The sequence below is a fragment of the Streptomyces sp. NPDC032745 genome (assembly GCF_055579465.1).
Genome location: NZ_JBVING010000001.1, coordinates 551,897 through 664,722, shown reverse-complemented (window position 1 = coordinate 664,722; position 112,826 = coordinate 551,897). Strand labels below are relative to the sequence as shown.

Below are 112,826 nucleotides of genomic sequence, written 5' to 3'. Positions count from 1 at the left end.
GGCGGCCGCCGACCACCGGGGGGTGCGCGACCTCGTGCGCGACCTGAACCTCACGTACGCGGCGGCGCCCGCGCTGTGGGAGCGGGACACGGTGCCGGAGGGCTTCGCGTGGGTGGAGGCGGACGCGGCGGAGGACAACGTCTTCGCGTTCCTGCGGTACGCGCAGGACGGCTCGCAGCTGCTGTGCGTGTCGAACTTCTCGCCGGTGGTGCGGCACGGCTACCGGATCGGCGTCCCGCAGGAGGTGCCGTGGTGGCGGGAGGTCCTGAACACGGACTCGGAGCAGTACGGAGGCAGCGGCGTACGCCATCTGCAGCCGCTGCGGCCCGAGCCCGTGCCCGCGCAGGGCCGTCCGGCCAGCCTGCGCATGACCCTCCCGCCCCTGGCGACGGTCTGGCTCAGGCCGTGACGCCGGTGACCTCCTCGAGCTCCTGAAGCAGCTTGCGCTTGGCGCGGGCGCCGACCATCTGCTTGACGGGCTCGCCGTCGCGGAAGACGAGCAGGGTCGGCATGGACAGCACCCCGTACCGGACGACGGTGGCGGGGTTGCCGTCCGCGTCGATCTGCACGACCTTGAGGCGGTCGGCCTCCTCGGCGGCGACGGCGGACAGCACGGGCGCGAGCTGCCGGCAGGGCCCGCACCAGTCCGCGGTGAACTCCACGAGGACGGGCCGGCCCCGCTCGGCGAGCACCTCCGCCTCGAAGTCCAGGTCGGTCACTTCGGCGACACCCTTGGCGTGGATCATCTCTTCCCTTCCCCTTCTCACGGTCCGGTCATTTCGCAGCGCGGCGACGCCGCCGCACCGGCGGCCTCCTCGGCGGCGGCGAGCTGCCGCGCGACCTGCTCCCGTACGTCGGCCAGCTGGCCGATCAGTCCGTCGAGTTCGGCGAGCTTGCGCCGGTACACGGCCAAGGACGCGGGACAGGAGTCCCCGGCGGGATGGCCGGCGCGCAGGCAGTCGACGAACGGGCGGGTCTCCTCCAGCTCGAAGCCGAAGTCCTGGAGCATGCGGATCTGGCGCAGCAGCCGCAGGTCGTCCTCGTCGTAGGTGCGGTAGCCGTTGCCGGTGCGGCGCGCGGGCAGCAGTCCGCGCGACTCGTAGTACCGCAGGGTCCGCGTGGTGGTCCCCGCCTGCTCCGCCAGTTCGCCGATGCGCATGCCCCGACGGTAATCCTTGACGCCGACGTCAGGGCAAGGAGAGGCGAGGAGGGACGGAGCGAGGGGACGGGGCCCTCGCCACCCCCGTAGGCGAGGGCCCCCGACATGGATCACGCACGGGGCGGGAGGGCGGTTCAGGAGGGGGTGCGGGAGATCGGTGGAGATCGTGCGCAGGGGTATCGCAACGGCTGGCCGGAACCGTACGCTTGGCAATGGATCTAGAAATGATCCGGTTACCGGACGGTCGCAGGGAAACCCGGCCAAAGCGTCGAACGCCATAGGACTTTCCTACGAGTTCTGGGCTTGTTTGAACGGTCTGTAGTCGCCACCCCTTGGGCACTCCTACGGTGTGCCCTGTGCACTCCAGCCCTCCCTTCAATGCCCCCGCCGCGCGTCGCCTCCGCGCAGCCCTGGGCATGGCTCCCGGTCATGTCGCCTATGGCCTGCGCGCCCAGTACGGACTGATCGTCGAGCCCGAGACGGTGATGGCCTGGGAGCGTGGCGAGATATCGCCCAGCTCGGCAGAGCTCACGGCGCTCGCGGGCGTGCTCTGGTGCGCCCCCGGCGAGCTGCTCGCCGAGCCCGTGACCTTGCGGGAGCACCGGATGGCCCGCGGCATGGCGGCGGACGAGCTGGCCCGGCGGATCGGGCTGGAGACGGGCACGTACCAGAAGATGGAGGACACCGGACGCTGGAAGGGCAACGAACGGCAGTCCGTGGCCCTGGCGCAGGTGCTCGGGCTGTCGCTGGCCCAGTTCGTGGCGGCGACCGGCAAGCAGGACGAGCTCGCCGAGCTGCTGCGCAATGCGGTGACCACGCGCTGGCAGGCGTACGTGAAGCCGCTGGCCAAGCTGCTCCCGGTGCCCAAGCAGCACCTGGAGCCGGTGCTGGAGCAGCTGCACGCGGACTACCAGTCGAAGATGGTGGCCACCTTGAGCTGGGGCGGCGCCTCGGGCACGGCCGGCGCGGGGGACGCGGGCCGGGAGTTCCTGGCCGACATCGTGGCCCACTTCTGGGCCTACGCGGGCGGCGCCCGCTAGGAAGACGGGCCCCAGGGCGCCCCGTGCCCGCAGGAGCGGCCCCCGGTCGCGTCCGGCCGTGGACGCGACCGGGGGCCGTTCGGCTGCGGAAGCCGGGCCGTCAGTCCCGGCCGGGTGGGCAGGAGGTCCCGCCCCGGGCGGGGCGGGGGGCCGGGGGCGGATCAGAAGACGGACTCGGCCTCGTACATGCGGCCCTCCGGGACCGTCTTCAGTTCGGTGACCGCTTGGGCCAGCGGGGCCATCACGATGTCGGTGCCGCGCAGGGCGGTCATGTTGCCGAAGTCGCCGCGGTGGACGGCCTCCACCGCATGCCAGCCGAAGCGGGTGGCCAGGACCCGGTCGTAGGCGGTGGGGACGCCGCCGCGCTGGACGTGGCCGAGGATGACCGGGCGGGCCTCCTTGCCGAGGCGGTGCTCCAGCTCGGTGGCGAGGCGGTTGCCGATTCCGGCGAAGCGCTCGTGGCCGTAGGCGTCGATCGCGCCCCGCTCGTACGGCATCGAGCCCTCGGCGGGGTGTGCGCCCTCGGCGACGCAGATGACGGCGAACTTCTTACCGCGGGAGAATCGTTCCTCCACCATCTTCACCAGGTCGTCGATCTCGAAGGGGCGCTCCGGCAGGCAGATCCCGTGGGCGCCGCCGGCCATGCCGGACTCGAGGGCGATCCAGCCCGCGTGCCGGCCCATGACCTCGACGACCATCACGCGCTGGTGCGATTCGGCGGTGGTCTTGAGGCGGTCGATGGCCTCGGTGGCGACCATGACGGCGGTGTCGAAACCGAAGGTGCGGTCGGTGGAGGAGATGTCGTTGTCGATGGTCTTCGGTACGCCGACGACCGGCATCCCGGCGTCCGAGAGCATCCGGGCGGCGGTCAGGGTGCCCTCGCCCCCGATCGGGATGAGGGCGTCGATGCCGTAGCGCGTCGCCAATTCCTGCGCGTTCTCGGCGGCTTCGTGCAGCCGTGCGCGCTCCATGCGGGCCGAACCGAGGATCGTGCCGCCGCGGGCGAGGATGCCGCTGACGGCGTTGATGTCGAGGGGCCGGTGGTGGCCGTCCAGGAGGCCCTTGAAGCCGTCCTCGAAGCCGATGACTTCGTCGCCGTGGCCGACCACGGCGCGGTGCACGACCGAACGGATGACAGCGTTCAGGCCCGGGCAGTCGCCGCCTGCGGTGAGAACTCCGATACGCATCGTGCTGTGTCTCCTGCTCCTGGTCGTACCGGGCCGTACGCGTGCGGGCGGACAGCCGTACATCTGAGGGGCGTATTGATGAAGCCCTGTCCGATTGTTCCACGGGCCGGGGATGCGGCGCGTCCTGTGGTGCTCCGCCCACCAGGCCTTTCGGCCCTTCCGGACAGGCCTTTTCCTGGCGGGCGCCCTATCTGTCCGCCAAGGTATTGTCAAGAGGTCAAGCCCACCCTATCGGGGAAAATCGACTCGGATCCGCCCGCCGGCCCGGCGGGCGGCGCCCACATCCAGACCATGGGACGGAGAGCACGCGTGACGCGCAGCGTGTACGTGACCGGTATCGAGCGGGGGGACGGCCGGCAGGTCGTCGAGCTGGGGATCATGGAGCTGCTGACCCGGCAGACGGCGCGGGTCGGCGTCTACCGTCCGCTGCTGCACGACGGACCGGACCGGCTCTTCGACCTCCTGAAGGCCCGCTACCGGATCGACCAGGACGCCGCGACGGCCTACGGCATGGAGTACCGCGAGGCCTCCGCCATCCTGGCCGAGAAGGGCACCGACGAGCTCGTCTCCCGCCTGGTGGACCGTTACCACCGGGTGGCCCGCGACTACGAGGTCATGCTCGTCCTCGGCACCGACTACGCCGATACGAACCTCCCCGACGAGCTCGCGCTGAACGCCCGCCTCGCCAACGAGCTGGGGGCCGTGGTGGTGCCCGTCGTCGGCGGCACCAAGCACCCCGCCGAGGCCGTGCGCGCCGAGGCCCAGAGCGCCTTCCGCGCGTACGAGAGCCTGGGCTGCCACGTCGTCGCGATGGTAGTCAACCGGGTGGCCGCCGAGGACCGGGACGCCATAGCCGAGCGGCTGGCCGCCCGCCTGCCCGTCCCCTGCTACGTGCTGCCGGACGACAAGTCGCTCTCCGCCCCGACCGTCGCCCAGATCACCCGGGCGCTCGGCGGCGAGGTGCTCCTCGGCGACGACGCCGGGCTGGCCCGCGACGCCGTCGACTTCGTCTTCGGCGGCGCCATGCTGCCGAACTTCCTGAACGCCCTGACCCCCGGCTGCCTGGTCGTCACCCCCGGGGACCGGGCCGACCTGGTCATCGGGGCGCTGGCCGCGCACGCCTCGGGCACTCCGCCGATCGCCGGTGTGCTGCTGACCCTGAACGAGCGTCCGGGCCCCGACATCCTGACGCTGGCCTCGAAGCTGGCGCCGGGCACCCCGGTGGTCTCGGTGGCCGGCAACAGCTTCCCGACGGCCGCCGAACTGTTCTCGCTGCAGAGCCGGTTGAACTCCGCGACCCCGCGCAAGCTGGAGACCGCGCTCGGTCTGTTCGAGCGGCACGTGGACACCGCCGAGCTGCGCGGACTGCTGTCGGTGGCCCGCTCCGAGCGCGTCACGCCGATGATGTTCGAGCACGAGCTGCTGGAGCGGGCCCGCTCCGAGCGCCGCCGCGTGGTGCTGCCCGAGGGCGCCGAGGAGCGCGTGCTGCGTGCCGCGGACGTGGTGCTGCGCCGCGGGGTCTGCGACCTGACCCTGCTGGGCGAGGAGCAGGCGATCCTGAAGAAGGCCGGCGACCTGGGCGTCGACATCTCCGGCGCGCAGCTGATCGACCCGGCGGCCTCCCCGCTGCGGGAACGTTTCGCCGAGTACTACGCCCAGGCCCGCGCCCACAAGGGCATGACCGTGGAGCTGGCCCTCGACGTGGTCACCGACGTCAACTACTTCGGCACGCTGATGGTCCAGGAGGGACTCGCCGACGGCATGGTCTCGGGCTCGGTGCACTCCACCGCCGCGACCATCCGGCCCGCCTTCGAGATCATCAAGACGAAGCCCGACGCGTCCATCGTGTCGTCGGTCTTCTTCATGTGTCTCGCCGACCGGGTCCTCGTCTACGGCGACTGCGCGGTCAACCCGGACCCGGGCGCCGAGCAGCTCGCCGACATCGCCATCCAGTCGGCGGCGACCGCGGCCGCCTTCGGCGTCGAGCCGCGGATCGCGATGCTCTCGTACTCGACCGGCACCTCGGGCTCCGGCGCGGACGTGGACAAGGTCCGCAAGGCCACCGAGATCGTCCGCGAGCAGCGCCCCGACCTGGCCGTCGAGGGCCCGATCCAGTACGACGCCGCCGTCGAGCCCTCGGTCGCCGCGACGAAGCTGCCCGGGTCCGACGTGGCCGGCCGGGCGAGCGTACTGATCTTCCCCGACCTCAACACGGGCAACAACACGTACAAGGCCGTACAGCGCTCGGCGGGCGCCGTCGCGGTCGGCCCGGTGCTCCAGGGGCTGCGCAAGCCGGTCAACGACCTCTCGCGCGGCGCGCTGGTGCAGGACATCGTCACCACCGTGGCGATCACCGCGATCCAGGCGCAGGGGACGCAGGCCCCCACCGCCTGACCCCCGCACAGCCCGCCCGGCCCCCACCACCGAGCCCTCACCCCGAAGGAAAGACCCTCATCGTGACCACCGCATCGCGCGTACTCGTCCTCAACTCCGGCTCCTCGTCGGTGAAGTACCAGCTGCTCGACATGGCGGACTCCGCCCGCCTCGCCGTCGGCCTGGTGGAGCGGATCGGCGAAGAGACCTCGCGGCTCGTGCACGAGCCGCTCACCGGTCCGGGCGCCGAGGGCGGCAAGCGCGAGCGGCTGGGCGCGATCGCCGACCACGAGGCCGCGCTCCGGGCCGTCGCGGCGGAGCTCGCGGCCGACGGGCTGGGCCTGGACTCCCCCGGGCTGGCCGCCGTCGGGCACCGGGTGGTGCACGGCGGGACCCGGTTCACGCAGCCGACGGTGATCGACGACGAGGTGCTGGCGGAGATCCGGAGCCTGATCCCGCTGGCCCCGCTGCACAACCCCGCGAACGTGACCGGCATCGAGGTGGCCCGCGCGCTGCGTGCGGACCTCCCGCAGGTGGCGGTCTTCGACACGGCGTTCCACTCGACGATGCCGGAGTACGTGGCGCGGTACGCGATCGACGCCGCGACGGCGGACAAGTACGCCATCCGGCGGTACGGGTTCCACGGCACCTCCCACGCGTACGTCTCGCGGGCGACGGCGGGGCTGCTCGGCCGGCCGGTGGAGGAAGTGAACGTGATCGTGCTGCACCTGGGCAACGGGGCCTCGGCCTCGGCGGTCCGGGGCGGGGTGTGCGTGGAGACGTCCATGGGCCTGACCCCGCTGGAGGGTCTGGTCATGGGCACCCGTTCGGGCGACGTGGATCCGGCGGTCGTCTTCCACCTGGCGCGGGTGGGCGGCTTCTCGGTGGATGAGATCGATTCGCTCCTGAACAAGAAGAGCGGTCTGCTGGGCCTGTGCGGCGACAACGACATGCGCGAGGTGCTGCGGCGGGCGGGCGAGGGCGACGAGTCGGCGCGGCTCGCCTTCGCGGCGTACGTCCACCGCCTGAAGAAGTACATCGGCGCCTACTCGGCGGTGCTCGGCCGGGTGGACGCGGTGGCGTTCACGGCGGGGGTCGGCGAGAACGCGCACCAGGTCCGGGAAGCTGCCGTGGACGGCCTCGCGGAGCTGGGACTCGTCCTGGACCCGGAGGCCAATGCGGTGCGCTCCCCGGAGCCGCGGCTGGTGTCGCCGGAGTTCGCGCGGGTGGCGGTGGCCGTGGTCCCGACGGATGAGGAACTGGAGATCGCCACCCAGGCGTACGCGCTGGTTACTCACTAGTCACTTGGACTTTCCACCAGACGGAATATTCCGCTACGAAACAAACCGATAGGATCCAGTCATGCGCCGTTCCAAAATCGTCTGCACGCTGGGCCCCGCCGTCGACTCGTATGAGCAGCTGAAAGCGCTCATCGAGGCAGGTATGAACGTGGCCCGATTCAACTTCAGCCACGGATCCCAGGCAGAACACCAGGAGCGGTACGACCGCGTCCGGAAGGTCTCCGAGGACACCGGGCGTGCGGTCGGCGTCCTCGCCGACCTCCAGGGTCCGAAGATCCGTCTCGAGACCTTCGCCGAGGGCCCCGTCGAGCTGGTGCGCGGTGACGAGTTCACCATCACCACCGAGGACGTCCCGGGCGACAAGTCCATCTGCGGCACCACCTACAAGGGCCTGCCGGGCGACGTGGCCAAGGGCGACCAGATCCTGATCAACGACGGCAACGTCGAGCTGCGGGTGACCGAGGTCGAGGGCCCGCGGGTCAGGACCATCGTCATCGAGGGCGGTGTCATCTCGGACCACAAGGGCATCAACCTGCCGGGCGCCGCCGTGAACGTCCCCGCCCTGTCGGAGAAGGACGTCGACGACCTCCGCTTCGCCCTGCGGATGGGCTGCGACATGGTCGCCCTCTCCTTCGTCCGCGACGCCAACGACGTCAAGGACGTCCACAAGGTCATGGACGAGGAGGGCCGCCGGGTCCCCGTCATCGCCAAGGTCGAGAAGCCGCAGGCCGTCGAGAACATGGCGGCCGTGGTCGACGCCTTCGACGCGGTCATGGTGGCCCGTGGCGACCTGGCCGTCGAGTACCCGCTCGAGAAGGTCCCGATGGTCCAGAAGCGGCTCATCGAGATGTGCCGCCGCAACGCCAAGCCGGTGATCGTCGCGACCCAGATGATGGAGTCGATGATCACCAACTCCCGCCCGACGCGCGCGGAGGCGTCCGACGTCGCCAACGCGATCCTCGACGGCGCGGACGCGGTCATGCTGTCGGCCGAGTCCTCGGTCGGCGCGTACCCGATCGAGACCGTCAAGACGATGTCGAAGATCGTCACGGCGGCCGAGGAGGAGCTCCTCTCCAAGGGCCTCCAACCGCTGGTCCCGGGCAAGAAGCCCCGTACCCAGGGCGGCTCCGTCGCCCGCGCGGCCTGCGAGATCGCGGACTTCCTCGACGGCAAGGCGCTCATCGCCTTCACCCAGTCCGGTGACACGGCCCGCCGGCTGTCGCGCTACCGCGTGACCCAGCCGATCCTGGCCTTCACCACCGACGTCAACACCCGCAACCAGCTCACGCTGAGCTGGGGCGTCGATTCCTACATCGTCCCCCACGTGGACACCACCGACGCGATGGTCGACCTGGTGGACGGCGAGCTGCTGAAGCTGGGCCGCTACAACGAGGGCGACACGATGGTCATCACCGCGGGCTCGCCCCCCGGCGTCCCGGGCACGACCAACATGGTCCGCGTCCACCACCTGGGCGGCCAGTCCCAGGGCTGACACCGCACCGTGTGACTCTGCCGCACAGAGACCGAGGGCGGCACCCCGATCCTGACAAGGATCCGGGGTGCCGCCCTCGGTGTGTCCGATGCGGTGTGCGGGGCCGTACGGGACGGCCCCCGTACGGGACTACTCCGGCGGGCCGATGTAGTTCTTGAGGCCCGGGACGGTGAGCGTGCCGCCGAACTGGCCGGCCTGGACGACCTTGACGTTCGTGAAGAACGCGAACGGGACGTTCAGGGGCGGCGGGCTGTTCGGGGTGAACTCGATCGGGATCAGCCCGAACAGGTTCCCCTTGAGGCTCTCGGTGTACATCGTCACCGTGCCGCCGCGGATCTTGGAGGTGGAGCCGGAGCGCGACTTCAGATGGGCGACGTTCCCGCTCTTGCCGACCGTCTGGTAGAGGTCCTTGATGTCCAGCGAGTCCGCCGTGAACTTCAGGACCTTCTTCGTCTTGCCGCCGGCCGTCTTCACCTCGACGATGCCGTGGTAATCCAGGCCGTAGAGGGTCAGGAGCGAGCTGTCGAGGTACCAGGGCTCGTCCGGCAGGAGCGGGATGCCCGGCTCCAGCTCGGCGTCGGCCAGCGCCTTGGCGTCGTACGTCGGGCAGGGGAAGGGTTGCTTCCCGTCCGCGTCCTTCGTCTCCTCGGGCTTCGGCTTGTCCTCGTCCGCCGTCTTGCCCGTCTCGTCCTTCGGGGCCGTCGCGGTGTCCTTGACGTCCTGCGACAGCTCCTTGACGTCCACGCCGGCCTTCTTCGCCGCGTCGCGGATCGCGTCCGCGGCCGGGTCCGGGGCGGGCTTCGCCGGGGACGGCGCCGCCGTGGCGGTCTTGGACGGCGTGGGCGTCGGGGTCGCCGACGGCTTCGCGGTCTCGAGCGGCTTGGTGATCCCGTCGACGATGCCCTTGAGGGCGTCGCCGACGCCGAGCGGGTCCAGCGGGTTCGGGGTCTTGGACGCGGACGGCGCGGCGGCCGGGGCCGACGGGTCCGTCTGCTTCGACGCGGTGGTGGGACCGGCCGGCTTGCTGGCGGAAGGCTTCGGGGCCGACGGGGTGACGCCGGGCTTCGGGGCCTTGGACGCACCGGGCGAGGGCGTCGCGGTCGGCGACGAACTCGGCGAGGGCGACGTGGAGGGGCTCGGAGAGGCCGACTCCGCGGGCTCGTCGGACCGCGTCACGCACGGGCCTGGCGCGAAGGGGATCTCGTGGTCGTCGGCCAGGGCCAGCTTCGGCGCCACGCCCATCCCGACGAAGACCGCGGTCGGCATGGCCGCCAGCGCCATCGTCTTGCCGACGGGTATCTGGATCTTGTTCAGCAGCGACTTCCGGGGCGCGGCGTGCCGCGGACCCCTTCTTTCACGGGACTCTGCGCTCGGGGCCACGCCCCGCTGCGTCTCGTCACCCCGCACTGTTCCTCCCGCCATCGGCGTGGGCAGTCGTCTCGCTCGCGTATGCCGTTTCCGTCTCGCGGGGCACCGGGATGCCTGAAATGCCCGGGATGCCCTGGGGGTTGTCCGCCATGGCTGCCGGCTTGCCCGCGCCACCGTCCTGGACGGCGGTCTCTTCCACCGGGCCGCCGGGGACCCACGACAGTGCGAGGGCGCCGCCGACCATGGAGAAGATGAAGCCCAGGAAGAACCCGCCGAGGTTGGACACCGGCAGGGACACCAGGGCCAGCAGGATCGAGGCGACCCCGGCGAAGACGCGGATGCTCTGCTGGAACCAGAGGGCCAGACCCAGCGTCATCAGCAGGATGCCGATGATCAGCGAGCCGGATCCGGTCGTCGTCGCCATCGCGAGAGTGACGTTGCCCAATCGCATGTCCGCGTACGGGAAGTACACGATCGGGACACCACCGAGGAGCATGAACAGGCCTGCCCAGAAGGGACGGCGGCCGCGCCAGGCGTAGAAGTGGTAATACGCCACGGTGAGCCAAGCATCATCAGAGCGGCGAACGTAGACCGGGGCCTGGTGGTTCATGGACTACAGCTCCCTGGAAACGGTGGTACGGAGAACTAGGTGGAGCCCCCGGACGGGCGGGCGGAATCGGCTGCAGCCGGCACCGACCGCCCCTCCGGTCACGCTCCGGGACGGATTACTTCTCGTCCTGGTAGCACGGCTGGTCGCCGCCGAGCAGGCGCAGCTTGAGGTCGGGCAGCTTGAACGTACCCGCCGTCGTCGCCCACGCCTTCTGGCGCACGTTCGTCAGAATCGCCTTGTCGGCGCGCTGGGAGAACGCGTAGGGGCTCGCGACCGTACCGGCCTGCGGCTTGGTCTTGTGGCTCGCGTCGCCCACGGCGACACCGATGTCCAGGTTCTTGAACTCGGCGTCGGTGTCGAGCTCCGCAACATCCAGGTAGATGTTGTCGGCGACGGCCGGCTTGCCCTTGTGGCCCGTCCGCAGCTGCAGCGTGATGTTGCCCAGCGGGGTCGGGGTCACCAGCGACTGGCACATGTTGGTGATCTCGGCGTGGCTGAACCCGGAGATGGTGACCGGGTGGTGCGCAGCGTTGCCCTTGAGGTCGTGACCCTCGGCGATACCGCCGTACTGAATGAGGTTGTCACCGTCGAGCTTGTCGGCCGAGACCTTGAAGTCCTGGCCGGAGACGCTGAAGGACGCCGCGAGGGCACCCTGCGCCAGACCCACACCGACCGCGGCGGTTGCCGCGATGCTCGGCACCATGACGAGCGCGAAGCGCTTCCATCTGGTCCCGCCACGAACCTGAGAACTCATTATTCGTTCCTCCTTCTCGGACGTACATCTCCGGTCCGGGCCGTACCCGTCCTGGGATGGGAGAAGTGCTACGTCCTCGGGAAGGAGCGCAGGCGGCCGAGCCGCGACAGAGCCGCGTCCGGTACACCGGCGTTCACCCCCGAGCGACAACCACTGGGTCACGCGTTCGCGCAACCAGGAGGACAGGCTCCGCCGGTGCGGCGAAGACCCCCCTGTCCCACAGCCGGTGCCACTGCCACCGGCCGGCCCGGTGGGGACCCTCCACCGCGGCTCCGGATGAGCGGCTCTGCGGGAAGGACCGAGCGTCGCCGATCGTGGTCCATTCCAGGCCGGGGCACAAGGGGGTTCGTTACTGGCGGGTAACGGCAAGATAACCGGGGATCGACCCGGCGCCATCGGGTGACGACGCAGGGTGTCACCAAGGGCCACGACAGAGCGTCGGATTTATGAACACACCGGACAGATCACGGGGTTCCTCTTACTGCGAGTAACAGCGGCCGCAATTGCCAAGTTTTGGCAAAGTGCGGCCGCTGTTTATCTACGTGTCAACAAATCGCCGGTGGTCCGGCGACCTTCCGGACGCCTCCGGATGGGACACGGAGCGGGCTCTAGAACAGCACCCGGGCGAGCGCCGTACGCGCCGCCGCCACCCGGGGATCGTCCGCCCCGATGACCTCGAACAACTCCAGCAGCCGCACCCGCACCGCGTCGCGGTCGGCGCCGGCCGTCACCCGGACCGTGTCCACCAGGCGCCCGAAGGCGTCCTCCACATGGCCGCCGACCAGATCCAGGTCCGCGGCGGCGATCTGGGCCGCCGGGTCCTTCGGGGCCTCGGCCGCCGCGGCGCGCACCGCCTGCGGGTTCATGTCCTTGACCCGGGCGAGCAGCTCGGCCTGGGCCAGGCCCAGCTTGGCCTCGGTGTTGGCCGGGTCGTCCGCCAGTACGTTCTTGTACGCCTGCACCGCACCGCCCAGGTCACCGGCGTCCAGCGCGACGACCGCCGCCTCGAGCAGCGCGTCGTACGGGCCCTCCGGGGCCGCAGCCTCGGCGGCCGGGGTGCCCGCGGGGGCGCCCTCGGCGTTCGGGTCCACCTCGATGCCGATGATCCCGAAGCGCTCCTCGGCGACCTGGACCAGCTGCGCCAGGGTCGCGCGGATCTCCTGCTCGGGCGCCACGCCCTGGAACAGCGGCAGCACCTGGCCCGCGACCACGGCGAACACGGCCGGGATGCCCTGGATGCCGAACTGCTGCATCAGCATCTGGTTGGAGTCGACGTCGACCTTGGCGAGGAGGAGGCGGCCGTTCGCTTCGATCGTCAGGCGCTCCAGCAGCGGGCTGAGCTGCTTGCACGGCTCGCACCACTCGGCCCAGAAGTCCAGGACGACCGGGACCTCGGCGGAGAGCTGGAGGACGTCGCGTTCGAAGCCGGCCTCGTCGACGTCGATCACGAGCGCGGACGGCGGCACGGCACCCGCGGACGCGGGCGCGCCACCCTGGGCGGCCTGCCGGGCCGCTTCGGCACGGGCCTGCTCGGCCTTCGCCTTGGCCTCGCCGGCCGCCTTCACCGCGGCGAGGTCGACGACGCCGCTCATGGACATGTTTCTGGGCTGCATGCGTACATCCTCCCCCGTGTGTGCGCACCGACGAAAAAGATCGGCCGAAATACCTTCTTGCCCGCGTCCGACCGCTCGGTTGTGCGGTGGTCGTATGGTGTGGCGCCGGGTCCCCACCTGGCGCCGGTAGCTCTTCGCGTGGTCGTCGCTCTTACGCTACGAGCCGTAGCGTAACTCCTCGCGGCCGTTCGTGCCCCGTGATCTCAAGCACAGCATTTCGGGGGCCTGCGGTTCCGCTACCGACGGGTATGGTCTGCGCCATGCGCAACCCGAGCCCCCCGACCGGACGCACCGGCCGCCCCCGCAGCGCCGCTGCGGACGCGGCGATCCTCGCTGCGACGCGGGACGCGCTGGTCGAGCTGGGCTGGTCGAAGCTGACGATGGGCGACGTCTCGGCCCGGGCCGGGGTCGCCAAGACCACCCTCTACCGCCGTTGGGCGGGCAAGAACGAGCTGGTCGTGGACGCCGTCGCGGAGCTCTTCGACTCCCTCGAGCTCCCCGACCGGGGCTCCCTCGAAGCCGACATAGAGAACGTCGTCCTCCAGTTCGCGGCGCTGCTGCGGCGGCCTGAGGCCCGTACGGCCCTGATGGCCGTCGTCGCCGAGTCCACCCGGGACGAGGCCCTGCGCGACCGGATCCGGTCGGCGATCGTGGACCGGCAGAAACGTCTCGTCGTACTGGGCCGCGAACGCGCCCAGGCCCGCGGCGAACTCCCGTACGAGGAGGACGAGAGCCTCGCCGGCCGCACCACGGACCTGATCTTCGACGTGATCGCGGGCACGGTGGTCCACCGCGCGCTGGTCAGTTGCGAGCCGGTGGACCAGGTCTGGGTGTCCACCTTCACGGCCCTCCTGATGCACGGCCTGCAGGGCCCGGCCCGCGCCTGAGCCCCGGATGTGCCCGGGCGAACGGGAAGGCCGGTCACGGCAGCCCCCGCAGGGGCTGCCACGACCGGCCTTCCGGCGAACGGGGGCGGGCTCAGAAGCCCGGCGGCTCCGTGTACGTGCCCCACTCGTCGCGCAGCACGTTGCAGATCTCGCCGAGCGTGGCCTCGGCACGTACGGCCTCCAGCATCGCCGGGATCATGTTCGACCCGTCGCGGGCGGCGGCCAGCATGGCGTCCAGCGAGGTCTTCACCTTCGCGTCGTCACGCCGCTCCTTGCGCGTGGCCAGCTGCTGCACCTGCACGCGCTCCACCTCGTGGCTGACGCGCAGGATCTCCAGGTCCCCGGTGACCGACCCGTGGTGCACGTTGACGCCGACGACGCGCTTGTCGCCCTTCTCCAGGGACCGCTGGTACTGGAAGGCCGACTCGGCGATCTCCCCGGTGAACCAGCCGTCCTCGATGCCGCGCAGGATGCCCGAGGTGATCGGCCCGATCGGGTGCTGCCCGTCCGGGTGGGCGCGCAGGCCCCGCTCCTTGATCTGCTCGAAGATCTTCTCGGCGTCGGCCTCGATGCGGTCGGTGAGCTGCTCCACGTACCAGGAACCGCCCAGCGGGTCGGCCACGTTGGCCACCCCGGTCTCCTCCATCAGCACCTGCTGCGTGCGCAGGGCGATCTCGGCCGCCTGCTCGCTCGGCAGCGCGAGGGTCTCGTCGAGGGCGTTGGTGTGCAGGGAGTTGGTGCCGCCGAGGACGGCCGCGAGGGCCTCGACGGCGGTGCGCACGACGTTGTTGTACGGCTGCTGCGCGGTCAGCGAGACACCGGCCGTCTGGGTGTGGAAGCGCAGCCACATCGACTTCTCGCTCTGCGCCCCGTACACCTCCTTCATCCAGCGCGCCCAGATCCGGCGGGCGGCGCGGAACTTGGCGATCTCCTCGAAGAAGTCGAGGTGTGCGTCGAAGAAGAAGGAGAGGCCGGAGGCGAAGTGGTCCACGTCCAGGCCCCGGGAGAGGCCCAGTTCCACGTAGCCGAAGCCGTCGGCCAGGGTGTACGCGAGCTCCTGCGCGGCCGTGGCCCCGGCTTCGCGGATGTGGTAGCCGGAGACGGACAGCGGCTTGTACGCCGGGATGCCCTTCGCGCAGTACTCCATGAGGTCGCCGATGAGGCGCAGGTGCGGCTCGGGTTCGAAGAGCCACTCCTTCTGGGCGATGTACTCCTTGAAGATGTCCGTCTGGAGGGTGCCGTTGAGCAGGGCGGGGTCCACGCCCTGCCGTTCGGCGGCGACCAGGTACATGCAGAAGGCGGGCACGGCCGGGCCCGAGATCGTCATCGAGGTGGTCACGTCGCCGAGCGGGATGTCCTTGAACAGGACCTCCATGTCGGCGGCGGAGTCTATGGCGACCCCGCAGTGGCCGACCTCGCCGAGCGAGCGGGGGTCGTCGGAGTCGCGCCCCATGAGGGTCGGCATGTCGAAGGCCACGGAGAGCCCGCCGCCACCGGCGGCCAGGATCATCTTGTAGCGCTCGTTGGTCTGCTCGGCGTTGCCGAACCCGGCGAACTGGCGGATGGTCCAGGTCCGGCCGCGGTATCCGGTGGCGTGCAGGCCGCGGGTGTAGGGGTACTCCCCCGGCCAGCCGATGCGCTCGAATCCCTCGTACGCGTCACCGGGCCGGGGCCCGTAGACGGGATCGACGTCATCCCCGGAGAGCGTGGTGAAATCGGCCTCGCGTTTGCGGGCCTTGTCGTAACGGGCCTGCCAGCGGCGGCGGCCCTCCTCGATGGCGTCAGCGTCCATACCCACGAATTTACTAGGACGTCCTAGTAAATGTCGATGGGAAACCCCGGGGAGTCTCCCCGGGGTACCCGATGGACGAGCGGCGCCCTAGGCGTCGGCGGTGGCCACGGCATCCACGACCAGCGGCTCGACCTCGGCGCGGACCTTGCGCTCGACGAAGAAGGCGGCCAGCGGGATCGTGCCGGAGACGAGCACCCAGAGCAGCTTCGGGAACGGCCACCTGGCCTTGGAGCCCAGGTCGAAGGCGAACACCAGATAGATCATGAACAGCACACCGTGCACCTGGGAGACCGCCAGGGTCAGGTCGGCGCCGGTGTCGAAGCCGTACTTGAAAACCATGCAGGTGCAGAGGATCAACAGCATGACCGCGGTCAGATAGGCCATGACGCGGTAGCGGGTCAGCACGCTTCGTTTCATGGATACGAGCGTAACGATCCGTTTTGCGCGATCTTGACGGGGGCCCGGTGACGGCGGCTGCTACTGCTCGTCGAAGTCCGCGGCGGCGATCCGCAGCGGGCGCAGGAGCGCGAAGATCTCCTGACACTCCTCGGCGTCGTACGCGCGCAGCCCGAAGTCGACCGCCATCAGGTCCTTCGTCGCCGCCTCGACGACCTCGCGGCCCTTGTCCGTGATGGAGGCGAGCGTGCCGCGGCCGTCGTTCGGGTTCGGCCGCTTGGCCACCAGCCCGGACCGCACCAGCCGGTCCACCGTGTTCGTCACCGACGTCGGGTGGACCATCAGCCGCTCGCCGATCTTCGACATCGGCAGCTCGCCGGCCTTGGAGAAGGTGAGCAGGACCAGCGCCTCGTAGCGCGCGAAGGTCAGCCCGTACGGCTTGACCACAGCGTCGACCTCGCCGAGCAGGATCTGGTGCGCGCGCATGATCGAGGTGATGGCGGCCATCGAGGGCACCGGCCCCCAGCGGCGCTGCCACAGTTCGTCGGCGCGGGCGATGGGGTCGAAGGGCAGGCTGAGCGGCTTGGACACGTACCCGACCCTACCGGGCGGTCATTTGGCCGTGGGCCCCGTCTCATTCTTCGGTCCGCCCTCCCGCCGGTTCGCGGACCGCAGTTCGGCGAGGAGGAGCAGGACCACCGCCGTGCCGAGCACCGCGGCGCCGGTGACGACCACGTGCACCGGCAGGAATTCGGCGGCCAGCCCGGCCAGGGCCATGCCGACGCCCTGGAGGGTCATCAGGCCGGTGCTCAGCAGGGTCATCGCCCGGCCGCGCAGCTCGTCCGGGACGGCGTCGACGTACCACTGGTCGAGGCCGAGGGTGTACGCGTGCGCCAGACCGGCGAGCAGCAGAGCGGCGAGTACGGTCACCACCCCGGGCCGGGCGGCGTACACGAGCAGCGGCAGCATGCCGGCGGCCGCGAGCGGGGCCACGAGCCGGGAGCGGGTACGGGGGCCGAGCGCCGAGCCGGCCCACAGTTCACCCGCGATGGTGCCGACGGGCAGGGCGCACATCATCACTCCCAGCGCCGCGGTACCGGCGCCGATGCCGTCGGCGTACGGGACGAGCAGCGCCTCGGGGGCGATGACGAAGACGGGCGGCAGCCAGAACAGCAGGGTGAGCGCCCGCAGCCGACGGTCCCCGAGGACGGCGCGCAGCCCGGCGAGCGGGGAAGTGCGGTCGGCGCCGGCGCGGGCCGGCCGGGCCCGGGTGCCGAAGCGCAGCAGCAGGGCCGAGCACAGGAACCCGGCGGCGGTCAGTGCGATGGCCGCGCGCGGGGCGAGGACGGTGAGCAGCAGCCCGCCGAGGCCGAAGCCGATGAGCTGGGCGCTCTGGGCCACCATGCGCATCAGCGAGCGGCCGAGGACGAAGGCGTCGCCGGGGCCGAGGATGTCGGCGAGGGAGGCGTTGCGCGTGCCCTGGAACAGCGGTGCGACGAAGGCCATGGCGCAGCGCAGGACGAGGAGCCCCGCGACGGGGGTGCCGGGCAGGACCATGGCCGCCGCGCAGACCGCGCAGACGAGGTCGCACCCGACGAGGACCCGGCGGGCGGGCCTGCGGTCGGCGATCCCGGCCAGGAGCGTGCCGCCGAGGGCGTACGGGAGGAAGCCGAGGGCGAAGGTGAGCGCGCTCATCAAGGGCGAGCCGGTGGTGCGGAAGACGAGGACGGTGAGGGCGATCTCGGCGACGACGATGCCGAGGACGGACATCAGGTGCGCGGCGAAGACGGGCCGGAACTCCCCTGCCCGGAAGACGGAGCGGTAGCCGGTGGCGGGCGGTGAGGTGGCCGGGTTGACGGTTGCCATGCGGTGACCCTGCGGGGTTACGGTGGCGTCACCACAGTGATTCGCTCCGGAGCGAATCAAATCCAGCCTCCGGCACAAACCAGCCCCGCCGGCGTTTGAGGCGCGGGGGTGCGGGGGCAGCGCCCCCGCAACGGCGCCGCCACCCGGACGGGGGTCCGGGGCCCTGCCCCGGGATACGGAGAAAGGGCGGGGCGGGGCGGGGAGAAGGCTCCGCGCAGCGGAACCCGCAGACCACCCCGGAGGGGCAGACATGGCGTTCCATTTCCGGTTCGGGCCCGGTGACCTGCTGCACTGCCGGTTCTCGATCTCGCCCCGCTGGGAGACGCAGGAGGCGGTCCGGACCCTGATGACGCCCGCCCGGCAGGCGTACCACCTGCCCTGGCTGCGGCAGATCAGGTCGGCCGCCGACGGGCTGGACCTGCGGCCGCTGTGGCTGCTGATGCCGCGCACCGGCCACAACCCCGACTTCCTGAGCCCGCCGCCGGTCGGCCCCTCCGTCACCTTCGAGGAGGAGCTGGCCCGGGTACGGTCCTCGGCCGCCGATCCGGAGGCGCTGCGCGAGGACCTGCGGCGCGCCCTCGTCTGCACCCCGGGAGCCGCCGAGAGCGACCTCGGGCGGCGGATGCTCGCGGATCCGGCCCGGGCGGTACAGGAGTTGGCCGGTCTGTACGAGCAGGCGTGGGCCGCGCTGATCGCCCCGCACTGGCCGCGGCTGCGGGAGTTGCTGGAGGCGGACATCCTGTTCCACTCCCGGCGGCTGGCGGCGGGCGGGCTGGAGGCCCTGTTCGACGGCCTCCACCCGGACCTCCGGTGGTCGGACGGCACGCTCACCATCGACCGCCCGGCCCACCACGACCGCTCCCTGGACGGGCAGGGCCTGCTCCTCATGCCGAGCGCGTTCGTGTGGCCGGAGGTGGTCGGGGGCTACGACCCGCCCTGGCAGCCGACGCTGGTCTACCCGGCGCGCGGTATCGGCGCCCTGTGGGCGGCTTCGCCGGGCCCGACCCCGCAGGCGCTGGCACGGCTGCTGGGCCGGGGCCGGGCGGACGTGCTGTGCGCGCTGGACGAGCCGGCCTCCACGACGGCGCTGGCCCGCCGGCTCGGCCTGGCACCGGCCACGGTCTCGGCCCACCTGAAGGCCCTGCACGGGGCGGGCCTGCTGATCTCGGCCCGCCACGGCCACCGGATCCTCTACGAGCGCACCCCGCTCGCCATCGCCCTGACCACGGGCGCCCCGCCGGCGTAGCCGGGTTCCGGTGCCTCCGGGCGGCGGCACCCGCGGTGTCGCGGAGCAGGGCTCACTGACCGTCATGTCACGATATGCCGGTCCTTGATTCCGCGAACCGACCCTTCGTCCCGAGGAACCCGGATGCCAGGCCGACACCGCCCACGCCCCAGACCCCTCACCGCCGCACTCGGCCTCGCGCTGCTGCTCACCGCGGCCCCCGCCTGCGGCGCTCCGGAATCCGCCCGGGAGTCCGCCCCTTCGCACGCCCCCGCGGAGGCACCGGCCCGGGCCGCGCCCGCCGCATCCCCGTTCTGGGTGGACCCGCAGAGCGACGCCGCCCGGCAGGTCGCCGCCTGGGAGGCCCAGGGCCGCAACAGCGACGCCCAGGTCCTGCGCCGGATCTCGGAACGGCCCATGGCCCTGTGGGGGCCGGGCGGCGACCCCGGTCCCGAGATCCGCCGGGCCGCGAAGGGCGCCAAGTCGGCGGGCCGGGTCCTGCTGCTCACCGCGTACAACATCCCGTACCGCGACTGCGGTCAGCACTCGGCCGGCGGGGCGGGGAACGCCGCCGCCTACCGCAACTGGATCGGCGCCTTCGCCGACGGCATCGGCGACGCCAGGGCCGTGGTCGTCCTGGAACCGGACGCCGTCCCGCACGTCGTGGACGGCTGCACCCGGGCCGACCACCACGACGAACGCCTCCGGCTGCTCGCCGAGGCCGTCAGCCGGCTGAAGAAGAACCGGAACACCAAGGTCTACCTGGACGCCGGCAATCCGGCCTGGATCCCGGACCCGATGAAACTGGTCGGGCCCCTCTACAAGGCCGGGCTCGACCGGGCCGACGGCTTCTCGCTCAACGTCTCCAACTTCCAGCCCGACGCGGCCGGCCGGGAGTACGGCGCCCGCATCTCCCGGGCCGCCCACGGCAAGCACTTCGTCATCGACACCAGCCGCAACGGCGCGGGCCCGCTCCCGGGCGAGGGCCACGAGGCCTGGTGCAATCCGCCGGGCCGCGCCCTCGGCGTCCCGCCGACCGACCGGACGGGCGACCCGCTCGTCGACGCGTACCTCTGGATCAAGCGGCCCGGCGAATCCGACGGACCCTGCCGCGGCGGCCCGGGGGCGGGCAAGTGGTGGGCGGACTACGCACTCGGCCTGGCCAGCCGCAGCAAGGAGTAGGGAGTAAGGGAGCGGGGAGCAGCCGCCCCCGGACAGGGCCGTACGAGTGGTCCGGGGGCCGGACGGGGTGGGCCGGGTCAGGCCAGGTGGCGTTCCACCGTCTCCACCTTGGACGTCATCCCGTCCACCACCCCGGGACGGATGTCGGCCTTCAGGACGAGCGACACCCGCGGCGCCCGCTCCTCCACGGCCGCCACCGCGCGCTTGACCACGTCCATCACCTGGTCCCATTCACCCTCGACCGAGGTGAACATCGCGTCCGTGCGGTTCGGCAGACCCGACTCCCGTACGACGCGCACCGCGTCGGCCACGTACTCGCCGACCTCTTCGCCGACCCCCAGCGGGGTCACCGAGAACGCGACGATCATGCGGTGTTCGCCGCCTCGCGGCGGGCGCGGGCCGCCAGCACGCTGTCGGCCTCCTCGCGCTTGAGCAGCTTGTCGCCGTACAGGCCGCCGAAGGGCACCAGCGCGAGCACGAAGAACAGGGCGGCCTTCTTGGCCGGCCACTTCGCCTTGTTCCAGACATCGGCCAGGAAGACCAGGTAGATGAGGAACAGGATCCCGTGCAGGCCACCGAGCGGCATCATCAGGTAGTCGATGTCGGAGATCCGGCTCAGCAGCGAGCCGAAGATCAGCAGGGCCGGGAACGACAGCGCCTCCGGTACGGAGACGAGGCGCAGCCGGTGCAGGGCGGAAGCGGTCTTGATGTCCACGGTGAGCCTTCGGGGTGGTGGCCGGGGGTCCGTCCCAGTGTCTCAGCCGCTTTGCGGGATCTTGACCGGGGGTCCGCAGGGGTCCGGCGGGGCCGCGGCGGGAGTGCCACAGGTGCGCCGCGGGTGTGCGAGATGCCGCAGTCGCCGGATATAGGCCACGGGGCCCTGTTCGCCTTCGCCCGCTGCCGATAACGTCATCCCGTGGCTCAGTTCCGACTCCAAGGCAGCAAGGTGCTCGCCGTCGACCTGACCGGGGATGCCGTGAAAGCGAAAAACGGCTCCATGGTTGCGTACGACGGCCAGATGGCCTTCAAGAAGATGACCGGCGGCGGCGAAGGCCTCCGGGGCATGGTGACCCGTCGACTGACGGGTGAGCAGATGACCGTGATGGAAGTGCAGGGACACGGCACCTGCTTCTTCGCCGACCGCGCGAGCGAGATCAACCTGGTGAACCTGCGCGGTGAGAAGCTCTACGTCGAGTCCAGCAACCTGCTGTGCACCGACGCGGGCCTGCGCACCGGCACGACCTTCACCGGGCTGCGCGGCGCGACGACGGGCAACGGCCTGTTCACGACGACCGTCGAGGGCTCCGGCCAGGCGGCGATCATGTCCGACGGCCCGGCGGTCGTGCTGCGCGTCAGCGGCCAGTACCCGCTCTCCGTCGACCCGGGGGCGTACATCGCGCACACCGGCAACCTCCAGCAGTCCTTCCAGTCCGGGGTGAACTTCCGCACCCTGATCGGCGAGGGCTCCGGCGAGTCCTTCCAGATCCGCTTCGAGGGCGAGGGCCTGGTGTACGTGCAGCCCAGCGAGCGCAACACCATCGGGGGCGACATCTGATGCCGTTCCGCGAGATCAACTCGAAGATGGTCGAGGCCCAGGTGATCCCGGGGCAGAGGATGTACAGCCAGCGCGGCGCGATGCTCGCGTACCGCGGCGAGGTCTCCTTCACCCCGAGCCTGACCGGCGGTCAGGGCGGGGTGATGGGCATGATCGGGCGCCGGGTGGCGAACGAGCAGACCCCGCTGATGACGGTCGAGGGCAGCGGCACCGTGATGTTCGGCCACGGGGGCCACCACATCCAGGTGATCGGCCTGACCGGCGAGACCCTGTACGTCGAGGCCGACCGGCTGCTCGCCTTCGACGGCACCCTGCAGCAGGGCACGATGTTCATGGGCTCGCAGGGCGGTGTCATGGGCATGGTCCGCGGTCAGGTGACCGGCCAGGGCCTGTTCACCACCACCCTCAAGGGGCACGGCTCGGTCGCCGTGATGGCGCACGGCGGGGTCATCGAGCTCCCCATCACCCCGAACCGGCCGGTCCACGTCGACCCGCAGGCGTACGTGGCCCACCACGGGGACGTCAGGAACAAGCTCTCCACCGCGCTCGGCTGGCGCGACATGGTGGGGCGCGGCTCGGGCGAGGCGTTCCAGCTGGAGCTGTCGGGCCAGGGAGCCGTGTACGTGCAGGCCTCGGAGGAGAAGCTGTGAACTTTGGTCCCGTGACCGGCGGCCCGGGAGGCCCGACGGTCTTCGACCCGCACACCCTGCCCTCCGACGACAACGTGAACGCGTACACCTTCTGCGTGGAGCTCAAGGGGAGCCAGTGGTTCCTGCAGAAGGGCAAGATGATCGCCTACTACGGGCGCATGGAGTTCAACGGCGTCGGCAACGGCCGCTTCGACCGGCTGCTGCGCACCAGCTTCCACTCGCCGATGCACGCCAGTGACTGGGTCGTGGCCGAGGGCCAGGGCAAGATGCTGCTGGCCGACCGTGCCTTCGACGTGAACTCGTACGACCTGGACAATGGGAACCTGACGATCCGGTCGGGCAACCTGCTGGCCTACCAGCCCTCGCTCGCCCTGAAGCAGTCGATCGTGCCGGGGTTCCTGACCCTGATCGGAACGGGGAAGTTCGTGGCGGCGTCCAACGGGCCGGTGGTGTTCATGGAGCCGCCGCTGCGCGTGGACCCGCAGGCGCTGGTGGGCTGGGCGGACTGCCCGTCCCCCTGCCACCACTACGACCACGGCTACATGTCGGGCGTCATCGGCGGGCTGCGCTCGCTGACGGGCATCGGCGGCAGCTCCGGCGAGGAGCACCAGTTCGAGTTCGTCGGGGCCGGGACGGTGCTGCTGCAGTCGTCGGAGATGCTGATGGCGGAGCAGGCCGTCGGAGCGGTCGGCGCCGGCGCGGAATCGGCGGGCGTGCCCGGGGCCGGGTACGGCGGCGGCCACGGCCAGCAGGGCCCGCTGGGGCAGCTGGGCGTACCGCGGATGCCGGGACAGCTGGGTGACATCCAGCGGCGCCTCGGACTGTGATCTTCAGCTTTCCATTTTTTGTACGTAATTCAACTTCTTAGGTAGAGTTCATTCATGGAGACCATGGAGACCGAGACGGCCACGCGCTGGCTGACCGACGCCGAGCAGTGCACCTGGCGCACCCATCTGGACGTCAGCAGACTGCTGATGCACCAGCTGGAAAAGGATCTCCAGCCCTTCGGACTCACCAACAACGACTACGAGATCCTCGTGAACCTCTCGGAGTCCGAGGACCACCGGATGCGGATGAGCGATCTCGCCACGTCGACGCTGCAGTCCAAGAGCCGGCTGTCCCACCAGATCACCCGCATGGAGACGGCCGGCCTGGTCGTCCGCGTGAACTGCGAGTCCGACCGCCGGGGGCTGTACGCCGTGCTGACGGACGAGGGCATGGAGCTCATGCGGAAGGTCGCCCCGCACCACGTGGCATCCGTCCGCCGGCACTTCATCGACCTGCTGCCGCCGGAGGCCCTGGCGGCGCTGCGCGCCTCGCTGGAGCCGGTCGCGAGCCACCTGCGCGACCAGCGCGGCAAGGCCTGACACCGGCCGGACGGCGCCCATCCGGGGTGCCGTCCCCGGCGGCGCCCCGGAGAATGGGTGGTAACGCTCGCTCGCCGGCCGCCCGCCGAGCAACCGTAAGCGCATGGCCGGCCCGAGGAGGTCAGCCATGCACAGCAAGCACAAGGCGTACGTCTCGTCGGCCGCGGCCGTGGTCCTGGCGTTCGGGGGCCCGGTGGCGGCCGCCGCCGCACACACGGCCGACGCGGCGAGAACCGCCCCCGCGGCCGCTTCGGCGCGTGCCGACGTGGACGCCGAGGGGGCCGTGGCCGCCGCGCTGAAGAAGTACCCCGGTGTCGTGGAGTCCGTCGACAAGGACGGCGCCGTCTGGCACGTCGACGTCATCGCCAAGGACGGCAAGCACGCGGAACTGACGGTCGACACCCGCAGCGGCAAGGTGTTCACCGAGAACGCGGACGACGACAGCGACGACGACGGCGGGAACAAGGCGCTGCTCGCCGCGAAGGTCACCGCCCAGCAGGCGATGAAGGCGGCCGTCGCCGCCCACCCCGGCCAGGTCTGGTCGGTGGAATGGGACGACGATGACGACAACGGCGCCCAGTACTGGAACGTCGAGGTCAAGTCCGGCGGCAAGACCACGAACGTCCACGTCGACGCCACGACGGGCAAGGCGACGGTGTCCGGATCGGACTCGGACGGCAACGACAACGACAACGGCTGACACGCGCCGGTCCGCGGGTTCCCATGCGGACCGGATCGGGCGCCCCTAGACTGGCGAACGCCCGGATTACCCCGATCTTCGAGGGAGTGGCGTCATGGCCAAGCGCGGCAACAAGAAGCGAGCACGCAAGAAGAAGAAGGCGAACCACGGCAAGCGTCCCAACGCCTGACCGGTCCGCCCCGCAGACGTACGAGAGCCGCGCCCCGATCGATCGGGGCGCGGCTCTCGCGTGCGTACGGCGTACGGAGCCGGACGCAGGGCCTGCGCCGGCCGGTACGGCCGCTCAGGCCTCCGTCAGCGTCGCCAGGAGCGTGTCCGCGGCCGCGTACGGGTCCAGCTCGCCGGCCGCGACCCGGGCCGCCAGGGCGTCGAGGTGGGCGTCCCCGTGCACGTCCGCCATCCGGGCCCGCAGGGACGTCACGGCGATGGTCTCCACCTCGCGGGCGGCCCGGGCCGTACGGCGCTCGGCCAGCACCCCGCGCTCGTCCATCCACGCCCGGTGCTTCTCCAGGGCCTCGACCAGCTCGTCGATGCCCTGGCCGCGGGCCGCGACCGTCTTCACGATCGGCGGCCGCCAGTCGTCCCGGCCCCGTGCCTCGCCCAGCCCCAGCATGTGGTTCAGCTCCCGGGCGGTCGCGTCCGCGCCGTCCCGGTCGGCCTTGTTCACCACGTACACGTCGCCGATCTCCAGGATGCCCGCCTTCGCGGCCTGGATCCCGTCGCCCATCCCGGGGGCCAGCAGCACCACCGAGGTGTCGGCCTGCGAGGCGATCTCCACCTCCGACTGCCCGACCCCGACCGTCTCGACCAGGATCACCTCGCAGCCGGCCGCGTCCAGCACCCGGATCGCCTGCGGGGCGGCCCAGGCCAGGCCGCCCAGGTGGCCGCGGGTGGCCATGGAGCGGATGTAGACCCCCGGGTCGGAGGCGTGGTCCGACATCCGGACCCGGTCGCCGAGCAGCGCACCGCCGGAGAACGGCGAGGACGGGTCGACGGCGAGGACGCCGACCCGCTTGCCGGCCTTGCGGTACGCGGAGACCAGCGCCGAGGTCGACGTGGACTTGCCGACGCCCGGGGAGCCGGTCAGGCCCACCACGTACGCCCCGCCCGTCAGCGGGGCCAGGGCCGCCATCACCTCGCGCAGCTGCGGGGACGCCCCCTCGACCAGCGAGATCAGCCGGGCCACTGCCCTCGGCCTGCCCTCACGCGCCTGGGCCACCAGCTGGGGGACGTCCACCACCGTCATGCGTGCTGCGCTCCTCGGTTCTCGCTGCGGTTACGGCTACGGCTGCTGCTGCGGGCTGCTGCGGTCAGGGGACCCGGACGATCAGGGCGTCGCCCTGGCCACCGCCGCCGCACAGTGCGGCCGCGCCGACCCCGCCGCCCCGGCGCTTCAGCTCCAGCGCGAGGTGCAGCACCACACGGGCGCCGGACATGCCGATCGGGTGGCCCAGGGCAATGGCGCCACCGTTGACGTTCACCCTTTCCGGGGTCACGCCGAGGTCCTTCATTGACTGCACGGCGACCGCCGCGAAGGCCTCGTTGATCTCGATGAGGTCCAGGTCGGAGACCTGGAGGCCCTCCTTCTCCAGGGCGTGCAGGATCGCGTTCGACGGCTGCGACTGCAGCGAGTTGTCGGGACCCGCCACGTTGCCGTGGGCGCCGATCTCGGCGATCCACTCCAGGCCCAGCTCCTCGGCCTTCGCCTTGCTCATCACGACCACTGCGGCAGCGCCGTCGCTGATCTGGGAGGAGGTGCCGGCGGTGATCGTGCCGTCCTTCGCGAAGGCCGGGCGCAGCTTGCCGAGGGACTCCACCGTGGTCTCCGGGCGGATGCCCTCGTCCTGGGAGAAGACGACCGGGTCGCCCTTGCGCTGCGGGATCTCGACCGGGGTGATCTCGGCCTCGAAGACGCCGTTCTTCTGCGCGGCGGCGGCCCGCTGGTGCGAGGCGGCGGCGAACTCGTCCTGCGGGGCGCGCTCGATGCCCAGGCGGGTGTTGTGCTTCTCGGTGGACTCGCCCATCGCGATGTTCTCGAAGGCGTCGGTGAGGCCGTCGTAGGCCATCGCGTCCAGCATCTCGATCGCGCCGTACTTGAAGCCCTCTCGAGACTTCGGCAGCAGGTGCGGGGCGTTGGTCATGGACTCCTGGCCGCCCGCGACCACGATGTCGAACTCTCCGGCGCGGATGAGCTGGTCGGCCAGCGCGATCGCGTCGAGGCCGGAGAGGCACACCTTGTTGATGGTGAGCGCCGGCACGTTCATGGGGATGCCGGCCTTGACGGCGGCCTGGCGGGCGGGGATCTGGCCCGCGCCGGCCTGCAGCACCTGGCCCATGATCACGTATTGCACCTGGTCACCGGCGATGCCGGCCCGGTCCAGCGCGGACTTGATGGCGAACCCGCCGAGGTCGGCGCCCGAGAAGGACTTCAGCGAGCCGAGCAGCCGCCCCATGGGCGTGCGGGCCCCGGCGACGATCACTGACGTGGTGTTGTTCGTTCCGGACATGGAGCACAGCCCCTTGAAGATGAGGAGTGAACGAGGGTTTACCTGAATGTACTGAGCAGTACCCGCGCCGTCACCGGCCAGTCGGTGTGATCGCTGGCACGTTGCGTGACCGCCCTCCTCGGCGGTGCACTGGTCCCATGCTGACAAGAATCGACCACATCGGGATCGCCTGCTTCGACCTGGACAAGACCGTCGAGTTCTACCGTGCCACGTACGGCTTCGAGGTGTTCCACTCCGAGGTCAACGAGGAGCAGGGCGTGCGCGAGGCCATGCTCAAGATCAACGGAACCTCCGACGGCGGCGCCTCCTACCTCCAGCTCCTCGAGCCCACCCGCGAGGACTCCGCGGTGGGCAAGTGGCTGGCCAAGAACGGCGAGGGCGTGCACCACATCGCCTTCGGCACCGAGGACGTCCTGGGCGACTCGGAGGCCATCCGCGGCAAGGGCGTCCGGGTCCTCTACGACCAGCCCCGCACGGGCTCGATGGGCTCCTCGATCACCTTCCTCCACCCCAAGGACTGCCACGGAGTCCTCACCGAACTGGTCACCTCCAACCCCGACCATTGATGGACCACTGATGGCCCGATTCCCCGGCCGGTAGAGTGGCCATGGCTCGGCCGGGGTTCGGTGCGGAGACGGGGTCGGGGCCTGTGACCCCTGCCCCGGTATCTGACACCATTCCCCCGGGGGCGTCGTTCAGCGGGCGAGCGATGCTCAATTGGGAGTGAGCTTGCGACCAGGGGACGGATGGGACCGCGCTGTGCGGGGCTACGAAAGCCAGGAGAGCCATCAGGCTGAAGCCGACCATCTCTCGCGCTTCGAAGCCGAGATGGAGCGGCTGAAGAAGGAGCGCGGGAAGGCCGTCCAGCACGCCGAAGACCTCGGGTACCAGGTCGAGGTGCTGCGCGCCAAGCTCCACGAGGTACGCCGCAATCTGGCGTCCCGCCCCGCCTACGACGGTGCGGACATGGGCTACCAGGCGGAGCAGCTGCTCCGCAATGCCCAGATCCAGGCCGACCAGATGCGCTCGGACGCCGAGCGCGAGCTGCGCGACGCCCGGGCGCAGACCCAGCGCATCCTGCAGGAGCACGCCGAGCACCAGGCGCGCCTGCAGGCCGAGCTGCACACCGAGGCCGTCAACCGCCGCCAGCGCCTGGACCAGGAGCTCAACGAGCGCCGCCAGACCGTCGAGGCGCACGTCAACGAGAACGTCGCCTGGGCCGAGCAGCTGCGCGCCCGTACGGAGTCCCAGGCGCGCCGGCTCATGGACGAGTCCCGCGCCGAGGCCGAGCAGTCCCTGAACGCCGCCCGCGCCGAGGCCGCCCGCGTCGCCGAGGAGACCCGGCGCCGGCTGGCCGCCGACGCCGAGGCCGCCCGTGCGGAGACCGAAGCCACCCTGCTGCGCGCCCGCAAGGAGGCCGAGCGGCTGCTGACCGCCGCCTCCGCGCAGGCCCAGGAGGCCACCGAGCACGCCGAGCGGCTGCGTACGAGCACCACCGCCGAGGCCGAGCAGACCCGGCAGCAGACCCTCGACCTCGGCCGGGTGGCCGAGCAGCGGGTCCAGGAAGCCGACGGCGCCCTGCGCTCCGCGCGCGCCGAGGCCGAGAAGCTCCTCGCGGACGCCAAGGAGAGCTCCGCCCGGCAGCTCGCCTCGGCGGAGTCCGTCAACGAGCAGCGCACCCGCACGGCCAAGGAGCAGGTGGCCCGGCTGGTCGGCGAGGCCATCAAGGAGGCCGAGGTCCTCAAGGCCGAGGCCGAGCAGACCCTCGCCGACGCCCGCGCCGGCGTCGAGCGGCTGCGCGCGGAGGCCGCGGAGCAGGCCCGCGCGGCGGCGGCCGAGGACACGGCCGCCCAGCTGGCGAAGGCGGCCCGCACGGCCGAGGACGTACTGAACAAGGCCTCGGAGGACGCGCGGGCCACCACCCGCGCCGCGTCCGAGGAGGCGGAGCGGATCCGCCGCGAGGCCGAGTCCGAGGCGGAGCGGCTGCGCGCCCAGGCGGCGACCACGGCCGACGAGCTCAAGGGCGCCGCGAAGGACGACACCGAGGAGTACCGGGCCCGGACCGTCGAACTCCAGGCGGAGGCCCGGCGGCTGCGCGGCGAGGCGGAGCAGCTGCGCGCCGAGGCCGTCGCCGAGGGCGAGCGGATCCGCGGCGAGGCCCGCCGCGAGGCGGTCCAGCAGATCGAGGAGGCGGCCCGGACCGCCGAGGAGCTGCTGGGCAAGGCCAAGTCGGACGCGGACGAGCTGCGCGGCGGGGCGAGCGCCGAGAGCGAGCGGGTCCGCGCCGAGGCGGTCGAGCGGGCCACCACGCTGCGCAAGCAGGCCGAGGAGACCCTCGAGCGGACCCGCACCGAGGCGGAGCGGCTGCGCGCCGAGGCCGAGGAGCAGGCGGAGGCCGTACGGGCCGAGGCCGACGCGGCGGCGCGTGCACGGCGCGAGGAGACCGAGCAGGCCGTCGCGGCGAAGCGGGCGGAGGCCGACGAGGAGCTCGTACGCCTGCACTCGGAGGCCGAGGGCCGGCTGGGCACGGCCGAGCAGACGCTGCGCGACGCCCGTGGTGCGGCCGAGAACATCCGCCGGGAGACCACCGAGGAGATCGACCGGCTGCGCGCCGAGTCGGCGGAGCGGATCCGCAGCCTCCGGGCGCAGGCGGAGGCGGAGGCCGACCAGCTGCGCACGGACGCGGCGGACGACGCCGGGCGGGCGCGGGCGGAGGCCGAGCAGGTCGCCGTACGGCTGCGCAGCGAGGCGGAGTCCGAGGCGGAGCGGGTGCGCACCGAGGCGCAGGAGACCGCGGACCGGCTGCGTGCGGAGGCCAAGGCCGCCGCCGAGCGGGTCGCCGCGGAGGCCGCCGAGGCGCTGGCCGCCGCACAGGAGGAGGCCGCCCGGCGTCGCCGGGAGGCCGAGGCGACCCTCGCGTCGGCCCGGACCGACGCGGACAGCGAGCGGGCCCAGGCCCGCGAGCAGAGCGAGGAGCTGCTGGCCGCGGCCCGCAGGCGCTCCGAGGAGGCGCAGGCCGAGGCGGCCCGCCTGACCGAGGAGGCGGAGCGGCGCGCAGCGGAGCTGGTGTCGGCGGCGGAGACCACCGCCCAGCAGGTACGCGACTCCGTGGCCGGTCTGCACGAGCAGGCCGAGGAGGAGATCACCGGGCTGCGCAGCGCCGCCGAGCACGCGGCGGAGCGTACGAAGACGGAGGCCGAGGAGGAGGCTGCGCGCGTCCGCGCGGACGCCTACGACGAGCGCGAGCGGGCCACCGAGGACGCCAACCGGATCCGCACCGAGGCGCGGTCCGAGACGGACGCGGCGAAGGCGCTGGCCGAGCGCACGGTCGGCGACGCGATCGCCGAGGCGGAGCAGCTGCGCAGCGACACCGCCGAGTACGCGCAGCGGGTGCGTACGGAGGCGACGGACGCGCTGGCCGCGGCCGAGCGCGACGCGACCCGTACCCGGGCCGATGCCCGTGACGACGCGAACCGGATCCGCGGCGAGGCGGCGGAGTCCCTGGAGTCCTCGCGCGCCGAGGGCGGCCGGATCGTCGCCGAGGCGACTTCGGAGGCCGAGCGGCTCACCGAGGAGACCCTGGCCGCGAACGCGGCCACCGTCGGCGAGGCCACCGCGGAGGCGGAGCGGATCACCGCCGAGGCGGCCGAGGTGGCCGACGCCACCCGCACCGAAGCGGCGGGCATCCTGGACGAGGCGCGCTCGGAGGCCAACCGGCTGCGGACGGAGGCCGCGGAGCAGGCGGACCGGCTCGTCAGCGAGGCCGTGTCCGAGTCGGAGCGGCTCACGGAGGAGACGCGCGCCGCGAACGAGACGACGCTCGGCGAGGCGACGGCGAAGGCCGAGCGGCTCACCCGTCAGGCGTCCGACATGCTGGCCGCGGCCGAGCGGGATGCCACGCGGATCCTGGTCGACGCCCGCAACGAGGGCGACCGGCTGGTCGACGAGACGCGTGCGGCCAACGAGGCCACCGTCGGCGAGGCCGCGGCGGAGGCCGAGCGGCTGCGCGCGGAGGCGGCGCAGACCCTGGACGACGCCCGCGCGGAGGGCGGCCGGATCATCGGCGAGGCCACCGCGGAGGCGGACCGGGTCACGGTCGCGGCGAACGAGACCCTGGCGAGCGCCGAGCGGGAGTCCGAGCAGACCCTCGACGAGGCGCGCGCGGAGGCGGGCCGGCAGCGCAGCGAGGCAGCCGAGCAGGCGGACCGGCTCATCACCGAGGCGGCGTCCGAGGCGGACAAGCTCACCGAGCAGACCCGCAAGGACAACGAGCGCACGGTCGGCGAGGCCCAGGCCGAGGCCGAACGGCTGCGTGCGGAGGCGTCGGAGGCCCTGGCCTCGGCGCAGGAGCACGCGACCCGTACCCGGTCGGAGGCCGAGCGCGTCAAGGCCGAGGCGGCGACCGCGGCGGAGCGCACCCGTACGGAGGCCCGCGCGGAGTCGGAGCGGCTGCTGGACGAGGCGCGCGAGGAGGCCAACAAGCGGCGCAGCGAGGCTGCGGAGCAGGTGGACCGGCTCATCACCGAGACCGCGGCCGAGGCGGACAAGCTCGCCTCCGATGCCCAGGCGCAGGCCCTGGCCGCCACGACGGCGGCCGAGGAGCAGGCCGACGCGATGGTCGACGCGGCCCGCAAGGAGGCCGCGCGGATCTCCTCGGAGGCGACCGTCGAGGGCAACTCCCTGGTGGAGAAGGCCCGTACGGACGCGGACGAGCTGCTCGTCGGCGCGCGTTCGGACGCCGCCGCCATAAGGGAGCGGGCGGAGGAGCTGCGCTCCCGCGTCGAGGGCGAGGTCGAGGAGCTGCACGAGCGGGCCCGCCGCGAGTCGGCCGAGCAGATGAAGTCGGCCGGCGAGCGCGTGGACAAGCTGGTCCGGGCGGCGACCGAGCAGAGCGTCGAGGCCGAGGCGAAGGCCAAGGCGCTGGTGTCGGACGCGAGCAGCGAGGCGAGCAAGGTGCGGATCGCGGCGGTGCGCAAGGCCGAGGCGCTGCTCAAGGAGGCCGAGCAGAAGAAGGCCGAGGTGACCCGGGAGGCCGAGAGCGCCCTCGCGGAGGCGAAGGCGGAGGCGGAGCGTCTGGTCGACGAGGGGCGCCGTGAGCTGGAGGTCCTGGTGCGCAGGCGCGAGGACATTCAGGCGGAGATCTCCCGTGTCCAGGACGTTCTTGAGGCGTTGGAATCATTCGAGGCGCCTTCGGGTGGCGGGAAGCCCGCGGTCGGCGGCCAGGGCGCGGGGGGCGTGAAGGCCGGGGCTGCTGCGGGTTCCACTCGTTCGGGTGGCAAGTCGTCGGAGGGCTAGCCAGCGAGCGAAGTGTGTGTTCCTGATGAAGGTTCATGCGAACGAGTGACAAGCATTCTGCCGCCTTGCCACTCAAAAGGGGTGTCATTGTCCAGATCAATCGTGGATTGACTCGAAGACACGCCGCTTCGGCGCCTAGGATTCCCCTAACACCTCACGTAGCACCTCATCGGTCTCATTCGACAGGAACCCCATGAGCGACACTTCCTCCCCCTTCGGCTTCGAGCTCGTGCGGCGTGGTTACGACCGCGGTCAGGTGGACGACCGCATTACCAAGCTGGTCTCCGACCGCGACAGCGCCCTTGGACGTATCAACTCTCTGGAAAAGCGGATCGAGGAGCTACACCTCGAGACACAGAACGCCCAGGCCCAGGTGAGCGACGCCGAGCCGTCGTACGCCGGCCTCGGCGCCCGGGTCGAGAAGATCCTGCGCCTGGCCGAGGAGGAGGCGAAGGACCTGCGCGAGGAGGCCCGTCGCGCGGCCGAGCAGCACCGTGAGCTCGCCGAGTCGGCTGCCCAGCAGGTCCGCAACGACGCCGAGTCGTTCGCCGCCGACCGCAAGTCGAAGGCGGAGGACGAGGGCGTCCGCATCGTCGAGAAGGCCAAGGGCGACGCTTCCACCCTGCGCGCCGAGGCCCAGAAGGACGCCGCCTCCAAGCGCGAGGAGGCCGACGCCCTGTTCGAGGAGACCCGCGCCAAGGCCGCCCAGGCCGCCGCGGACTTCGAGACCAACCTGGCCAAGCGCCGCGAGCAGTCCGAGCGCGACCTGGCCTCGCGTCAGGCCAAGGCCGAGAAGCGCCTCGCGGAGATCGAGCACCGCGCCGAGCAGCTGCGCCTGGAGGCCGAGAAGCTGCGTACGGACGCCGAACGCCGCGCCCGCCAGACCGTGGAGACCGCGCAGCGCCAGGCCGAGGACATCGTCGCCGACGCCAACGCGAAGGCCGACCGCATCCGCAGCGAGTCCGAGCGCGAGCTGGCGGCGCTCACCAACCGCCGCGACTCCATCAACGCCCAGCTGACCAACGTCCGCGAGATGCTGGCGACGCTGACCGGTGCGGCCGTCGCGGCGGCCAACCCGATCGTCGACGATGAGCCCGTCACCCGCGGCGTTCCGGCGCAGCAGAGCCGCTAGTACGGCGGGCAGTTCACCAACGCCCGACCTGTCGGCCACTCACCGGCTACTCGCTGGTAGCGAAATGTCCTGCCCGAGGGCCCTGTGTCACCTGTTTGAGGTGGCGTGGGGCCCTCGGGCGTTCTAGCGTGAGCCGCATGATCGAGCTTGAGGGCCTTACCAAACGATTCGGCGCGAAGACCGCCGTGGACCACCTCAGCTTCCAGGTCAGACCGGGGGTGGTGACCGGCTTCCTCGGCCCCAACGGGGCGGGGAAGTCCACGACCATGCGCATGATGCTCGACCTCGACAACCCGACCAGCGGTACGGTCCGGATCGACGGGAAGCACTACCGGGACCTGCCGGAACCGCTGAAGCACATCGGGGCGCTGCTGGACGCGAAAGCCATGAACGGCGGCCGCAGCGCATACAACAACCTTCTCTGCCTTGCCCAGTCGAACCGGATCCCGGAGAGCCGGGTGGCCGAGGTATTGGATCTTGTCGGGCTGACGCCCGTTGCAAAGAAGAAGTCGAAAGGATTTTCGCTGGGCATGGGCCAGCGGCTGGGAATCGCCTCTGCTCTCCTGGGCGACCCGGAGATCCTCATGTTCGACGAACCCGTCAATGGTCTGGACCCGGAGGGAATCCTCTGGATCAGGAATCTGATGAAGGGGTTGGCGGCGGAAGGAAGGACGATCTTCGTCTCTTCCCACTTGATGAGCGAAATGGCGCTGACCGCAGACCATTTGATCGTGATCGGTCAGGGAAAGCTTCTGGCCGACATGTCTATGGCTGATTTCATTCACAAGAACTCGCGCAGCTACGTCCGGCTGCGCTCGCCGCAGCAGGAGCGGCTCAAGGACGTCCTGCACGAGGCCGGGATCGACGCCATCAGCGTCCCGGCCACCGGCACGCTGGAGATCGACGGCGTGGCCGCGGAGCAGCTCGGCGAGCTGGCCGCCCAGCACCAGATCGTGCTGCACGAACTCAGCCCGCAACGGGCTTCACTGGAGGAAGCGTTCATGCGCATGACGGCGGACTCCGTCGAGTACCACGCCCACGCGCCGGGTGCCCCGGGCATGCTGCCCGGGCCCGGTCCGGCGGCCGACGCAGCGTCGTCCGACAACCCGGCCCGGCCGGCCGACGTCCCCGCGTGGGGCGCCGGTCACGAGGCGACGCGCAAGGGCGGGCAGTGACCATGTCCTCCTTCACCGCCGTTCTCCGGTCCGAGTGGACCAAGATCCGTACGGTCGCCTCGACGATCTGGACCCTGGTCGCAGCGCTGGTGGTCACGGTCGGCGTGAGCGCCGGCCTGTGCGCCGTCTTCAACGCGACCTTCGACGACATGCCGCCCGAGCAGCAGATCACCTTCGACCCGACCCTGGCCAGCTTCGCCGGCATGACGCTCGGCCAGCTCGCCATGATCGTCTTCGGTGTGCTGGTGGTCGGCACCGAGTACAGCTCGGGCATGATCCGCACCTCGCTGGCCGCCGTGCCGCGCCGCGCGAGCTTCCTGGCCGGCAAGCTCATCGTGGCCACCGGCCTCGCGCTGGTCGTGGGCCTCGTCACCAGCTTCCTGTCCTTCTTCCTGGGACAGGCCATCCTGGGCGACCGCAGCATCGGCATCGACGAGCCGAACGTGCTGCGGGCCGTGATCGGCGCCGGCCTCTACATGGCCATGATCGCCCTCTTCTCGATGGGCGTGGCGACGATCCTGCGCAGCTCGATGCTGTCGCTCGGCATCCTGATGCCGTTCTTCTTCCTGGTCTCGACGATCCTCGGGGCGGTCAGCGCCACCCGGAAGGTCGCCCAGTACTTCCCGGACCAGGCGGGCTCCAAGATCATGCAGGTGGTCCCGGGCGCGATGGACAGCGGCACGGCGCCCTACGGCCCGTGGGGCGGCTTCGGGATCATGGCGCTGTGGGTGCTGGCCGCCGTACTCGGGGGCTACCTCGTGCTGAAGAAGCGCGACGCCTGATCCCTGCGAGCGTGAGGCGTCCGTCCGGCGGCGGACGCCTCACGTACTACGGGTCATCCCCGGGTCGGAGTCAGGGACGGCTCAGGGATCCGGTCCGGGGTGGAACCGTGGGCGACTCGATATCCTCTTAACCCTTACGCGGACGAAAGCCGTCCGGTCCTGGCAAGGGGCAGAGCAGAGGCAGAGCAATGATCGAGGCTGTCGGCCTGACCAAGCGCTTCGGCGCCAAGACCGCCGTCGACCAGCTGTCCTTCCAGGTCAGGCCGGGTCACGTGACGGGATTCCTGGGGCCGAACGGCTCCGGGAAGTCCACCACCATGCGCATGATCCTCGGCCTGGACCGGCCCACGTCCGGCAGCGTGACGATCAATGGGCTGCCCTTCCGGCAGCTGCCGAACGCCCAGCGGCACGTCGGGGCCCTGCTCGACGCCAAGGCCGTGCACGGCGGCCGCCGCGCACGCAGGCACCTGCTCTCCCTCGCCCAGCTCTCCGGCATCCCCGAGAAGCGCGTGGACGAGGTACTGGCCGTCGTCGGCCTCCAGGACGTCTCCCGGCAGCGTACGAAGGGCTTCTCGCTCGGCATGGGCCAGCGGCTCGGCATCGCCTCCGCCCTCCTCGGCGACCCCCAGGTGCTGCTCTTCGACGAGCCGGTCAACGGGCTCGACCCCGAGGGGATCCTCTGGGTCCGCACCTTCATGCGCCGGCTGGCCGCCGAGGGCCGGACGGTGTTCGTTTCCTCGCATCTGATGAGCGAGATGGCGCTGACCGCCGACCACCTCATCGTGATCGGCCGCGGGCGACTGCTGGCCGACATGGGCACCCAGGAGTTCATCGCGCACAACTCGGCCGGATTCGCGCGGGTGCGCGCGGCCGACAATGATCACGGTGGCCGGGATGCACTGGGTGAAGCCCTGACCAAAGCCGGCGGCCGGGTCCTCCAGGAGCCCGAGGGGACACTGCGCGTGACCGGCCTGGAGCTCCCCCGGATCTCCGACCTCGCCCACGAGGCCGGCGTACGGCTGTGGGAGCTGTCCCCGCACCGGGCCTCGCTGGAGGAGGCCTACATGCGGATGACCCAGGCCGCCGTGGAGTACACCTCCACCGAGGACCCGCGCGCCGAGCTGTGGGAGCCCGAGCCGCTGACCGTCCCCGCCTGGGAGGACGAGCTCCAGGCGCCGGAGGTGCCGGGGGGCGCCTTCTTCGCTCCCCCGCCGCCCGGAGCGGGCGGGCGGCCCTTCCTGATGCCCGCCAACCCCGGCGAGCTCGCCGGCACCGACCGGAACACCACCGAGGACACCCGATGACCGGCCCCACGAGCCCCGCGCGCCCCACGAACACCGCGAGCGCCAGGAGCACCGCAGACCGGCCGAAGAGCTACAGCTCGCCGCTGGAGACGCCCCGGCCGCACCTCGGGCACGCCGTGGCCTCCGAGTGGACGAAGCTGATCTCCGTGCGCTCGACCGTGTGGACGCTCGGCTCGCTGGTGCTGCTCGTCGTCGGCATCGGGCTGCTCGCCGTCTCCGAGACGCGCTCGAGCGACTACCAGGAGGTGCCGCTCACCGCGCCCGCGCTGTTCGGGCTGCTGGTTGGCCAGATCTCCGTGATGGTGCTCGGCGTCCTGACGATCACCTCCGAGTACGGCACCGGGATGATCCGTACGACCCTGACCGCCGCCCCCGACCGGGCGCGGGTGCTGACCGCGAAGTACCTGGTGTTCGCCACCGTCGCCTTCCTCGCCGTTTTCGGTTCGGTGGCGGTCGTGGGACTGGCCTCCGCGATCCTGCGGGGCGGCTCGGCCGCCGGGCCGCACGGCGCCTCCGAGTGGGTCCACGCGCTGGCCGGCTGCGCCTACGTCACCCTGCTCGGGGTCCTGGGCCTCGCGGTCGGGGCGATGCTGAGGCACTCCGCCGGGGCGATCGCCGTGATGCTGGGGCTGGTCACGCTGCCGCCGGTGATAGGGGCGATGCTCAGCATGTGGGAGACCCTGGCCCCGATCGGCAGCACCGTGCTCCGCTACAACGCCCCGGTCGCCCTCATGAGGCTGTTCGGCCTGCCGAACGCCGACACCGGGACCTCGCCCGGCAGCGCGGCCCAGGTGCTGCTGCTCCTGCTGGTGACGGGAGCCGCGGTGGCGGGCTCGTACGTGGTGGTCGGCCGCCGCGACGTCTGATCCCGTACGCGGGAGTCAGTACTTGGGAGCGTTCCTGGACCGCTGCACCCTTGAGGTGCGGCGGTCCTTCGCGTTCCAGCACGCCTTGTGCCAGTGCCGGCGGTCGTCCACGCCGCCGTACTCCGGCCAGGCCACCAGGTGCGGGGTGCCCGAGGGGATCTCCTGGTCGCAGCCCGGGCAGCGGTAGCGCTTGCCCGCCGCGCTCGCGCCCGCGACGTGCCGGACCTTCCACTCCTCGCCCTGGTACTCCTCCGTGCGCTCCAGCCCGTAGCGGTCGAGGCCGGTGCTGGGGCGTTCTTCCGGAGTCTCGCCGCCCCTGGGGCGGTTGTGGCGCGGTGACACGTATACCTCACGTATGGGCGGACCGAAGTGACTTTCTCCCAGACTACGCGCAGCGAGGCCGGGTACCCGCAGGGTGGCTGACAGAGCCGACGCGGTGACGTCGATTGGCCTGACTATCCCAATAACTTTCCTGTCAGGCCGTGCCTTTGGCACGTGTCAGACGTTGTTGCCATCAGATGCACCGGTCCACCTGGGGGAGGCCGCGTCAGCCACGAGGAGGGTAAAGGCGATGCGCGTAGGAGCGTTTGTACTGGCGGCCCAGTTCCCGGGCCAGGGACAGGGGGAGGCACTGCACCGGGCGGTGCGGACCGCCGAGGTGGCCGAGGAGGCCGGGCTCGACTCGGTCTGGCTCGCCGAGCACCATTTCGTCCCGTACGGGGTCTGCCCGTCGGCGGTGACCCTGGCGGCGCTGCTGCTGGGGCGGACCCGGCGGCTGCGGGTGGGCACGGCGGTGAGCGTGCTGCCGAGCACGCACCCGGTGGCCCTCGGGGAGCAGGCGGCGCTGCTGCACCTGACCTCGGGCGGCCGTTTCACCCTGGGGGTGGGCCGGGGCGGGCCCTGGGTGGACCTGGAGGTGTTCGGCGGCGGCCTGGACGCCTACGAGAAGGAGTTCCCGGAGGACCTGGACCTGCTGCGGCGCTGGCTCACAGAGCCGCGGGTGGCGGCTGCCGGCGAGCGGTACGGGTTCCGCGAAGTGGCCGTCGTACCGCGCCCGTCGGAGGCGCTGGACGGGGACGGATCAGGGCCGGAAGTGATCGTCGCCTGCACCTCCCCCGCGTCGGTACGGCTGGCCGCGGAGCGGGGGCTGCCGATGCTGCTGGGCATGCACTGCGGGGACGAGGAGAAGGCGGCCATGGTCGCGCAGTACCGGCGTACGGCCGCGGCGGCGGGCCACTGCCCGGACGCCCCGCACGTGTCGGCGGGCGTGTGCCAGCTGGCGGACCGGACGGTCGACGCCCGCGAGGCCCTGCTGAAGGCGATGCCGGGCTGGCTGAAGCAGGGGCTGGACGCGCACGTGACGGTCGACGGCCGGGAGCGCGCGATGCGGGACCCCGTCGCCTACACCGAGCTGCTCTGCGATCTGCACCCCGTGGGCACCCCGCGGCTGGCGGCGGACCGGCTGGCGGCCACCTCCGAGCGGACGGGGATCACGCGGTTCGCCCTGCTGACGGAGGGGTCCGGGGATCTCGCCGCGACGGAGGAGAACGTACGGCGCCTCGGCGCCGAGGTCCTGCCCCGTCTCGGCTGAGGCTGCCGCTCCGGTATCAATGGCACCTCCCGCGATACGGAGCGGCAGCGAAGTACGGTCGTGCGGGTCGTGCATGTCATGCGGTTCGTACGGTTGGTCAGCAGTCCCGGAGCTCGGGCGACTGGTTGAGCAGCTGGCCGCGGATCGAAGTGAACTTGGCCAGCCGGTCGTCCGAGGAAGGATCCAGCGGGAACACGGCCACACGGTGGCAGTTCTGGAATGCCAGGCGCACCCCGAAGTGCCGCTGCAGCGCACCACGTATCGCGTCACTCGCGAGAGCGCGCAGCAGCTGGCCACGCGCCTGCTCGTCGGGCGGCGGCGTCTGGTTGTCGGCGAACTCTCCGCCGTCCACCTTCAGCTGTGCCACCAGCGAGCTGATCATCTCCCATGCGAAGGGCAGGGAGGTCCGGACGCAGTCGACGAAAGCGGCTTCGTCGACCTCGCCTCGCTCGGCCTGTTCGAGTAGGGCCGGTGAGACGTCGAGCGACATGGGTTCTCCTCTCGCGACCCCGGCGGTTTGGGTTGCCGGAGTCTTACGGGCAGGGACGGAGGCGGCGACGCAGCGTGCACGCTCCGCAACCTCCTGCTCACCACGGTAGGCGCCCCATGGGTGGCGCACCAGGAGAATGCGCATACAACGCGCCATCGGCGAAGGGGGCTTTCAGGGGCGAATCGCGTGGAGGCCCGTCGGTCGAGTAGCGTTGCCGACCATGCGTCTCGTCATTGCCCGCTGCTCCGTCGATTACGCGGGCCGGCTCACCGCCCATCTGCCCTCGGCACCCCGTCTGATCCTCGTGAAGGCCGACGGCAGTGTCTCGATCCACGCGGACGACCGGGCGTACAAACCGCTCAACTGGATGTCGCCCCCCTGCACCCTCAAGGAGGGGAGCGGGGACGAGGCCGGCGTCTGGACGGTCGTCAACAAGGCGGGTGAGAAGCTCATCATCACCATGGAGGAAGTCCTCCACGACTCCTCCCACGAGCTGGGCGTCGACCCGGGTCTGATCAAGGACGGCGTGGAAGCACACCTCCAGGAGCTCCTGGCGGACCGGATCGAAACGCTGGGCGACGGCTACACGCTGATCCGGCGCGAGTACATGACGGCGATCGGCCCGGTGGACATCCTGTGCCGGGACGCCTCCGGCGCAACGGTGGCGGTGGAGATCAAGCGCCGCGGCGAGATCGACGGCGTCGAGCAGCTGACCCGCTACCTGGAACTCCTGAACCGGGATCCGCACCTGGCGCCGGTGCGGGGAGTCTTCGCGGCCCAGGAGATCAAGCCCCAGGCCCGCGTCCTGGCCACGGACCGCGGCATGGACTGCGTGGTCCTGGACTACAACGCCCTGCGCGGCATCGAGGACGACAAGCTCCGCCTCTTCTGATCCCCGGCTCGCCGGGCGGAGGGCCCGGCAGTAGCGTGGGAGGGGCACAACTCTCCATCGGCGGGCATGCGTCGGCGCGGTACGGCGCATGCGGCCCGATCTGCCGAGGTTGCCACTGTTGGCTGCGTCTCACCTTCTGCACAAGGAGGGCAACGCGCATGTCCACTCCACCGCAACCCCCGTCATCCCCCGAGCCGTACCCGCAGTGGGGACAGCAGGGTCAGCCCGGTCCACCCGGTCAGCCCGGTCAGGCCGGGCCCCATGGCGAACAGCAGGGCTGGTACGCGCCGCCGACGCAGAAGACGAACACGCTGGCCGTCGTGGCGTTCGTCATGTCGGTCCTCTGCGCGATACCGCTGGTCCCTCTGGTCCTCGGCATCGTCGCCCTCGTCCAGATCCGCGACCGCGGCGAGAAGGGCAAGGGCTTCGCCGTCGCGGCCATCGTCATCCACGGCCTGACCCTCGTGTTCTACGCGGCCGTGCTGGCGTTCGGGTTCACCGGAGTGCTGGACGACGGGCCGGAGCGCGACAGCACCGGCCGTGTCACCGCCCCGGGCACCAGCGACCTACGGGACATCCGTGCGGGGGACTGCTTCAACACGGACGACGATCTGGCGGATTACGACAAGAAGGGCGGCGCGCAGGCGTCCGTGTCGGTGCGGATCGTGCCGTGCGACCAGGCTCACAAGGGAGAGGCGTACGCCGTCTTCGACCTCGAGGACGGACCGTACCCGGGCAGGGACGAGGTCGGCTCGGCCGCCGACGAGAAGTGCGGCGGCACGCTGCTCACCGACTACGTGGGCGAGGCCGCGAAGCTCCCGCAATCACTGGAGTACTACCACTACGTCCCGGACTCCGGCAGCTGGGACGCCGGCGAACGCGAGGTCACCTGCTTCGTGGCCGACGCCGACGGCTCGAGCACCGGCTCGGTCCGCACCACCGGCTCCTGAGCCGCTCGCGGCGGCTCGGCGGGGGTGGCCGGCTCCGCCGAGTCCGCGGGCATCCCGCCCCCGGATCCCCGGCGCCGCACCCGGCCCGGCACATCCGGCCCCGCCGGCGATCGAGGCGGAAACGGTGAAAGGGCGGGGAGGTGTTGCCCTTAGGCCGTCGCAGACGGGTTGGCCGGGGTCGTGCTCGTCGGAGTCGGTGTCGGGGTCGGCACCGGAGGTGTCGTCGGCTCCGTCACGGTCGGGGTCGGCACCGGGTTCGAGGACGTGCCCGTCGGCCCCGTCGAAGACGGCGTGCGCGACGGCGGCGTCGGTGCCGGCTTGCGCGACGGGGTGCGAGACGACTGGTTCGGGTCCGGGCTGAGGCCCGGTTCCGGGGCGGCCGGCTCCGAGGCGTCCGGAGCCGTCGTCCCCGGATCCGATGCAGGATCGTTCCCGCCCGTCCCCGGCACGCCCGCGCCGCCCGACGTCCCCGCCGTCGGCGTCGAGGACACCGCCGGGCCGACACCGCCCGCCGGGGTCTCGGGGTCCGAGCCCGTCATCGCCAGGCTCACCACCGTGCCCAGCACCACCACCGTCAGTGCTCCCGCCGCCGCCAGCAGCACCGGCTTCCGGCGCGGCTCCGCAGCCCGCAGCGGCGCGGGCACGACCCGCGCGGCCACCGCCGGCTTCGGGTCGAGGGGGAAGGCCTCCTCGAACACCTCCGACAGCGTCGTCGGCGCCTGCGCCCGCCCGATCACCGGCACGACGGGTGTCACCGCAGTCACCGCAGTCACAGGAGCAGTCACAGGAGCAGCCGCAGCCGGCACCGCAGGCGCCGTCTTCGACACCGCCGGCACCACCGTCGTGACCGCTTCGGACGCCGCGGCAGCCACCGGCGGCGCCAGCCGCAGCGGCGGCGACACCTCCACGCCCGCCTTCTCGCGGTCCGTGACCAGCGCGAGCGCCCGCCGCCCGGCCACCGTGCCCCGCTTGTCGGCGAGCGCACCCTTCAGGCCTATCGACGCCTCCAGCTCGGCCCGCGCCCGGTCCAACCGCCCCTCGCACAGCGCGAGCACGCCCAGCTCGTGGTGGAAGTACGCCTGCTCCGCGACCTCTCCCGCCTTCCGCGCGGCCTCGGCCCCGGAGCGCAGCACCCGCTCCCACGCCTCCCAGTTCCGCGAGGCCGCGAACGCCGGGGCCGCGGTCCGGGCCAGCAGTACGGCGGCCACCACATCGGCGCCGGCCAGCGCCGCCAGCACCGCGTCGGCCTCCGACGCGACCCGCTCCGGGGTCACCGAGGCGTGTCCGGTCCACCAGGCGTAGTGGCGGGCGGCCGTACGGGCCTCTTCGGCCGCGGTGTCCGCGAACCCGGCCTCCTCCAGCTGCCGCGCGACCCCGGCGGCCAGCCGGTAGCGCGTGCCGACCGCGGTGAGCAGTCCGCAGCCCAGCAGTTCCGCGACGGCCGCGTCGGCGTGGGTGTCCCCCACGAGAGCCGGCAGGTGCGCGTGGTGCGGCATCTCCCCGCCCAGCGCGCACGCGATCCGCAGCGCCGCCCGCGCCGACTCGCTGACCCGGGAGGCCAGCAGCTCGGCGGGGGCCGCGCCCTCGGCCAGCGTCGGCAGCGTCACGAACGCGGCGTCGCGCGGCCGCTCCTCGAAGACGCCGGGCTCATCGTCGTCGTCCTCGGCGGAGGACTGGTTGCGTTCGTCGCGCTGGCGCAGCAGTGCCGCGGCCTGCACGAAGCGCAGCGGCAGCCCCTCGGACGCGAACCGCAGGTCTCCCGCCCAGGCGGTCTCCTCCTCGGTCAGCGGCCGTCCTGTGCCCGCCTCGAGCAGCTCCACGCAGTCGGCCCGGCCGAGGCCGCCGAGGAAGACCTCCTCCAGGTGCGAGTCGTCGGAGGGGGCGCGCGTGTCGGGGGTGGCGGCCAGCAGGTACGCGCACTCGGGCGTGGCACGCAGCAGCTCGTCGAGGGCGGCGCCGCCCATCTCCAGGTCGTCGAGGAGCACGATGGCGCCGATGTCCCGTACGCGGGCCATGAGTTGGGTCCGCTCGGGCCGCTCCGCCGAGGCCTCGTACACGGCGGAGTACAGCGCGTGCAGCAGCTCGCCGGGCTGCTGGTGCCCGTACCCGCTCAGCCGTACGACGCCGTCGGGCGCCAGGCCCGTGCAGTCGGCGGCGACCGCGTCGAGCAGGGCGCTGCGGCCGGATCCGGCGGGGCCGGTCAGCCGTACGGAACGGCCGCGGCCCAGCAGCCGTACGAGCCGCTCCCGTTCCTCCTCGCGCGCGAGGAGCGGCGGGGCCGGGGCGGCGGGTCCGGGCAGGGCGGGCGGCCGCGCGGCGGCGTCCCGGGCGCGGCGGTCGGCGGCGTCGCGCTTGGCGGGGGCGGCGGCGCCGGTGCCGGGGCGCCGGGGCTCGATCTCGCTGCCGTCAACGGGGTTCACGGTCAGCGTGAAGTCCCCGGCGGTGAGCGTGACGATCCGCGCGACGGGGGCGGGAGCGGAGGCGGCGGCCGGTCCGGCTGCCGCGGATGCCGTCGCGGGAGACGCGGGCGCCGTCGCGGGCTGCTCCACCGGTTCGGCCTGCCCCTGTGTGCGGTCCATGACCTAGTCCCCCGATCGCGCTCTGCGCCGTCGCCGTCGTGTCGTACCGTCCGGCCTTCGCACATTCCGCTGTCGCTACGGGTCCGGTTTCCGCCCGAACCCTAGACGGTGCCCGGTCATGCGGGGAACCGCAGGGGTGCCTTCACCACCGGACCGTTACGTTTCCGCAGGAAACGTGGGCGGCGGACCGCGTCAGACCCGCGGGAGGGATTCCGCTTCCAGGCCGCCCTCGATCGCGAGGATGCGGTGCAGCCGGGTGGCGACGAGGAGCCGCTGCATCTGCGGCGGCACTCCGCGCAGGACGAGGCGGCGCCCGGTCCGGCCGGCCCGCCGGTGGGCTCCCATGATCACGCCGAGCCCGGTCGCGTCCCAGGAGTCGAGCCCGGTGAGGTCGAGCACGAGATCACCGTGGCCGTCGTCGAGGGCGGTGTGCAGGGCCGTACGGGCGTCCGCCGCGCTGCGCACGTCGAGGCGGCCCCCGACAGCGAGTTCGGCGTGGTCGCCCCTGATGTGCATATGCGCTCCCGGCAGTCCTGGGTACGTAGGGATCCGACTGGTCCGTGGTCGGCAACTCTCACTGCAACTGACTGCCGTGCGGGCAGGGAAGTTGCCGACCGTGAGCGAACCGATACCTAATTCACCCGTGCGGGTGCAGGTATTCGAACTGGCGCCCAATGACCCGGCGCCCGAACGGCTCGGCGGCTCAGTGCTTGTAGAAGCCCTGCCCGCTCTTGCGGCCGATGTCACCGGCGTCCACCATGCGGCGCATGAGCTCCGGCGGTGCGAACTTCTCGTCCTGGGACTCGGTGTAGATGTTGCTGGTGGCGTACAGCAGGATGTCGACACCGGTGAGGTCGGCGGTGGCGAGCGGCCCCATGGCGTGGCCGAAGCCCAGCTTGCAGGCGATGTCGATGTCCTCGGCGGAGGCTACGCCCGATTCGTACAGCTTCGCGGCTTCCACGACCAGGGCGGAGATCAGACGGGTCGTCACGAAACCGGCGACGTCGCGGTTGACGACGATGCAGGTCTTGCCGACCGACTCGGCGAACGCCCGCGTGGCCCCGAGGGTCTCGTCGCTCGTCTTGTAGCCGCGGACGAGCTCGCAGAGCTGCATCATCGGGACGGGCGAGAAGAAGTGCGCGCCGACGACCCGCTCCGGACGCTCCGTCACGGCCGCGATCTTGGTGATCGGGATGGCGGAGGTGTTGGACGCGAGGATCGCGTCGTCCCGCACGAGCTTGTCGAGCGTGCGGAAGATCTCGTGCTTGACCTCGAGCTTCTCGAAGACGGCCTCGACGACGATGTCGACGTCGGCGACGGCGTCGAGGTCGGTGGTCGTCTTGATGCGGGCGAGCGCGGCCTCGGCGTCCTCGGCCGTCATCTTGCCCTTGGAGACGAACTTGTCGTACGAGGCCTTGATCCCGTCGGTACCGCGGGTCAGCGCGGCATCGGTGACATCACGCAGTACGACGTCCCACCCCGCCTGAGCGGAGACCTGAGCAATTCCGGAACCCATCAGTCCGGCACCGATGACGGCGAGCTTCCCAGCCACTGCACACCCCACGTTCTTCAATTCGGCCCAGCTTCGTAGCCTCTCCGGCGGAGACTAGCGCTCGCGCGGGGTCGTGTGACCGCGAAGTAACACGCGTCACGTCTCAACTGACGGACATCACACCGGACCGGCCCAGCCGTCCGCATCCGCCAACCGGGCCCCGATCGCCCGCAGTCGCGCAGCCTCCCGCGCCGCCGCTTCGGGATGTTTCGAGGTCGAGGGCCGGTCGAGCCCGTCGGGGATGGCACGCCGGGCCGCAGGGGGCACCGCCTGCCAAATCTCCGGGCCGCTCACTACGCTGGCCGCATGGTGAACCTCACGCGTATCTACACCCGCACTGGTGACAAGGGCACGACCGCCCTCGGCGACATGAGCCGTACGGCCAAGACCGACCTGCGGATCTCCGCCTACGCCGACGCCAACGAGGCCAACGCGGCCATCGGCACGGCGATCGCCCTCGGCGACCTGCCGGAGGATGTCGTGAAGGTCCTGGTACGGGTGCAGAACGACCTGTTCGACGTCGGCGCCGACCTGTGCACGCCGGTCGTCGAGAACCCCGAGTACCCGCCGCTGCGCGTCGAGCAGTTCTACGTCGACAAGCTCGAGGCGGACTGCGACCTCTTCAACGAGCAGCTGGAGAAGCTCCGCAGCTTCATCCTCCCCGGCGGCGCCCCCGGGGCGGCCCTGCTGCACCAGGCCTGCACGGTGGTCCGGCGCGCCGAACGCTCCACCTGGGCGGCGCTGGAGGTACACGGCGAAGTGATGAACCCGCTGACCGCGACCTACCTGAACCGCCTCTCCGACCTCCTCTTCATCTTGGCCCGCACGGCCAACAAGGAGGTCGGGGACGTGCTCTGGGTGCCGGGCGGCGAGCGCTAGCCCTTGGCCGCGGCGGGCTCTTCCTGCGGCTCCGCCACCGGCGGCTTGCGCGGCCAGATGGTGTACGTGGCCGCGATCACGGCCTGGATGCCGAGCACCCGCAGGGCGGCGAACTGCCACGTCTGCAGGCCGCTGGTGTCGGCCGCGTCGTCCACGTACCAGATCGCGCCCTGCAGCAGCCCGAGCGCGACGGCCGCGCCGGCCAGGGTGCGGGTCCACAGCTTCCACTCGTGGACCGCCCTGGCCTTGCCGTACTTCGGGCCGGGCGGCTTCGGCCCCCCGCCGAAGCGGTACGCCGCGTGCCGGTCGAGCCACTTCACCGTGTAGTGGCCGTAGCCGACGGTGTAGCCGATGTACAGCGCGGCCAGGCCGTGCGTCCAGCTCGGCTCGCCGCCGTTCTTGAGGTCCAGGGTGGTGACCGCCAGCAGGACCAGCTCCAGCAGCGGCTCGCACAGCAGGACGGCCGCTCCGAGCCGGGGCTTCTTCGCGAGGTAGCGCAGCGCCAGTCCGCCGGCCAGCAGCACCCAGAAGGCGATCTCACAGGCGATGATCAGGGCGACGAGCACGGGAATCTCCCTTCCGTTCCGGTCGGCACGTCCGAGGCGACGACCACTGCGTCCAGGCTCCCGTCCGATCCGCGCCGCTTCGTCGTCGCCGGTGACGAACCGCGACTGCACCCTTCGGTGTAGTGCCGCACCACCCGGCCTCCGCCCCGGCGGCGACGTCCGGCGCCGCCCCACCGTGTTGGATGGGACCGTGACCCCGACCATCACCGCCACGGCGCCGGCCAAGACCTTTCGCCCCCACCGCGACGACGTCCTCCTCGCGGTGCTCAGCGTGCTCGCGGGCCTGCTGCTCTGGTCACTCGGCGTCTACAGCACGAACACCCGGCACTTCTTCCCTGCCTGGGCGGCCCTGGTCCCGCTCCTCGTGCTGGGCCCGATGGAGCTGCTGCGCCGCACCGCGCCCAATGTCACCCTGGCCGTCGGCACCCTCGGGGTGGTCGCCGACCAGTTCACCGTGGGCAACCTCGGCACCGTCCTGATCTTCACGGACCTGATGTACGCGGCCGTCGTCTACGGCAAGCCCGCCATGGCCCGGCGCCTCCCGGTCTCCACCGGCCTGGTCACCATCGTCGTCACCATCGCCTCCGTGGCCTGGCTGCGCACCCCGCAGGCCCTGATGATCGGCGTGATCACCGGCATCGTGAGCTTCGGCCCGGCCCTGACCGGCGCCACCCTGCGCAACCACCGCGAGGCCGCCGAGGCCGCCCGGCTGCGCGCCGAGCAGACCGCGCTGCTGGCGGAGATGGACCGCAGCCAGGCCGTCGTCGCCGAGCGCGCCCGGATGGCCCGCGAGCTGCACGACATGGTGGCCAATCACCTGTCCGCCATCGCCATCCACTCCACCGCCGCGCTCTCCATCGACTCCCCCGCGACGAGCCGGGAGGCCCTCGGGGTGATCCGGGAGAACAGCGTGCAGGGGCTGGCCGAGATGCGCCGGCTGATCGGGCTGCTGCGGGACGCGGGCGCGGAGCAGGAGGCGGCCGCCACGCCCTCGCTCGACGGGCTCGGCGCCCTGCTGGGGCAGGCCCGTGTCAACGGCGCCGCGAGCGGGCTGGACTTCGTACTCCTCGACGACCGGCCGCCCGGGGAGCCGCTGCCGGCCCCCGTGGAGCTGGCGGCGTACCGGATCGTCCAGGAGTCGCTGACGAACGCCCTCAAGCACGCCGTCCCGGGCACGGTCCGGGTGCGCGTGAGCCGTGACGGCGCGGCCGGGGGGCTGCTCACCGTACGGGTGGACTCCCCGTACGGGAATCGCCCGGGCCCCCGCGCCCCCGGCTCGGGAGCCGGGCTGATCGGCATGCGGGAGCGGACGGAACTGCTGGGCGGGGAGTTCGCGGCGGGCCGGGACGGATCGGTGTGGCTGGTGCGGGCGGATCTGCCCGCAAACGAGAAGGCGGTGGCGGAATGAGCATCCGGGTCGTGGTGGCCGAGGACCAGAGCGCGGTACGGGCGGGCCTGGTGCTGATCCTGCGCAGCGCGGGCGACATCGAGGTCGCGGGCGAGGCGGCGGACGGGGAGGAGGCGGTGCGCCTGGCGCGGGAGCTGCGGCCGGATCTCGTCCTCATGGACGTGCAGATGCCGCGGCTCGACGGGGTGTCGGCGACCCGCCAGGTGGTCGCGGAAGGGCTGGCCGACGTCCTGGTGCTGACCACCTTCGACCTGGACGAGTACGTGTTCGGCGCCCTGCGCGCGGGGGCCGCGGGCTTCCTGCTGAAGAACGCCGAAGCGGCGGAGCTGATCGAGGCGGTACGGACCGTCGCGCGCGGGGAGGGTCTGATCGCGCCGGCGGTGACCCGGAGGCTGATCGCCGAGTTCGCGACTCCGCGGCCCGTGAAGGTGCCCGTGGCTCCGGAGACGGCCGCGGCGGTGGCCTCGCTGACGCGCCGGGAGCGGGAGGTGCTCGGGGCTCTGGGCGAGGGCCTGTCGAACGCGGAGATCGCGGTGCGGCTGCAGATGGCGGAGGCGACGGTGAAGACGCACGTCAGCAGACTGCTGGGGAAGCTCGAGCTGCGCAGCCGGGTCCAGGCGGCCGTACTGGCCCAGGAGTTGGGCCTCTAGCGGACTCCTGGAGCGAAGGTCTGGACCTCTTGACGGTTGGTCCAGACCTTTCTACGCTCGCGGCAACTGTGGTGAGCGTGCCATGACAAGCGTGCTCACGGGCGGCGCAGGTCCCACCCCCATGTCGTGATCGGCCCCACGGCCACGACGGACCTACGGAGGAGCACCCTTGAGCACAGCACCCCCACCCCGCATCCGTCTCTTCAGAAGGCTCGCCGCGACCGTGGCCGCCTTCGCCCTGCCGATCGCCGGACTCGTGGCCCTGGCCGGCCCCGCCCAGGCCGCCGCCTCCGCGACGGCCACGTACACGAAGGTCTCCGACTGGGGCACCGGCTTCGAGGGCAAGTGGACGGTGAAGAACACCGGCACCACCACCCTCACCAGCTGGACCGTGGAGTGGGACTACCCCTCCGGCACGACGGTCACCTCGGCCTGGGACGCCACCGTCACCAGCTCCGGCACCCACTGGACCGGCAAGAACGTCGGCTGGAACGGCACCCTCGCCCCCGGCGCCACGATCAGCTTCGGCTTCAACGGCGCCGGCTCCGGCGCGCCCAGCGGCTGCAAGGTCAACGGCGGCTCCTGCGACGGCGGCTCGAACCCCACCGACAGCCCGCCGTCGGCCCCCGGCACCCCCACCGCGAGCGGGGTCACCGACACCTCGCTGACCATCGGCTGGGCCGCGGCCACCGACGACAAGGGCGTCAAGAACTACGACGTCTACCGCGGCGGGGCCAAGGTCGCGACCGTCACGGGCACGAGCTACACCGACTCCGGCCTGACCAAGGGCACCACGTACACGTACAGCGTCGTCGCCCGCGACACCGCCGACCAGACGGGCCCGGCCTCCGGCTCCGTGTCGGTCACCACGACCGGCGGCGGCACCACGCCCCCGGACCCGGGCGGCAAGGTCAAGCTCGGCTACTTCACCGAGTGGGGCGTCTACGGGCGCAACTACCACGTGAAGAACCTGGTCACCTCCGGCTCCGCCGCGAAGATCACCCACATCAACTACGCGTTCGGCAACGTCCAGGGCGGCAAGTGCACCATCGGTGACGCCTACGCCGACTACGACAAGGCCTACACCGCCGACCAGAGCGTCGACGGCGTCGCCGACAACTGGGACCAGCCGCTGCGAGGCAACTTCAACCAGCTGCGCAAGCTCAAGGCGAAGTACCCGAACATCAAGGTGCTGTGGTCCTTCGGCGGCTGGACCTGGTCCGGCGGCTTCGGCCAGGCCGCGGCGAACCCGGCCGCCTTCGCCGACTCCTGCTACAGCCTGGTCGAGGACCCGCGCTGGGCGGACGTCTTCGACGGCATCGACATCGACTGGGAGTACCCGAACGCCTGCGGCCTGTCCTGCGACACCAGCGGCGCCGCCTCCCTGAAGAACGTGCTGTCCGCGCTGCGCACCAAGTTCGGCGGCAGCAACCTGGTGACCGCCGCGATCTCCGCCGACGGCTCGAACGGCGGCAAGCTCGACCTCGCCGACTACGCGGGCGCCTCCCAGTACGTCGACTTCTACAACGTCATGACCTACGACTTCTTCGGCGCGTGGGCGGCGCAGGGCCCGACCGCCCCGCACTCCCCGCTCACCTCGTACGCCGGCATCCCCACCGCCGGCTTCAACTCCGAGGCCGCCATCACCAAGCTCAAGGGCAAGGGCATCGCCGGCTCCAAGCTCAACCTCGGCATCGGCTTCTACGGCCGCGGCTGGACCGGCGTCACGCAGGACGCCCCCGGCGGCGCCGCCACCGGGCCCGCGCAGGGCACGTACGAGCAGGGCATCGAGGACTACAAGGTGCTGAAGGGCAGCTGCCCGGCCACCGGGACCGTCGCCGGCACGGCCTACGCCAAGTGCGGCAGCAACTGGTGGAGCTACGACACCCCCGCCACCATCGCCGGGAAGATGAGCTGGACCAAGCAGCAGGGCCTCAAGGGCGCCTTCTTCTGGGAGTTCAGCGGCGACACCGCGAACGGCGAACTGGCGAACGCGATCCACACCGGTCTCCAGTAGCCCCCACGCACGGGACCGGTGAACGACGAAGCCGGGGAGACGGGGTCCGCCCCCTGTCTCCCCGGCTTCTTCACGTCATACGGCCCGCGTCAGGCGACGTTCACCCTCTGCCCCGGAGGCGCCGCCTCCAGCCAGGCCAGGAAACCGGTCAGTGCGTCCTCGCTCATCGCCAGCTCCAGGCGGGTCCCGCGGTGGACACAGCCGAGCACGACGGCGTCGGACAGCAGCGCCAGCTCCTCCTCGCCCTCGGGGGCGCGGCGGGCGACCACCTCGATGGAGGAGCGCTCCAGCAGCCGGCGCGGCCGCGGGGAGTACGAGAAGACGCGGAACCACTCGATGCGGTCACCGCTGTAGCGGGCGACCCCGTACACCCAGCCCTTGCCGGAGATGTCGGGTTCCTCGGACACGCCCCAGCGCAGGCTGCAGTCGAAGGTACCGCCGGAACGCTGGATGAGTCTGCGGCGCAGTCCGAAGACAAACAGCCCGATCACCACCAGGGCTACGACCAGGCCGCTCACAAGCAGAGCGAGGAGCATCTTCACCGACCTCCTCGCTCATCGAATCCCGCACCAACGAAAAACGGACGTACATCGCCTCAGCCGCGACCCGGTCTGGAAAATTCCAGCACGGACCGCGGCTGAGGTCGCACACTCTTCGGTACGGGGCTCAGTGCCCCGTTACCGCGCGCAGCCGGACATCGGCGCGACGCTCGGCGGCCGCATCGGCCTCCGACTTCGCGCGCTCCAGTGCCCGCTCCGCCCGCTGGACGTCAATCTCGTCAGCGAGCTCGGCGATCTCGGCCAGCAGGGACAGCTTGTTGTCCGCGAACGAGATGAATCCGCCGTGCACCGCGGCGACGACGGTGTTGCCGTCGCTGGTGCGGATGGTCACCGGGCCCGATTCCAGCACACCGAGAAGCGGCTGGTGACCGGGCATGACGCCGATGTCGCCGGACGTGGTGCGGGCGACAACAAGGGTGGCCTCGCCGGACCAGACATTGCGGTCCGCCGCGACCAGCTCGACGTGCAGCTCAGCAGCCAAGGTGGCTCCTCGGGTCACCACCCGGCGGGTCAGCCGGGTGTTGGGTCAAATTCTAATGGGCGTGGGGAGAGGGACGGGACACACCCGCCCCTCTCCGTCAGTCAGCAGTGCTCGCGAGGAGCGCGGCTTCAGGAGACGCCCAGCTCCTTGGCGTTGGCCTTCAGGTCCTCGATGCCACCGCACAGGAAGAACGCCTGCTCGGGGAAGTGGTCGTAGTCACCGTCGCAGATCGCGTTGAACGCGGTGATCGACTCGTCGAGCGGAACGTCCGAACCGTCCACGCCGGTGAACTGCTTCGCCACGTGGGTGTTCTGCGACAGGAAGCGCTCGACGCGACGGGCACGGTGGACAACGAGCTTGTCCTCCTCGCCCAGCTCGTCGATACCGAGGATCGCGATGATGTCCTGGAGGTCCTTGTACTTCTGCAGGATCCCCTTGACGCGCATCGCCGTGGCGTAGTGGTCCGCCGCGATGTACCGCGGGTCGAGGATGCGGGACGTCGAGTCCAGCGGGTCCACGGCCGGGTAGATGCCCTTCTCGGAGATCGGACGGGAGAGAACCGTCGTCGCGTCGAGGTGGGCGAAGGTGGTCGCCGGCGCCGGGTCGGTCAGGTCGTCCGCGGGGACGTAGATCGCCTGCATCGAGGTGATCGAGTGACCACGGGTCGAGGTGATGCGCTCCTGCAGCAGACCCATCTCGTCAGCCAGGTTCGGCTGGTAACCCACTGCGGACGGCATGCGGCCGAGCAGCGTGGAGACCTCGGAACCGGCCTGGGTGTAACGGAAGATGTTGTCAATGAAGAAGAGCACGTCCTGCTTCTGAACATCGCGGAAGTACTCCGCCATGGTCAGACCGGCAAGCGCGACGCGAAGACGGGTGCCCGGGGGCTCGTCCATCTGGCCGAAGACAAGCGCCGTCTTGTCGATGACGCCCGAGTCGGCCATTTCCTCGATGAGGTCGTTGCCCTCACGGGTACGCTCACCGACGCCCGCGAACACCGACACACCATCGTGGTTGTTGGCTACGCGGTAGATCATTTCCTGGATCAGAACGGTCTTGCCGACACCGGCACCACCGAACAGACCGATCTTTCCACCCTTGACGTACGGGGTGAGAAGGTCGATGACCTTGACGCCGGTCTCGAACATCTCGGTCTTCGACTCGAGCTCGTCGAAGCGGGGCGCCTTGCGGTGGATCGGCCAGCGCTCGGTGACCTCGGCGTTCGCCTCGGGGTAGTTGAGCACCTCACCCAGGGTGTTGAACACCTTGCCCTTGGTGAAGTCACCGACGGGGACGGTGATGCCCTCGCCCGTGTCGGTCACCGGGGCCTGGCGGACCAGACCGTCGGTCGGCTGCATCGAGATGGTACGGACGAGGCCGTCACCCAGGTGCTGCGCGACCTCGAGGGTCAGGGTCTTGAGCTTGCCGTCCTCGGCCGGGTCTGCGACCTGGACCTTGAGGGCGTTGTAGATCTCGGGCATGGCGTCGACGGGGAACTCCACGTCGACGACCGGGCCGATGACCCGGGCGACGCGGCCCGTGGCGGCGGCCGTCTCAACAGTGGTCGTCATTACTTGTCACTCCCCGCGGTCGCGTCAGCCATGGCGCTCGCGCCACCGACGATCTCGCTGATTTCCTGGGTGATTTCGGCCTGGCGGGCCGCGTTGGCAAGCCGGGAGAGGCTCTTGATGAGATCCCCGGCGTTGTCGGTCGCCGACTTCATCGCGCGGCGGCGGGCGGCGTGCTCGGAAGCAGCCGACTGCAGCAGTGCGTTGTAGATACGGCTCTCGACGTAGCGCGGCAGCAGGGCGTCGAGGACGTCCTCCGCCGACGGCTCGAAGTCGAACAGCGGAAGGATCTCGCCCTTCGCACCGTCCTCGTCCTGAGCCTGGTCGAGGCTGAGCGGCAGCATCCGGCCGTCCACCGCGTTCTGCGTCATCATCGACACGAATTCCGTGTAGACGACGTGCAGCTCGTCGACGCCGCCCTCGGCCGTGTCCAGCTGGATGGCCTCGATCAGCGGTCCGGCGACGCGCTTGGCGTCGGCGTAGGCCGGGCTGTCGGTGAAGCCGGTCCACGAATCCGCGACCTTGCGCTCGCGGAAGGCGTAGTAGGCCACACCCTTACGGCCGACGATGTACGTGTCGACCTCCTTGCCCTCGCCGCGCAGCCGCTCGGTGAGCCGCTCCGCCTGCTTGATGGCGTTCGAGGAGTAGCCGCCGGCCAGACCGCGGTCGCTCGTGATGAGCAGGATCGCGGCACGGGTCGGCTGCTCGACCTCGGTCGTCAGGGCGTGCTTGGTGTTCGAGCCCGTCGCCACCGCGGTCACCGCACGGGTGAGCTCGGTCGCGTACGGCGTCGACGCCGCCACCTTGCGCTGCGCCTTGACGATGCGCGAGGCGGCGATCATCTCCATCGCCTTGGTGATCTTCTTGGTCGCCGTGATGGCACGGATGCGACGCTTGTAGACCCGGAGCTGCGCTCCCATGAGTCAGGTCCCTTCCGTCGTCACTTGGAGACGTTGACGGCCGGTGCGTCCTCGCCCAGGAGCTTGCCGTCCGAGGTCTCGAACTGGCGCTTGAAGCCGGCGATGGCGTCAGCGATGGAGGACAGGGTGTCGTCCGACATCTTGCCGCCGTCGGCGATGGAGGTGAGGAGGTCCTTGCGCTCGCGGCGCAGGTGCTCCAGCAGCTCCGACTCGAAGCGACGGATGTCGGTGACCGGGACGTCGTCCATCTTGCCGGTGGTGCCGGCCCAGACGGAGACGACCTGCTCCTCGACGGGCATCGGCTGGTACTGGCCCTGCTTCAGCAGCTCGACCAGACGCTTGCCGCGCTCCAGCGAAGCCTTCGACGCGGCGTCCAGGTCGGAACCGAAGGCGGCGAACGCCTCCAGCTCACGGTACTGGGCGAGGTCCAGGCGCAGACGGCCGGAAACCTGCTTCATGGCCTTGTGCTGGGCGGAGCCACCGACGCGGGAGACCGAGATACCGACGTTCAGCGCCGGGCGCTGGCCCGCGTTGAACAGGTCGGACTCCAGGAAGCACTGGCCGTCGGTGATGGAGATGACGTTGGTCGGGATGAACGCCGACACGTCGTTCGCCTTGGTCTCGACGATCGGCAGACCGGTCATCGAACCGGCGCCCATGTCGTCGGACAGCTTCGCGCAGCGCTCCAGCAGACGGGAGTGCAGGTAGAAGACGTCACCCGGGTAGGCCTCGCGGCCCGGCGGGCGGCGCAGCAGCAGCGACACGGCGCGGTAGGCGTCGGCCTGCTTCGACAGGTCGTCGAAGATGATCAGGACGTGCTTGCCGGCGTACATCCAGTGCTGGCCGATGGCGGAACCGGTGTACGGCGCCAGGTACTTGAAGCCGGCCGGGTCGGACGCCGGGGCGGCGACGATCGTCGTGTACTCGAGCGCGCCGGCGTCTTCCAGGGCGCCGCGAACGGACGCGATGGTCGAGCCCTTCTGGCCGATGGCGACGTAGATGCAGCGGACCTGCTTGTTCACGTCGCCCGAGCGCCAGTTGTCGCGCTGGTTGATGATCGTGTCGACGGCCAGCGCGGTCTTGCCGGTCTGACGGTCGCCGATGATCAGCTGACGCTGACCACGGCCGACGGGCACCATGGCGTCGATGGCCTTGTAGCCGGTCTGCATGGGCTCGTGGACCGACTTGCGGACCATGACGCCCGGAGCCTGCAGCTCGAGGGCGCGACGGCCTTCGGTCGCGATCTCGCCGAGACCGTCGATCGGGTTGCCGAGCGGGTCGACGACGCGGCCGAGGTAGCCCTCGCCGACGCCGACGGAGAGCACCTCACCGGTGCGCTGCACCGGCTGGCCCTCCTCGATACCGCTGAACTCGCCGAGGACGACCGCACCGATCTCGCGCTCCTCGAGGTTGAGGGCGAGACCGAGGGTGCCGTCCTCGAACTTCAGCAGCTCGTTCGCCATGGCGGAGGGCAGGCCCTCCACCTTCGCGATGCCGTCGCCGGCAACGCTGACCGTTCCGACCTCCTCGCGCGAGGCCGCGTCCGGCTGGTACGACTGGACAAAGTTCTCCAGTGCGTCCCGGATCTCCTCCGGCCGGATCGTGAGCTCCGCCATCTGGGTTCCCTGCTCTCCTTGTTGGGCCTGAAGCTTCTTAGGGGTCTGGGGGCGACCCCCAGGAATCTTCTGCAAGTTCTGCACGGCCCAACCGGGCCGCTGGAAATGCGTTGTTCTAATTTGGTGGCTGGTCAGCCGGCCATGCGGCGCGACGCCTCGTCGAGGCGGTCCGCGATGGTGCCGTCGATGACCTCGTCGCCGACTCGCACCGAGATCCCGCCGAGGACCGCGGGGTCCACGTCGAGGTTCAGGTGCATCTGGCGGCCGTACAGCTTGGCCAGCACCGCGCCGAGACGCTGCTTCTGCACGTCGCTGAGCGGAACCGCGCTGGTCACGGTGGCGACCATGCGGTCACGGCGCTCGGCGGCGAGCTTGGAGAGGGACTCGAGTCCCGCTTCCAGGCTACGTCCACGCGGGTGCGTGACGAGACGCGTGACGAGACGCTCGGTGACGGCGTTCGCCTTGCCGCCGAGCAGGCTGCGCAGCAGCGTGCTCTTCGCGGAGGCGGTGGCCGCCCGGTCGGTCAGCGCGGAACGCAGCTCGGTGTTCGAGACGACGATCCGGCCGAAGCGGAACAGCTCGTCCTCGACGTCGTCGAGCGCACCGGTCTGCTGGGCCGCCGTGAGGTCGGCGGTGGCCGACAGCTCCTCGAGCGAGTCCACCAGGTCGCGGGACTGCGACCAGCGGGACCGGGCCATGCCCGACACCAGGTCGAGGGTTTCCCCGCCGACCTGGGTACCCAGCAGTCGACGCACCAGCTCGGCCTTGGCCTCGCCGGACTGCGCCGGGTCCGTGATGACCCGACGCAGCGAGACCTCACGGTCGAGCAGCGCGGTGACGGCAGCCAGCTCACCGGCGAGCTTCGCCGCGTCGACGGACGTGTTGTCCGTCAGCGCGTCGAGACGCTCGCGCGCGGAGGCCAGCGCCTCGCGGCTCGCTCCGTTCATCGGGCCGCCTCGGCCTTCTCCTCGAGCTCGCTGAGGAAGCGGTCGATGGTGCGGCTCTGCCGGGCGTGGTCCTCGAGGGACTCGCCGACGAGCTTTCCGGCCAGGTCGGTGGCGAGCTTGCCAACGTCCTGACGCAGTGCCTGCGAGGCAGCCTTGCGGTCGGCCGCGATCTGGGCGTGGCCGGCAGCGATGATCTCCTCACGCTGCCGCTGGCCCTCTGCGCGCAGTTCTTCCTTGAGCGCAGTGCCCTGCTCCAGCGCTTCCTGGCGCAGGCGCGCGGCCTCGTGCCGGGCTTCGGCGAGCTGGGCCTTGTACTGCTCCAGCACGCTCTGGGCCTCGGTCTGAGCGGCTTCCGCCTTTTCGATACCGCCCTCGATGGTCTCGCGACGCTCTTCCAGAACCTTGTTGATGTTCGGGAGGAGCTTCTTCGCGAGGAAACCGAAGACGATGACGAAGGCGATCAGACCGATGACCAGCTCGGGGATCGGCGGGATGAGGGGGTTTTCCGCCTCTTCCGCCGCGAGCTGAACCAGAGGGTTCACATCAGTGCCTTCCGTCTAAAGGGTCTGTTCGCTACCGGATCAGCTGGTCGGGTAGACGAACGGCATGACCAGACCGATGAGGGCGAGCGCCTCACAGAAGGCGAAACCGAGGATCTGGTTGGCGCGGATCAGGCCGGCGGCCTCGGGCTGGCGGGCCAGGGCCGAGGTGCCGTTACCGAAGATGATGCCGACGCCGACGCCGGGGCCGATGGCGGCGAGGCCGTAGCCGATCGAGCCGAGGTTGCCCTTGATTTCGACGCCAGCGGCGAGGGTCTGCGCGAGAGCGGACATGCCGGTTCTTCCTTCTCTTTCATGGACCGGTGGGGGTTGGCCACCGGACGTCTGATGGTTTGGGGGTGGGCGGTCAGTGGTGCTCGGCGACGGCGCCCTGAATGAAGCTGCAGGCCAGCAGCACGAAGACGTAGGCCTGGACAGCCTGGATGAAGAGCTCGAACGCGGTCATGACGATGACCATCACGAACGACACACTGGCGTAGGCGATGCCGATGCCGTTCAGCAGGTACCAGCTGGCGATCGTGAAGAGCAGCAGCAGGGTGTGACCGGCGAACATGTTCGCGAACAGACGGACCGCGTGCGTGAACGGGCGGACGATCACGTTCGAGAAGAACTCGATGAGCATGACCAGCGGCAGGATCCCGCCGAGCGACTTGTCGTAGCCCGTGAGGTTCTTGAGACCGCCGACGAACCCGTGGCGCTTGAACGTCACCGACATCCACATGAAGTAGATGACGAGGGCAAGGGCGGCCGGGTACGCGATGACCGAGGTCACCGGGAACTGGGCGAGCGGGATGATCGACCAGAGGTTCATCATCCAGACGAAGAAGAAGGTCGCCACCATGAAGGGGACGTACTTCTCTCCTTCCTTCCTGCCCAGGGTCTCGTAGACGATGCCGCGGCGCACGAAGTCGTAGCCGGCCTCGCCGACCATCTGGAGCTTTCCGGGAACCAGCTTCGGCTTGCGGAATGCCGCCCAGAAGAATCCGACGATGACGACGGACCCGAGCAGGGCGAGCAGCATCGTCTTGTTGAAATAGACGTTGCTGTTCGCATCGCCGAAGATCGGCTCGAACATGAACGAGTGCAGGCCAGGAGCCGGGAAGCCACAGCCGTCGAAGATGTGGCAATCGGTCTCGAAGGCGAGCACCTGCGTCGGGTCAGCACTCACCGCGGGCTCCTTCAGCGTGGCGCATAGGTACGGCAACCTCGTTGTGTCGGCGCGGCGCGCAGCCGCGGTTCGGCACGGGACTGGTCTTACGGATGTGGGGGCGGCTTGCAGGCACAGAGCCTCGCGATTGAGCAGGCGTCAGCTCAGATGCCCGCGCCCGCGATGCCGCAGTTGGCACCGGACGATAGCAGGATCTCGAACGAGCACTTATTCCGCCCCTACCGTTCACGACGAGGACCCCGTGTTTTCGGGCTTGTCACCCTTGTCACCCTTGGCGGCTTCGGGCTCGACGTAAAGGATCTTGGCCTTCATGTGCGCGCGCGCTTGCGCAGCGATCCAGACAAGCGTCGCTGCGACGAGTGTGATCGCGAATGCCTTGGGGTTGAACAACGTCGTGTCCCGGAAGACGGCGACGAAGACGAAGAGCAGCAGAATCTGGGTCGTGTACAGGACGAGACCCATCATCTGAAACAGGTGCGGCAGCGATCGCGCCGTGCGTTGCAGGACGACGAAGCCGATCCCCATGAAAAGAATCACGACCAGAGTCGCAATGACAGCCCCGATCGCCCCCTTGCTGCCCGCGACGACACCGCTGACGATTGCGGCGATGGCGCCGGCGGCAGCAGTGGGTACCGCGGTATGCAGAAGGGATCGGGCGTCATCGGACAGCATGGCGCATGGCTCCGCGTGGTGGTGGGGGTATACGGGACTCGTACGGGACGAGCGTAAGCCCGGGCCGAGATCGAGCCTCGGGCCAATGGACCGTCGCACTACGGTCCTTCGGCTCTGTCGCCGGGTTTAGTGAACGGTATCACAAACTATTTGATGAGAGCTTTACCTGCGGAGTGTGCTGACTGTCACACATGAGAGCTAACCCGCCCGTGTGTGCGCGACAAGCCGTCGTTGTGTGTGGTAAAGGCCGTTCATGTCCGACATGCACCGCCGGCGTCAGCGCGTCGACTCAGCCTTACGCCGGTCGGGGAAGCGCGAACGGGGGCCTACCGCGGTCGCTCCGTTGACGCCCGAGACGCCGACCCTGACCGGCCTGGCGGGCTCCGGCTCGCGGCCCGAGGCATCCTGCGCGGCCGCCTCGGCCGCGCGCTCCGCGTGCCGGTAGCGCGGCGGGACCAGACCCTCGGCCCACCGCGGGGCGCGCGGGGTGAAGCGCGGCAGGAGCAGCAGGACCAGGCCCACCGCACTCAGCGCGACGATGGCGAGCACGATCCACATCGAGGCGGAGTGCACCGAGTAGGCCACCGCGCCGAAGGCGATCAGCCCCGACCAGAAGTACATGATCAGCACCGCGCGGCTGTGCGAATGCCCGAGTTCCAGCAGTCGGTGGTGCAGGTGCCCGCGGTCGGCCGCGAACGGCGACTGGCCCTTCCACGTACGCCGCACGATGGCCAGGATCAGGTCCGCCATCGGGATGGCGATGATCGTCAGCGGCAGCAGAAGCGGAATGAAGACCGGGATCATCGCGTGCACCGTGTTGCGCTCACCGCCGACGAACAGGGCCATGGTGTCCGGGTCCACCTGCCCGGTGATCGAGATCGCGGCGGCGGCGAGCACCAGGCCGATGAGCATCGATCCGGAGTCGCCCATGAAGATCCGGGCCGGATGCATGTTGTGCGGCAGGAAGCCCAGGCACATGCCCATCAGGATCGCGGCGAACAGCGTCGCGGGCGCGGCCGCCTCGATCCCGTAGCCGAACCAGATCCGGTACGAGTACAGGAAGAACGCCGCGGCGGCGATGCAGACCATGCCGGCGGCCAGGCCGTCGAGCCCGTCCACGAAGTTCACCGCGTTGATGGTGATCACGACGAGGGCGACGGTGAGCAGGTTGCCCTGCCACTGGGTCAGCGCCACCGTCCCGATGCCCGGGACGGGGATCCACAGGATGGTCAGGCCCTGCATGACCATCACACCGGCGGCGATCATCTGCGCGCCCAGCTTGATCAGGGCGTCGATCTCGAACTTGTCGTCGAGCACGCCGATCAGCCAGATCAGGGCCGCTCCGGAGAGCAGCGCCCGCGGTTCGTTCGACAGCTCGAAGACGCCGTTGAGGTTGCGCAGGTGGTCCGCGACCAGGAGCCCCGCGCACAGTCCGCCGAACATGGCGATGCCGCCGAGCCGCGGAGTGGGCTCGCGGTGCACGTCGCGGGCGCGGATCTCCGGCATCGCACCGGCCGCGATCGCGAACTTCCGCACGGGCCCGGTGAGCAGGTAGGTCACCGCGACCGTGACGCAAAGCGTCAGCAGATATTCACGCACGGGCTGCCCCAGATGTATCGCCGGCCATCTCAGCCCCACACATTAGCTGCGATGTACCCCTCACCGAGGACGCGAGGGGGCGGTATCCCGGTTGCGGTACGCCCCGCTTGTCCCCATTACTCCCTGTACGGGGGAAATCCGCGCGTCAGCTCGGCCACTTCCGCGCGGGTGTTCGCACCCTCCCCGCGCAGTGCGGCGGTGAACAGGGCGGCGATCCGGGCCATCTCGGGCTCCCGCATGCCCTGGGTGGTGACGGCCGCCGTACCGAGCCGGATCCCGCGCTGGTCCCCGTACGGGAGGGCGCAGGTGTCCAGCACGATCCCGGCGGCGGCGAGCCGGCCGCGGGCGGTCGGACCGTCGACGCCGAGCGGGGCCGGGTCGGCAGTGATCAGATGGGTGTCGGTGCCGCCCGTCGTCACCGCGAAGCCGTTGGCCGCGAGCGCATCGGCCAGCACCCGGGCATTGGCCACCACCCGATGGGCGTACGTGGTGAACGCGGGCGCCGCGGCCTCGCCGAAGGCCACCGCCTTCGCGGCGATGGTGTGCATCTGGGCGCCGCCCTGGGTGAAGGGGAACACCGCCCGGTCGATCCGCTCGGCGAACTCGGCGCCGCACAGGACCATCCCGCCGCGCGGGCCGCGCAGCACCTTGTGGGTCGTCGCACAGACGATGTCGGCGTACGGGACGGGGCTGGGCGCGGCGCCGCCGGCGACGAGCCCGATCGGATGGGCGGCGTCCGCGATGAGGTACGCCCCGACCTCGTCGGCGATCTCCCGGAACACCGAGTACTCCGGGTGCCGCGAGTAGGAGATCGACCCGCAGACGATCGCCTTGGGGCGGTGCGTCCGCGCCAGCTCCTGCACCTGCCGGTAGTCGATGAGGCCGCTCTCGGCGTCGACCCCGTACCCGACGAAGTCGAACCAGCGTCCGGAGAAGTTGGCCGGCGAACCGTGGGTGAGGTGCCCCCCGTACTGGAGCCCCATCGCCAGCACGGTGTCCCCGGGCCGCAGCAGCGCGGCGTACGCGGCCAGCACGGCAGCGGAACCGGAATGCGGCTGCACGTTGGCGTGCTCGACCCCGAACAGCGCGCGGGCCCGCTCGACGGCCAGCCCTTCGGCGAGGTCGGCGTACTCGCAGCCGCCGTGGTAGCGATGGCCGGGATAGCCCTCGGCGTACTTGTTGGCGAGCGCCGAGCCGAGCGCTGCGAGCACGGCGGGCGAGGTGAAGTTCTCGGCGGCGCTCAGCTGCAGGGTGGTGGCCTGGCGGTGCGCCTCCCCAGCGAGCACGTCGGCCATCTGCGGATCCTGCTGCCGCAGCAGGTCCGTGGGCGGGGTGATGACGCTCATGGCGCGACTCCAGTGGGCTGTCCCGGTACCCGCCACTCTAGGCCTGCGCCCCCGATCCCGCCCTGCGAGCGGCTGCCGGGTGTCGGCGCCGGTGTCGGGGGCCGGCCCCGAACCGTCGCGCCTCGAACGCCGGCGTGGCCGGATCTGCCCGTCAGTGCGGAGTGGTGACGCCCGTCAGGGCCGTGACCACCGGGTCGAGCGCCTGGTTGATCTCGTCGCCGATCGAGCGGAAGAAGGTGATCGGCGCCCCGTACGGGTCGTACACCTCGTCCGCGTCGGGCGAAGGCGCCAGCAGCCACCCGCGAAGTGCGGCCGCAGCCCGCACCAGGGCACGGGCCCGCTCGGCGACGCCGTCGTCCAGCGGCGGCAGCGTGGCCGGATCTATGGCCCGCACCAGCCGCGTGAACTCCTTCAGTGTGAACGTCCGCAGCCCCGCCGAATGCCCCATCGAGATGACCTGCGCACGGTGGTCGCGCGTGGCGGTCAGCACCAGGTCGGCGCGTATGACGTGCTCGTCGAGCAGCTCCCGCCCGGTGAAACCGGAGGCGTCCGCACCGAAGTCCGCGAGCACGGCCGCCGCGTTCGCCTCCATCGGGGCACCCTCGTGGCCCCAGGTCCCCGCGCTCTCCACGATCAGGTCGCTCGCCGGGATTCCCCCCAGCCGGTGCGCCAGTGCATGCCGGGTCAGCCGCTCGGTGATGGGTGAGCGGCACACGTTGCCGGTGCTGACGTGGAGGATGCGGAACGTGTCCCCGCCGGCGCCCGCCGGGTGGGGGTCCCCCCAGCCGTGGCTGCCGCCGGAGGTGTGCCCGCTTGCTATGCCACGCCCCTGAGGGCTCACGGGGCCACCTCGAGGTCGGGTACGACCTCCCGCAGCTGCGCGGCGGTCAGCGCCCCCTCGCGCAGCAGGACGGGAACCTTCCCGGTGACGTCGACGATCGACGAGGGCTGGATCCCGGGCGTCGGACCGCCGTCCAGGTACACGGACACGGAGTCGCCCAGCATCTCGCGCGCCGCGTCGCAGTCCTCCGGCGCCGGGTGCCCGGTCAGGTTCGCCGAGGACACGGCCATCGGGCCGACCTCGGTGAGCAGCTCGATGGCGACGGGGTGCAGCGGCATGCGGACGGCGACGGTGCCGCGGGTCTCCCCCAGGTCCCAGGCGAGCGAGGGCTGGTGCTTGGCGACCAGCGTCAGCGCGCCCGGCCAGAAGGCGTCGACCAGCTCCCAGGCCTGCTCGGAGAAGTCCGTGACGAGGCCGTGCAGCGTGTTCGGGGAGCCGATGAGCACCGGGGTCGGCATGTTGCGGCCGCGCCCCTTGGCGGCGAGCAGGTCACCGACGGCCTCTGCGCTGAAGGCGTCCGCGCCGATCCCGTAGAGGGTGTCGGTGGGCAGCACGACAAGCTCGCCGCGGCGCACGGCGGATGCGGCTTCACGCAGACCCGTCTTGCGGTCCGTCGCGTCGTTGCAGTCGTATCGCCGGGCCATCAGCGGGACTCCTCGTGCAGCAGGGGGGTGGCGGGGTGGGTCGCGCCCGTCACGGCAGGGCCTTGCGGGCGGTGGCGAAGCGCGGGCGGTTGTTCAGGTCGGGATGGTCGGCGGCGTCGGCCCAGCCGCGCTCCTCCGCGAAGATCCACGGGACCTGGCCGCCCTGGGTGTCGGCGTGCTCGATGACGACGATGCCGCCGGGCCGCAGCAGCCGGTGCGCGGTGCGCTCGATGCCGCGGATGGTGTCGAGGCCGTCCTCGCCGGAGAAGAGGGCCATCTCCGGGTCGTGGTCGCGGGCCTCGGGGGCCACGTACTCCCACTCGGTGAGCGGGATGTACGGCGGGTTCGAGATCACCAGGTCGACCTGGCCGTCCAGCTCGGGCAGCGCGCTCAGCGCGTCGCCCTGGTGGACGGTGACCCGGGAGCCCTCGGCGTTCTTGCGGGTCCACCGCAGGGCGTCCTCGGACAGCTCGACCGCGTGCACGCGCGAGCGCGGCACCTCCTGCGCCATGGCCAGCGCGATGGCGCCGGACCCGGTGCACAGGTCCACGATCAGCGGCTCGACGACGTCCATCGCCCGGACGGCCTGTATGGCCCAGTCCACGACCGACTCGGTCTCGGGCCGGGGCACGAAGACCCCGGGCCCGACCTGGAGCTCCAGGTACCGGAAGAAGGCGCGGCCGGTGATGTGCTGGAGCGGCTCGCGCGCCTCGCGGCGGGCGACGGCCTCCCAGTAGCGGGCGTCGAAGTCCGCGTCCTTGACGTGGTGCAGTTCCCCCCGCTTGACGCCGTGCACGAAGGCCGCGAGCTCCTCCGCGTCGAAGCGTGGTGAGGGCACGCCGGCGGCGGCCAGCCGCTGGGTGGCCTGGGCCACCTCGGCAAGCAGCAAGTTCACGCTGGTCCTCCGGGCTGCTGTCGTACGGGGGTGGAGCGGGGGTGGAGCAGGTCGGGCGGGATCAGTGCGCGGACGCCAGCTTGGCGGCCGAGTCCGCGTCGACGCAGGCCTGGATCATCGAATCGAGGTCGCCGTCGAGCACCTGGTCCAAGTTGTACGCCTTGAATCCGGTCCGGTGGTCCGAGATCCGGTTTTCCGGGAAGTTGTACGTACGGATCTTCTCGGAGCGGTCCACCGAGCGCACCTGGCTGCGGCGCACGTCGGAGGCCTCCTGCTCGGCGGCCTCCTGGGCCGCGGCCAGCAGGCGCGACCGGAGGATGCGCATCGCCTGCTCCTTGTTCTGGAGCTGGCTCTTCTCGTTCTGGCAGGAGGCGACCACACCGGTCGGCATGTGCGTGATGCGCACGGCCGAGTCGGTGGTGTTGACGGACTGGCCGCCGGGGCCCGACGAGCGGTACACGTCGATGCGGAGGTCGTTGGGGTTGATCTCGACCTCGACCTCCTCGGCCTCCGGGGTGACGAGCACGCCGGCGGCGGAGGTGTGGATGCGGCCCTGGGACTCGGTGGCCGGAACACGCTGGACGCGGTGCACGCCGCCCTCGTACTTCATGCGGGCCCAGACGCCCTGGCCGGGCTCGGTGGCACCGTTGCCGCCCTTGGTGCGGACGGAGACCTGGACGTCCTTGTAGCCGCCGAGCTCTGACTCGGTGGAGTCGATGATCTCGGTCTTCCAGCCCACGCGCTCTGCGTAGCGCAGGTACATGCGCAGCAGATCGCCGGCGAACAGGGCGGACTCGTCGCCGCCCGCGCCCGCCTTGATCTCCAGGAGCACGTCCTTGTCGTCGCTGGGGTCGCGCGGGACGAGCAGCAGGCGGAGCTTCTCGGTGAGCTCATCGCGCTGCGCGCTCAGTTCCTTCACCTCGGCAATGAAGTCCGGGTCGTCGGCCGCGAACTCCTTGGCCGTCTCGATGTCCTCGGCGGACTGCTTCCAGGCGCGGAAGGTCGCGACGATCGGGGTCAGCTCCGCATAGCGCTTGTTGAGCTTGCGCGCGTTGGCCTGATCCGAGTGGACCGAAGGGTCGGCGAGCTTCTTCTCAAGATCGGCGTGCTCGCCGACCAGTTCCTCGACCGCCTCGAACATCGGGGGCTCCTGGGGTGAAAAGTACGAAAAAGGGCTGCGGGACGACAAAGGCGCCGGTCCGGCTGCCCCCGTGTGGACAGGGTGCAGCCGGGGTCCGGCGCCGGGGGCTCGCTACTTCGAGCCGGCAGCCTTGCCGAAGCGGGCCTCGAAGCGGGCGACACGGCCACCGGTGTCGAGGATCTTCTGCTTGCCCGTGTAGAACGGGTGGCACTCGGAGCAGACCTCGGCACGGATGGTGCCCTCGGTCAGGGTGCTACGGGTGGTGAACGACGCGCCACAGGTGCAGCTGACCTGGGTCTCGACGTACTCGGGGTGAACATCGCGCTTCAAGGTGTCTCCTAGATTCGGGAGGGCGCCGGGTCGCAGGAGCCGAATTGCGCACTGCGTGAACCGGGGCCGACAGACCAGTCTGCCAGGACCGGGCTGCCTGTCAAAATTCTGAGGACGCCTCCCTCAACCAGGGGGGTCCGGCATCTATTCCGCTCTCCGGCGAGAGCCGTGTGACCAGGCGTTCTGCGGTCTACTTCACGATCTCGCCGGCCGTGCCCTTGTCGCCCATGGAGTTCGCGGTGGCCTCGGCGGGGACCGGCTGCTCGGCCAGCAGGGCGTCCCAGACCATCTTGGACTCCTTGGCCAGCGGGGCGACCCGGTCGGAGTCGCGGGGGTCCGGACCCACGGGCAGGGTGATCATCTTCATGTCCTGGGCGTCGATGCCCTGGAGGCTCTGGGCGAAGCCCATCAGGGACTTCACGTCGCCGAGCGACTTGTCGGTGGTGAGCGCCTTGGTGCCGGTGTCGGCGAGGTCGAGCAGCCGCTTGGGGTTGTCGAAGACGCCTATGCCCTTGACCTGCTTGATCAGGGCCTTCATGAACGCCTGCTGCAGCTGTATTCGGCCCAGGTCGGAGCCGTCGCCGACCGTCTTGCGGGTCCGTACGAGGCCGAGGGCCTGCTCGCCGTTCAGCTTGTTCGGGCCGGCCGGGAGGTCGAGGTGGCTCCCGTAGTCCTTGATCGGCTTGGTGGTGGTCAGCTCGACGCCGCCGAGGTTGTCGATGATCTTCTTGAAGCCCGTGAAGTCGACCTCGATGTAGTGGTCCATGCGGATCCCCGACATCTTCTCGACGGTCTTGACCGCGCAGGCGGCCCCGCCGATGGTGAACGACTCGTTGAACTGCGAGCGCGAGCTGCCGCGGTCGGTCTTGCCGTTGCTCAGCGTGCACGCCGGCCGGTTGACCATGGTGTCGCGCGGGATCGAGACGACGGTGGCCTTCTTGTGGCCGTCGTACAGGTGGACGATCATCGCCGTGTCGGAGCGGGCCGAGCCGCCGTCGTCCGGGCCGTACTCGGAATTCGCGCCGCCGCGGGAGTCCGAGCCGAGGACGAGGATGTCCATCGAGCCGTTGTCCACGTTCTGCGGGCGGTCGGTGCCGAGCGCCTGGTCGATGTCGACCGTCTTCAGGTTCCCGTTCAGGTGGAAGTAGAACCAGCCGAGACCCGCCCCGCCCAGGAGGACCACACCGGCGGCGCTCCACGCGGCGATGACGAGGGCCCTGCGCCCCTTCGCGGGTTTCCGTCGGCGCCGGCCCGCGGCACGCCGGCCGCTGCCACTGCTGTCCTCGCTCATGCTCTCCTCAGTCCTGAATGCGTTCCCGGCCGGATGCCCGGCCCAGTGGCCTCCCTGCACCGCCCCCTGACACAGACGGCCGAACGCCGTCCAGGGTTCCACGGCCGGCACGGGCCCCGTGCCGGGTGCACTCCGGTGGCCGGGGCGGGAGGAGCACGCCGTGGCACCCCGCCCACCTGCGGTTTCCCGGAGGGACGCACGCCACGGCTGCGAGGTTCACGAAAACCGCGAGTGTGGCGAAACTCGCACCTGCGGAAAAGGCGCCGAGACGCCCGAAAACACACCGAAAACGCGGAACCGCCCCCACCGCGAGTGCGGTGGGGGCGGCCTCGGTGATGCGGTGCGGCGACGGTCAGTCGTCGTTCTTGCCCGACGGGGTCGTCTTGGCGATCTGCATCAGGAACTCGGCGTTCGACTTCGTCTGCTTCATCTTGTCGAGCAGGAGCTCGATGGCCTGCTGCGAGTCGAGCGCGTGCAGCACCCGGCGCAGCTTCCAGACGATGGCGAGCTCCTCGCTGTTGAGGAGGATCTCCTCCTTGCGGGTGCCCGACGGGTCGACGTCGACGGCCGGGAAGATGCGCTTGTCGGCGAGCTTGCGGTCGAGCTTGAGCTCCATGTTGCCGGTGCCCTTGAACTCCTCGAAGATCACCTCGTCCATGCGCGAGCCGGTGTCGACCAGCGCGGTGGCCAGGATGGTCAGCGAGCCGCCGTCCTCGATGTTGCGCGCGGCACCGAAGAAGCGCTTCGGCGGGTACAGCGCGGTCGAGTCGACACCACCGGACAGGATGCGGCCGGAGGCGGGCGCCGCGAGGTTGTACGCGCGGCCCAGACGGGTGATGGAGTCCAGCAGGACGACCACGTCGTGACCCAGCTCGACGAGGCGCTTGGCGCGCTCGATGGCCAGCTCGGCGACGGTGGTGTGGTCCTCGGCCGGGCGGTCGAAGGTCGAGGAGATGACCTCGCCCTTGACCGACCGCTGCATGTCGGTGACCTCTTCCGGACGCTCGTCGACCAGGACGACCATCAGGTGGCACTCGGGGTTGTTCGTGGTGATCGCGTTGGCGATCGCCTGCATGATCATCGTCTTGCCGGTCTTCGGCGGGGCCACGATCAGGCCTCGCTGGCCCTTGCCGATCGGCGACACGAGGTCGATGATGCGGGTCGTCAGCACGCCCGGGTCGGTCTCCAGACGGAGCCGGTCCTGGGGGTACAGCGGGGTCAGCTTCTGGAACTCCGGTCGGCCGCGGCCGGATTCGGGCGCCATGCCGTTCACCGAGTCCAGACGCACGAGGGCGTTGAACTTCTCGCGGCGCTCGCCGTCCTTGGGCTGGCGCACGGCACCGGTGGTGTGGTCGCCCTTGCGCAGACCCGCCTTGCGGACCTGGGCGAGGGAGACGTACACGTCGTTGGGGCCGGGCAGGTAGCCCGAGGTCCGGATGAACGCGTAGTTGTCGAGGATGTCCAGGATGCCCGCGACGGGGATCAGGACGTCGTCGTCGGCGACCTGCGGCTCGTTCGGCGCGAACTCGTCGCGGCCACGACGGCCACGGCGGTCGCGGTAGCGGCCGCGCCGGCCGCGACGACCGCCCTCGTCGTCGAAGTCGTCCTGCGGGCCGTTGTCCTGGCGGCCCTGCTGGCCCTGCTGCTGACGGTCCTGACGGCCGCCCTGCTGCTGGCGGTCAGGGCGGTCGCCCTGCTGCTGGCGGTCCTGACGGTCACCGCGGCCACCGCCCTGACCGGCCTGGCCCTGGCCCTGGGCGCCCTGGCCCGGCTCGTCGGCCTTGGCACCGCGGTCGCGGCGGTCGCGCTGGCGGTCGCCGCGCTCGGCACGGTCCCCGCGGTCGCGGCGGTCACGCCGGCCGCGGCCCTCGCCCTCCTGGGCGGGCGCGGAGACGGCGGTCGCGGCCTCGGCCTTGACCTCGGCCGGCGCGGTCGCGGTGGTGGTGGTGGCGGTCTCGGCCTTCGCCTCGACCTGCACGGCGGCGGGGGCCGCGGTCTCCGGGCTGCCGGAGGGGGCCGTGGCCCGACGGCGGCGGCGCTCGCCGGCCGGGGCGTCGTCAGAGGCCGGCTGGCCCGGGATCTCGATCTGCGCCTGCGCGGCAGGCTTCTCGGCGGGCGCCTCGGCAGCGGCCTCACCCGTACGGGCCTTGCTGGTGGCGCGGCGCTTCGGCTTGGCCTCGGCGGCGTCGGCGGCGGGGGCCGCGGCCTTGGGGGCACCACTGCCCGCCTGCGCCTCCTTGATGACCTCGATCAGCTGGCTCTTGCGCATCCGCGCGGTGCCCCTGATTCCGAGGCCCGACGCGACCTGCTGCAGCTCGGCCAGGACCATGCCCTCGAGGCCGGTGCCGGAGCGGCGCCGACGTCCGGCAGTGGTCGCCGCGGCGCCCGCGGCGGGGGCACTGGTGTCGACATTGGTGTCGGCAGCGCCCATCAGATCGGTGGTGTCGCTCACGAAGGGTCCTTCCCTGGAGCGGACGTCGGCCTGTCTGGCTCGGCGACCGGTTGTGCTGTCCGACAACGGGCCATGACTTGATGGGTCGTGGACCGCGGCCGGGGCGGTGGTCCGCCGGTAGAGATACGGCGGAGAGAAACGTGCATGGGTGGTTCCGGCGAGAAGCCCCCGAGCTGGAAGCGTGGGAATGTCACGCCGATTCCGGAGCGTGCTCGAAACTGCTGGAAGCGATCAAAGCAGTCGGGGAGGCTCCCGGAAGAAAGGTGGTCCCGGATGGGGACACTGAGCACCGAGCCATGGCGGCTTCGGCTGCACACTTGAGAGTAACACTACCGGATCCAACGAATATTCCCCCTCTCAATCACCGGCAATCGCGCCTTCCGCGCTGGCGGCCTGCCCTGACCGCCCGCCCTGGCGGGTATGCCCATACGGCCTAGCCGCCCTGGGTGCCCAACGGAAGTACGCTCGCGCCCGCAGCGTCGAGGGCGAGCCGGTTCGCCGCCCACCCTTCGCCCGCGAGCTGCGCGACCTTGTCGGCCGCGCCGTTGTCGACCAGCGCGAGGACCGTGGGGCCCGCACCGGAGATGACCGCGGGGATGCCGTCCGCCCGCAGCCGGTTGACGAGTGCCACGCTCTCGGGCATCGCCGGGGACCGGTACTCCTGGTGGAGCCGGTCTTCGGTGGCCGGCAGCAGCAACTCGGGACGCCTGGTCAGGGCTTCGACGAGCAGGGCTGCACGACCTGCGTTGACGGCCGCGTCCACGTGCGGGACGTTGCGCGGCAGCAGGCCGCGCGCGGTCTCCGTCAGGACGGGCTTGGAGGGGACGAAGACCACCGGAACGATGGAATCGGCGGGCTCCATGCGGATCGCCTTGGCGCTGCCGCCGTCCATCCAGGCGAGGGTGAAGCCGCCGAGGAGACAGGCGGCGACGTTGTCGGGGTGGCCCTCGATCTCGGTGGCGAGTTCGAGCAGGGCCGCGTCGTCGAGCTTGGCCTCTCCGCCTATGGTCACGGCGCGGGCGGCGACGATGCCTGCGCAGATGGCGGCCGAGGAGGACCCGAGGCCGCGGCCGTGCGGGATGCGGTTGGCGCAGACGACCTCGAGGCCGCGCGGCTGCCCGCCCAGCAGGTCGAAGGCGGTGCGCATGGAGCGTACGAGCAGGTGGCTCTCGTCGCGCGGGAGGGTGTCGGCGCCCTCGCCCGCGATGTCGATGTTCAGGCCGGAGTCGGCCACCCGGACGACTACGTCGTCGTAGAGCCCCAGGGCCAGGCCGAGGGCGTCGAAGCCCGGGCCGAGGTTGGCACTGCTGGCGGGGACGCGCACCCGTACGGCGGCGGCGCGGAACGCTGGACCGGCCATCGTCCGATGACACTCCTTGTGACTGTGCGAGACGAGATCTTCGCTGGCTCGCTGCGAATGTACTGGAGAACGTACGACACCCGAAGGCCCTCTGGGCAGCACCACGGTCATATGCGCGGTGGCGGATGTAAGTACAGCGTATCGAAGGAAGGTTCTCTCGCGACATAGGGCGCACAGGAGGCGCACGATGCGTGTCGGTGTCTTCCGGTGGATTCCGCTGAATGCCGTTGACTTTTGTGCCGTACGGCCTGAGTTGCCGGGTTCCGGAGGCCCTCCGGAACCCGGCAACTCAGTTCGCCGCCACGGCGCCGGGCCGGATCAGACCAGGCCGAGGCGGACGGCTGCGGCCTCTGCGTCGACCGGGATGGTGACCGGCTGCGGGGCGCCGGCGACCGCCCAGTCGGGGTCCTTGAGTCCGTTTCCGGTGACGGTGCATACGATCGTCTGGCCGGGGTCGACCAGGCCCAGCTCGGCGGCCTTGAGCAGGCCGGCGACGGACGCGGCCGAGGCGGGCTCGACGAAGACGCCCTCCTGCGCGGCCAACAGGCGGTAGGCGGCGAGGATCTGGCGGTCCGTCACCTCGTCGATGAAGCCGCCCGACTCGTCGCGCGCGGCGAGCGCGTAGTCCCACGAGGCCGGGTTGCCGATGCGGATCGCGGTCGCGATGGTGTGCGGCTCCTTGACGATCTCGCCGCGCACGATGGGCGCGGAACCGGAGGCCTGGAAACCCCACACGCGGGGCGTACGGGAGGCCAGGCCGTCGGCCTTGTACTCCTTGAAGCCCTTCCAGTACGCGGTGATGTTGCCGGCGTTGCCGACGGGCAGCACGTGGATGTCGGGGGCGTCGCCGAGCGCGTCGACGATCTCGAACGCGGCGGTCTTCTGGCCCTCGATGCGCACCGGGTTGACGGAATTGACCAGCGCGACCGGGTAGTTGTCGGACAGCGCGCGGGCCAGGTCCAGGCAGTCGTCGAAGTTGCCGTCCACCTGGAGGATCTTGGCGCCGTGCACGAGGGCCTGGCCCATCTTGCCGAGCGCGATCTTGCCACGGGGCACGAGGACGGCCGAGACCATCCCGGCGCGCACCGCGTACGCGGCGGCGGAGGCCGAGGTGTTGCCCGTGGAGGCGCAGATGACGGCCTTGGCGCCGTCCTCCTTGGCCTTGGTGATGGCCATGGTCATGCCGCGGTCCTTGAAGGACCCGGTCGGGTTCGCGCCCTCGACCTTCAGGTGCACCTCGCAGCCGGTGCGCTCGGAGAGCACCTGCGCGGGGACGAGGGGAGTGCCGCCCTCGCGGAGCGTGACCACGGGAGTCGTGTCCGTCACCGGCAGGCGGTCCCGGTACTCCTCGATGATGCCGCGCCACTGGTGGGTGCGATTGCTGCTCATGGGTCCTTACTCCCCTTCAACACGCATGATGCTGGCGACACCGCGCACGGTGTCCAGCTTCCGCAGCGCCTCGACGGTCCCGGAGAGGGCGGCGTCGGGTGCGCGGTGGGTGACGACGACGAGGGAGGCCTCGCCGTCCTTTCCCTGCTGGCGGACGGTGTCGATGGACACACCGTGCTCCGCGAACGTCGTCGCCACCTGGGCGAGGACGCCCGGCTTGTCGGCCACATCGAGGCTGATGTGGTACCGCGTGACGACGTCGCCCATGGGGCTGACCGGCAGCTGGGTGTACGCCGACTCGCCGGGCCCCGTTGCCTCGGCGAGCTTGTTGCGGCAGACGGCGACGAGGTCGCCCAGGACCGCCGAGGCGGTCGGAGAACCGCCCGCGCCGGGCCCGTAGAACATGAGCCGCCCGGCGGCCTCCGCCTCGACGAAGACGGCGTTGTACGCCTCGCGGACGGACGACAGCGGGTGGCTGAGCGGAATCATCGCCGGGTGCACTCGAGCGGTGACGGACTGCCCGTCCGCGGCCCGCTCCAGGATCGCGAGGAGCTTGATGGTGCAGCCCATGCGCTTGGCGGAGGCGAAGTCCGCGGCGCTGACCTCGGTCATGCCCTCGCGGTAGACGTCGTCGAGACGGACCCGGGTGTGGAAGGCGATGCCGGCCAGGATCGCGGCCTTGGCGGCGGCGTCGTAGCCCTCGACGTCGGCGGTCGGGTCGGCCTCGGCGTACCCGAGGGCGGTGGCCTCGTCGAGCGCCTCCTGGTACCCGGCGCCGGTGGAGTCCATCTTGTCGAGGATGAAGTTCGTCGTGCCGTTGACGATGCCCATCACCCGGTTGATCTTGTCGCCGGCGAGGGACTCGCGCATGGGGCGGACCAGCGGGATGGCGCCGGCGACGGCGGCCTCGTAGTACAGGTCCAGCCCGTGCTGCTCGGCCGCGGCGTGCAGCGCGGCGCCGTCCTGGGCGAGCAGTGCCTTGTTCGCCGAGACGACGGAGATGCCGTGCTCGAAGGCGGTGGTGATGAGGGTGCGGGCCGGCTCGATGCCGCCGATGACCTCGATGGCGATGTCGATGTCGCCGCGTTTGAGGAGGGCGGTCGCATCGGTGGTGATCAGCGCCGGGTCGATGCCCTCGCGCACCTTGGAGGGACGGCGCACGGCCACTCCGGCGAGCTCGACGGGCGCGCCGATCCTGGCCGTCAGATCGTCGGCGTGCGTCGTCATGATGCGCGCCACCTCTGAGCCGACCACTCCACAGCCCAGCAGCGCCACCTTCAGCGGACGCGTACGCATCATTCGACCTACGCCTTTCGATCTTCCATCACCACCCGGCGCGCGGGTTGCGCGCCAGGTCTCAACCAGTCTCACTCAATGGACAGCACTTTCCATCCTCGGTCCATTGAGTGAGACACCTATCGGCACCTATTTTGGGGGTCTGGGGGCTTCCCCCGGAAATATGCGGTTCATCCGAGGTCGAGACGCAGGAGATCTTCCTCCGTCTCGCGCCGGACGATCACTCGGGCCTCCCCGTCGCGCACGGCCACGACGGGCGGTCGCAGCGCGTGGTTGTAGTTGCTGGCCATGGAGCGGCAGTACGCCCCGGTGGCGGGTACGGCGAGGAGGTCCCCCGGGGCCAGGTCGGCCGGCAGGAAGGCGTCCTTCACCACGATGTCACCGCTCTCGCAGTGCTTGCCGACGACGCGGACGAGCATGGGCTCGGCGTCGGAGACGCGGGAGACGAGGGTGACCGCGTACTCGGCGTCGTAGAGGGCGGTGCGGATGTTGTCGGACATGCCGCCGTCCACGGAGACGTACGTACGCAGCCCCTCGAGCGGCTTGATCGTGCCGACCTCGTACAGCGTGAAGGCGGTGGGCCCGACGATGGCCCGGCCGGGCTCGACGGAGATGCGGGGCGCGCGCAGCCCGGCGGACTCGCATTCGCGGGCGACGATCTCGTGCAGGGCCTTGGCGATCTCGTGGGGCTCGCGCGGGTCGTCGGAGGACGTGTACGCGATGCCGAGGCCGCCGCCGAGGTCGATCTCGGGCAGCTCGACGCCGTGCTCGTCGCGTACGGCGGCCAGCAGCCGGACCACGCGCTTGGCGGACACCTCGAAGCCGGCCATGTCGAAGATCTGCGAGCCGATGTGGGAGTGGACGCCGAGCAGCTCGAGGCTGTCGTGCCCGAGCGCGCGCCGGACCGCCTCCGCCGCGGAGCCGTCGGCGACGGCGATGCCGAACTTCTGGTCCTCGTGCGCGGTCGCGATGAACTCGTGCGTGTGCGCCTCGACGCCCACGGTCACGCGGATCTGGACGGGCTGGCGTACGCCGAGCTCCCGGGCGATGTGCGCGACTCGAGCGATCTCCTGGAAGGAGTCGAGCACGATGCGACCGACTCCGGCCTCGACGGCCCGGGTGATCTCCCGGACGGACTTGTTGTTGCCGTGGAAGGCGATCCGCTCGGCGGGCATCCCGGCGGCGAGTGCGGTGGCCAGCTCCCCGGCGGAACACACGTCGAGGTTCAGCCCCTCTTCCCGCAGCCACTTCACGACGGCCTTGGAGAGGAACGCCTTCCCGGCGTAGAAGACGTCGGCGTCCGGCCCGAAGGCGTGCGCCCAGGCCCGGCACCGGGCCCGGAAGTCCTCCTCGTCGAGGAAGTAGGCGGGCGTCCCGAACTCCTGGGCGAGGGTGGTGACGGGGATGCCGCCCACCGTCACGACACCGTCGGGGTTCCGTCGTACGGTCCGGGCCCAGACCTTCTCGTCGAGCGCGTTGAGGTCGGCGGGCGGCGGGGAGTAGTGCCCCTCGGGCAGGACGTCGGCGTGGCGGGGCCCGGCGGGGTGCGCGGAACGGCTCATCGGTATCTCTCTTCGCAGATCACAGGCAGTCAGGTGCGTCTATGCCGAGCAGGGCCAGGCCACCGGCCAGCACCGTCCCGGCGGCTTCGGCAAGAGCCAGCCGGGCACGGTGGGCGGCCGAGGGTTTCTCGTCCCCCTTGGGCAGGACGCAGTGCTGGAAATCGAGCAGCTCGTCGGCCAGCTCCACGAGGTGCCGGGTGAGCCGCTCGGGCGCGCGGTGGTGCGCGGCGGCCTCCAGGACGAGGTCGTGGTCGGCGACGAGGCGCAGCAGGGCGGGCACGTCGACGTCGCCCGGCTCCGGGTGGAAGCCCAGCTGATCGGCGTTCCGTACGAGGGCCCGGCTGCGCGCGTGGGCGTACCGCACGCGGAAGAACTCGCTGGCCTCGCCCTGAACGAGCAAAGCGTCGGAGACGACCGGGGTCTCCCGGGCGGGCACGGCGAGCATCGCCCAGTGGGCGGCGTCGCGGCCGTAACGGGCGACGACGTCGCCGTCCCGCCTGGCAAGGGGCGCGACGGGCAGGTCCTCGGGCAGGTCCTCGGGCAGGCCGCGCCCGGTGCCGCCCTGGGCGCACACGAGCCGCAGGACACTGCGCCGCACGACGCCCTCGCGCAGCCCGGTCCCGCTCTCGTCGGCGGGGGCGGGGGCGGCGAACATGGCCCCGCCCCGCACGTCCCGGATCACGATGTCGCGGACGATGGCGTCGCGGACGACGGAGGGGGCGGAGGGGGGCGGCAGCACGAAGTTGAGGAACCCGGCTCCGGTGACCTCGACATGCTCGATGCCGGGCTCCGAGCCGAGCCGGCGGGCCAGTACGTCCGCCACGCCCCGGGGCGGGCGTCCGGCCGTCTTGGCGACCTGAAAGGCCACGGGGGTGGCGTAGTCCCCCACCCCACCGGGGCGGGTCCGCTCGACGACGACCCGCTCGGGCACACCTGCCTCGGCGGGCAGCTCCCCCTCCTCGACGGCGCAGCGCACGGCGCGCACGACGGTACGGGAGAGGTCTGCGGGGGTCACGGGACCAGCCTAGGCGAGAAGCCCGCCCATCCCGCGAATGGTTTCGCCATGTGAACAGCCGACGCCCGCTACCCTCTCCCGCGCCCTGCGGGGGCTCCCTTCCGCTCCCGCCGGTCCTTGCGCTCGATGAGCCGGCGTACGAGCCGCACGAGCTCGACGGGCTCGAAGGGCTTGGCGAGGAACGCATCCACCCCGGCCTCGATCCCGGCCTCCACCTCGTGCTGCGTACAGGCGCTCACGATGGCGACGGGCACGTGCCGCGTCCGCGGGTCGGCGCGCAGCTGCGCCGCCGTCCCGAACCCGTCCAGCCGGGGCATGACCACATCAAGGGTGATCACGTCGGGGCACACGCGGTGCACGACGTCCAGACACTCGGCACCATCGTTCGCGGTCACTACCTCGAAGCCCTCCAGCTCGAGATTGACCTTGATCAGCTGCCGGATGACCTTGTTGTCGTCGACAACAAGCACCCGGCCCGAGGCGCCTGACACAACTCGAGAGTAGGTCCGCCTAAGCCCCCGCGTCCGGGTTTTTGCCACTTCCACCCCCTCCGGGCGACCCACGTCCCCCTCCCCCGGAACTCGTTTCTGATCACCCGGGGGAAGCTGGTAGTGTTCAACCCGTCGCCGCAACGCGAATGACACGCCCCCGTAGCTCAGGGGATAGAGCAACGGCCTCCGGAGCCGTGTGCGCAGGTTCGAATCCTGCCGGGGGCACTCCAGCCAGACCAGCGCGGAACACCCGCTGACCTGCTGAAGTGCCAAGCATGAAGACCTGGACCCAGTCCCACTGAGTCCAGGTCTTTGTCGTTGTTACGCACGGGTCGCGAAAGACCTGCGATAGCGGCCCTCCCGTCACCTGCCGCCGCTCGCGAGGCACCGCAGCCCTCCGCCCTGATCCACCATCACCACGCAGTCGGTGCGGGGCCGGCCGTAGCTCATCGCGGGCCGCTGGAGTGCGCGGCCATCATCCACTGCCGACGCGCCACCCGCCGTGGAGGCAAATGCAGCCCAGACAGTCCACTGTCCGTGAAGATCGTGACCCATGGAGAGTGGACGACGTCAGCGTCGGTTCTACATGCGCCTGGCGCTCAGCAGCACTGCGCTGTTCGTCGCGACAGCAGTATGGACAGTCGTCCTAGTCAGGCGAGGTGCGACGGCAAGTGACACCGCAAAGAACGTGGGTCTCCTGGTAGCAATCGCTTCTCTAGCGATTGCTCTCGCCTCGTGGTACGCGAGGATCTCACCACCCCCTGGAATTGATGACGATACCTTCGATCTGGCTCGCCGCATCCTCGACGATGAGACATCTGAATGGAAACGACTGGTGGGCAAAAATGATCCAGAGTCCATTAACCTCCACTTCACCGCGATTCAAGAAAGTCCGGTGGATTCGGCGACGCAATACATCGAGGGTGCATTAGCCCATCGAGATCCCACAACTGTGCCCGATATCGCCGACTTCTACAACGGAGTTCACTCCTCACGGTTGGTCATCACCGGTGCTCCTGGAGCCGGAAAGACGGTTTTGGCCCTTGAGCTCATCACGACCCTCATCAAAAACCGCAAATCGACCGACCGCGTTCCCGTACGTCTCTCCATGGCCGATTGGGATATCGAGGCATGTCCCACCCTGGGGGACTACATCACCACCCGTCTCGTTCAGCTTGGGTGGCGTATCGGCGCGGCTCAACGCTTGGTCGCCAATGACAGGATCCTGCCAATCCTCGACGGGCTTGACGAAATGGACAACACTTTCGATGAGTCAAATAGTGAAAATTATCCCGATGTAGGCCAGCAAGCATCACGCGCTCGGTCGGCACTCCGCATCCTAAATGATGAACAATACGGTTCGAGTCGTACACCTTTGGTCTTGACCTGCCGGGACTCCCAGTACGATTCCGTGCCGCCCAGAGACCGATTGCGCAGCGCGGCTAGGGTTCGCATTTCCCCAGTGGACACCGAAGAATCCCACACGTATCTAGCTACCCGGAATGTTGGAGACCCCCGCTGGTCGGACGTTCTAGCCAGCCTCGAATCGAGGAAGGAGGGGGGGCTCGCTCAAGTCTTTTCCACTCCTTGGCGGCTATGCCTCGCGGCCACCGTCTACCACAGTGACGGCAACCCTTCCGATCTCCTCGACTCCAACCGTTTCCCAACTCTCGGCGATCTCGAAAACCACCTCCTAAGCCTCCTAATCCCAGCGGCCACCGCGCAAACGACCAACCGTCGTCATTACACATCGGAGCGTGTACAGATCTGGCTGGGCCGTCTGTCCAGGGCGCCCCAACCTGGATCCACCATCAGCGCCAACACTGCCGCCCCGCAGGGTTCTGACCTCCTCCTCCACGAACTTTGGCCTATCGCCGGACGCAGGAGGGTTATTGCCACCGACGCGATCCTCGCTTCCTTCGTAGCACTTGCACCTCTCCCTCTCGCCTGGACAACCTCCTCCCCTGCCCCCTGGATCGGCCTGATCATCGGCGTCGCGGCCCTAAGCGCCCTAATGGCTATTCGCTCTAATCCGAATCCTCAGCGGATTCATTGGAGAGGCAGCCCCGCAGGGAAGCGCAAAACAACGAGCGGACCTATCGTGAGCAAATCGGTCAAGCTGAAGAAAATGGCCCTCAGGGTAATCCTCAGCGGACTTGCCGGCATGCTGATTAGCGCCTCGCTCGCTTTTTTGCTCGGCCGCACGACCTCACACTGGGTACTGTTCGGGTTCTTCGGTTGCGTCCTCGTCCTCGCTCTGTGGGCGACAGACCGGCCAGAGGAGGCCGTCGGCCCTCGCGACCTGATCCGCGGCAACCTTCGCAGCGGGCTAATCTACGGGGTCCAGGCTGGACTCATTGTCGGACTTGGCGCCGAAATCATTACGGGGGTTTCCGCAAGTATCGTGCTCGGGACTACCGTAGGAATTTTCTCCGCTTCATGGGTTGCCCGCATCTCCCGAAGGTACTTGGCATTCCTGCTCTGGTCCTGGCGCCGACTCCCGTTTCGCCTTGGAAGGTTCCTTGACTGGTGTCACAAGGCTGGCCTCTTGCGTCTATCCGGACCCGCCTACCAATATCGCCATCGCGAACTCCAGGACTGGCTCTCCCGCACTATGCCTCCGTGATACGGCATGCAGAAGATCAACACCAATCTGGTAGAGATCTGTCACAAGCCGAGCCACCGCACGTACAATCTACATCGTTCGGATATGACAGTCGTCGGCTATTCTTCGATCACTCTTCAGGCCAGAGCTGGTCGACGTGCCGCTCAGGATGGCCCTGTGGCGTCGTGGCCACGAGGGCACCCCGGTCGGGCGGGACCAGCTCATATGTCACTCGGATGCGGGCTCGCAATATACGAGCGTGCGTTTCACCGAACATCTTCGGCTCGAGGGCATCAGCCCCTCGGTCGGGAGCGTCGGTGACGCCTACGACAACGCCCTGATGGAGACCATCAACGGCCTCTACAAGTCCGAATGCATCTGCACCAGCGTCTTCCACGAAGGCCCATGGAAAACCATCTCCGACGTCGAGTACGCCACCGCCTCCTGGATTGAGTGGTACAACAACCGGCGCCTGCACTCAAGTCTGGGCATGATCAGCCCCACCGAGTTCGAGGCAGCCCACTACGCTGACACAGAACCACGAGCCGACTGATCACCGGCCAGCAAAACACCGGCAGGAAAGTCGGAACGGTTCAGGTGGAATCACAGGCGACACAGATCAGCCTTCGTGCGCTCCAGAGCACCTCGGACGCGACAGGCCATCTGCCCCTGGCTCGGATCGACGAGCCTAGCCAGCACAGCCGCCGCCAGGTGGGGACCGGTCGTTCGGCCTCGAGGTAGGAGTGCTCGATCTACCGGTATCTCAGGCCATCCAGCGCGCCCTGGGCAGCAGTACAGCGATGGCACCGCTGAGTCCGAAGAGAATCGGGGAGACGAACTCGCCGGGTGCACCGGCCCAGGTGAACAGGCCCGCGAGCGCGATAAGGATCGTGACGGCCGCCGCTGTCTGCCAGACGGTCTGCCGCCGTGTCCCATGGCTCGGCGCTGTTCGCCGCTCCTCGGGAAGGTCTTCCCAGTCGAGCACCGGAACGATCAGCCGGTCCTGGCAGATATCCGCCAGCACACCGGAGACGAGGGACAGCACACGGCTGTGAGCGTCCCGCACCGCGGCACTCGGTTCGGCGCCGCGGGCCGGTGCGCCAGCTGCGGAATCGGCCGCGGCAGAATGCGCCACGGCCGCCAGACGGTGCCGCTCAAGAGCCTCCTGCACATGCGCCGCGTACACGTGGACCTGTGCCTCCCTCCGCACTCTGCCCACCCTGTCCCCGCTGAGCACCGCGTAGCGCGCCAACCGTTCCAGTGCGAGACAGAACTCCTCGACGGTGCGGAACGACCAGTCCACGGGGAAGTACGCCGTCGGCCGCCGGTCTCTGCCTCGGAGGGACTCCAGTGGAGTCCTGACCCTGCTCTCCGCGCTGTCCGGCAACAGCAGTGCCTCCAGGGCCACGACACCTCGACACACGGCTTCTCCATAGGGATCCGCCCGGCGCCGCGAGACGGCCTCCGCGGCTGTAGCCGCGGCCGCCAGGGCAAACAGGCCGGCGCTGATGGCGGCGGCGGTCGGTCGCAGAGGCCCGCCCCATCCTCCCAACGCTCCGTAGAGCATGAGACCTGCCGCCAGGTTGGCCGGGCCGTACAGCCACAGCCGTGCGACTGCCCAGCGCCTGGACGCGCATACCCGCACAGCGAGCGCGGCAGCGTCCGGTAGGCCGGCCCGGGCTCCGTCCGCGGCCGAAAGTGCCGTACACAGCTCGTCGATACGCCTCCGGGCCGACCGGCTCCGGCGCAGTGGGCCGGAGGTCAGCCACCCCCCGGGACGTCTGCGGGTGCAGAGAACGAGACACGCCGTACCGATCAGGAGGAAGGGTATCCACACGGTGCTGAGGTTCAGGAGGAACATGATCAGCCAGGCGGATGTCTCGGGCTCCCCCTGTGCGAGTTCCTCGTGCCCCGGGAGGGCGATGGTCGCGGAGTGCGTCATGCGCCCCAGGCTCACACGCCCTACTGACAGTGCCGGTTCGGGGGCCGGGGCACCAGGAGTGCGCTCCGACTGCGGGGCACCTCCACCCTTACCCGGCCGCGGTGAGCGCCGCGGCCAGCGCACGGGCGCTCGCCGGGACACCGTGGACCGGTTCGCCGTACAGCGGGTGGGCCTGGTCCAGGGTCGGCAGGAGGTTCGGGGCGCGGTCGGTGGGGGCGCGGTCCAGGACGGTGGTGCCCGTTTCGGCTTCCTGGGTGGGGGCGTAGCCGGCCGTGCGGAGGGCTGACAGCGTCTCCTCCGGCGGGGCTGTGGAGATCAGGACCGTGGGGGCGATCCGGCGGAGGCGGAGCTTGGCCAGGCCGCGGGCCTGGGCCACCTCGGCAATCAGCCCGGTGTCGTCCGAGCGGATGCAGCAGGCGGAGCGGACGACCTTGAGTTGTCCGTGGGTGCGGGCGGTGTCCTTGATCGTGTAGGCGAGCGGTTGTGGCAGCGGGGTGCCGCGCTCGCTGGCGGTAGTGAGGCGGTCGAGGAGTTCATCTGCGCTCCAGCCGGCGTCCAGGGCCCGGCGTACGGAGGTCGCGGTGATCCGCCAGACCACGGCGTGCCCTTCGGACTCGATGTCGCCGACAGCAGAGAGCAGGTCTGCGAGGGCAGGCGCGGGCGCACCGGTGACGGTTGCGGTCAGGTCGCTCTGGAACCGGGCCGTGTCGCTGGGCTCGGGCAGCGCTGCGTACAGGTCCTCGCGCAGGGCGGTCACCGCCTTCGCCAGGGTGGGGCGGAGGGAGAGGTCCTCGCTCAGGCCCTCGGAGCCGCGGGCCGACGGGTCCGTGTCCGCGCCGGGTACGGCCGGGTAGTGGTGAGCAGCGCCCGCCTCCAGCAGGCGGCACAGGGACCGGCCGGCGGGGGTGAGCGCGCCGTGAGCGACCACGCCGAGCAGGGCCGCCTCTGTCAGGGTGGCCGCCAGGCGGTCGAGCAGTCCGTCCAGGCCGGTCAGCTCCCCGGCGCCGTCTGCGGCCAGGTGACCGCGCAGGGCGGGCTGGAACCACGCGGCCAGGGATAGCAGTTCGGTGTATCCCAGCGCGTCCCCGGTCAACCCGTGTCCGTCGGGGAGGACGGCGAGCGCTCGTAAGGCCCCGGTGCGCAGGGTCACGGCGTCCTCGTCCTGCGGGCTGATGAGCGCGACCGGGGTCTCGTCGGGGTCCGGCCAGTGGCTGAGAACTGCGGGGACCACAGCCCAGGCGGCCAGCAGCGGCAGCAGCTTGCCCGCTGCTGGAGCGGCCACCCAAGCGTCGTAGCGGTCGCTCGGCAGCAGCCGGGCGGAGGGCTTGGGGCCCTTGGAGTTCCGGCGGCCGCGGGGAGCGGGGGCCGGTTCGGCGTCCTGAGGTGCGGTCAGGCCGGCGTTCACCGCGAGGTCCAGCCACAGCCGGGTGCCGGCCTCATCGGCCCCGGCCGCCTTGGCCAGCCGCCGGGTGTCCCGTACGGCGATCCCGCCCGCCTTGCGAATCGCGACCGGCTCGGCGGCCAGGGCCCGCAGTACCAGTTCGGCCCGCCAGGCGGCCGCCGCTGCGGCCGTGCCTCCCTCGCCCTCCCAGCCGGACGGCAGCGGCGCGGTGGCGGTGAACAGCTCTGGTTCCAGCCGGGGGCTGGGTGCCGCGCCCCCATCGCGGAGCGCACGGGCGACCTCGTACGGAAGCTCCACCAGGTCGAGACCGACGGGGACCAGCAGTCCGCGCGCGGCCAGCCAGTCGGTGCCCTCGTCACCGCTGCCGCCGTCCCGGAAGAGGTACTTGGCGTCCGGGCCCGCATACTGTGCCCCGTACCGGCCGACGAAGCAGCGGGTTCGCAGCAGCGGCGGGCCGGGTACCAGGTGGTCCAGCAGCTCCAGCGCCCGGACAGGGGCGTCCGCCACCAGTGCCCGCACGCGGGCGGGATCGGTGAGCAGAGCGGTGATCAGCTCCTGGGCCTGGTCGCGGGTACGGGCCGCGCCCTCGCCGAAGAGGTTTGCGGCGATCCGCTTGACCTCGGGGGCGTTGTAGGCGTGGGTCAGCAGCCTGGTGGCGGTGCGCCCGTAACCGTCGAACCCAGTGGCCCGGACATGCAACAGCGGCGGCAGCGCCAGTTTTCCCTTGGGCGCGGGGAGCAACAGCGCGCGCTCCCGCAGTCGGGCGAGCGTGTGCTCCGCCCGCCGCCGCTTCTCCCCCGGCTCGAACCAGGCCAGTACGTCCCGCTCGGACACCAGTCGGTCCGCGGGCTCCACCGCGGCAACGGGCTTCCGCTGTTGCCAGGGATACCGGGGCCCGTCCTCGGCCTCGCCACCGGCTACGGGACCGTGCCGCTCCAGGGCAAGGGCGGCAATGGAAGCGAGCAATTCCAGTTCTCCCGCGGTGCCCGCCATCAGGCCTTGGCCCACCGACTCGTCGGTGAGCAGGTGTTCGGCGAGCTCGCGGAGGGTGGTGATCCGCCGGTACTCGGCGGCGAGCGGCAGATCCCGCTCCTCCAGCAATGCGGTCAGCCGCTCAGGCTCCAGGGTGCCCAGCCATTCCACAAGGGCAGTACGCGCATTCACCCGGCCAGGCTAGCGCCGTCCGGTCACCCCGCAGGGGTGAACCGGCCGCGTCCCCTCAGACCGCCGTGCTCAGTGCCGGCGCAGGCTCCCGCCTCCGGGCCCGTCACCTTGCCGCCGCGCACATGGGCTTCGATGCCCGGAAGGGTCTCAGAGGACGGTCGATGCCTACTGCCACTGGGCGCCCGAGGCAGATCCATCACCATGACCACCCTGGCGGTTTCCCTGACTACCGCCAGGCACGAACAAGGTCTTCCGGACCCCAGTGCGCCGCAAGAGGCAGATCGTCCTCAACACCACAACGGGACACCGCCACCAGCGCCGTGCCCGGCTCGGCGCCGGGCACGGCGAGCATGTCCCGCACCAGGGCGTCGTACTCACGTCGGCCGAACGGCTGCGACTCGAGCCACTTCACCGAGCCGATGAAGTGGACCTGCCCTGCGACGGGTTCACGATCGGCTCCGATCAGGTCGATCTCAGGGTTGTTCTGCCGGTTCCACCAACCCCCGACCGCCTCCGTCTGCGGCCACCTCTCATCGGGCAGCAGGCGCAGCAGCGACTCGCGGACGACCGGCTCGACGGCCCGGCCCCGCCAGGTCGTCCACGACCGCTCAATGCGCTCCAGCGCCAGATCACCGCGACCGCGCTCGATGAGCGGGATCCCGCGCTGCAGGAAAGCCAGCCAGAACCGGAGATACGGATCGGCGATGCGATAGCGCTTGTTCTTGCCGTCCGCCTTGGCCGAGAGCGGCAGGTCAGCGGCCAGGACCCGCTTGGCCAGCAGCGTGGTCAACAGCGGAGACAACGTGCCCGAGGGCAGCGCGCCCGCACCACCGGCCTGTGCGGCAATGGTGGAGAAGGTCCGCTCGCCACTGCCGACCGCTTCCAGGATCGCGCGCGAGTGGGACGTCTCGGGAAACTCCCCCAGCAGCGACAGTTCGCCCGCCACCAACAGCGGCGCAAGCGGGTTGGACACAGCCTCCCGCAGGAAGTCTCTGCGGCCCATCCCCGGCCGCCAGGACTGAACGATCTCCGGGAACCCTCCGGTGATCAGCAGCGCATCCACCGCTTCCGCCGCGTCAAGACCGGTCATCGCCTGCACATCGGCCAGATGCAGTGGTTGTACGGTCATCTTGGCCGCCCGGCCGAAGAACGGGCGGCCATAGGACTGCAGCGCCTCCATCACCGACATGTCACTGCCGACCAGGATCAACAGGACCGGCTTGGCGGACAGGTGCCGGTCCCAGACCGTCTGCAGCGCTCCCTCGAACTCCCCGTCCTGTTCCACCAGCCACGGCACCTCGTCGACCACCGCAATGCTCGGGGCATCGTCCGGAACCGCGACCGCCAGGGAACGCAGTGCCTGGTTCCAGTCGGCGGCCTGCAGCCCGGCCACCAGCTCGGCCCCGGGCAGAGCGGAATGTGCCAGCGTCGCGGCGAAGTCCGCCCGCTCGGCCACGGCGTTGCGTCCCCGGGTCGCCTGGAAGACCACATATGGAAGCCCGGAACGGTCGCAGAACTCCTGGACCAGACGAGACTTGCCCACCCGGCGCCGCCCCGTCACGATCACAGCCTGACCACGGGTGGCGCCCGTACCATCGGCTACCAGGCCCAGCTGCCGAGCCAGCTGATCCAGGTCAGCAGACCTGCCCTTGAACTCCATCAGCGTCACATTCCCAGCATCCATGAAACATAGATTCGATATTACTTAGATTGAATCTTACTTAGATGGTAGCTCCTTTCTGACGTCCACGTCGGCGGCGCCGGGACGGCGAGGAAGGCGTCGCGCGCCGACGCCCCAGCCCCACGCTCACCCACGCGCGCCGCCGCAGATTCGCCCCCGGGGGCTCGGACAGCCCACCCCGAAGGCCAGTAACGCAGAGTGTCCAAACAGTTACTCTCACGCTCACCCGGGCCGATGACGTACGGGTCATCACCTCCACGCCCCCCCCTTGCGGAAGTGGCGCTCCCAGAATCAACCGGGAAGACCTCACCGCGCTACGCGGCGGCCGGGTCGCCGTCATCAAGATCCGACACTTCGCATTGCGGAGCATCGAGGACATTTCCGAGCCATGGGAAATGCGTGGGACGACAAGCCTGACAAATCATCAGTTGCGCGTCTGACCTGGGCAAATACCTGGGTACTGTCCGGCCTCCGGAGCCGTGTGCGCAGGTTCGAGTCCTGCCGGGGGCACTCCTGCCGGACCAACGTGAAACATCCGCTGACCTGCACGAGTGCCAAGCAGGAAGACCTGGACCCAGTCCCACTGAGTCCAGGTCTTTGTCGCTGTTGTGCACCGGTCGCGATAGACCCGCATCAGACGTCGACCCGAGTCGGACCGGGTCGGTGTCAGGGACCCGCCGTCAGGCCGTCGGCTTCTTGATGGGGGCGTCACTGCCGGCCCAGATGTAGACGCATGTGATACCGGGCTGGAACTCGTGCGCGTGGATCCTCGCACACAGCCGAAGCCGTCACTGCGGGTGTAGCCCGGCGGCCGGCGACGACGGTCTTACCGAGGCCAGGCACTGGGCGGGCCGGGCAATGAGTTGCCGGCATCCAACCGCCTTATGCTGGCGGAGAATTCGTGAAATTCTTTCCGGTGGACCGGTTCTTTCATGCGTACATTCGAGTGGTCTTGCATCCCAATTGCCTGCCATACGGCGGCATCACGCGGGCGGGCTCGTAACGTCGGCGGAAATGATGGGGGTTCGACCTTCGGCGCTGTCGGGGGTTGCTGCCCGCATCTCCGTCCCTCCCGATTCCACGAGATGTGACAGAGTGAAACGAAGGCGATGGTGGGCCGGAATCGCCGGCGTGGCTGCGGCTTGTGCCGGGGTGGCCGTCTGGGCGGTTCAGTCCCATTCGGCAGCCGCCCCGGAATCCAAGAGCCCGTCGGTGAACCTGAAGGCCCAAGAGGCAAATGCACTGCTACAGGGCGCCCTTGTCCAGGCGAGCCGACAAGACTCCGAAGGGGCGGCCCGTACCTTCCGGCGCGTGGTGGAGCTGGATCCCCACAACAAGCTCGCCTGGTACAACCTGGGGGTCATCGCGCAGCAGGACGGCAAGGCTGCCGACGCCCTCGCCTCCTACGACAAGGCCCTGAAGATCGACCCGTCTTTCACGTCGGCTCTCTTCAACGAGGCGATCCTGCTGAAGCCGACCGAGCCCGACCGGGCCGCCGGACTCCTGAAGCGCGCGGTCGCCGCCGATCCGGAGGCGGCCACGGCCCATCTGCAACTCGGATACCTCCTGGCGGACCGGGGCCGTACCGGCGAGGCCGGCGGCGCGTTCCGTCGCGCCGTCGCGGCCGATCCCTCGCTCCGTTCCCAAGTACCGGAGCAGTTCCGGGAATTCGCAAGCCCCTCACCGACATCGACCCCAGCAGGGAGCACCAGATGACGTCGACCGCGACCCCGAGGTTCTCCGTTTTCACCCCCAGCCACCGGCCCCGTTTCCTCGACGAGTGCCTGGCTACCCTGCAGGCGCAGACCTGTCCGGACTGGGAGTGGGTCGTCCTGCTCAACAACGGCGCCCGGTGGCGGCCGGAGCAACCCGACGAGAGGGTCCGCGTGGAGATCGCGGACGGCCTCCGGGGCGTCGGGGCCGCGAAGCGCAGGGCCTGCGAACTGGCGCGCGGCGAGATCCTCGTGGAACTCGACCACGACGACCTGCTGGCGAAGACGTGTCTGGCGGAGCTCGGCACGGTGTTCGACGAGAACCCGGAGGCCGTCTTCGTCTACAGCAACACCGCGCAGATCACCGAGGACGGGGGCCGGGACGACTCTCGGTGGGACGAGGCGTGCGGCTGGCAGTACGAGGAGGTGGACGTCGACGGCCGCAAGCTGCAGCAGATCGTCTCCATGGCTCCGACCCCGCACAACGTCTCCTACATCTGGTACGCGCCCAACCACGTGCGGGCCTTCCGCAAGGACGCCTACGAAAGGGCGGGCGGGTACGACGCCGCGCGTACTGTCCTGGACGACCAGGACCTGATGTGCCGCCTGTTCCACATCGGCGACTTCCACCACATCAACCGCTGCCTGTACCTCCAGCGGGTGCACCCCGCGAACACCCAGAGCGACCCGGAGATCAATGCGCACATCCAGCGCGAGACGGTCGTCCTGTACGACAAGTACATCGAGGCGAACGCCCTCGCCTGGACCCACCGGCGCGGCCTGCTCGCGCTGGACCTCGGCGCGGCCCACCGCAAGCCCCCCGGCTACCTCGGCGTCGACCAGTACCCGGGGAAGGGCGTCGACATCGTCGCGACGCTGCCCGGGAAACTGGATCTGCCCGACGGTTCCGTCGGCCTGATGCGGGCGGTGGACTTCCTCGAGCACGTGCCCGCGAAGGTGCCGCTGATCAACGAGATGTACCGGCTGCTGGCGCCCGGCGGGATGCTCCTCACCATGACGCCCAGCTCGGACGGCCGCGGCGCGTACCAGGACCCGACCCACGTGGCGTACTACAACGAGAACTCGTTCTGGTACTACACGGACGAGCAGTACCGGGCCTTCGTGCCCAGCATCGAGGCCCGGTTCCAGTCGTCGCGGCTGGTCACGTACTTCCCCTCCGACTGGCACTCCAAGAACGACATCTCGTACGTGGTCGCCAACCTCATCGCGATGAAGGAAGGCGCCGCGCGGTGCGGCGGACCGCTGCTGGTGTAGGCGTGTACGCCGAACGGCGGTGCCCCGGGGCCGAGGCCCAGGGGCACCGCCGTTCGGCGAAGGGACTTACGGCGCCTGGCGGACGCACACCACAAAGGCGGTGATCGGCTGGTTGGCCGTGATGCTGGCCTGCCATCCGTTGGGAGGGGTGCCGACGGGGAAGCTCTGGTCCGGGTTGCCCTGGAAGCCTTGGAATCCGCCGCCGGTAGCGAGGTCGCCCGGCGCGCAGAATGCGGTCGCGATCCGGGTGCCGTTAGCGGGGACGACGTACGTGGTGAACCTGCCCGTCGCGCCCGGGGTGCCCTGGAAGCCCTGCGGGCCCCGCACTCCCTGCTCACCCTGCTCACCCTGGTAGCCCTGGAAGCCCTGCGGGCCCCGCGCTCCACGCTCGCCCGGGTCACCCTGGAAGCCCTGCGGGCCCCGCACTCCCTGCTCGCCCCGCTCACCCTGGTAGCCCTGGGGGCCCTGGCGGCCCTGGGGGCCCTGGCGGCCCTCGCGGCCCGGGTGGCCCTGGGGCCCCTGGCGGCCCTCGCGGCCATCGTGGCCCTCGTGGCCCCGCTCACCCTGGAAGCCCTGGAAGCCCTGGAAGCCCTGGAAGCCCTGGGGCCCCTGGCGGCCCTCGCGGCCCTCGCGGCCCGGGTGGCCCGGGGTGCCCTGGGTGCCCTGGAAGCCCTGGGTGCCCTGGAAGCCCTGGGCGCCCGGGCGGCCCTCGCGGCCCTCGTGGCCCGGCCGGCCCGGCTTGCCCTGGGGGCCCTGGGAGCCGCGCTTGCCGCCGTGGTCGCCGTCGCTCATGACGCCGGACGGGCCGGGCAGCGCGACGGCGGTGTCGGTGCCGGACCGGTGGATCGCGTCGGCGATGGCCGTCGTGGCCGGGACGACGTTGAGCGCCACGGCGAGCACGCCGGCCGAAACCAGCGTGGCCGACTTCAGGCGTGTACTTCGGGTCGTTCGCTGACTCAAGAGAATCTTCCTCACGAGCTCGGAGGGGTCACGCCCGAGCGCGCACTTTGCGCGCCCCATGTGAATGCGCGGCACCTCGCCTATGGCTACGGACGAAGCCATTGTTGACTCTCGGCGATCGATTGATCACACCACGGCGCATGTCCCGCCGAGGATCACTCGGGCGGCCTCAATACATTTCATTGGGGCGGGCTCGGCCTTTAGGGGAATCGTCCGGTGGAAAACTGAGGGAAACAGAGAGCTGCCCGTCCGGTGAATTCCGCTCGGCTGCAATAAATACGGCGAGCCGCTCCTCAGCGCGCAGGGGCCGCCGGCCGGTGGGTGATGAACCAGCGTTCCGCGAGGGCCGACACCGCGTGAAGGGCTCCCGGTTCCTCGAAGAGATGGGTGGCGCCCTCGATGATTTCCAGGCGGTTCTCGCACCGGAGCCGGGCCTGCGCCTCGCGGTTGAGGGTGAGGACCAGGGAGTCCTCCGAGCCGACCACGAGCAGGGTGGGGGCCCGGACCGCGGCGAGGTGCGGGCCCGCCAGGTCCGGGCGGCCGCCGCGGGAGACCACCGCGTAGACGGGTGAATCCGGGGACGCCGCCGCGGCAAGGGCGGCTGCTGCGCCCGTGCTCGCGCCGAAGTAGGCGACCGGGGCCGAGGTGCGGGTTGCGAGCCAGGCGGTGGCCTCGGAGAGGCGGGCGGCCAGGGTCTCGATGTCGAAGACGTTGGCGCGGTCCCCTTCCTCGCCGGGGGTGAGCAGGTCGAACAGCAGGGTGCCCAGGCCGGCCCGGTTCAGGGTCGTGGCCACCTGGCGGTTGCGGGGGCTGTGGCGGCTGCTGCCCGAGCCGTGCGCGAAGACGACCACCGCCCTCGCCGCCGGGGGGAGGGTGAGGTCGCCGGGGAGGTGCAGGCCCGCCGCGGAGACCGAGACTTCCTCCGTCGTGGCGGGTGGTTGCCGGACGGCCTGCACGAGGAGGGAGACGACCTCTTCGTCCGGGGTCTGGGAGAAGTCCCGGTACCACTGGCCGACCGAGGAGAAGCCCGGCGGCGTGGAGAGGCAGACCACCTCGTCGGCCACCGCGGCCACCCGGGCCAGCGCGTCCGGCGGGGCCACCGGGGCCGCCATGACGACCCGGGCCGCGCCCTGCGCCCGTACGACCTGGCAGGCGGCCGCAGCGGTGGCGCCGGTCGCGATGCCGTCGTCCACCACGATCACCGTCCGGCCGTGGAGGTCCTGCTGCGGCCGGCCCGCGCGGTAGCGGGCGGCACGGCGGGTGAGTTCCGACTGCTCCGCCTGCTCGACGGAGGCGATGTCCTGCGGGCTGAGCCGGCCGCGGCGGACGATGTCGTCGCTGATCACGCGTACGCCGCCTTCCCCGATGGCGCCGAACGCCAGCTCGGGCTGGTACGGGACCCCGAGCTTGCGGACGACGATCACGTCGAGCGGGGCGCCGAGGGCGTGCGCCACGTGGAAGGCCACCGGGACCCCGCCCCGGGGCAGCCCCAGGACGACGGGCCCGTCCGCCGCGTACGTCCGCAGCGCCGTGCCGAGTCGTCGTCCTGCGTCGTCGCGGTCCGTGAAGAGCATTCCGGGTCATCCCCAACGTTCTCTGCCGTACTTCACGTTCTCTGTCGTACTTCGAAACAACGCCTCCCGGCGCCCGCGTGCAAGTCGGCAGCGGGTGGTCCGGTCCGGTGGTCTGTACGAGGGAGGTGGGTCCGGGTCTGTGGGTTTTGAGGGATGGGTAGGGGTGGGGTGCGTGCGTAGGTTGGCCGTGAGGCCGCGTTGCGCCGCTGACCAGGTGCTTTGGGGCGGGCTCTGACGACGAGGATGGGGCGGCGCGATGCGTGAGCTGGTGGAGACGGCGCGGCAGTGGGTGGCCGAGGGGCGGGCCGGGTTCCTGGCCCGGCCGGTGGCCGAGCAGGGGTTCGGGCCGCGGGATCCCGCCGGGGCCCTGCTCGTCGATGCACGCGGAGAGTGCGTCGGGGCCCTGTACCGCGGGGTCTTCGACGCCGAGCTGGTGGCGGAGGCCGGAGCCATGGCCACCGGGGCCACCGCCCGGGTGTGCGAAGTCTCGGTGGGGGCCGACGAGGCGGTCGAGGCGAAGCTGACCTGCGGCGGCCGGGCCGAGATCCTGCTGCAGCCGCTGAAGGCCGTACCCGCCGAATGGTGGGACCTGCTCGGGGAGGGCGTCGGGGTGGCGCTCGTGACCCGGCTCGACGAGCCGGCGCAGCAGGCCGTGAGCGAGGTCGTACGGGCCGTCGACGCGCCCTCCAACGACGCCGAGCGCCGGGCCGGCGAGCTGCTGGCCACGCGCCGGCCGGGGCGGGACGCGCTGTACGGGGAGCACGGGCTGGTGTTCGTGGAGGCGTACCCCTCCGCGCCGTACGTCGTCATCGGCGGAGGCGGCGAGCTCGCCGAGATCATCGAGGCGCAGGCCCTGCTGCTCGGGTGGGGCGCCGGGCTCGTCGGCTCGGTCACGGAGGCCGAGAAGCTGCTGGCCGCGCGCCGGGACGCCGCCTGCCTGGTGATGCTGAGCCACGACCCGGAGTTCGACGTGCCGACCGTACGCAGCGCGCTCGCGCTCGGGATTCCGTACGTCGGCGCCCTCGGGTCCCGCAAGACCACCGCGCGGCGGCGCGAGGGGCTGATCGCCTCCGGGGTGTCCGAGGCGGAGCTGGCGCGGGTGCACGGGCCCATCGGGCTGGACCTGGGGGCCCGGACACCCGCGGAGACGGCGCTGGCCATCTGTGCGGAGATCCTGGCCGTGCTCGGGGGCCACGAGGTCCGGGCGCTGCGGGATTCCGACGGGCCGCTCCGCTAGGACTCGGCCTCCTTGCCGCCTACTTGCCGAGCGCGCGCTTGAGCTGGGTCTTGTTCATGTCGGAGCGGCCGTGGATGTTGCGGCGCCTGGCCTCCGCGTAGAGCTGTTCGTACGTCGGCCCCTGTGCGCCCGAGTGGGAGTGCAGGCCGCCGCGCCGGGCGGAGGACATGTCCACCAGTGACTCCCTGCTCGCGGTCTTGGACTCGCCGGCCCGGGCCCGTTCCTTGTTGACGGTCCGGGCGGCGATCTCCTTGGCCCGCTGCTCGGACTCGCCGCGCTGCTCGGCGCTCTCCTTGATGTGCTCGTACTGGCGTTCTCGTTCGGGTGAAGATCCGCGGGGCATTTTCGGGCTCCTTCCGGGGCGCCTCTCGGGGCGGTCGTCCCTGCGCCTGCCCCTGATTCGGCACGGTAGTCGCCCGGTACGCAGGGAGGGGGGTCTTCCTGGCTTTCGGGTGAAATCGGTACCAATGCGGGAAAATAGCACGTATGGACATGACTCTTAGTCTGGACCAGACACTGGCCCACACCGTGTGGTTCCTGGTCGTCGGGATTGCCGTGGTCGGCTTCCTGCTCGGCGCCTTCAAGCTGGGCCAGCGGGTCCGGGCCAAGGAGCCCCCGCCGCCGACCGCCGAGAGCCAACCCCACCTGCCGAACGGCGGCGCGGTCTACGAGGTGCGCGAGGAGCGCGAGGCCGTGGAGATCCCCGAGGGCGGGCTGCGCCCGCACGAGATGCAGGGCTACGGGAACTTCGGCTCCACCACGAACAGCCATCAGGAAGACGCCAGGGCCGAGCGGGAGTCCGGGTACCGGAACCCGCCGCAGTACCCGGGGCCGCAGCAGCCCCCGTACGGTGAACCGCCGCAGTACAAGCCGAGCGGGAACGCGTAGCACCGTCCGACAGCCGTCATGACGACCTCCTGCGACCTGCGCCGTCCCTCGGTGCAGGTCGCGGGTCGCAGGTCGCAGGTGTCAGAGGTCTGTCCGCAGCCTGAGCACCTCGGGCGGCGGGTGCCGGGCGGTCGAGGGGTGCCGGACCTCCGCCGTGAGCGGCGGGTCGAGCGGGCGGAACGGGACCTCGCCGAGTCCGATCGCGGTGACCGTGGCCCCGCCCGACGGCGCCCCGGCCCGGGTGGCCCCGGTGGGCGGGGCTTCGCGCGAGGCCAGGGCCGCCACCACGTCCGCGCGCAGCGCGGCCGTCAGCGGGCTCGACACCAGCGGGGTCTCGTCCCCGACCGGCAGCACCAGGACCAGCGCGAGGGGGCGGCGCGGGGTGCCGGTGTAGCCGACCACCGCCGCGTCCCGCACCTCCGTGTGCCGGAGCTTCTGCCAGCCGCGCCGGCCCGCCGGGTACGTCTGGTCCAGCCGTTTGACGACCAGGCCCTCGATCCCGCTGGCGGGCAGGGTCTCGTACCAGGTGGCGGCCAGTTCCGGGTCGGTCGTCATCGGGACCGGCTGCAGCGGCGGGCCCAGCGGGAGCAGCAGGTCGACCAGGAGCGCGCGGCGCCGCTCGTACGTGCGCCCGCGCAGGTCCAGCCCGGCCAGTTCCAGCACGTCGAACGCCGCGTACGAGGCCGGCAGGCTCTGGGCGAGTACGGCGGCCCGCGCGGCCGTGGCCGCCGCCCGCCGCTGGACGAGCGCGAAGTCCGTACGGCCCCCGTGCCAGACCACCACCTCGCCGTCGAGGACGGTCTCGGCGGGCAACTGCCGGGCCGCGGCGGCCAGATCGGGGAAGGCGGCGGTCACGATGCGGCCGGAGCGTGCCTGCAGTACGACGTCCTCGGCGGTGCGCACCACCACGAGGCGGTGGCCGTCGAACTTCGGCTCGTACGCCAGGCCCGCCGCACGCGGCAGGGTGCGGACGGTGGCGGCGAGGGCCACGCGGATCACGGCCCGGCCTTCCCCGGCAGCCGGCGGGCCCGGCCGGGGTCGGTCAGCGGGCCGAAGAGGTCTCCGTCGCGCTCGAGCCGGGGCGGGATGTCGTCGGCGAGGAACACCAGGTCGGAGGGGGTACGGCAGGCCGCGACCTCCTCCCAGGACACGGGGGCGGAGACCGTCGGCCGGGCCCGCGCGCGCAGGGTGTAGGGGGCGGCGGTGGTCTTGGCGGCGGCGTTCTGGCTGTGGTCGACGAAGACCTTGCCGGGGCGCAGGGCCTTGGCCATGCGGTGCAGGACGAGGTCGGGGAGCTCGCGCTCGGCCTCCTGGGCGAGGCCCTTCGCGTACGCCGACACCCGGTCGGACGGGGTCGGCTCCAGGGGGACGGCCAGGTGCATGCCCTTGGAGCCGGAGGTCTTGGCGTACGCGGACAGGCCGTCGGCGGCGAGGCGCTCGCGCAGCCACAGGGCGACGGCGCAGCACTCGACGACGGTGGCGGGCGCGCCGGGGTCGAGGTCGATGATCAGCCGGTCGGCGACGGCCGGACTGCCCGCCGGCCACTGGGGGGTGTGGAACTCGACGACGAGGTTGGCGGCCCACATGAGGGACGGCAGGTCCGCGACGACCACCTGTTCGGCCGAGAGGTCCTCGGAGCGGGGCACCGGGGTGGTCTTCACCCAGGCGGGCGCGCCGGGCGGCGGATTCTTCGTGAAGAAGAGCTGGCCGTCCGGGCCGTCGGGATAGCGCAGGAACGACACCGGCCGGTTGTGGATGTGGGCCAGCAGCGCACCCGCGACGGTGGCGTAGTAGTGCAGCACCTCGCCCTTGGTGAAGCCGGTCTCGGGGTACAGGACCTTGTCGAGATGGGAGAGCGGGATGCGACGCCCCTCCACCATGGTGATCGGCGTCATACGATGAGACTGCCATGAAACGGGAGGAACCGTGCGATCCATCTGGAACGGGGCAATCTCCTTCGGCTTGGTCAGCATTCCGATCAAGCTCGTGAACGCCACCGAGAGCCACTCGATCTCCTTTCGCCAGATCCACCTGAGCGACGGCGGGCGGATCCGCTACCGCAAGGTGTGCGAGCTGGACGGGGAGGAGGTGGCGACCGCCGAGATCGGCAAGGGGTACGAGGAGGCGGACGGGGCGATCATCCCGATCACGGACGAGGACCTGGCGCAGCTGCCGATCGCGACGGCGAAGACGATCGAGATCGTGTCGTTCGTGCCGGCGGACGAGATCGATCCGCTGCAGATGGACGCGGCGTACTACCTCGCGGCGAACGGGCCGACGGCGGCGAAGCCGTACACGCTGCTGCGGGAGGCGCTGAAGCGGAGCCGACGGGTCGCGGTCGCCAAGTACGCGCTGCGGGGGCGGGAGCGGCTGGGCATGCTGCGGGTCGTCGACGATGTGATCGCGATGCACGGGCTGTTGTGGCCGGACGAGATCCGGGTGCCGGAGGGGGTGGCTCCGGAGGGGAAGGTGTCGGTGCGGGAGGCCGAGCTGGACCTGGCGGACGCGCTGATGGCGACGTTGGGGGAGGTGGAGATGTCCTCGCTGACGGACGAGTACCGGGAGGCCGTGGAGGCGATGATCTCGGCGAAGTCGCAGGGGGCGTTCGAACCTCCGGCGGAGGCGGAAGTGGAGCCGGCCGGCGGGAAGGTGATCGACCTGATGGCGGCGCTGGAGAAGAGCGTGCGGGCCGCGAAGGCGTCTCGGGGGGAGGCGGGGGCGGCCGGGGCCGCCGAGGACGCGGAGGCGGGGGCGGAGGTTACGCCGATCCGGCGAAGCGGCGGGAGCCGGAAGACGGCGGCCGCGCCGAAGGCGGTGGGCGGGAAGAAGTCGACAGCGTCGACGACTGCGGCGAAGAAGACGGCGGCGGGTACGAAGAAGACGGCGTCGCGCAAGTCGGCTGCGACCAAGTCCACTTCGAAGACGGCTTCGGCGAAGAAGGCGGCCGGGGCCGGGGCTTCGACGAAGAAGTCGACCGCGACGACGGCGTCGGCGAAGAAGGCGGCTCCACGGAAGCGGACGTCGGCCTGAGGGGTGGGGCGGGGCCTGCGGCGCCACTCCCCGCCCCGCCCTTTCTCCGTTTCCCGAGGCTCCGCCCCGGGCCCCCGGTCCTCAAACGTCGGACGGGCTCGGGGGAGCCCCGCTACGTGCCGTTTCTGCGGGGCAGCGGGTCGGAGCGCCGGCCCGCCGGTGCGGTGCGGCGGCGGGTTCGGGAGGGGCCGTAGAGGTGTGGGGGGAGCCAGGTCGGGGTGGCGCGGGCCTGGGTGAAGAGGGCTTCGATGTCCGGGGGTTTGAGGGTGGCGGGGGCCGCGGCGAGGTGCGCCGCGGCGGTCGCCGGTTCGAGGATGCGGATGTCGCGGACCGTCGGGGCCACCTCGATGCGGGAGGCGTCGACCAGCGCCAGCGCCGGGAGCACCGGGGCCGCCAGGGCCCGGGTGGCCGCGACGGCGGCACGGCGGATCCAGCGCGGGTCCGGGCGCGGCTCGGCTCGGCCCACCGTCAGCAGCAGGTCGCCGACGGCCGCCCGCTGCCGGCGCCCCGGGAGCGTACGGATGCAGAAGATCCCCGCGGGGCCTATGAGCAGGTGGTCGATGCCGCCCAGGCCCGGGAGCGGCACGGAGTGCAGGACCCGCCAGCCTTCCGGCTCGAGGGAGTCCAGCAGGTCGCCCATGCGCTGCTGGGCCGTCAGGTCCTGGCGCAGCCGGTGCCGGGCCCGGCTGCCCGCCGAGCCGTGTTCCAGTTCGCCCAGCAGGGTTTCGCCGGGGCGGTTCGGGGCCAGGTCCTCGTCCGGCGGGAGGGCGAGTCTGCGCAGGTCCGCGGGCGTGGGCACCGGCGGTGGGCCGACCGTGTACGGGCCGGCCAGGTACGGGCGTAACGCCGCCAGGACCGCCTCGCGGTGCTGGTCGGCGAGCACGCTGATCCGGTTGGTCTGCCGGTCGTACCAGGCCACCGCCTGGCCGTCGGGCAGGTTGACGTAGAGCCGGCCGCGGCCGGGGCGGCCGCTCGGCAGCACCTTGAGTCCCCGCATGGACCTCACCCCCCGCCGTACATGGGAGCAGCCCGGGCGCCTCGCGGCAATCCCCCGGTGGAGTTCTCGGTCACGTAACAGCTTCTACGGGACTCCGCCGGGTTCCTGTTACACGCTCATCGCTGTACTGACACAGCGGGCTCCTAGGTTTGTCGCACCTGGACCGGACCTAAGGATTTCCCGTGAGCACCGTCAACCGCCGCACTCTCGTACGAGCCGCCGCAGTGACCGTCTGCGCCGGAACCCTCCTTGGGCTGCCCGCCGCGGCCGCCCTCGCCGAAGGGGTGCCCGCCGCGTCGGCCGCGCACTCCGCGGGTGCGCCCCGGACCCTGGTCAAGAGCCTCGCCCTCGCGGACGGCATGTCCAAGGCGAACGTCTACCGCATCGCCGAGGGCGGCTTCCAGGCCGACATCCTGGCCGCCGACGGCGCCAAGGCGGCCACCCTGACCAGCCGGGACGGCGGCGCCGCCTTCGGCGGCTCCGGCCCGCTGCACGTGGCGCTCCAGCCCGACGGCCGGCTGTCCTCCTGGGCCGGCGACACGAACGGGACCGGCGCCCACGGCGGTACGCCCGTCGCCGACGGGTACAAGACCGGGGCCCGGGACGGACGTGTCGTCCAGGCCTCGGCTTCGCATGCCCGCTCGGTCGCCTCCGGGACCCTGGACACGCTGGCCGACGGACCGGGTGACGGCGTGCTGCTGCTCGCCGCGGGCGGCGGTATCGCGGCCGTGGGCGCCGCCGGGCTCGGCTTCGCCATGCTGCGCCGCGGGCGCACCGAGGGCTGATCCGCCGGTATCCCCTCAAGAACCCGTCGAAAAAACGGGCAAATCTCCGCATAAGGTTGGGTGACGTCAGGAGGCGTCGCACGGACCCTTGGGAGAGGAGGCCCGGTCGGCTTGCGTGTGTTCTCCTTCCCGGCCGCCGCTTCCCGCGCCGGCCTGCCCGCCCTGCTCGGCCTGCTCGGCCTGGCGCTGGTGCCCCTGCTCGCGGGCTGCGGCGACACCGGCGGCCCGGTGGGCGCCGGTGCGACCCCGACCGCGAGCGGCCCCGTACACCTGTGGCCGGACCGCAAGGGGGCCTCCGTACCGCCCGCCGATCCGGAGGGTGCGCCGCCGGTGTACGTACAGGGGCTGGCGCCCGTGCGGGACCAGAACGTGCACGGGGTCGACCCGGTGGCCCTCGTCCAGGCGGAGCTGCGCGCGGGCCCGGACACCGGCGTCGGCCCCGACGGGATGCCCCCGGAGACCGCCGCCGCGATCAAGGCGTGCGGGCAGGAGGGACGGCCGCCGGGGAAGTGCCCGGTGCTGACGCCGTACTACCGGGACCTGACGGGCAACGGCCGGGACGAGCTCGTCGTCGGCATCGAGATGCCAGACCGGATGATGTCCGTACGGGTGTACACGGCGGACCCGGACGGGCGCCTCAACCGGATCATGGCGACGACGCAGAAGGTGGTCGGTGCCGAGCTGGCGGGGCGGGACGTGATCCTGCGGGTGCCGAGCGGCAATCCGGGGTACGAGCTGATCACCGCGTGGTCCTGGGACGGGAAGCAGCGCACGATGCTGCCGACGCGCGAGCAGATCGTACGGCTGCCGACGACAGCCCCCTCCGCCTCCCCGTCCGCGCCGCAGCCGCTGAAGCCCTCCCTTGAGGGGGCGCCGTGAAGGGGCGGCTGCCCGCCTGGACGGCCACGCTGACGTGGAAGGCGGGGTGCTTCATCGTCGTGATGTGCTGCTCCCTCGCGGCCGTGCTGGGTGCGCTGGTGCACGTGGAGGTGACCCGGCAGACGGTGGCGACGGCGCGCGCCAAGGCCCTCGACAAACTGCACGACGTCGCACGGGAGTACGAGGCCGGCGAGGCCCTCCCGCCCGACTCGGGGCTCGACCCGGCGGGCCTGCCGCCGGCGCTGCGGGCGCTGGCGGTGTCCGGGCAGCGCGCGACGATGGTGGCCGAGTACGAGGGCCGCCCGACGATGTGGGCGGCGGCCCCGGCGGACGGGAAGGCCCTGGCCACGGCCGTCGACTACGCGCAGAGCGCGCGGACGATCCACGGCCTGGACAACGCGATCATCGGCTCGTCCGTGCTGGCGATCGGCGGGACGCTGCTGGTGGGCGCCTTCGCGGTGACCCGGGTGACGCGGCGGCTGCACCAGACGGCGACCGTGGCCCGGCGGATCACGCAGGGCGATCTGGACGCGCGCGTGGACGATCCACGGACCAAGGACCCCTCGCGGCACCAGGACGAGGTGGCGACCGTGGCGGGCGCTCTCGACACGATGGCCGGGACCCTGCAGGCGAAGCTGCTGAGCGAGCAGCGGTTCACGGCGGACGTCGCGCACGAGCTGCGCACGCCGCTGACCGGGTTGCAGGCGGCCTCGGAGCTGCTGCCGCAGGGGCGGGCGACAGAGCTGGTGCAGGAGCGGGTACGGACGATGCGGGGGCTGACGGAGGACCTGCTGGAGATCTCGCGGCTGGACTCGGGGCGCGAGGTGGTGGAGACGGATCTGCACCAGCTGGGCCGGCTGGCGCGGCGGGTGGTGCGCGCGTCCGGGACGGAGACGGAGGTGGTGATCGTCCGGGACGCGCACGTGGAGACGGACCGGCGCAGGCTCGAGCGGGTGCTGGGGAACCTGGTGGCCAACGCGCACAAGCACGGGCGGCCGCCGGTGGTGCTGACGGTGGACGGGCCGGTCGTGACCGTGCGGGACCACGGGGACGGGTTCCCGGAGTACCTGATGGCGCACGGCCCGCAGCGGTTCCGGACCGGGGGCGTGGGGGCGGGCAAGGGGCACGGGCTGGGGCTGACCATCGCGGTGGGGCAGGCGGAGGTCATCGGCGCACGGCTGGTGTTCCGGGGCGCGGAGGGCGGCGGGGCGCTGGCCGTCCTGACCCTCCCGGAGCCCCCGGAACCGGTACCGGTACCGGCCCCGGCGCCGCCCCCGGACCCGGACCCGCCCGCGCCCCCGGTGGCCTAAGGGGCCTCGGGGAAGTGGGGTGGCGGGGTCGGCTTGGTCCAGGGCCAGCGGAGCCTGGGCTTCTGGCCCGACGGGGCGTACGTGTACTTCCAGCCCTTCTGGAGGTGCAGCCGCTTCGAATAGCCCGACGGGACCCGCTCGTACAGCAGGACCGTGTCAGGGCCGCCGTCGGCCGACGGGACCGGGATCTCGTACCACTTCGGCGGGTGGCCGGTGGGGCCGACGAGGATCGCCAGGACCCGGCCGTCCATCGGGCCGCCCTCGAAGGGGGTGGGTTCGCTTCTCACCCCACCAGTGTCACAGCAGGTGGGCGGCCTCGGAGACCACGGGGATCACACGTCGGGCCAGGACCCCGACCGGGCCGTCCGCCGATTCGAGGGCCAGCGCGGCCCGCGCCGCAGCAGCGGTCTCCGGGTCGGTGGCGGCCGTCGCGGTCAGGAGGGCTATGAACTGGTCGACCAGCCAGTCGCGCAGGGACGAGACGTCCGGCTGCTTGCCCTCGTCGATCCAGATGAGGGAGGCCGCCTCGACGGCCGTGATCCAGGTGCGGACCATCATCCGCAGCCGCGGGCCGGGGGCTGGGACCGCCAGGTGGTAGAGGATCTGCTGCGCCGCCGCCCGGCGGATGCCGTCCACGGTCGCCGTCGTACGGGAGGTCTCGACGACGCTGCCGCCCTGGAGGAGCGCCGAGAAGCCCGCGTCGTGCTCGTCCACGAAGGCCAGGTAGCGATCCAGCGCCCGGGACAGGCGCTGGGTCAGGGGGCCGGCCTGCGGTTCGGCGAAGCACTGCTCGAGGAGGTCCGCCGCCGAGCGCAGGGCCGCCTCGTACAGCTGCTGCTTGCCGCCCGGGAAGTAGCGGTAGACCAGGGGCCGCGAGACGCCCGCCGCCTCGGCGACGTCGTCGAGCGAGACCTCCTCCGGGGCCCGGTGCGCGAACAGCGACAAGGCGGCGTCGAGGAGCTGGGCCCGCCGCTCCTCGACGCTCAGCCTGCGGTACGCGCGTACGGTCGTCATGCCCGCAGGGTAGCCCCGAAACAGCCGGTTCAGGGGAGGAGTCCCGAGCTCTTCCAGAGCCTGCGGCCGACCCCGCGCAGCACGCCGATGTCGTCGAGGAAGTCCGTGAGCCGCTTGGCGCCCGTCTGCATGACCTCGCGGCGGTGGCCGCTCGCCCGGACCTGGGCGACGGCTTCGTGCCGGTCGAGGCCGATGTTCTCGTAGACCCGGGGGTTGACGAAGGCCAGGGAGAAGACGCGGGCGGCCTCGCCGCAGCTGATGCGCGTGAGTTCCCGTTCCCAGCGCGGGGCGGTCAGCATCTGGCGGCGCAGTTCCTCGCGGGCGTAGCGGACGTGCCGGGCCTCCTCGATGACGTGGATGCGGGTGACGCCGCGTACGAGGGGCTGGATGCGCTCGTCGGGGAAGGTCAGGCGCTGCATCCAGTCGAGGATCTCCTCGCCGAGCAGGGTGCAGGCGAAGGAACCCGGGGTCGTGGAGACGGTCTTGAGGACGCGGGCGAGGTTGTGGTTGAGGCGGGAGACCGGGTAGGCGGGGGCGCCGGCCTTCTGGATCATGCGGGCGAACATCATCGAGTGACGGCACTCGTCGGCTATCTCGGTGAGTGCGTAGCGGACGTGGTTGCTGGTCAGGGACTTGTCGTAGATGTGCCGGACCATCAGCTGCATCAGGATGATCTCGAACCAGATGCCGAGCGAGCCGAGCGCCGCCGCCTCGTGGCGGGAGAGGTCGATGCGCTGCTCCTCGCCCATCTTCTTCCACAGCGGGGTGTCGTAGAGGGAGAGCAGCTCGGGCGGCCAGTAGTACTTCCCGTCGATGGGCGGGGCGTCCCAGTCGAGTTCCCGGTCGGGGTCGAAGGAGTGCTTGGCCGAGGATTCGAGCAGTCGTGCGGCGATCTCTTCGCGGTCCTTGAGGAGGCCGAGCGCGTCCTGCAGCGCGCCTCGATCGGTCACGGTCGTCATGGCTTCGGATACCTCGCTCATCGGGTTACCGGCGGTCATCACTTATGAGACTGCTTGTCAGCAAGACCGTCAATCCCCTGCGCACGACTTGTTGACCCCGCGTCTACCAACGTGTGACGCTGCCAACCATCCAGTCCTGTACGGAAGTACACGAGCCGAGGGGGCGTCAGTGTCGACGCACGAGCTCTACACCAAGGACCCGGGGGCGGACGTCTGGCAGGTTCCGGCCTCCGGCGCAGCCCGCTTCAGCTGGGAATACGCCAACGGCCGCGAGCGGCTCCTCGCCCTGTACCAGAAGGGCAAGGACAAGCAGTGGGACGGCGCCAAGCGCATCGACTGGGAGCTGGAGGTGGACCCGTACAACCCGCTCGGCACCCCGGACGAGGCGCTGACCCTCTACGGCACCCGGCACTGGTCCGGACTCACGGAGAAGGACAAGGGCGAGCTGCGCCGGCACTACACCGCCTGGAACTTCAGCCAGTTCCTGCACGGCGAGCAGGGTGCGATGGTGTGCGCGGCGCGGATCGTGGAGTCGGTGCCGGACCTGGACGCGAAGTTCTACTCCGCCACCCAGACGATGGACGAGGCCCGGCACGCCGAGATCTTCGGCCGCTTCCTGCACGAGAAGGTCGGGATGCTCTACCCGGTCAACGACAGCCTCCAGGGGCTGCTCGGCGACACCTTGCGCGACTCCCGCTGGGACATGCCGTACCTGGGCATGCAGGTGCTCATCGAGGGGCTGGCGCTGGCCGCCTTCGGGATGATCCGCGACACGACCGACAAGCCGCTGCCCAAGCAGATCCTGGCGTACGTCATGCAGGACGAGGCCCGGCACGTGGCGTTCGGGCGGATGGCGCTGCGCGACTACTACAAGCAGTTGACGGACGCCGAGCTGCGCGAGCGCGAGGAGTTCGTGATCGAGGGCTGCTACCTGATGCGGGACCGGCTGCGCGGGGTGGAGGTGCTGGAGAACTTCGGCATCCCGCGCAAGGAGGCAGAGCAGTTCAGCGAGCAGTCGGAGTTCCTGCACCTGTTCCGGAAGCTGCTGTTCAGCCGGATCGTGCCGTGCGTGAAGGACATCGGGCTGTGGGGCGAGCGGCTGCAGAAGGCGTACCTGGACATGGGCGTCTTCGAGATGGGCGACTCGAATCTGGACCTGCTGATGACGCAGGACGAGGAGATCGCCGAGGCGCTGGACCGCGAACGGTTCGCGGCGGAGGAGGCGGACCGGGTGGCGGAGGTGGAGGCGGCGATCGCAGAGGGCGCGGATCCCGCCTAGGAGGGGTCGGGTCAGGGGGACACCGGAGCGGCGAGCGCGGCCTCCATCACCGCCCGGGCGATCGGCGCCGCCGCGCCGTTGCCGCTGATGTCCCCGCGGTGCGCCTCCGCATCCTCGACCACCACGGCGACCGCGACCCCCGGCAGCGGTGCGTCCTCGGCCTTGGCCCAGCCGATGAACCAGGCGTACGGGGTCCCCGCGTTGCCGACGCCGTGCTGGGCGGTGCCGGTCTTGCCGCCGACCACCGCGCCCGGGATCGCGGCATTGCGCCCGGTGCCGTTCTCCACCACCTGCACCATCAGCTCCTGCAGGCGCAGCGCCGTCGCCGGGTTCGTCGCCCGGCCCAGGCTGCGCTGCTGCCCGCGCCGGACCTGGTCCCCGTCGTCCTGGGTGGTCCGGTCAATGAGGTAGGGGGACTTGAGTTCGCCGCCGTTCGCGACCGCCGCCGCCACCATCGCCATCTGCAGCGGCGTCGCCGTCGTGTTGAACTGCCCGATGGAGGACAGCGCCAGCTGGTCCGGGCTCATGTCGGTGTCGAAGTTCGACCGCGACACCCAGGCCGGCACCCGCAGCCCGTCGTCGTCGAACCCGAACCGGCGGGCCGCGTCCACCATCCCGCGCAACCCGACCCGGACCCCGATCTTCGCCATCACCGTGTTGCAGGACCACTGCACCGCCTCCGCCATCGAGGCGTCCCGGCAGCCGGTGCCCGCGTTCGGCAGCAGGGTGCTGGTGCCCGGCAGCGGGTAGGGGTCGGGGGTCTGCGTGGGCGCGTCCACATCGGTGACCACGCCTGCGTCCAGGGCCGCGGCCGCCGTCACGATCTTGAAGGTGGAGCCCGGCGGGTACGTCTCGCGCAGCGCCCGGTTCAGCATCGGCCTGGCGGGATCCGCGTTCAGCCGCGCCCAGGCCGCCTTGACTCCCGCGCCCGTACCGGACAGCACCGCCGGGTCGTACGAGGGGCTGCTGACCAGCGCGAGGATCTTCCCGGTGGCGGGGTCGAGCGCGGCCACCGCGCCGCGCCGGCCCGCCAGCCCGGTGTACGCGGCCAGCTGCAGGCCGGACCGGACGGTGGTCGCCGCGTTGCCGCCGGACGGGCGGCCGCGGGCCAGGTCGTACCAGAGCGGGAAGGCCGAGAGCCCCGGGTCGGTGCCCGAGAGGATCGCGTCCTCGGCGCGCTCGACGAGGCTGGTCCCGTACGTCTGCGAGGAGAACCCGGTGACCGGCGCGAACAGCGGCCCGTTCGCGTACGTCCGCTCGTAGCGCAGGAGCTGGCCGCTGTCCCGGGAGCCGGTGACGGGCCGGCCGTCGACCAGGATGTCCCCGCGGGGCCGGGCGTAGCGCTCGATGGCGGGGCGCTTGTTGGCCGGGTTCGCCCCGTACGCGGCGGCCTCCCAGACCTGCACCCGGGCCACGTTGACGAGCAGGGCGGCGAGCAGCAGCGCGCAGAAGTACGCGCACCAGCGGATGTACCGGATCACGCGCCGCCCCCTGCGGCCGGGCGGGGGCTGCCGGCGCTGTCGCCGAGCCGGACGAGCAGCGCGACGATGACCCAGTTGGTGACGACGGAGGAGCCGCCCTGGGCCAGGAAGGGCATGGCCATGCCGGTGAGCGGGATCAGCCCGGTGACTCCCCCGGCGATGACGAACACCTGGAGGGCGACGATCGAGGCGAGCCCGGTGGCGAGGAGGCGGCCGAAGGGGTCGCGCAGGGCGAGCCCGGCGCGGAATCCGCGGTCCACGAGGAGTCCGTAGAGGAGCAGGATCGCGGTGAGGCCGACGAGGCCGAGCTCCTCGCCGGCGGTGGCGAGGATGAAGTCGGACTTGGCGGCGAAGCCGATGAGGAAGGACTGCCCGTGGCCGAGTCCGGAGCCGAGCAGCCCACCGGCGGCGAAGGCGAAGAGGGCTTGGGCGAGCTGGCCCGGCCCTTCCCCCCTGTCGATGGAGGCGAAGGGATTCAGCCAGTCCTCGACGCGGCTGTGCACATGCGGCTCCAGGGTGCCGACGGCGTACGCGCCCAGCGCGGCGAGCAACAGCCCGATCGCGATCCAGCCGATCCGGCCGGTGGCGGTGAACAGCATGACGACGAAGAGCCCGAAGAAGAGCAGCGAGGTCCCGAGGTCGCGCTCCAGGACCAGCACGCCGACGCTGAGCAGCCAGATCGCGAGGATCGGTCCGAGGACCCGGCCGGGCAGCAGGCGCAGCTTCCAGAACAGCCGGCGGCCGGTGAGGGCGAGGGCGGTGCGGTTCGCGGCGAGGTAGGCGGCGAAGAAGACGGCGAGCAGGATCTTGGCGAACTCGCCGGGCTGGAAGGAGAGTCCGGCGAACCGGATCCAGATGTGCGCGCCGTTGACCGCAGGGAAGAAGACGGGGACGAGCATCAGCGCGAGGGCGGCGGCCACGGAGAGGTACGCGTACTTCTGGAGCACGCGGTGGTCGCGCAGCAGCACGACGACGAGGACGAACAGCAGCACGCCCAGCGCCGACCAGCGCAGTTGGTCACCGGCGGTGAGGTGGGCGGGAGTGGTGAGGTCGAGGCGCTGGATCAGGACCAGGCCGAGTCCGTTGAGCAGGACGGCGATGGGCAGGACGAGCGGATCGGCGTACGGGGCCCGGAAGCGGACGGCGAGGTGCGCGATCAGGGCCGCGCCCCCGAGCCCGGCGGCGTAGCGGCCGGCGGACCCGGGGGCGCGGCCGGTGGTGGCGAGGCCGACGTAGAGGTGGCCGAGGACGCAGATGAGGACGGCTCCGGCGAGGAGCGTCAGCTCGACGCCTCTGCGCATGGACGCGGAGCCGTCGGGAGGCGGGGGCGGCGCGGGCTCCGCCACCTCTGCCGTCAGAGCGGTCATACGGGAAACGTAGCAAGCGGGCGGATGGTATGTCCGCTTATGTCATAGAGTGCCGAAGAGTCGTCAGAAACGGTCACGAGGGCACGAACGGGAGCCGCGGCACATGGGACCAGTGGAATTCATCGTCCTCGCCTTCCCGGAGGAGCAGCTGCGCGTGCCGGCGGTCGAGGCCGTGATGGGACTGCGCAAGGCGGGAGTGGTCCGGCTCATCGACGGGCTCGTGGTCTCGAAGACGGCGGCGGGTGAGGTGCTGGCGGCGGAGTTCGACGAGTTCATGGAGCTCCAGGGTCTGCTGAGGCACCGTGAGGCCGCCCAGCTGATCGGGGCGGAGGACGTCCGGGAGGCGGCGGAGCTGCTGGAGCGGGGCAGCTGCGCGCTGCTGCTGCTGGTGGAACACGTGTGGGCCGAGGACGCGGCGATCGCCGTACGCGCGGCGGGCGGGCGGATCGTGGGCTCGGTCCGGATCCCGCCGGAGCGGGTGCAGGCTGGGTCCGGCGGGGCGGGGGTGGCGTGATGTTCATCCGCCCGATCGGCACGAGAGTGGAACCGGCCCGCCGCCCGTCGGGCCGCCCCCTCCTCCGCGGCCTCCTCTCCCGAGCAGCGGGCCCCCCGAATCCCCCGTCCCGGCAGGACCGGCCCCTGGAGCCGGACGCCGAACCGGCGGAGCCGGGCGGCGAGCCGAGCGCGATGGCCGGCGCCGGGCCGGGGGCCGGGCCGGGGGCCGGGCCGGGGGCCGGGCCGGGGGCCGGGCCGGGGGCCGGGCCCGTTGCCGAGCCGGGGGCCAGACCAGGGGCCGGGCCGGGGGCCGGGGCCGGGGGCCTGACCACCGAGCCGGGGGCGCCCACCGGCGGGCTGGCCGCCGAGCTGGCGGAGCTGGCGAAGCTGGCCCGGGAGGGCCTCCTGACCCCGCAGGAGTTCAAGGAGGCCAAGGGCCGCCTGCTCCACCCCTGAGCGGGTGCACGGCCGGGCCCTGGCCGACCGCCGCCGGCTCGCGCTCCGGCCGGTGCGGGCCCGCTGCGCGGAGCCGCCTCCCCGCCCCGCGCAGCGGCAACGGCAACGGCAACGGGGACCGTGTTCAGGCGCAGAGGTTCGGGGGCGGCGTACCCCGGCAACGGCGGGCGGGTGCTGGGCCGGAGGGGTGAGAGTCGGGAACTGGCCGCCCCGGGTCGGGGATTTGTCATACCGGGCGTGGCAGCATCGGCCGCCTGGAGGTGATCACATGTCACGCCGCCTGCTCCGCGCCGCCTGCATCGCCGCCGTGGTCGTCACGGCCGGGCCGTTCCCCGCCACCCACGCCAAGCCCTCCCCCGACACCCCGTCGGCCCCGGCCACCGCCCGGCAGTCCCCCGCTGCGGCGGACGCCACCCGCCACGCCACCCGGCGCAACCTCGATTCGGCGGATGCACCCTCCCGGCAGAACCCGGGCTCCAGAGGCCGCACCGCCTCACAGGGACTCGAGGCGACCGCCCCGCAGGCCGCCGGTGCGGCCGGTGCCACGGCCCGCCGGAGTGCCGACGCCACAGACGCCACCCCGCGGCAGTCCCCGGACACCACCGGAAGCACCGGCACCGGCGCCGCCGCCCGGCGGGGCCTCGGCTCGGCGGATGCCACTGCTCCGGCGAGCCCCGGCGCCGCAGACGCCACCGCTCCGCAGACCGCCGGCGCGCCGGACACCACCGCCCCCCGGGCAAGCGGCTCGGCGGATGCCGGCGCCCCGGCGAGCCCCGGCGCCGCAGACGCCACCGCTCCGCAGACCACCGGCGCGGCGCACACCACCGCCCCCCGGGCAAGCGGCTCGGCGGATGCCGGCGCCCCGGCGAGCCCCGGCGCCGCAGACGCCACCGCTCCGCAGACCACCGGCGCGCCGGACACCACCGCCCCCCGGGCGAGCGGCTCGGCGGATGCCGCTGCCCCGGCGGGCCCCGGGGCAGCGGGGGCCGCCACCCCGGACGCCGGCGCCGGGGGAGCCCCCGCGGGGCTCGGGGTCGGGGCGTTGCTGACGCAGCTGCAAGGGCTCTACCGGCAAGCCGAAGAGGCCGCCGAGGCCTACAACGCCACCGACGTCGCGCTCAAGGCCGGCCAGGACGAGGAGCGGCGGCTCAGTGCCGCGCTCGGGAAGGCCCGTACCGCCCTCGGGGCGGAGAAGGCCGCCGCCGGGCGGATGGCCCGGGAGCAGTACCAGGGGGCCCGCGGCTTCTCCCCGTACGCACGGATGCTGCTCACCGGCGACCCGCAGGCCGCCCAGGACCAGCGCCGGCTCACCGCCCGCGAGGGCGCCCGCCGGGCGGGAGTGCTGGCCCGCCTCACCCGCGGCGAGCACCGGGCCGACGCCCTCGCCACCGCCGCCCGCAAGTCCCTCGACGCCCAGCAGTCCCTGACCGCACAGCGCAGGCAGCACAAGCAGCAGGTCGACCTCAAGCTCAAACAGGTCGAGCGGATGCTCGCCTCGCTCAGCCCCGAGCAGCTCGCCCGGCTCGGCGCCCGCGAGGCTGCCGACACCGCCACCGCGCAGCGGAAGCTGCTGGACTCCGGCCGGCTCGCCACCACCCCCCGTACGCCCACGGCCGCGGGCGGCGCAGCCCTGACCTACGCCACCGAGCAGATCGGCAAACCCTACGTCTGGGGCGCCGAGGGGCCGGGGTCCTTCGACTGCTCCGGGCTCACCTCACAGGCCTGGGCGCACGCCGGCCGCTCCATCCCCCGCACCAGCCAGGAGCAGTGGGCGCAGCTCCCCAAGGTGCCCCTGGACGAGCTGCGCCCCGGCGATCTGGTGGTCTACTTCCCCACCGCCACCCATGTGGCCCTGTACGTCGGCGACGGAAAGGTGATCCAGGCCCCGCGGCCCGGCGCGAAGGTCAAGGTCTCCCCCATCGCCGCCAATCCGCTGCTCGGAGCCGTACGGCCCGATCCGGACGGGGCCCCGCTCACCGAGTTCACCGCGCCGCCGATCCCCGAGGCCTCGGGCGGCGACGACAGCGGCTACTCCGCCGAGGCGGCGCCGGCCGACGACGCGACCGACGCGACCTCCGCCACGTAGTCCGCCGCGTCCTGCGGGTCGTAGAAGTACGCGTCGAAGTCGGCCGGGTTGTCGAAGCCGTTGGCGAAACGGTCCGCCACCGGCTGCAGCTGCCCGGCCGCGCCGATCAGGTTCAGTACGTGCTCCGGCGGGACGCCCAGCATCGCGTTCGTCCACTGGGTGACCGGCTTGCCCGTCGTGAACCAGAACTTGTCGAAGGTGGCCTTCATCCACGCCTCGTCGAACGGCTTGTCCCCGTGCATCAGGATCGACGACAGGTACGAGGCCGCGCACTTCGCCGCCGAGTTCGAACCCTGGCCGGTGATCGGGTCGTTCGCGACGACCACGTCAGCGACGCCCAGCACCACCCCGCCGCCCGGCAGCCGCCCGATCGGGTTGCGGACGACCGGCGCGTACCGGCCGGCCAGCGTGCCGCCCGCGTCCGTCAGCTCCGCCTTCTTCGCCCGCGCGTACTCCCAGGGCGTGAACTTCTCCATCAGCTCCAGCGTGAGCGCGAGGTGCTCCGCCGGGTCGTTCACCCCGCGGAACACGTCGAGCGGTCCGCCCGGGAGCCCCTCCCAGAACAGGATGTCCGCGCGCCCCGAGGCGGTCAGCGCGGGCATCACGAACAGCTCGCCCACCCCCGGGACCAGGTTGCAGCGCACCGCCTCCGTCTCCGGGTGTTCGGGGCGCGGCTCGAGCCCGTGCACGTACGAGACGGCCAGCGCGCGCTGCGGCGCGTCGTACGGGGAGCGCGCCGCGTCCCGCCCGAACATCGACACCAGCTCGCCCTTGCCCGCGGCGACCAGCACCAGGTCGTACGTACGGGAGAAGTAGTCCAGGTCGGCGACGGACGCGCCGTGGATCACCAGCTGCCCGCCGCGCTGCACGAAGACGTCGAGCCAGCCGGCCATCTTCACGCGCTGGTCCACGGACTGCGCGTAGCCCTTGAGGCGGCCGAGCCAGTCGATGGGGCGGGAACCGTCCGGGGCGGCCACCGAGACGCCGATGCCCTCGATCCGCGGGGCCTGCCGCTCCCAGAAGTTCAGCCCGAGGTCGCGCTCGTGCTGGAGCGCCGTGTCGAACATGACCTGCGTGGACATGATCCGCCCGGTGCGGATCTCATCCGCCGTCCGGTTGGACATGAGGGTGATCTCGTACCCCTTGGCCTGGAGGCCGAGGGCGAGCTGGAGACCGGACTGGCCGGCCCCCACGACGAGTATCTTGCGCATCTCACGTTCTCGATTCGGGTGAGCGGTTCGGCGGTACTACGAGGCTTTGCGAGGAGCTTTGCGAGGAGCCGGGGGAGCTATTCGGGGGTCGCGTCCAGCGCGTGGCCCACCAGCGTCAGCAGGGAGGCGACGACCGTGTCCCGGCGTCGCGCGTCCATGATCACCACCGGCACGTGCGGCGGGACGGTCAGCGCCTCGCGCACGTCCTGCGGCTCGTACGCGTGCGAGCCCTCGAAGTGGTTGACGGCGACGGCGTACGGCAGCCCGCAGCTCTCGAAGTAGTCGAGGGCCGGGAAGCAGTCGCGCAGCCGGCGCGTGTCGGCCAGCACGATCCCGCCGATGGCGCCGCGCACCAGGTCGTCCCACATGAACCAGAAGCGCTCCTGGCCCGGGGTCCCGTACACGTACAGCACGAGGTCGTCGTCGAGGGTGATGCGGCCGAAGTCCATCGCGACGGTGGTGGTGCTCTTGTCCGGCGTGGCCGACAGGTCGTCCGTCGGGAGGCTGGCCTGGGTCATCACCGCCTCGGTGCGCAGCGGGGTGATCTCGGAGACGGAGGACACGAAGGTGGTCTTGCCGACGCCGAAGCCGCCCGCGACCAGCACCTTGACGGCGACGGGTGCGCGGGAGCGGTCGTACTGCCAGGGCTGGACGGGCTCGTCGTCCACCGAGGTGACCGGGTCAGAGACGGCGAAGACCACTGAGCACCCTTTCCAGCAGCGCGCGTTCGGGGCGCCCGGGGCCGTGCCCCGTCCCGTAGACGCGTATCCGCCCCTGGTCGGCGAGGTCGCTGACCAGGACACGGACCACCCCGAGCGGCAGCTTCAGCAGCGCGGATATCTCGGCGATGGTGCGCATGCGGCGGCAGACCTCGACGATGGCCGGCATCTCGGGCATGCGGTCGTCGGGCATGTGGTCGTCGGGCGCGCCGTCGTCGGGTATCTGCGGCTGCGATGCCCGGGTGTCGAGGGCGGCGACGAACGTCTCCACGTGCAGGACCTGCGTGAAGCGGGTGCGGCCGCCCGTGAGGGAGTACGGGCGGACGCGGGCGGGCCGGCGGTCGGCTCCGCGTATCGGCAGCCGGTCGGACGCGGACGCCGACACCGAGGCCGTACTCCTCACGGGGTCTTCTCCATCGACTGGCGCAGCTCGCTGCGGACTTCGGGGGTCAGGACGTGGCCGGCGCGGCCGACGAACAGGGCCATGTGGTACGCCACCACGCTCATGTCGCAGTCGGGGGTGGCGTGCACGCCGAGGAGCGAGCCGTCGCTGATGGCCATGACGAAGACGGAGCCGTACTCCATCGCGACCATCGTCTGCTTGACCGCGCCGCCGTCCATGAGCTCGGCGGCACCGGTGGTGAGACTGCCGAGGCCGGAGACGATGGTGGCCAGGTCTGCGGAGGCGCCGCGCGGGCCCTTGGTGCGCGCGGGGCTCTCGCCGGCGGCTCCTCCGGGGTCGGAGGACAGCAGCAGGAGCCCGTCCGAGGACACGACGGCGACGGAGTTGACGCCGGGCACCTCCTCGACCAGGTCGGTCAGCAGCCACTGCAGGTTGCGGGCCTGGGTGCTCAGTCCGTACGTACTGGGCGCGGTCATGTGCGTGCCTCCTGTGCGGTGTCCCCCTGGTCGGTTTCCTGTGCGAGCTCGGCGGCCACGACGCGCCGTCCGTCCCGCGTCCCCTGGTAGAAACCGCCGAGCCGGCGGCGCAGTTCCTCCGCGTCGACGCGGCGCGGCGGCTC

The 112,826-nt window shown here is 71.1% G+C and carries 106 protein-coding genes, 1 tRNA gene and 1 pseudogene (2 of these 108 running past the window's edge); 43 read left to right on the top strand and 65 right to left on the bottom strand.

The genetic code is table 11. The annotated features are described in order from the left end of the window. Positions 1-409, top strand: partial view of a 1,4-alpha-glucan branching enzyme gene (gene glgB / locus ACZ5WG_RS02980; RefSeq protein ID WP_468720147.1) — the 3' end only. It extends 1,943 nt beyond the left edge of the window; the window shows 409 of its 2,352 coding nt (coding positions 1,944-2,352); its start codon lies off the left edge, out of view; its stop codon occupies positions 407-409. Here the strand turns inward: glgB and ACZ5WG_RS02975 are convergent. Then, complete coding sequence (locus ACZ5WG_RS02975) at positions 399-746, bottom strand: thioredoxin family protein (RefSeq protein WP_468720145.1); 348 nt, start codon at positions 744-746, stop codon at positions 399-401. The genes glgB and ACZ5WG_RS02975 overlap by 11 nt on opposite strands. 17 nt (positions 747-763) lie before the next feature. Next, entirely contained in the window at positions 764-1,159 is a 396-nt protein-coding gene (locus ACZ5WG_RS02970; protein ID WP_468720143.1) for a MerR family transcriptional regulator, read from the bottom strand. 347 nt (positions 1,160-1,506) lie between these two features. On the opposite strand from ACZ5WG_RS02970, the gene ACZ5WG_RS02965 reads away from it, so the two are divergent. Further along, on the top strand, positions 1,507-2,199 hold the full coding sequence (locus tag ACZ5WG_RS02965) for a helix-turn-helix domain-containing protein (RefSeq protein ID WP_468720142.1): 693 nt from the start codon (positions 1,507-1,509) through the stop codon (positions 2,197-2,199). Positions 2,200-2,360: 161 nt separating this feature from the next. On the opposite strand, the gene ACZ5WG_RS02960 is transcribed toward ACZ5WG_RS02965, so the two are convergent. After that, the gene (locus ACZ5WG_RS02960) at positions 2,361-3,386 is read right to left on the bottom strand and encodes an ATP-dependent 6-phosphofructokinase (RefSeq protein WP_468720140.1); all 1,026 of its coding nucleotides are present in this window, start codon (positions 3,384-3,386) and stop codon (positions 2,361-2,363) included. Between the two features lie 309 nt (positions 3,387-3,695). On the opposite strand from ACZ5WG_RS02960, the gene pta reads away from it, so the two are divergent. From pta to pyk, 3 genes are all read left to right on the top strand, one after another. Next, positions 3,696-5,780, top strand: coding sequence for a phosphate acetyltransferase (gene pta, locus ACZ5WG_RS02955; protein ID WP_468720139.1), 2,085 nt, complete (start codon positions 3,696-3,698; stop codon positions 5,778-5,780). Positions 5,781-5,842: 62 nt separating this feature from the next. Beyond that, positions 5,843-7,060, top strand: a complete 1,218-nt coding sequence (locus tag ACZ5WG_RS02950) for an acetate kinase (RefSeq protein ID WP_468720137.1) — start codon at positions 5,843-5,845, stop codon at positions 7,058-7,060. A gap of 61 nt (positions 7,061-7,121) precedes the next feature. Next, complete coding sequence (pyk, locus tag ACZ5WG_RS02945; RefSeq protein WP_399243699.1) at positions 7,122-8,552, top strand: pyruvate kinase; 1,431 nt, start codon at positions 7,122-7,124, stop codon at positions 8,550-8,552. Between the two features lie 129 nt (positions 8,553-8,681). On the opposite strand, the gene ACZ5WG_RS02940 is transcribed toward pyk, so the two are convergent. The 4 genes from ACZ5WG_RS02940 to ACZ5WG_RS02925 form a co-directional block, all read right to left on the bottom strand. Beyond that, a complete protein-coding gene (locus ACZ5WG_RS02940; protein WP_468720136.1) occupies positions 8,682-9,959 on the bottom strand; it encodes a hypothetical protein in 1,278 nt (425 codons plus the stop codon). Then, positions 9,949-10,530 (bottom strand): DUF6114 domain-containing protein, encoded by a 582-nt coding sequence (locus ACZ5WG_RS02935; protein WP_468720135.1) that lies wholly within the window; start codon positions 10,528-10,530, stop codon positions 9,949-9,951. The genes ACZ5WG_RS02940 and ACZ5WG_RS02935 overlap by 11 nt, the downstream gene beginning before the upstream one ends. Positions 10,531-10,645: 115 nt before the next feature. Next, complete coding sequence (locus ACZ5WG_RS02930; RefSeq protein WP_266784413.1) at positions 10,646-11,284, bottom strand: DUF6230 family protein; 639 nt, start codon at positions 11,282-11,284, stop codon at positions 10,646-10,648. A 608-nt stretch (positions 11,285-11,892) separates the two neighbouring features. After that, positions 11,893-12,897, bottom strand: coding sequence for a tetratricopeptide repeat protein (locus tag ACZ5WG_RS02925; RefSeq protein ID WP_468720133.1), 1,005 nt, complete (start codon positions 12,895-12,897; stop codon positions 11,893-11,895). A 260-nt stretch (positions 12,898-13,157) separates the two neighbouring features. Between ACZ5WG_RS02925 and ACZ5WG_RS02920 the strand changes: the two genes are divergently transcribed. After that, positions 13,158-13,784: a TetR/AcrR family transcriptional regulator gene (locus ACZ5WG_RS02920; RefSeq protein ID WP_468720131.1), complete on the top strand. Its 627-nt coding sequence runs from the start codon at positions 13,158-13,160 to the stop codon at positions 13,782-13,784. Between the two features lie 91 nt (positions 13,785-13,875). Here ACZ5WG_RS02920 and ACZ5WG_RS02915 read toward each other — a convergent pair whose 3' ends face one another. From ACZ5WG_RS02915 to ACZ5WG_RS02900, 4 genes are all read right to left on the bottom strand, one after another. Further along, positions 13,876-15,576, bottom strand: coding sequence for an acyl-CoA mutase large subunit family protein (locus tag ACZ5WG_RS02915; protein WP_468720129.1), 1,701 nt, complete (start codon positions 15,574-15,576; stop codon positions 13,876-13,878). An 87-nt stretch (positions 15,577-15,663) separates the two neighbouring features. After that, positions 15,664-15,993 (bottom strand): DUF3817 domain-containing protein, encoded by a 330-nt coding sequence (locus ACZ5WG_RS02910; RefSeq protein ID WP_468720128.1) that lies wholly within the window; start codon positions 15,991-15,993, stop codon positions 15,664-15,666. Positions 15,994-16,053: 60 nt separating this feature from the next. After that, on the bottom strand, positions 16,054-16,563 hold the full coding sequence (locus ACZ5WG_RS02905) for a MarR family winged helix-turn-helix transcriptional regulator (protein WP_468720127.1): 510 nt from the start codon (positions 16,561-16,563) through the stop codon (positions 16,054-16,056). 21 nt (positions 16,564-16,584) lie between these two features. Next, the gene (locus ACZ5WG_RS02900; protein ID WP_468720125.1) at positions 16,585-17,838 is read right to left on the bottom strand and encodes an MFS transporter; all 1,254 of its coding nucleotides are present in this window, start codon (positions 17,836-17,838) and stop codon (positions 16,585-16,587) included. A 250-nt stretch (positions 17,839-18,088) separates the two neighbouring features. Between ACZ5WG_RS02900 and ACZ5WG_RS02895 the strand changes: the two genes are divergently transcribed. Continuing rightward, a complete protein-coding gene (locus ACZ5WG_RS02895; protein ID WP_468720123.1) occupies positions 18,089-19,084 on the top strand; it encodes an ArsR/SmtB family transcription factor in 996 nt (331 codons plus the stop codon). 123 nt (positions 19,085-19,207) lie between these two features. Further along, positions 19,208-20,245, top strand: a complete 1,038-nt coding sequence (locus ACZ5WG_RS02890; protein ID WP_468720121.1) for a glycoside hydrolase family 6 protein — start codon at positions 19,208-19,210, stop codon at positions 20,243-20,245. Between the two features lie 77 nt (positions 20,246-20,322). Here ACZ5WG_RS02890 and ACZ5WG_RS02885 read toward each other — a convergent pair whose 3' ends face one another. Next, on the bottom strand, positions 20,323-20,613 hold the full coding sequence (locus ACZ5WG_RS02885; protein ID WP_468720119.1) for an MTH1187 family thiamine-binding protein: 291 nt from the start codon (positions 20,611-20,613) through the stop codon (positions 20,323-20,325). Then, complete coding sequence (locus tag ACZ5WG_RS02880; RefSeq protein WP_468720117.1) at positions 20,610-20,960, bottom strand: DUF3817 domain-containing protein; 351 nt, start codon at positions 20,958-20,960, stop codon at positions 20,610-20,612. The genes ACZ5WG_RS02885 and ACZ5WG_RS02880 overlap by 4 nt, the downstream gene beginning before the upstream one ends. A gap of 201 nt (positions 20,961-21,161) precedes the next feature. On the opposite strand from ACZ5WG_RS02880, the gene ACZ5WG_RS02875 reads away from it, so the two are divergent. The 6 genes from ACZ5WG_RS02875 to ACZ5WG_RS02850 all read left to right on the top strand — a co-directional run bounded on the left by ACZ5WG_RS02875 (position 21,162) and on the right by ACZ5WG_RS02850 (position 24,686). Next, positions 21,162-21,800 carry an AIM24 family protein gene (locus ACZ5WG_RS02875; protein WP_266997079.1) on the top strand — a complete coding sequence of 213 codons (639 nt, stop codon included), beginning with the start codon at positions 21,162-21,164 and terminating at the stop codon, positions 21,798-21,800. Continuing rightward, positions 21,800-22,450: an AIM24 family protein gene (locus tag ACZ5WG_RS02870; protein WP_030295230.1), complete on the top strand. Its 651-nt coding sequence runs from the start codon at positions 21,800-21,802 to the stop codon at positions 22,448-22,450. Before ACZ5WG_RS02875 ends, ACZ5WG_RS02870 begins: the two co-directional genes overlap by 1 nt. An 11-nt stretch (positions 22,451-22,461) precedes the next feature. After that, positions 22,462-23,277, top strand: a complete 816-nt coding sequence (locus tag ACZ5WG_RS02865; RefSeq protein ID WP_468720516.1) for an AIM24 family protein — start codon at positions 22,462-22,464, stop codon at positions 23,275-23,277. 63 nt (positions 23,278-23,340) lie between these two features. Continuing rightward, positions 23,341-23,817: a MarR family winged helix-turn-helix transcriptional regulator gene (locus ACZ5WG_RS02860; RefSeq protein WP_266633215.1), complete on the top strand. Its 477-nt coding sequence runs from the start codon at positions 23,341-23,343 to the stop codon at positions 23,815-23,817. 127 nt (positions 23,818-23,944) lie between these two features. Next, the gene (locus ACZ5WG_RS02855) at positions 23,945-24,517 is read left to right on the top strand and encodes a PepSY domain-containing protein (protein WP_468720115.1); all 573 of its coding nucleotides are present in this window, start codon (positions 23,945-23,947) and stop codon (positions 24,515-24,517) included. A 94-nt stretch (positions 24,518-24,611) separates the two neighbouring features. Continuing rightward, positions 24,612-24,686: a 50S ribosomal protein bL37 gene (locus ACZ5WG_RS02850; protein WP_099895366.1), complete on the top strand. Its 75-nt coding sequence runs from the start codon at positions 24,612-24,614 to the stop codon at positions 24,684-24,686. Positions 24,687-24,800: 114 nt separating this feature from the next. On the opposite strand, the gene meaB is transcribed toward ACZ5WG_RS02850, so the two are convergent. Together meaB and ACZ5WG_RS02840 are read right to left on the bottom strand one after the other, a co-directional pair. Next, positions 24,801-25,763, bottom strand: a complete 963-nt coding sequence (gene meaB, locus ACZ5WG_RS02845) for a methylmalonyl Co-A mutase-associated GTPase MeaB (RefSeq protein ID WP_468720113.1) — start codon at positions 25,761-25,763, stop codon at positions 24,801-24,803. A gap of 64 nt (positions 25,764-25,827) precedes the next feature. Then, on the bottom strand, positions 25,828-27,024 hold the full coding sequence (locus ACZ5WG_RS02840; RefSeq protein WP_468720111.1) for an acetyl-CoA C-acetyltransferase: 1,197 nt from the start codon (positions 27,022-27,024) through the stop codon (positions 25,828-25,830). A 137-nt stretch (positions 27,025-27,161) separates the two neighbouring features. Here ACZ5WG_RS02840 and mce point away from each other — a divergent pair, with 137 nt between their 5' ends. The 7 genes from mce (at position 27,162) to ACZ5WG_RS02805 (ending at position 37,578) form a co-directional block, all read left to right on the top strand. Further along, positions 27,162-27,590 carry a methylmalonyl-CoA epimerase gene (mce, locus tag ACZ5WG_RS02835; protein WP_030153803.1) on the top strand — a complete coding sequence of 143 codons (429 nt, stop codon included), beginning with the start codon at positions 27,162-27,164 and terminating at the stop codon, positions 27,588-27,590. A gap of 193 nt (positions 27,591-27,783) precedes the next feature. Beyond that, positions 27,784-32,319 carry a polarized growth protein Scy gene (scy, locus tag ACZ5WG_RS02830; RefSeq protein ID WP_468720109.1) on the top strand — a complete coding sequence of 1,512 codons (4,536 nt, stop codon included), beginning with the start codon at positions 27,784-27,786 and terminating at the stop codon, positions 32,317-32,319. Between the two features lie 193 nt (positions 32,320-32,512). Then, entirely contained in the window at positions 32,513-33,451 is a 939-nt protein-coding gene (locus ACZ5WG_RS02825; RefSeq protein ID WP_030153801.1) for a coiled-coil domain-containing protein, read from the top strand. A gap of 137 nt (positions 33,452-33,588) precedes the next feature. Next, positions 33,589-34,626, top strand: coding sequence for an ABC transporter ATP-binding protein (locus ACZ5WG_RS02820; RefSeq protein ID WP_468720107.1), 1,038 nt, complete (start codon positions 33,589-33,591; stop codon positions 34,624-34,626). 2 nt (positions 34,627-34,628) lie between these two features. Beyond that, positions 34,629-35,408, top strand: a complete 780-nt coding sequence (locus ACZ5WG_RS02815; RefSeq protein WP_468720514.1) for an ABC transporter permease — start codon at positions 34,629-34,631, stop codon at positions 35,406-35,408. A 188-nt stretch (positions 35,409-35,596) separates the two neighbouring features. Continuing rightward, positions 35,597-36,712, top strand: a complete 1,116-nt coding sequence (locus ACZ5WG_RS02810) for an ABC transporter ATP-binding protein (RefSeq protein WP_468720105.1) — start codon at positions 35,597-35,599, stop codon at positions 36,710-36,712. Continuing rightward, positions 36,709-37,578 (top strand): ABC transporter permease, encoded by an 870-nt coding sequence (locus tag ACZ5WG_RS02805; RefSeq protein ID WP_468720103.1) that lies wholly within the window; start codon positions 36,709-36,711, stop codon positions 37,576-37,578. Before ACZ5WG_RS02810 ends, ACZ5WG_RS02805 begins: the two co-directional genes overlap by 4 nt. 15 nt (positions 37,579-37,593) lie before the next feature. On the opposite strand, the gene ACZ5WG_RS02800 is transcribed toward ACZ5WG_RS02805, so the two are convergent. Next, a complete protein-coding gene (locus ACZ5WG_RS02800; RefSeq protein WP_389005926.1) occupies positions 37,594-37,920 on the bottom strand; it encodes an ATP/GTP-binding protein in 327 nt (108 codons plus the stop codon). 229 nt (positions 37,921-38,149) lie between these two features. Between ACZ5WG_RS02800 and ACZ5WG_RS02795 the strand changes: the two genes are divergently transcribed. Beyond that, positions 38,150-39,169, top strand: coding sequence for an LLM class flavin-dependent oxidoreductase (locus ACZ5WG_RS02795; protein ID WP_468720101.1), 1,020 nt, complete (start codon positions 38,150-38,152; stop codon positions 39,167-39,169). Between the two features lie 97 nt (positions 39,170-39,266). Here the strand turns inward: ACZ5WG_RS02795 and ACZ5WG_RS02790 are convergent, their stop codons facing one another. Next, a complete protein-coding gene (locus ACZ5WG_RS02790; protein WP_030153794.1) occupies positions 39,267-39,659 on the bottom strand; it encodes an SCO5389 family protein in 393 nt (130 codons plus the stop codon). 220 nt (positions 39,660-39,879) lie between these two features. Between ACZ5WG_RS02790 and nucS the strand changes: the two genes are divergently transcribed. Then, positions 39,880-40,551: an endonuclease NucS gene (gene nucS / locus ACZ5WG_RS02785; protein WP_468299326.1), complete on the top strand. Its 672-nt coding sequence runs from the start codon at positions 39,880-39,882 to the stop codon at positions 40,549-40,551. Between the two features lie 158 nt (positions 40,552-40,709). Next, entirely contained in the window at positions 40,710-41,501 is a 792-nt protein-coding gene (locus tag ACZ5WG_RS02780; RefSeq protein WP_468720099.1) for a DUF4190 domain-containing protein, read from the top strand. Between the two features lie 149 nt (positions 41,502-41,650). On the opposite strand, the gene ACZ5WG_RS02775 is transcribed toward ACZ5WG_RS02780, so the two are convergent. From ACZ5WG_RS02775 to ACZ5WG_RS02765, 3 genes are all read right to left on the bottom strand, one after another. Then, positions 41,651-44,080, bottom strand: a complete 2,430-nt coding sequence (locus tag ACZ5WG_RS02775) for an ATP-binding protein (protein ID WP_468720097.1) — start codon at positions 44,078-44,080, stop codon at positions 41,651-41,653. 192 nt (positions 44,081-44,272) lie between these two features. Continuing rightward, positions 44,273-44,596: an STAS domain-containing protein gene (locus ACZ5WG_RS02770; RefSeq protein ID WP_030153791.1), complete on the bottom strand. Its 324-nt coding sequence runs from the start codon at positions 44,594-44,596 to the stop codon at positions 44,273-44,275. Positions 44,597-44,783: 187 nt separating this feature from the next. Beyond that, positions 44,784-45,632 carry a 3-hydroxyacyl-CoA dehydrogenase family protein gene (locus tag ACZ5WG_RS02765; protein ID WP_468720095.1) on the bottom strand — a complete coding sequence of 283 codons (849 nt, stop codon included), beginning with the start codon at positions 45,630-45,632 and terminating at the stop codon, positions 44,784-44,786. Between the two features lie 306 nt (positions 45,633-45,938). On the opposite strand from ACZ5WG_RS02765, the gene ACZ5WG_RS02760 reads away from it, so the two are divergent. After that, entirely contained in the window at positions 45,939-46,511 is a 573-nt protein-coding gene (locus tag ACZ5WG_RS02760; RefSeq protein WP_468720094.1) for a cob(I)yrinic acid a,c-diamide adenosyltransferase, read from the top strand. Here the strand turns inward: ACZ5WG_RS02760 and ACZ5WG_RS02755 are convergent. After that, positions 46,508-47,077 carry a hypothetical protein gene (locus tag ACZ5WG_RS02755; protein WP_468720092.1) on the bottom strand — a complete coding sequence of 190 codons (570 nt, stop codon included), beginning with the start codon at positions 47,075-47,077 and terminating at the stop codon, positions 46,508-46,510. The two genes, ACZ5WG_RS02760 and ACZ5WG_RS02755, sit on opposite strands and share 4 nt — an antisense overlap. Before the next feature lie 178 nt (positions 47,078-47,255). Here ACZ5WG_RS02755 and ACZ5WG_RS02750 point away from each other — a divergent pair, with 178 nt between their 5' ends. From ACZ5WG_RS02750 to ACZ5WG_RS02740, 3 genes are all read left to right on the top strand, one after another. Next, complete coding sequence (locus ACZ5WG_RS02750) at positions 47,256-48,485, top strand: sensor histidine kinase (RefSeq protein ID WP_468720512.1); 1,230 nt, start codon at positions 47,256-47,258, stop codon at positions 48,483-48,485. Further along, positions 48,482-49,135 (top strand): response regulator, encoded by a 654-nt coding sequence (locus ACZ5WG_RS02745; protein ID WP_468720091.1) that lies wholly within the window; start codon positions 48,482-48,484, stop codon positions 49,133-49,135. The genes ACZ5WG_RS02750 and ACZ5WG_RS02745 overlap by 4 nt, the downstream gene beginning before the upstream one ends. 169 nt (positions 49,136-49,304) lie before the next feature. Next, a complete protein-coding gene (locus ACZ5WG_RS02740) occupies positions 49,305-51,152 on the top strand; it encodes a glycosyl hydrolase family 18 protein (protein WP_468720089.1) in 1,848 nt (615 codons plus the stop codon). Positions 51,153-51,241: 89 nt separating this feature from the next. On the opposite strand, the gene ACZ5WG_RS02735 is transcribed toward ACZ5WG_RS02740, so the two are convergent. The 25 genes from ACZ5WG_RS02735 to ACZ5WG_RS02615 all read right to left on the bottom strand — a co-directional run bounded on the left by ACZ5WG_RS02735 (position 51,242) and on the right by ACZ5WG_RS02615 (position 77,368). Beyond that, complete coding sequence (locus tag ACZ5WG_RS02735) at positions 51,242-51,688, bottom strand: DUF2550 domain-containing protein (RefSeq protein WP_030295266.1); 447 nt, start codon at positions 51,686-51,688, stop codon at positions 51,242-51,244. A 130-nt stretch (positions 51,689-51,818) separates the two neighbouring features. Next, entirely contained in the window at positions 51,819-52,193 is a 375-nt protein-coding gene (locus ACZ5WG_RS02730) for a F0F1 ATP synthase subunit epsilon (protein ID WP_266625400.1), read from the bottom strand. Positions 52,194-52,321: 128 nt separating this feature from the next. Then, a complete protein-coding gene (gene atpD, locus ACZ5WG_RS02725) occupies positions 52,322-53,764 on the bottom strand; it encodes a F0F1 ATP synthase subunit beta (protein ID WP_266842334.1) in 1,443 nt (480 codons plus the stop codon). Further along, positions 53,764-54,681, bottom strand: a complete 918-nt coding sequence (locus tag ACZ5WG_RS02720; RefSeq protein ID WP_468720087.1) for a F0F1 ATP synthase subunit gamma — start codon at positions 54,679-54,681, stop codon at positions 53,764-53,766. The genes atpD and ACZ5WG_RS02720 overlap by 1 nt, the downstream gene beginning before the upstream one ends. Before the next feature lie 20 nt (positions 54,682-54,701). After that, the gene (gene atpA, locus ACZ5WG_RS02715) at positions 54,702-56,297 is read right to left on the bottom strand and encodes a F0F1 ATP synthase subunit alpha (RefSeq protein WP_468720086.1); all 1,596 of its coding nucleotides are present in this window, start codon (positions 56,295-56,297) and stop codon (positions 54,702-54,704) included. A gap of 131 nt (positions 56,298-56,428) precedes the next feature. Further along, positions 56,429-57,244, bottom strand: coding sequence for a F0F1 ATP synthase subunit delta (locus tag ACZ5WG_RS02710; RefSeq protein ID WP_468720084.1), 816 nt, complete (start codon positions 57,242-57,244; stop codon positions 56,429-56,431). Next, on the bottom strand, positions 57,241-57,786 hold the full coding sequence (locus ACZ5WG_RS02705) for a F0F1 ATP synthase subunit B (protein ID WP_362634718.1): 546 nt from the start codon (positions 57,784-57,786) through the stop codon (positions 57,241-57,243). Before ACZ5WG_RS02705 ends, ACZ5WG_RS02710 begins: the two co-directional genes overlap by 4 nt. A 39-nt stretch (positions 57,787-57,825) precedes the next feature. Next, positions 57,826-58,077, bottom strand: a complete 252-nt coding sequence (locus ACZ5WG_RS02700) for an ATP synthase subunit c family protein (protein ID WP_266663691.1) — start codon at positions 58,075-58,077, stop codon at positions 57,826-57,828. Between the two features lie 73 nt (positions 58,078-58,150). Next, complete coding sequence (atpB, locus tag ACZ5WG_RS02695; protein ID WP_266997054.1) at positions 58,151-58,972, bottom strand: F0F1 ATP synthase subunit A; 822 nt, start codon at positions 58,970-58,972, stop codon at positions 58,151-58,153. Positions 58,973-59,197: 225 nt separating this feature from the next. After that, positions 59,198-59,644: a hypothetical protein gene (locus ACZ5WG_RS02690; RefSeq protein WP_399243773.1), complete on the bottom strand. Its 447-nt coding sequence runs from the start codon at positions 59,642-59,644 to the stop codon at positions 59,198-59,200. Positions 59,645-59,920: 276 nt separating this feature from the next. Continuing rightward, a complete protein-coding gene (locus ACZ5WG_RS02685) occupies positions 59,921-61,255 on the bottom strand; it encodes an MraY family glycosyltransferase (protein WP_468720511.1) in 1,335 nt (444 codons plus the stop codon). 104 nt (positions 61,256-61,359) lie between these two features. After that, the gene (locus ACZ5WG_RS02680) at positions 61,360-62,589 is read right to left on the bottom strand and encodes a serine hydroxymethyltransferase (protein WP_468720082.1); all 1,230 of its coding nucleotides are present in this window, start codon (positions 62,587-62,589) and stop codon (positions 61,360-61,362) included. 151 nt (positions 62,590-62,740) lie between these two features. After that, complete coding sequence (locus tag ACZ5WG_RS02675; RefSeq protein ID WP_468720080.1) at positions 62,741-63,430, bottom strand: arsenate reductase/protein-tyrosine-phosphatase family protein; 690 nt, start codon at positions 63,428-63,430, stop codon at positions 62,741-62,743. Continuing rightward, positions 63,427-64,074, bottom strand: a complete 648-nt coding sequence (locus ACZ5WG_RS02670) for an L-threonylcarbamoyladenylate synthase (protein ID WP_468720079.1) — start codon at positions 64,072-64,074, stop codon at positions 63,427-63,429. The genes ACZ5WG_RS02675 and ACZ5WG_RS02670 overlap by 4 nt, the downstream gene beginning before the upstream one ends. A gap of 49 nt (positions 64,075-64,123) precedes the next feature. Then, positions 64,124-64,969 (bottom strand): peptide chain release factor N(5)-glutamine methyltransferase, encoded by an 846-nt coding sequence (gene prmC / locus ACZ5WG_RS02665; RefSeq protein WP_254384242.1) that lies wholly within the window; start codon positions 64,967-64,969, stop codon positions 64,124-64,126. Between the two features lie 61 nt (positions 64,970-65,030). Beyond that, complete coding sequence (gene prfA / locus ACZ5WG_RS02660; RefSeq protein WP_468720078.1) at positions 65,031-66,110, bottom strand: peptide chain release factor 1; 1,080 nt, start codon at positions 66,108-66,110, stop codon at positions 65,031-65,033. Between the two features lie 111 nt (positions 66,111-66,221). Beyond that, complete coding sequence (gene rpmE / locus ACZ5WG_RS02655) at positions 66,222-66,440, bottom strand: 50S ribosomal protein L31 (protein ID WP_030153765.1); 219 nt, start codon at positions 66,438-66,440, stop codon at positions 66,222-66,224. A 190-nt stretch (positions 66,441-66,630) separates the two neighbouring features. After that, positions 66,631-67,731, bottom strand: coding sequence for an LCP family protein (locus ACZ5WG_RS02650; RefSeq protein ID WP_468720076.1), 1,101 nt, complete (start codon positions 67,729-67,731; stop codon positions 66,631-66,633). A gap of 352 nt (positions 67,732-68,083) precedes the next feature. Further along, complete coding sequence (rho, locus tag ACZ5WG_RS02645; protein ID WP_468720074.1) at positions 68,084-70,183, bottom strand: transcription termination factor Rho; 2,100 nt, start codon at positions 70,181-70,183, stop codon at positions 68,084-68,086. Positions 70,184-70,616: 433 nt separating this feature from the next. Then, the gene (thrB, locus tag ACZ5WG_RS02640) at positions 70,617-71,543 is read right to left on the bottom strand and encodes a homoserine kinase (RefSeq protein WP_030295292.1); all 927 of its coding nucleotides are present in this window, start codon (positions 71,541-71,543) and stop codon (positions 70,617-70,619) included. A 318-nt stretch (positions 71,544-71,861) separates the two neighbouring features. After that, positions 71,862-72,932: a threonine synthase gene (gene thrC / locus ACZ5WG_RS02635; protein ID WP_468720072.1), complete on the bottom strand. Its 1,071-nt coding sequence runs from the start codon at positions 72,930-72,932 to the stop codon at positions 71,862-71,864. Between the two features lie 6 nt (positions 72,933-72,938). Next, positions 72,939-74,228 carry a homoserine dehydrogenase gene (locus ACZ5WG_RS02630; protein WP_468720509.1) on the bottom strand — a complete coding sequence of 430 codons (1,290 nt, stop codon included), beginning with the start codon at positions 74,226-74,228 and terminating at the stop codon, positions 72,939-72,941. 170 nt (positions 74,229-74,398) lie between these two features. Next, on the bottom strand, positions 74,399-75,790 hold the full coding sequence (gene lysA / locus ACZ5WG_RS02625; RefSeq protein WP_468720070.1) for a diaminopimelate decarboxylase: 1,392 nt from the start codon (positions 75,788-75,790) through the stop codon (positions 74,399-74,401). Between the two features lie 19 nt (positions 75,791-75,809). Beyond that, positions 75,810-76,805: an ArgS-related anticodon-binding protein NrtL gene (nrtL, locus tag ACZ5WG_RS02620; RefSeq protein ID WP_468720068.1), complete on the bottom strand. Its 996-nt coding sequence runs from the start codon at positions 76,803-76,805 to the stop codon at positions 75,810-75,812. Positions 76,806-76,873: 68 nt separating this feature from the next. Continuing rightward, complete coding sequence (locus ACZ5WG_RS02615) at positions 76,874-77,368, bottom strand: response regulator (RefSeq protein ID WP_468720066.1); 495 nt, start codon at positions 77,366-77,368, stop codon at positions 76,874-76,876. Positions 77,369-77,449: 81 nt separating this feature from the next. On the opposite strand from ACZ5WG_RS02615, the gene ACZ5WG_RS02610 reads away from it, so the two are divergent. The 3 genes and pseudogenes from ACZ5WG_RS02610 to ACZ5WG_RS02600 form a co-directional block, all read left to right on the top strand. Beyond that, positions 77,450-77,521 (top strand) — tRNA-Arg (locus tag ACZ5WG_RS02610). A gap of 361 nt (positions 77,522-77,882) precedes the next feature. Next, entirely contained in the window at positions 77,883-79,922 is a 2,040-nt protein-coding gene (locus ACZ5WG_RS02605) for an NACHT domain-containing protein (protein WP_468720064.1), read from the top strand. Positions 79,923-80,046: 124 nt separating this feature from the next. Beyond that, positions 80,047-80,454: pseudogene (locus ACZ5WG_RS02600) on the top strand (transposase); the annotation flags it as partial. Between the two features lie 210 nt (positions 80,455-80,664). Here ACZ5WG_RS02600 and ACZ5WG_RS02595 read toward each other — a convergent pair. From ACZ5WG_RS02595 to ACZ5WG_RS02585, 3 genes are all read right to left on the bottom strand, one after another. Next, a complete protein-coding gene (locus ACZ5WG_RS02595; protein ID WP_468720062.1) occupies positions 80,665-81,843 on the bottom strand; it encodes a hypothetical protein in 1,179 nt (392 codons plus the stop codon). 88 nt (positions 81,844-81,931) lie between these two features. Further along, on the bottom strand, positions 81,932-84,409 hold the full coding sequence (locus tag ACZ5WG_RS02590; protein WP_468720060.1) for a helicase-associated domain-containing protein: 2,478 nt from the start codon (positions 84,407-84,409) through the stop codon (positions 81,932-81,934). 226 nt (positions 84,410-84,635) lie between these two features. Then, the gene (locus ACZ5WG_RS02585) at positions 84,636-86,069 is read right to left on the bottom strand and encodes an ATP-binding protein (RefSeq protein WP_468720508.1); all 1,434 of its coding nucleotides are present in this window, start codon (positions 86,067-86,069) and stop codon (positions 84,636-84,638) included. An 879-nt stretch (positions 86,070-86,948) separates the two neighbouring features. Between ACZ5WG_RS02585 and ACZ5WG_RS02580 the strand changes: the two genes are divergently transcribed. Beyond that, positions 86,949-87,806 carry a tetratricopeptide repeat protein gene (locus ACZ5WG_RS02580; protein ID WP_468720059.1) on the top strand — a complete coding sequence of 286 codons (858 nt, stop codon included), beginning with the start codon at positions 86,949-86,951 and terminating at the stop codon, positions 87,804-87,806. Further along, on the top strand, positions 87,803-89,077 hold the full coding sequence (locus tag ACZ5WG_RS02575) for a glycosyltransferase (RefSeq protein WP_468720057.1): 1,275 nt from the start codon (positions 87,803-87,805) through the stop codon (positions 89,075-89,077). The genes ACZ5WG_RS02580 and ACZ5WG_RS02575 overlap by 4 nt, the downstream gene beginning before the upstream one ends. Before the next feature lie 66 nt (positions 89,078-89,143). Here ACZ5WG_RS02575 and ACZ5WG_RS02570 read toward each other — a convergent pair whose 3' ends face one another. Both ACZ5WG_RS02570 and ACZ5WG_RS02565 read right to left on the bottom strand, forming a co-directional pair. Beyond that, positions 89,144-90,037: a collagen-like domain-containing protein gene (locus tag ACZ5WG_RS02570; RefSeq protein ID WP_468720055.1), complete on the bottom strand. Its 894-nt coding sequence runs from the start codon at positions 90,035-90,037 to the stop codon at positions 89,144-89,146. 293 nt (positions 90,038-90,330) lie between these two features. Continuing rightward, the gene (locus ACZ5WG_RS02565) at positions 90,331-91,611 is read right to left on the bottom strand and encodes an alpha/beta family hydrolase (protein WP_468720054.1); all 1,281 of its coding nucleotides are present in this window, start codon (positions 91,609-91,611) and stop codon (positions 90,331-90,333) included. A gap of 256 nt (positions 91,612-91,867) precedes the next feature. Between ACZ5WG_RS02565 and ACZ5WG_RS02560 the strand changes: the two genes are divergently transcribed. Continuing rightward, entirely contained in the window at positions 91,868-92,848 is a 981-nt protein-coding gene (locus ACZ5WG_RS02560) for an XdhC family protein (RefSeq protein ID WP_468720053.1), read from the top strand. A gap of 19 nt (positions 92,849-92,867) precedes the next feature. Here ACZ5WG_RS02560 and ACZ5WG_RS02555 read toward each other — a convergent pair whose 3' ends face one another. Beyond that, a complete protein-coding gene (locus ACZ5WG_RS02555) occupies positions 92,868-93,191 on the bottom strand; it encodes a plasmid stabilization protein (RefSeq protein ID WP_468720052.1) in 324 nt (107 codons plus the stop codon). A 143-nt stretch (positions 93,192-93,334) separates the two neighbouring features. On the opposite strand from ACZ5WG_RS02555, the gene ACZ5WG_RS02550 reads away from it, so the two are divergent. Further along, positions 93,335-93,736: a DUF6479 family protein gene (locus ACZ5WG_RS02550; protein WP_468720050.1), complete on the top strand. Its 402-nt coding sequence runs from the start codon at positions 93,335-93,337 to the stop codon at positions 93,734-93,736. Between the two features lie 81 nt (positions 93,737-93,817). Here the strand turns inward: ACZ5WG_RS02550 and ACZ5WG_RS02545 are convergent, their stop codons facing one another. Further along, complete coding sequence (locus ACZ5WG_RS02545) at positions 93,818-94,732, bottom strand: ATP-dependent DNA ligase (RefSeq protein WP_468720507.1); 915 nt, start codon at positions 94,730-94,732, stop codon at positions 93,818-93,820. Next, the gene (gene ligD / locus ACZ5WG_RS02540) at positions 94,732-95,631 is read right to left on the bottom strand and encodes a non-homologous end-joining DNA ligase (protein WP_468720048.1); all 900 of its coding nucleotides are present in this window, start codon (positions 95,629-95,631) and stop codon (positions 94,732-94,734) included. The genes ACZ5WG_RS02545 and ligD overlap by 1 nt, the downstream gene beginning before the upstream one ends. Before the next feature lie 31 nt (positions 95,632-95,662). Between ligD and ku the strand changes: the two genes are divergently transcribed. Beyond that, entirely contained in the window at positions 95,663-96,766 is a 1,104-nt protein-coding gene (ku, locus tag ACZ5WG_RS02535) for a non-homologous end joining protein Ku (RefSeq protein ID WP_468720047.1), read from the top strand. 112 nt (positions 96,767-96,878) lie between these two features. On the opposite strand, the gene ACZ5WG_RS02530 is transcribed toward ku, so the two are convergent. Continuing rightward, on the bottom strand, positions 96,879-97,763 hold the full coding sequence (locus ACZ5WG_RS02530) for a nuclease-related domain-containing protein (protein WP_468720045.1): 885 nt from the start codon (positions 97,761-97,763) through the stop codon (positions 96,879-96,881). A gap of 182 nt (positions 97,764-97,945) precedes the next feature. Between ACZ5WG_RS02530 and ACZ5WG_RS02525 the strand changes: the two genes are divergently transcribed. From ACZ5WG_RS02525 to ACZ5WG_RS02515, 3 genes are all read left to right on the top strand, one after another. Then, the gene (locus tag ACZ5WG_RS02525; protein WP_468720043.1) at positions 97,946-98,548 is read left to right on the top strand and encodes a hypothetical protein; all 603 of its coding nucleotides are present in this window, start codon (positions 97,946-97,948) and stop codon (positions 98,546-98,548) included. Between the two features lie 117 nt (positions 98,549-98,665). Further along, entirely contained in the window at positions 98,666-99,427 is a 762-nt protein-coding gene (locus ACZ5WG_RS02520; protein WP_468720506.1) for a hypothetical protein, read from the top strand. 62 nt (positions 99,428-99,489) lie between these two features. Continuing rightward, the gene (locus ACZ5WG_RS02515) at positions 99,490-100,737 is read left to right on the top strand and encodes a histidine kinase dimerization/phospho-acceptor domain-containing protein (RefSeq protein ID WP_468720505.1); all 1,248 of its coding nucleotides are present in this window, start codon (positions 99,490-99,492) and stop codon (positions 100,735-100,737) included. Here ACZ5WG_RS02515 and ACZ5WG_RS02510 read toward each other — a convergent pair. The 3 genes from ACZ5WG_RS02510 to ACZ5WG_RS02500 are packed head-to-tail and all read right to left on the bottom strand — an operon-like array spanning position 100,734 to position 102,710. Next, positions 100,734-101,024 carry a hypothetical protein gene (locus tag ACZ5WG_RS02510; protein ID WP_468720042.1) on the bottom strand — a complete coding sequence of 97 codons (291 nt, stop codon included), beginning with the start codon at positions 101,022-101,024 and terminating at the stop codon, positions 100,734-100,736. The genes ACZ5WG_RS02515 and ACZ5WG_RS02510 overlap by 4 nt on opposite strands. Positions 101,025-101,034: 10 nt before the next feature. Beyond that, positions 101,035-101,751: a TetR/AcrR family transcriptional regulator gene (locus tag ACZ5WG_RS02505; protein WP_266663779.1), complete on the bottom strand. Its 717-nt coding sequence runs from the start codon at positions 101,749-101,751 to the stop codon at positions 101,035-101,037. 29 nt (positions 101,752-101,780) lie between these two features. Then, a complete protein-coding gene (locus tag ACZ5WG_RS02500; protein WP_468720040.1) occupies positions 101,781-102,710 on the bottom strand; it encodes an AurF N-oxygenase family protein in 930 nt (309 codons plus the stop codon). A gap of 169 nt (positions 102,711-102,879) precedes the next feature. Here ACZ5WG_RS02500 and ACZ5WG_RS02495 point away from each other — a divergent pair, with 169 nt between their 5' ends. Further along, positions 102,880-103,989 carry a ferritin-like domain-containing protein gene (locus ACZ5WG_RS02495; RefSeq protein WP_468720038.1) on the top strand — a complete coding sequence of 370 codons (1,110 nt, stop codon included), beginning with the start codon at positions 102,880-102,882 and terminating at the stop codon, positions 103,987-103,989. A gap of 11 nt (positions 103,990-104,000) precedes the next feature. On the opposite strand, the gene ACZ5WG_RS02490 is transcribed toward ACZ5WG_RS02495, so the two are convergent. Further along, positions 104,001-105,470 carry a penicillin-binding transpeptidase domain-containing protein gene (locus ACZ5WG_RS02490; protein ID WP_468720036.1) on the bottom strand — a complete coding sequence of 490 codons (1,470 nt, stop codon included), beginning with the start codon at positions 105,468-105,470 and terminating at the stop codon, positions 104,001-104,003. Further along, positions 105,467-106,837 carry an FtsW/RodA/SpoVE family cell cycle protein gene (locus ACZ5WG_RS02485; protein ID WP_468720034.1) on the bottom strand — a complete coding sequence of 457 codons (1,371 nt, stop codon included), beginning with the start codon at positions 106,835-106,837 and terminating at the stop codon, positions 105,467-105,469. The genes ACZ5WG_RS02490 and ACZ5WG_RS02485 overlap by 4 nt, the downstream gene beginning before the upstream one ends. 103 nt (positions 106,838-106,940) lie before the next feature. Here ACZ5WG_RS02485 and ACZ5WG_RS02480 point away from each other — a divergent pair, with 103 nt between their 5' ends. From ACZ5WG_RS02480 to ACZ5WG_RS02470, 3 genes are all read left to right on the top strand, one after another. After that, positions 106,941-107,351: a DUF6325 family protein gene (locus ACZ5WG_RS02480; RefSeq protein ID WP_468720032.1), complete on the top strand. Its 411-nt coding sequence runs from the start codon at positions 106,941-106,943 to the stop codon at positions 107,349-107,351. Next, positions 107,351-107,788 carry a hypothetical protein gene (locus tag ACZ5WG_RS02475; RefSeq protein WP_468720030.1) on the top strand — a complete coding sequence of 146 codons (438 nt, stop codon included), beginning with the start codon at positions 107,351-107,353 and terminating at the stop codon, positions 107,786-107,788. Before ACZ5WG_RS02480 ends, ACZ5WG_RS02475 begins: the two co-directional genes overlap by 1 nt. A 268-nt stretch (positions 107,789-108,056) precedes the next feature. Continuing rightward, positions 108,057-109,874, top strand: a complete 1,818-nt coding sequence (locus ACZ5WG_RS02470; protein ID WP_468720028.1) for a C40 family peptidase — start codon at positions 108,057-108,059, stop codon at positions 109,872-109,874. Here ACZ5WG_RS02470 and ACZ5WG_RS02465 read toward each other — a convergent pair. The 5 genes from ACZ5WG_RS02465 to ACZ5WG_RS02445 form a co-directional block, all read right to left on the bottom strand. After that, complete coding sequence (locus tag ACZ5WG_RS02465) at positions 109,817-111,085, bottom strand: styrene monooxygenase/indole monooxygenase family protein (protein WP_468720027.1); 1,269 nt, start codon at positions 111,083-111,085, stop codon at positions 109,817-109,819. The two genes, ACZ5WG_RS02470 and ACZ5WG_RS02465, sit on opposite strands and share 58 nt — an antisense overlap. Before the next feature lie 77 nt (positions 111,086-111,162). Further along, a complete protein-coding gene (locus ACZ5WG_RS02460; RefSeq protein ID WP_468720025.1) occupies positions 111,163-111,786 on the bottom strand; it encodes a GTP-binding protein in 624 nt (207 codons plus the stop codon). Continuing rightward, positions 111,767-112,189 carry a DUF742 domain-containing protein gene (locus tag ACZ5WG_RS02455; RefSeq protein WP_468720503.1) on the bottom strand — a complete coding sequence of 141 codons (423 nt, stop codon included), beginning with the start codon at positions 112,187-112,189 and terminating at the stop codon, positions 111,767-111,769. The genes ACZ5WG_RS02460 and ACZ5WG_RS02455 overlap by 20 nt, the downstream gene beginning before the upstream one ends. A 14-nt stretch (positions 112,190-112,203) precedes the next feature. Beyond that, positions 112,204-112,683, bottom strand: coding sequence for a roadblock/LC7 domain-containing protein (locus ACZ5WG_RS02450; protein ID WP_266625506.1), 480 nt, complete (start codon positions 112,681-112,683; stop codon positions 112,204-112,206). Further along, positions 112,680-112,826: the final stretch of a sensor histidine kinase gene (locus ACZ5WG_RS02445; protein WP_468720024.1), read on the bottom strand. Its footprint extends 3,030 nt past the window's final position; the window shows 147 of its 3,177 coding nt (coding positions 3,031-3,177); the start codon falls outside the window, past its right edge; it ends in the stop codon at positions 112,680-112,682. The genes ACZ5WG_RS02450 and ACZ5WG_RS02445 overlap by 4 nt, the downstream gene beginning before the upstream one ends.

What these genes read in the sequence shown, in the direction of transcription:
- ACZ5WG_RS02975 (WP_468720145.1), bottom strand. Translation starts at nt 746, where the DNA reads ATGATCCACGCCAAGGGTGTCGCCGAAGTGACCGACCTGGACTTCGAG.
- ACZ5WG_RS02970 (WP_468720143.1), bottom strand. Translation starts at nt 1,159, where the DNA reads ATGCGCATCGGCGAACTGGCGGAGCAGGCGGGGACCACCACGCGGACC.
- ACZ5WG_RS02960 (WP_468720140.1), bottom strand. Translation starts at nt 3,386, where the DNA reads ATGCGTATCGGAGTTCTCACCGCAGGCGGCGACTGCCCGGGCCTGAAC.
- pyk (WP_399243699.1), top strand. Translation starts at nt 7,122, where the DNA reads ATGCGCCGTTCCAAAATCGTCTGCACGCTGGGCCCCGCCGTCGACTCG.
- ACZ5WG_RS02935 (WP_468720135.1), bottom strand. Translation starts at nt 10,530, where the DNA reads ATGAACCACCAGGCCCCGGTCTACGTTCGCCGCTCTGATGATGCTTGG.
- ACZ5WG_RS02930 (WP_266784413.1), bottom strand. Translation starts at nt 11,284, where the DNA reads ATGAGTTCTCAGGTTCGTGGCGGGACCAGATGGAAGCGCTTCGCGCTC.
- ACZ5WG_RS02925 (WP_468720133.1), bottom strand. Translation starts at nt 12,897, where the DNA reads ATGCAGCCCAGAAACATGTCCATGAGCGGCGTCGTCGACCTCGCCGCG.
- ACZ5WG_RS02920 (WP_468720131.1), top strand. Translation starts at nt 13,158, where the DNA reads ATGCGCAACCCGAGCCCCCCGACCGGACGCACCGGCCGCCCCCGCAGC.
- ACZ5WG_RS02915 (WP_468720129.1), bottom strand. Translation starts at nt 15,576, where the DNA reads ATGGACGCTGACGCCATCGAGGAGGGCCGCCGCCGCTGGCAGGCCCGT.
- ACZ5WG_RS02910 (WP_468720128.1), bottom strand. Translation starts at nt 15,993, where the DNA reads ATGAAACGAAGCGTGCTGACCCGCTACCGCGTCATGGCCTATCTGACC.
- ACZ5WG_RS02900 (WP_468720125.1), bottom strand. Translation starts at nt 17,838, where the DNA reads ATGGCAACCGTCAACCCGGCCACCTCACCGCCCGCCACCGGCTACCGC.
- ACZ5WG_RS02895 (WP_468720123.1), top strand. Translation starts at nt 18,089, where the DNA reads ATGGCGTTCCATTTCCGGTTCGGGCCCGGTGACCTGCTGCACTGCCGG.
- ACZ5WG_RS02890 (WP_468720121.1), top strand. Translation starts at nt 19,208, where the DNA reads ATGCCAGGCCGACACCGCCCACGCCCCAGACCCCTCACCGCCGCACTC.
- ACZ5WG_RS02885 (WP_468720119.1), bottom strand. Translation starts at nt 20,613, where the DNA reads ATGATCGTCGCGTTCTCGGTGACCCCGCTGGGGGTCGGCGAAGAGGTC.
- ACZ5WG_RS02870 (WP_030295230.1), top strand. Translation starts at nt 21,800, where the DNA reads ATGCCGTTCCGCGAGATCAACTCGAAGATGGTCGAGGCCCAGGTGATC.
- ACZ5WG_RS02860 (WP_266633215.1), top strand. Translation starts at nt 23,341, where the DNA reads ATGGAGACCGAGACGGCCACGCGCTGGCTGACCGACGCCGAGCAGTGC.
- ACZ5WG_RS02855 (WP_468720115.1), top strand. Translation starts at nt 23,945, where the DNA reads ATGCACAGCAAGCACAAGGCGTACGTCTCGTCGGCCGCGGCCGTGGTC.
- meaB (WP_468720113.1), bottom strand. Translation starts at nt 25,763, where the DNA reads ATGACGGTGGTGGACGTCCCCCAGCTGGTGGCCCAGGCGCGTGAGGGC.
- ACZ5WG_RS02840 (WP_468720111.1), bottom strand. Translation starts at nt 27,024, where the DNA reads ATGTCCGGAACGAACAACACCACGTCAGTGATCGTCGCCGGGGCCCGC.
- mce (WP_030153803.1), top strand. Translation starts at nt 27,162, where the DNA reads ATGCTGACAAGAATCGACCACATCGGGATCGCCTGCTTCGACCTGGAC.
- ACZ5WG_RS02825 (WP_030153801.1), top strand. Translation starts at nt 32,513, where the DNA reads ATGAGCGACACTTCCTCCCCCTTCGGCTTCGAGCTCGTGCGGCGTGGT.
- ACZ5WG_RS02820 (WP_468720107.1), top strand. Translation starts at nt 33,589, where the DNA reads ATGATCGAGCTTGAGGGCCTTACCAAACGATTCGGCGCGAAGACCGCC.
- ACZ5WG_RS02815 (WP_468720514.1), top strand. Translation starts at nt 34,629, where the DNA reads ATGTCCTCCTTCACCGCCGTTCTCCGGTCCGAGTGGACCAAGATCCGT.
- ACZ5WG_RS02810 (WP_468720105.1), top strand. Translation starts at nt 35,597, where the DNA reads ATGATCGAGGCTGTCGGCCTGACCAAGCGCTTCGGCGCCAAGACCGCC.
- ACZ5WG_RS02805 (WP_468720103.1), top strand. Translation starts at nt 36,709, where the DNA reads ATGACCGGCCCCACGAGCCCCGCGCGCCCCACGAACACCGCGAGCGCC.
- ACZ5WG_RS02795 (WP_468720101.1), top strand. Translation starts at nt 38,150, where the DNA reads ATGCGCGTAGGAGCGTTTGTACTGGCGGCCCAGTTCCCGGGCCAGGGA.
- ACZ5WG_RS02790 (WP_030153794.1), bottom strand. Translation starts at nt 39,659, where the DNA reads ATGTCGCTCGACGTCTCACCGGCCCTACTCGAACAGGCCGAGCGAGGC.
- nucS (WP_468299326.1), top strand. Translation starts at nt 39,880, where the DNA reads ATGCGTCTCGTCATTGCCCGCTGCTCCGTCGATTACGCGGGCCGGCTC.
- ACZ5WG_RS02780 (WP_468720099.1), top strand. Translation starts at nt 40,710, where the DNA reads ATGTCCACTCCACCGCAACCCCCGTCATCCCCCGAGCCGTACCCGCAG.
- ACZ5WG_RS02775 (WP_468720097.1), bottom strand. Translation starts at nt 44,080, where the DNA reads ATGGACCGCACACAGGGGCAGGCCGAACCGGTGGAGCAGCCCGCGACG.
- ACZ5WG_RS02770 (WP_030153791.1), bottom strand. Translation starts at nt 44,596, where the DNA reads ATGCACATCAGGGGCGACCACGCCGAACTCGCTGTCGGGGGCCGCCTC.
- ACZ5WG_RS02760 (WP_468720094.1), top strand. Translation starts at nt 45,939, where the DNA reads ATGGTGAACCTCACGCGTATCTACACCCGCACTGGTGACAAGGGCACG.
- ACZ5WG_RS02745 (WP_468720091.1), top strand. Translation starts at nt 48,482, where the DNA reads ATGAGCATCCGGGTCGTGGTGGCCGAGGACCAGAGCGCGGTACGGGCG.
- ACZ5WG_RS02735 (WP_030295266.1), bottom strand. Translation starts at nt 51,688, where the DNA reads ATGCTCCTCGCTCTGCTTGTGAGCGGCCTGGTCGTAGCCCTGGTGGTG.
- atpD (WP_266842334.1), bottom strand. Translation starts at nt 53,764, where the DNA reads ATGACGACCACTGTTGAGACGGCCGCCGCCACGGGCCGCGTCGCCCGG.
- ACZ5WG_RS02720 (WP_468720087.1), bottom strand. Translation starts at nt 54,681, where the DNA reads ATGGGAGCGCAGCTCCGGGTCTACAAGCGTCGCATCCGTGCCATCACG.
- atpA (WP_468720086.1), bottom strand. Translation starts at nt 56,297, where the DNA reads ATGGCGGAGCTCACGATCCGGCCGGAGGAGATCCGGGACGCACTGGAG.
- ACZ5WG_RS02710 (WP_468720084.1), bottom strand. Translation starts at nt 57,244, where the DNA reads ATGAACGGAGCGAGCCGCGAGGCGCTGGCCTCCGCGCGCGAGCGTCTC.
- ACZ5WG_RS02700 (WP_266663691.1), bottom strand. Translation starts at nt 58,077, where the DNA reads ATGTCCGCTCTCGCGCAGACCCTCGCCGCTGGCGTCGAAATCAAGGGC.
- ACZ5WG_RS02690 (WP_399243773.1), bottom strand. Translation starts at nt 59,644, where the DNA reads ATGCTGTCCGATGACGCCCGATCCCTTCTGCATACCGCGGTACCCACT.
- ACZ5WG_RS02680 (WP_468720082.1), bottom strand. Translation starts at nt 62,589, where the DNA reads ATGAGCGTCATCACCCCGCCCACGGACCTGCTGCGGCAGCAGGATCCG.
- ACZ5WG_RS02670 (WP_468720079.1), bottom strand. Translation starts at nt 64,074, where the DNA reads ATGGCCCGGCGATACGACTGCAACGACGCGACGGACCGCAAGACGGGT.
- prfA (WP_468720078.1), bottom strand. Translation starts at nt 66,110, where the DNA reads ATGTTCGAGGCGGTCGAGGAACTGGTCGGCGAGCACGCCGATCTTGAG.
- ACZ5WG_RS02650 (WP_468720076.1), bottom strand. Translation starts at nt 67,731, where the DNA reads ATGAGCGAGGACAGCAGTGGCAGCGGCCGGCGTGCCGCGGGCCGGCGC.
- thrB (WP_030295292.1), bottom strand. Translation starts at nt 71,543, where the DNA reads ATGGCCGGTCCAGCGTTCCGCGCCGCCGCCGTACGGGTGCGCGTCCCC.
- thrC (WP_468720072.1), bottom strand. Translation starts at nt 72,932, where the DNA reads ATGAGCAGCAATCGCACCCACCAGTGGCGCGGCATCATCGAGGAGTAC.
- ACZ5WG_RS02630 (WP_468720509.1), bottom strand. Translation starts at nt 74,228, where the DNA reads ATGCGTACGCGTCCGCTGAAGGTGGCGCTGCTGGGCTGTGGAGTGGTC.
- lysA (WP_468720070.1), bottom strand. Translation starts at nt 75,790, where the DNA reads ATGAGCCGTTCCGCGCACCCCGCCGGGCCCCGCCACGCCGACGTCCTG.
- ACZ5WG_RS02605 (WP_468720064.1), top strand. Translation starts at nt 77,883, where the DNA reads ATGCGCCTGGCGCTCAGCAGCACTGCGCTGTTCGTCGCGACAGCAGTA.
- ACZ5WG_RS02595 (WP_468720062.1), bottom strand. Translation starts at nt 81,843, where the DNA reads ATGACGCACTCCGCGACCATCGCCCTCCCGGGGCACGAGGAACTCGCA.
- ACZ5WG_RS02585 (WP_468720508.1), bottom strand. Translation starts at nt 86,069, where the DNA reads ATGGAGTTCAAGGGCAGGTCTGCTGACCTGGATCAGCTGGCTCGGCAG.
- ACZ5WG_RS02580 (WP_468720059.1), top strand. Translation starts at nt 86,949, where the DNA reads ATGAGTTGCCGGCATCCAACCGCCTTATGCTGGCGGAGAATTCGTGAA.
- ACZ5WG_RS02575 (WP_468720057.1), top strand. Translation starts at nt 87,803, where the DNA reads ATGACGTCGACCGCGACCCCGAGGTTCTCCGTTTTCACCCCCAGCCAC.
- ACZ5WG_RS02565 (WP_468720054.1), bottom strand. Translation starts at nt 91,611, where the DNA reads ATGCTCTTCACGGACCGCGACGACGCAGGACGACGACTCGGCACGGCG.
- ACZ5WG_RS02560 (WP_468720053.1), top strand. Translation starts at nt 91,868, where the DNA reads ATGCGTGAGCTGGTGGAGACGGCGCGGCAGTGGGTGGCCGAGGGGCGG.
- ACZ5WG_RS02555 (WP_468720052.1), bottom strand. Translation starts at nt 93,191, where the DNA reads ATGCCCCGCGGATCTTCACCCGAACGAGAACGCCAGTACGAGCACATC.
- ACZ5WG_RS02550 (WP_468720050.1), top strand. Translation starts at nt 93,335, where the DNA reads ATGGACATGACTCTTAGTCTGGACCAGACACTGGCCCACACCGTGTGG.
- ligD (WP_468720048.1), bottom strand. Translation starts at nt 95,631, where the DNA reads ATGACGCCGATCACCATGGTGGAGGGGCGTCGCATCCCGCTCTCCCAT.
- ACZ5WG_RS02530 (WP_468720045.1), bottom strand. Translation starts at nt 97,763, where the DNA reads ATGCGGGGACTCAAGGTGCTGCCGAGCGGCCGCCCCGGCCGCGGCCGG.
- ACZ5WG_RS02515 (WP_468720505.1), top strand. Translation starts at nt 99,490, where the DNA reads ATGTGCTGCTCCCTCGCGGCCGTGCTGGGTGCGCTGGTGCACGTGGAG.
- ACZ5WG_RS02505 (WP_266663779.1), bottom strand. Translation starts at nt 101,751, where the DNA reads ATGACGACCGTACGCGCGTACCGCAGGCTGAGCGTCGAGGAGCGGCGG.
- ACZ5WG_RS02500 (WP_468720040.1), bottom strand. Translation starts at nt 102,710, where the DNA reads ATGACGACCGTGACCGATCGAGGCGCGCTGCAGGACGCGCTCGGCCTC.
- ACZ5WG_RS02485 (WP_468720034.1), bottom strand. Translation starts at nt 106,837, where the DNA reads ATGACCGCTCTGACGGCAGAGGTGGCGGAGCCCGCGCCGCCCCCGCCT.
- ACZ5WG_RS02480 (WP_468720032.1), top strand. Translation starts at nt 106,941, where the DNA reads ATGGGACCAGTGGAATTCATCGTCCTCGCCTTCCCGGAGGAGCAGCTG.
- ACZ5WG_RS02475 (WP_468720030.1), top strand. Translation starts at nt 107,351, where the DNA reads ATGTTCATCCGCCCGATCGGCACGAGAGTGGAACCGGCCCGCCGCCCG.
- ACZ5WG_RS02470 (WP_468720028.1), top strand. Translation starts at nt 108,057, where the DNA reads ATGTCACGCCGCCTGCTCCGCGCCGCCTGCATCGCCGCCGTGGTCGTC.
- ACZ5WG_RS02465 (WP_468720027.1), bottom strand. Translation starts at nt 111,085, where the DNA reads ATGCGCAAGATACTCGTCGTGGGGGCCGGCCAGTCCGGTCTCCAGCTC.
- ACZ5WG_RS02450 (WP_266625506.1), bottom strand. Translation starts at nt 112,683, where the DNA reads ATGACCGCGCCCAGTACGTACGGACTGAGCACCCAGGCCCGCAACCTG.